125 protein-coding genes, 1 pseudogene and 2 other annotated features are annotated in these 115,343 nt (G+C 38.0%); of the genes and pseudogenes, 108 read left to right on the top strand and 18 right to left on the bottom strand.

The genetic code is table 11. The annotated features are described in order from the left end of the window. Positions 1 to 131: 131 nt before the first annotated feature. The 8 genes from FA727_RS11065 (at position 132) to FA727_RS11035 (ending at position 5,213) form a co-directional block, all read left to right on the top strand. Positions 132 to 977, top strand: coding sequence for a DUF4037 domain-containing protein (locus tag FA727_RS11065; protein WP_136830937.1), 846 nt, complete (start codon positions 132 to 134; stop codon positions 975 to 977). 75 nt (positions 978 to 1,052) lie between these two features. Further along, complete coding sequence (locus tag FA727_RS11060; RefSeq protein WP_158318837.1) at positions 1,053 to 1,472, top strand: hypothetical protein; 420 nt, start codon at positions 1,053 to 1,055, stop codon at positions 1,470 to 1,472. Positions 1,473 to 1,733: 261 nt separating this feature from the next. Continuing rightward, positions 1,734 to 1,928 carry a hypothetical protein gene (locus FA727_RS24030; protein ID WP_158318836.1) on the top strand — a complete coding sequence of 65 codons (195 nt, stop codon included), beginning with the start codon at positions 1,734 to 1,736 and terminating at the stop codon, positions 1,926 to 1,928. A gap of 16 nt (positions 1,929 to 1,944) precedes the next feature. Next, the gene (locus FA727_RS11055; protein ID WP_136830935.1) at positions 1,945 to 2,154 is read left to right on the top strand and encodes a hypothetical protein; all 210 of its coding nucleotides are present in this window, start codon (positions 1,945 to 1,947) and stop codon (positions 2,152 to 2,154) included. A 50-nt stretch (positions 2,155 to 2,204) separates the two neighbouring features. Beyond that, positions 2,205 to 3,221, top strand: coding sequence for an aminoglycoside phosphotransferase family protein (locus tag FA727_RS11050; protein WP_136830934.1), 1,017 nt, complete (start codon positions 2,205 to 2,207; stop codon positions 3,219 to 3,221). Between the two features lie 110 nt (positions 3,222 to 3,331). After that, complete coding sequence (gene plsY, locus FA727_RS11045; RefSeq protein ID WP_136830933.1) at positions 3,332 to 3,910, top strand: glycerol-3-phosphate 1-O-acyltransferase PlsY; 579 nt, start codon at positions 3,332 to 3,334, stop codon at positions 3,908 to 3,910. Positions 3,911 to 4,052: 142 nt separating this feature from the next. Further along, entirely contained in the window at positions 4,053 to 4,535 is a 483-nt protein-coding gene (locus tag FA727_RS11040; RefSeq protein WP_194138511.1) for a hypothetical protein, read from the top strand. A 243-nt stretch (positions 4,536 to 4,778) separates the two neighbouring features. Beyond that, entirely contained in the window at positions 4,779 to 5,213 is a 435-nt protein-coding gene (locus tag FA727_RS11035) for a hypothetical protein (RefSeq protein WP_136830932.1), read from the top strand. A 247-nt stretch (positions 5,214 to 5,460) separates the two neighbouring features. Here the strand turns inward: FA727_RS11035 and FA727_RS11030 are convergent, their stop codons facing one another. Further along, entirely contained in the window at positions 5,461 to 5,655 is a 195-nt protein-coding gene (locus tag FA727_RS11030) for a hypothetical protein (protein WP_136830931.1), read from the bottom strand. 248 nt (positions 5,656 to 5,903) lie between these two features. Here FA727_RS11030 and FA727_RS11025 point away from each other — a divergent pair, with 248 nt between their 5' ends. The 5 genes from FA727_RS11025 (at position 5,904) to def (ending at position 7,768) form a co-directional block, all read left to right on the top strand. Further along, a complete protein-coding gene (locus FA727_RS11025; protein ID WP_136830930.1) occupies positions 5,904 to 6,158 on the top strand; it encodes a hypothetical protein in 255 nt (84 codons plus the stop codon). After that, positions 6,130 to 6,354 carry a hypothetical protein gene (locus tag FA727_RS11020; protein WP_158318835.1) on the top strand — a complete coding sequence of 75 codons (225 nt, stop codon included), beginning with the start codon at positions 6,130 to 6,132 and terminating at the stop codon, positions 6,352 to 6,354. Before FA727_RS11025 ends, FA727_RS11020 begins: the two co-directional genes overlap by 29 nt. 139 nt (positions 6,355 to 6,493) lie before the next feature. Next, positions 6,494 to 6,706 carry a helix-turn-helix transcriptional regulator gene (locus FA727_RS11015; protein ID WP_136830928.1) on the top strand — a complete coding sequence of 71 codons (213 nt, stop codon included), beginning with the start codon at positions 6,494 to 6,496 and terminating at the stop codon, positions 6,704 to 6,706. Continuing rightward, positions 6,699 to 7,091 carry a DUF2178 domain-containing protein gene (locus tag FA727_RS11010; protein ID WP_136830927.1) on the top strand — a complete coding sequence of 131 codons (393 nt, stop codon included), beginning with the start codon at positions 6,699 to 6,701 and terminating at the stop codon, positions 7,089 to 7,091. The genes FA727_RS11015 and FA727_RS11010 overlap by 8 nt, the downstream gene beginning before the upstream one ends. A 98-nt stretch (positions 7,092 to 7,189) precedes the next feature. Further along, positions 7,190 to 7,768 carry a peptide deformylase gene (gene def, locus FA727_RS11005; RefSeq protein WP_136830926.1) on the top strand — a complete coding sequence of 193 codons (579 nt, stop codon included), beginning with the start codon at positions 7,190 to 7,192 and terminating at the stop codon, positions 7,766 to 7,768. A 143-nt stretch (positions 7,769 to 7,911) separates the two neighbouring features. On the opposite strand, the gene FA727_RS11000 is transcribed toward def, so the two are convergent. Together FA727_RS11000 and FA727_RS10995 are read right to left on the bottom strand one after the other, a co-directional pair. Further along, entirely contained in the window at positions 7,912 to 8,757 is an 846-nt protein-coding gene (locus tag FA727_RS11000; RefSeq protein ID WP_246041771.1) for a DUF1129 family protein, read from the bottom strand. Continuing rightward, positions 8,758 to 9,084, bottom strand: a complete 327-nt coding sequence (locus FA727_RS10995; RefSeq protein ID WP_136830924.1) for a PadR family transcriptional regulator — start codon at positions 9,082 to 9,084, stop codon at positions 8,758 to 8,760. It abuts the gene before it with no gap. Positions 9,085 to 9,479: 395 nt separating this feature from the next. On the opposite strand from FA727_RS10995, the gene FA727_RS10990 reads away from it, so the two are divergent. Both FA727_RS10990 and FA727_RS10985 read left to right on the top strand, forming a co-directional pair. Further along, complete coding sequence (locus FA727_RS10990; RefSeq protein ID WP_136830923.1) at positions 9,480 to 9,818, top strand: PadR family transcriptional regulator; 339 nt, start codon at positions 9,480 to 9,482, stop codon at positions 9,816 to 9,818. After that, the gene (locus FA727_RS10985) at positions 9,815 to 11,014 is read left to right on the top strand and encodes a DUF2812 domain-containing protein (RefSeq protein WP_136830922.1); all 1,200 of its coding nucleotides are present in this window, start codon (positions 9,815 to 9,817) and stop codon (positions 11,012 to 11,014) included. The genes FA727_RS10990 and FA727_RS10985 overlap by 4 nt, the downstream gene beginning before the upstream one ends. Before the next feature lie 133 nt (positions 11,015 to 11,147). On the opposite strand, the gene FA727_RS10980 is transcribed toward FA727_RS10985, so the two are convergent. Next, positions 11,148 to 11,645 (bottom strand): hypothetical protein, encoded by a 498-nt coding sequence (locus FA727_RS10980; RefSeq protein WP_136830921.1) that lies wholly within the window; start codon positions 11,643 to 11,645, stop codon positions 11,148 to 11,150. 159 nt (positions 11,646 to 11,804) lie between these two features. On the opposite strand from FA727_RS10980, the gene FA727_RS10975 reads away from it, so the two are divergent. The 5 genes from FA727_RS10975 to FA727_RS10955 are packed head-to-tail and all read left to right on the top strand — an operon-like array spanning position 11,805 to position 15,528. Beyond that, a complete protein-coding gene (locus FA727_RS10975; RefSeq protein ID WP_136830920.1) occupies positions 11,805 to 12,575 on the top strand; it encodes a hypothetical protein in 771 nt (256 codons plus the stop codon). 5 nt (positions 12,576 to 12,580) lie between these two features. After that, positions 12,581 to 12,952 carry a GntR family transcriptional regulator gene (locus FA727_RS10970; RefSeq protein ID WP_136830919.1) on the top strand — a complete coding sequence of 124 codons (372 nt, stop codon included), beginning with the start codon at positions 12,581 to 12,583 and terminating at the stop codon, positions 12,950 to 12,952. After that, complete coding sequence (locus FA727_RS10965; RefSeq protein WP_136830918.1) at positions 12,949 to 13,635, top strand: ABC transporter ATP-binding protein; 687 nt, start codon at positions 12,949 to 12,951, stop codon at positions 13,633 to 13,635. The genes FA727_RS10970 and FA727_RS10965 overlap by 4 nt, the downstream gene beginning before the upstream one ends. Positions 13,636 to 13,649: 14 nt before the next feature. Beyond that, positions 13,650 to 14,576 (top strand): ABC transporter ATP-binding protein, encoded by a 927-nt coding sequence (locus tag FA727_RS10960; RefSeq protein ID WP_136830917.1) that lies wholly within the window; start codon positions 13,650 to 13,652, stop codon positions 14,574 to 14,576. Continuing rightward, on the top strand, positions 14,569 to 15,528 hold the full coding sequence (locus FA727_RS10955) for an ABC transporter permease (protein WP_136830916.1): 960 nt from the start codon (positions 14,569 to 14,571) through the stop codon (positions 15,526 to 15,528). The genes FA727_RS10960 and FA727_RS10955 overlap by 8 nt, the downstream gene beginning before the upstream one ends. Before the next feature lie 38 nt (positions 15,529 to 15,566). Here FA727_RS10955 and FA727_RS10950 read toward each other — a convergent pair whose 3' ends face one another. Continuing rightward, complete coding sequence (locus FA727_RS10950) at positions 15,567 to 16,835, bottom strand: replication-associated recombination protein A (protein WP_136830915.1); 1,269 nt, start codon at positions 16,833 to 16,835, stop codon at positions 15,567 to 15,569. Between the two features lie 228 nt (positions 16,836 to 17,063). Between FA727_RS10950 and FA727_RS10945 the strand changes: the two genes are divergently transcribed. From FA727_RS10945 to FA727_RS10880, 15 genes are all read left to right on the top strand, one after another. Further along, positions 17,064 to 17,753 carry a YczE/YyaS/YitT family protein gene (locus FA727_RS10945; RefSeq protein WP_136830914.1) on the top strand — a complete coding sequence of 230 codons (690 nt, stop codon included), beginning with the start codon at positions 17,064 to 17,066 and terminating at the stop codon, positions 17,751 to 17,753. Then, positions 17,750 to 18,169, top strand: a complete 420-nt coding sequence (gene cymR, locus FA727_RS10940; RefSeq protein WP_126407256.1) for a cysteine metabolism transcriptional regulator CymR — start codon at positions 17,750 to 17,752, stop codon at positions 18,167 to 18,169. Before FA727_RS10945 ends, cymR begins: the two co-directional genes overlap by 4 nt. Positions 18,170 to 18,270: 101 nt before the next feature. Then, on the top strand, positions 18,271 to 19,416 hold the full coding sequence (locus tag FA727_RS10935) for a cysteine desulfurase family protein (RefSeq protein WP_136830913.1): 1,146 nt from the start codon (positions 18,271 to 18,273) through the stop codon (positions 19,414 to 19,416). 38 nt (positions 19,417 to 19,454) lie between these two features. Next, entirely contained in the window at positions 19,455 to 20,570 is a 1,116-nt protein-coding gene (gene mnmA, locus FA727_RS10930) for a tRNA 2-thiouridine(34) synthase MnmA (protein WP_136830912.1), read from the top strand. Positions 20,571 to 20,660: 90 nt separating this feature from the next. Further along, positions 20,661 to 21,320 carry a tetratricopeptide repeat protein gene (locus tag FA727_RS10925; RefSeq protein WP_136830911.1) on the top strand — a complete coding sequence of 220 codons (660 nt, stop codon included), beginning with the start codon at positions 20,661 to 20,663 and terminating at the stop codon, positions 21,318 to 21,320. Positions 21,321 to 21,358: 38 nt separating this feature from the next. Then, positions 21,359 to 23,776, top strand: a complete 2,418-nt coding sequence (gene recD2 / locus FA727_RS10920; protein WP_136830910.1) for an SF1B family DNA helicase RecD2 — start codon at positions 21,359 to 21,361, stop codon at positions 23,774 to 23,776. A gap of 85 nt (positions 23,777 to 23,861) precedes the next feature. Continuing rightward, on the top strand, positions 23,862 to 23,987 hold the full coding sequence (locus FA727_RS24945) for a hypothetical protein (RefSeq protein WP_281280881.1): 126 nt from the start codon (positions 23,862 to 23,864) through the stop codon (positions 23,985 to 23,987). A gap of 75 nt (positions 23,988 to 24,062) precedes the next feature. Next, positions 24,063 to 24,533, top strand: coding sequence for a PRC-barrel domain-containing protein (locus FA727_RS10915; RefSeq protein ID WP_136830909.1), 471 nt, complete (start codon positions 24,063 to 24,065; stop codon positions 24,531 to 24,533). A gap of 27 nt (positions 24,534 to 24,560) precedes the next feature. After that, on the top strand, positions 24,561 to 24,752 hold the full coding sequence (locus FA727_RS10910; RefSeq protein WP_136830908.1) for a YrzR-like zinc ribbon domain: 192 nt from the start codon (positions 24,561 to 24,563) through the stop codon (positions 24,750 to 24,752). A gap of 14 nt (positions 24,753 to 24,766) precedes the next feature. Then, entirely contained in the window at positions 24,767 to 24,898 is a 132-nt protein-coding gene (locus tag FA727_RS10905; RefSeq protein ID WP_136830907.1) for a YrzQ family protein, read from the top strand. An 89-nt stretch (positions 24,899 to 24,987) separates the two neighbouring features. Further along, a complete protein-coding gene (locus FA727_RS10900) occupies positions 24,988 to 26,064 on the top strand; it encodes an AI-2E family transporter (RefSeq protein WP_136830906.1) in 1,077 nt (358 codons plus the stop codon). A gap of 69 nt (positions 26,065 to 26,133) precedes the next feature. Then, positions 26,134 to 26,346, top strand: a binding site (T-box leader). 52 nt (positions 26,347 to 26,398) lie between these two features. Next, positions 26,399 to 29,032 carry an alanine--tRNA ligase gene (alaS, locus tag FA727_RS10895; protein ID WP_136830905.1) on the top strand — a complete coding sequence of 878 codons (2,634 nt, stop codon included), beginning with the start codon at positions 26,399 to 26,401 and terminating at the stop codon, positions 29,030 to 29,032. Positions 29,033 to 29,136: 104 nt separating this feature from the next. Beyond that, a complete protein-coding gene (locus tag FA727_RS10890; RefSeq protein WP_126407236.1) occupies positions 29,137 to 29,406 on the top strand; it encodes an IreB family regulatory phosphoprotein in 270 nt (89 codons plus the stop codon). A gap of 4 nt (positions 29,407 to 29,410) precedes the next feature. Beyond that, on the top strand, positions 29,411 to 29,827 hold the full coding sequence (gene ruvX, locus FA727_RS10885; protein ID WP_136830904.1) for a Holliday junction resolvase RuvX: 417 nt from the start codon (positions 29,411 to 29,413) through the stop codon (positions 29,825 to 29,827). Positions 29,828 to 29,839: 12 nt separating this feature from the next. Then, positions 29,840 to 30,127 carry a DUF1292 domain-containing protein gene (locus FA727_RS10880; RefSeq protein ID WP_136830903.1) on the top strand — a complete coding sequence of 96 codons (288 nt, stop codon included), beginning with the start codon at positions 29,840 to 29,842 and terminating at the stop codon, positions 30,125 to 30,127. Between the two features lie 675 nt (positions 30,128 to 30,802). Here the strand turns inward: FA727_RS10880 and FA727_RS10875 are convergent. Continuing rightward, positions 30,803 to 31,993, bottom strand: a complete 1,191-nt coding sequence (locus tag FA727_RS10875) for an IS256 family transposase (protein WP_136830902.1) — start codon at positions 31,991 to 31,993, stop codon at positions 30,803 to 30,805. A 660-nt stretch (positions 31,994 to 32,653) separates the two neighbouring features. Between FA727_RS10875 and mltG the strand changes: the two genes are divergently transcribed. From mltG to FA727_RS10810, 13 genes are all read left to right on the top strand, one after another. After that, positions 32,654 to 33,781: an endolytic transglycosylase MltG gene (gene mltG / locus FA727_RS10870; RefSeq protein WP_136830901.1), complete on the top strand. Its 1,128-nt coding sequence runs from the start codon at positions 32,654 to 32,656 to the stop codon at positions 33,779 to 33,781. A 255-nt stretch (positions 33,782 to 34,036) separates the two neighbouring features. Continuing rightward, on the top strand, positions 34,037 to 34,672 hold the full coding sequence (locus FA727_RS10865; protein WP_136830900.1) for an O-methyltransferase: 636 nt from the start codon (positions 34,037 to 34,039) through the stop codon (positions 34,670 to 34,672). A 5-nt stretch (positions 34,673 to 34,677) separates the two neighbouring features. Continuing rightward, positions 34,678 to 35,607 carry a peptidase U32 family protein gene (locus FA727_RS10860; RefSeq protein WP_136830899.1) on the top strand — a complete coding sequence of 310 codons (930 nt, stop codon included), beginning with the start codon at positions 34,678 to 34,680 and terminating at the stop codon, positions 35,605 to 35,607. Between the two features lie 27 nt (positions 35,608 to 35,634). After that, complete coding sequence (locus tag FA727_RS10855; protein ID WP_136830898.1) at positions 35,635 to 36,906, top strand: peptidase U32 family protein; 1,272 nt, start codon at positions 35,635 to 35,637, stop codon at positions 36,904 to 36,906. A gap of 5 nt (positions 36,907 to 36,911) precedes the next feature. Then, positions 36,912 to 37,544, top strand: coding sequence for a uridine kinase (gene udk, locus FA727_RS10850; RefSeq protein ID WP_136830897.1), 633 nt, complete (start codon positions 36,912 to 36,914; stop codon positions 37,542 to 37,544). Between the two features lie 279 nt (positions 37,545 to 37,823). After that, positions 37,824 to 38,300 (top strand): transcription elongation factor GreA, encoded by a 477-nt coding sequence (gene greA, locus FA727_RS10845; protein WP_136830896.1) that lies wholly within the window; start codon positions 37,824 to 37,826, stop codon positions 38,298 to 38,300. A 51-nt stretch (positions 38,301 to 38,351) separates the two neighbouring features. Continuing rightward, positions 38,352 to 40,130, top strand: coding sequence for a peptidoglycan D,D-transpeptidase FtsI family protein (locus FA727_RS10840; RefSeq protein WP_136830895.1), 1,779 nt, complete (start codon positions 38,352 to 38,354; stop codon positions 40,128 to 40,130). Positions 40,131 to 40,523: 393 nt separating this feature from the next. Then, a complete protein-coding gene (locus FA727_RS10835; protein WP_136830894.1) occupies positions 40,524 to 41,225 on the top strand; it encodes a DUF1510 family protein in 702 nt (233 codons plus the stop codon). A gap of 182 nt (positions 41,226 to 41,407) precedes the next feature. Next, on the top strand, positions 41,408 to 42,046 hold the full coding sequence (locus FA727_RS10830; RefSeq protein ID WP_136830893.1) for a class I SAM-dependent DNA methyltransferase: 639 nt from the start codon (positions 41,408 to 41,410) through the stop codon (positions 42,044 to 42,046). A 15-nt stretch (positions 42,047 to 42,061) separates the two neighbouring features. Then, positions 42,062 to 42,769 (top strand): 5'-methylthioadenosine/S-adenosylhomocysteine nucleosidase, encoded by a 708-nt coding sequence (gene mtnN, locus FA727_RS10825; protein WP_136830892.1) that lies wholly within the window; start codon positions 42,062 to 42,064, stop codon positions 42,767 to 42,769. A 22-nt stretch (positions 42,770 to 42,791) separates the two neighbouring features. Continuing rightward, a complete protein-coding gene (locus FA727_RS10820; RefSeq protein WP_136830891.1) occupies positions 42,792 to 43,715 on the top strand; it encodes a PLP-dependent cysteine synthase family protein in 924 nt (307 codons plus the stop codon). Position 43,716: 1 nt separating this feature from the next. Then, positions 43,717 to 44,853 (top strand): bifunctional cystathionine gamma-lyase/homocysteine desulfhydrase, encoded by a 1,137-nt coding sequence (locus FA727_RS10815; protein WP_136830890.1) that lies wholly within the window; start codon positions 43,717 to 43,719, stop codon positions 44,851 to 44,853. A 392-nt stretch (positions 44,854 to 45,245) separates the two neighbouring features. After that, the gene (locus tag FA727_RS10810) at positions 45,246 to 45,386 is read left to right on the top strand and encodes a YrzI family small protein (protein ID WP_136830889.1); all 141 of its coding nucleotides are present in this window, start codon (positions 45,246 to 45,248) and stop codon (positions 45,384 to 45,386) included. A gap of 611 nt (positions 45,387 to 45,997) precedes the next feature. Here FA727_RS10810 and sigK read toward each other — a convergent pair. After that, positions 45,998 to 46,720: an RNA polymerase sporulation sigma factor SigK gene (sigK, locus tag FA727_RS10805; protein ID WP_136830888.1), complete on the bottom strand. Its 723-nt coding sequence runs from the start codon at positions 46,718 to 46,720 to the stop codon at positions 45,998 to 46,000. 378 nt (positions 46,721 to 47,098) lie between these two features. On the opposite strand from sigK, the gene FA727_RS24395 reads away from it, so the two are divergent. The 3 genes from FA727_RS24395 to FA727_RS10795 all read left to right on the top strand — a co-directional run bounded on the left by FA727_RS24395 (position 47,099) and on the right by FA727_RS10795 (position 50,997). Next, positions 47,099 to 47,251, top strand: coding sequence for a hypothetical protein (locus FA727_RS24395; protein WP_170209256.1), 153 nt, complete (start codon positions 47,099 to 47,101; stop codon positions 47,249 to 47,251). A 531-nt stretch (positions 47,252 to 47,782) separates the two neighbouring features. Then, positions 47,783 to 49,579 carry a M3 family oligoendopeptidase gene (locus FA727_RS10800; protein WP_136830887.1) on the top strand — a complete coding sequence of 599 codons (1,797 nt, stop codon included), beginning with the start codon at positions 47,783 to 47,785 and terminating at the stop codon, positions 49,577 to 49,579. A 629-nt stretch (positions 49,580 to 50,208) separates the two neighbouring features. After that, positions 50,209 to 50,997 carry a phosphatidylserine decarboxylase gene (locus FA727_RS10795; RefSeq protein WP_136830886.1) on the top strand — a complete coding sequence of 263 codons (789 nt, stop codon included), beginning with the start codon at positions 50,209 to 50,211 and terminating at the stop codon, positions 50,995 to 50,997. 33 nt (positions 50,998 to 51,030) lie between these two features. Here the strand turns inward: FA727_RS10795 and FA727_RS10790 are convergent, their stop codons facing one another. Continuing rightward, positions 51,031 to 51,171: a sporulation histidine kinase inhibitor Sda gene (locus FA727_RS10790; RefSeq protein WP_136830885.1), complete on the bottom strand. Its 141-nt coding sequence runs from the start codon at positions 51,169 to 51,171 to the stop codon at positions 51,031 to 51,033. Positions 51,172 to 51,652: 481 nt separating this feature from the next. On the opposite strand from FA727_RS10790, the gene FA727_RS10785 reads away from it, so the two are divergent. Genes FA727_RS10785 through FA727_RS10750 form a run of 8 tightly spaced genes read left to right on the top strand, consistent with a single transcriptional unit; the run spans position 51,653 to position 56,688 of the window. After that, positions 51,653 to 52,168: a YqeG family HAD IIIA-type phosphatase gene (locus FA727_RS10785; RefSeq protein WP_136830884.1), complete on the top strand. Its 516-nt coding sequence runs from the start codon at positions 51,653 to 51,655 to the stop codon at positions 52,166 to 52,168. Between the two features lie 3 nt (positions 52,169 to 52,171). After that, positions 52,172 to 53,275 (top strand): ribosome biogenesis GTPase YqeH, encoded by a 1,104-nt coding sequence (yqeH, locus tag FA727_RS10780; protein ID WP_136830883.1) that lies wholly within the window; start codon positions 52,172 to 52,174, stop codon positions 53,273 to 53,275. A gap of 26 nt (positions 53,276 to 53,301) precedes the next feature. Beyond that, positions 53,302 to 54,141, top strand: coding sequence for a shikimate dehydrogenase (aroE, locus tag FA727_RS10775; RefSeq protein ID WP_136830882.1), 840 nt, complete (start codon positions 53,302 to 53,304; stop codon positions 54,139 to 54,141). Beyond that, a complete protein-coding gene (gene yhbY, locus FA727_RS10770; protein ID WP_136830881.1) occupies positions 54,135 to 54,425 on the top strand; it encodes a ribosome assembly RNA-binding protein YhbY in 291 nt (96 codons plus the stop codon). Before aroE ends, yhbY begins: the two co-directional genes overlap by 7 nt. A 44-nt stretch (positions 54,426 to 54,469) precedes the next feature. Then, positions 54,470 to 55,039, top strand: a complete 570-nt coding sequence (locus FA727_RS10765) for a nicotinate-nucleotide adenylyltransferase (protein WP_136830880.1) — start codon at positions 54,470 to 54,472, stop codon at positions 55,037 to 55,039. Next, entirely contained in the window at positions 55,029 to 55,601 is a 573-nt protein-coding gene (yqeK, locus tag FA727_RS10760; protein ID WP_136830879.1) for a bis(5'-nucleosyl)-tetraphosphatase (symmetrical) YqeK, read from the top strand. Before FA727_RS10765 ends, yqeK begins: the two co-directional genes overlap by 11 nt. Next, complete coding sequence (gene rsfS / locus FA727_RS10755) at positions 55,598 to 55,951, top strand: ribosome silencing factor (RefSeq protein WP_136830878.1); 354 nt, start codon at positions 55,598 to 55,600, stop codon at positions 55,949 to 55,951. Before yqeK ends, rsfS begins: the two co-directional genes overlap by 4 nt. Further along, entirely contained in the window at positions 55,948 to 56,688 is a 741-nt protein-coding gene (locus FA727_RS10750; protein ID WP_136830877.1) for a class I SAM-dependent DNA methyltransferase, read from the top strand. Before rsfS ends, FA727_RS10750 begins: the two co-directional genes overlap by 4 nt. An 83-nt stretch (positions 56,689 to 56,771) precedes the next feature. Here FA727_RS10750 and comER read toward each other — a convergent pair whose 3' ends face one another. Beyond that, positions 56,772 to 57,596, bottom strand: coding sequence for a late competence protein ComER (comER, locus tag FA727_RS10745; RefSeq protein ID WP_136830876.1), 825 nt, complete (start codon positions 57,594 to 57,596; stop codon positions 56,772 to 56,774). A gap of 93 nt (positions 57,597 to 57,689) precedes the next feature. On the opposite strand from comER, the gene FA727_RS10740 reads away from it, so the two are divergent. The 3 genes from FA727_RS10740 to FA727_RS10730 all read left to right on the top strand — a co-directional run bounded on the left by FA727_RS10740 (position 57,690) and on the right by FA727_RS10730 (position 61,305). Then, a complete protein-coding gene (locus tag FA727_RS10740; RefSeq protein WP_136830875.1) occupies positions 57,690 to 58,316 on the top strand; it encodes a helix-hairpin-helix domain-containing protein in 627 nt (208 codons plus the stop codon). Between the two features lie 112 nt (positions 58,317 to 58,428). Then, entirely contained in the window at positions 58,429 to 58,860 is a 432-nt protein-coding gene (locus FA727_RS10735) for a deoxycytidylate deaminase (protein ID WP_136830874.1), read from the top strand. A gap of 105 nt (positions 58,861 to 58,965) precedes the next feature. Next, positions 58,966 to 61,305, top strand: a complete 2,340-nt coding sequence (locus FA727_RS10730; protein ID WP_158318834.1) for a DNA internalization-related competence protein ComEC/Rec2 — start codon at positions 58,966 to 58,968, stop codon at positions 61,303 to 61,305. A 61-nt stretch (positions 61,306 to 61,366) separates the two neighbouring features. On the opposite strand, the gene FA727_RS10725 is transcribed toward FA727_RS10730, so the two are convergent. After that, a complete protein-coding gene (locus FA727_RS10725; RefSeq protein WP_126407174.1) occupies positions 61,367 to 61,501 on the bottom strand; it encodes a YqzM family protein in 135 nt (44 codons plus the stop codon). A gap of 364 nt (positions 61,502 to 61,865) precedes the next feature. On the opposite strand from FA727_RS10725, the gene holA reads away from it, so the two are divergent. Further along, a complete protein-coding gene (gene holA, locus FA727_RS10720; protein WP_136830872.1) occupies positions 61,866 to 62,891 on the top strand; it encodes a DNA polymerase III subunit delta in 1,026 nt (341 codons plus the stop codon). Positions 62,892 to 62,984: 93 nt separating this feature from the next. Here holA and FA727_RS10715 read toward each other — a convergent pair whose 3' ends face one another. Further along, positions 62,985 to 63,428 (bottom strand): hypothetical protein, encoded by a 444-nt coding sequence (locus tag FA727_RS10715; protein WP_136830871.1) that lies wholly within the window; start codon positions 63,426 to 63,428, stop codon positions 62,985 to 62,987. An 820-nt stretch (positions 63,429 to 64,248) separates the two neighbouring features. Next, entirely contained in the window at positions 64,249 to 64,515 is a 267-nt protein-coding gene (gene rpsT, locus FA727_RS10700; protein ID WP_136830868.1) for a 30S ribosomal protein S20, read from the bottom strand. 253 nt (positions 64,516 to 64,768) lie between these two features. Between rpsT and gpr the strand changes: the two genes are divergently transcribed. The 13 genes from gpr (at position 64,769) to deoC (ending at position 79,828) form a co-directional block, all read left to right on the top strand. Further along, the gene (gene gpr, locus FA727_RS10695; protein WP_136830867.1) at positions 64,769 to 65,896 is read left to right on the top strand and encodes a GPR endopeptidase; all 1,128 of its coding nucleotides are present in this window, start codon (positions 64,769 to 64,771) and stop codon (positions 65,894 to 65,896) included. Between the two features lie 81 nt (positions 65,897 to 65,977). Next, the gene (spoIIP, locus tag FA727_RS10690) at positions 65,978 to 67,180 is read left to right on the top strand and encodes a stage II sporulation protein P (RefSeq protein WP_136830866.1); all 1,203 of its coding nucleotides are present in this window, start codon (positions 65,978 to 65,980) and stop codon (positions 67,178 to 67,180) included. Positions 67,181 to 67,263: 83 nt separating this feature from the next. After that, the gene (locus tag FA727_RS10685) at positions 67,264 to 67,605 is read left to right on the top strand and encodes a YqxA family protein (protein WP_136830865.1); all 342 of its coding nucleotides are present in this window, start codon (positions 67,264 to 67,266) and stop codon (positions 67,603 to 67,605) included. A 130-nt stretch (positions 67,606 to 67,735) separates the two neighbouring features. Further along, the gene (gene lepA, locus FA727_RS10680) at positions 67,736 to 69,571 is read left to right on the top strand and encodes a translation elongation factor 4 (protein ID WP_136830864.1); all 1,836 of its coding nucleotides are present in this window, start codon (positions 67,736 to 67,738) and stop codon (positions 69,569 to 69,571) included. Between the two features lie 78 nt (positions 69,572 to 69,649). Next, positions 69,650 to 70,813 (top strand): radical SAM family heme chaperone HemW, encoded by a 1,164-nt coding sequence (gene hemW, locus FA727_RS10675; protein ID WP_136831066.1) that lies wholly within the window; start codon positions 69,650 to 69,652, stop codon positions 70,811 to 70,813. 99 nt (positions 70,814 to 70,912) lie between these two features. Further along, a complete protein-coding gene (gene hrcA / locus FA727_RS10670) occupies positions 70,913 to 71,944 on the top strand; it encodes a heat-inducible transcriptional repressor HrcA (protein ID WP_136830863.1) in 1,032 nt (343 codons plus the stop codon). 94 nt (positions 71,945 to 72,038) lie between these two features. Further along, the gene (gene grpE, locus FA727_RS10665; protein WP_136830862.1) at positions 72,039 to 72,617 is read left to right on the top strand and encodes a nucleotide exchange factor GrpE; all 579 of its coding nucleotides are present in this window, start codon (positions 72,039 to 72,041) and stop codon (positions 72,615 to 72,617) included. A gap of 69 nt (positions 72,618 to 72,686) precedes the next feature. Continuing rightward, positions 72,687 to 74,519, top strand: a complete 1,833-nt coding sequence (gene dnaK / locus FA727_RS10660; RefSeq protein ID WP_136830861.1) for a molecular chaperone DnaK — start codon at positions 72,687 to 72,689, stop codon at positions 74,517 to 74,519. 209 nt (positions 74,520 to 74,728) lie between these two features. Continuing rightward, entirely contained in the window at positions 74,729 to 75,859 is a 1,131-nt protein-coding gene (gene dnaJ, locus FA727_RS10655) for a molecular chaperone DnaJ (protein WP_136830860.1), read from the top strand. A 63-nt stretch (positions 75,860 to 75,922) separates the two neighbouring features. Beyond that, on the top strand, positions 75,923 to 76,867 hold the full coding sequence (gene prmA / locus FA727_RS10650; RefSeq protein WP_136830859.1) for a 50S ribosomal protein L11 methyltransferase: 945 nt from the start codon (positions 75,923 to 75,925) through the stop codon (positions 76,865 to 76,867). 2 nt (positions 76,868 to 76,869) lie between these two features. Next, a complete protein-coding gene (locus tag FA727_RS10645; protein ID WP_136830858.1) occupies positions 76,870 to 77,613 on the top strand; it encodes a 16S rRNA (uracil(1498)-N(3))-methyltransferase in 744 nt (247 codons plus the stop codon). 6 nt (positions 77,614 to 77,619) lie between these two features. Then, positions 77,620 to 78,969, top strand: a complete 1,350-nt coding sequence (gene mtaB, locus FA727_RS10640; RefSeq protein WP_136830857.1) for a tRNA (N(6)-L-threonylcarbamoyladenosine(37)-C(2))-methylthiotransferase MtaB — start codon at positions 77,620 to 77,622, stop codon at positions 78,967 to 78,969. Positions 78,970 to 79,156: 187 nt separating this feature from the next. Then, positions 79,157 to 79,828, top strand: coding sequence for a deoxyribose-phosphate aldolase (deoC, locus tag FA727_RS10635; RefSeq protein ID WP_136830856.1), 672 nt, complete (start codon positions 79,157 to 79,159; stop codon positions 79,826 to 79,828). A gap of 690 nt (positions 79,829 to 80,518) precedes the next feature. On the opposite strand, the gene FA727_RS10630 is transcribed toward deoC, so the two are convergent. Further along, the gene (locus FA727_RS10630; RefSeq protein ID WP_306461664.1) at positions 80,519 to 81,469 is read right to left on the bottom strand and encodes a Na/Pi symporter; all 951 of its coding nucleotides are present in this window, start codon (positions 81,467 to 81,469) and stop codon (positions 80,519 to 80,521) included. A gap of 192 nt (positions 81,470 to 81,661) precedes the next feature. Between FA727_RS10630 and rpsU the strand changes: the two genes are divergently transcribed. The 26 genes and pseudogenes from rpsU to FA727_RS10500 all read left to right on the top strand — a co-directional run bounded on the left by rpsU (position 81,662) and on the right by FA727_RS10500 (position 105,765). Further along, complete coding sequence (rpsU, locus tag FA727_RS10625; protein WP_019154564.1) at positions 81,662 to 81,835, top strand: 30S ribosomal protein S21; 174 nt, start codon at positions 81,662 to 81,664, stop codon at positions 81,833 to 81,835. 16 nt (positions 81,836 to 81,851) lie between these two features. Continuing rightward, positions 81,852 to 82,295: a GatB/YqeY domain-containing protein gene (locus tag FA727_RS10620; protein ID WP_126407133.1), complete on the top strand. Its 444-nt coding sequence runs from the start codon at positions 81,852 to 81,854 to the stop codon at positions 82,293 to 82,295. Between the two features lie 135 nt (positions 82,296 to 82,430). After that, positions 82,431 to 83,759, top strand: coding sequence for an NfeD family protein (locus FA727_RS10615; protein ID WP_136831065.1), 1,329 nt, complete (start codon positions 82,431 to 82,433; stop codon positions 83,757 to 83,759). A gap of 3 nt (positions 83,760 to 83,762) precedes the next feature. Then, entirely contained in the window at positions 83,763 to 84,761 is a 999-nt protein-coding gene (gene floA / locus FA727_RS10610) for a flotillin-like protein FloA (protein ID WP_136830854.1), read from the top strand. A gap of 31 nt (positions 84,762 to 84,792) precedes the next feature. After that, the gene (locus tag FA727_RS10605; protein WP_136830853.1) at positions 84,793 to 85,257 is read left to right on the top strand and encodes a YqfB family membrane protein; all 465 of its coding nucleotides are present in this window, start codon (positions 84,793 to 84,795) and stop codon (positions 85,255 to 85,257) included. 60 nt (positions 85,258 to 85,317) lie between these two features. Next, complete coding sequence (yqfC, locus tag FA727_RS10600) at positions 85,318 to 85,602, top strand: sporulation protein YqfC (RefSeq protein ID WP_136830852.1); 285 nt, start codon at positions 85,318 to 85,320, stop codon at positions 85,600 to 85,602. 170 nt (positions 85,603 to 85,772) lie between these two features. After that, on the top strand, positions 85,773 to 86,966 hold the full coding sequence (gene yqfD, locus FA727_RS10595) for a sporulation protein YqfD (protein ID WP_136830851.1): 1,194 nt from the start codon (positions 85,773 to 85,775) through the stop codon (positions 86,964 to 86,966). Continuing rightward, positions 86,963 to 87,931, top strand: a complete 969-nt coding sequence (locus FA727_RS10590) for a PhoH family protein (protein ID WP_136830850.1) — start codon at positions 86,963 to 86,965, stop codon at positions 87,929 to 87,931. The genes yqfD and FA727_RS10590 overlap by 4 nt, the downstream gene beginning before the upstream one ends. A 244-nt stretch (positions 87,932 to 88,175) precedes the next feature. Then, a complete protein-coding gene (locus FA727_RS10585) occupies positions 88,176 to 90,350 on the top strand; it encodes an HD family phosphohydrolase (protein WP_136830849.1) in 2,175 nt (724 codons plus the stop codon). Then, positions 90,347 to 90,817 (top strand): rRNA maturation RNase YbeY, encoded by a 471-nt coding sequence (ybeY, locus tag FA727_RS10580; protein ID WP_136830848.1) that lies wholly within the window; start codon positions 90,347 to 90,349, stop codon positions 90,815 to 90,817. Before FA727_RS10585 ends, ybeY begins: the two co-directional genes overlap by 4 nt. Further along, on the top strand, positions 90,795 to 91,178 hold the full coding sequence (locus tag FA727_RS10575) for a diacylglycerol kinase family protein (protein WP_136830847.1): 384 nt from the start codon (positions 90,795 to 90,797) through the stop codon (positions 91,176 to 91,178). The genes ybeY and FA727_RS10575 overlap by 23 nt, the downstream gene beginning before the upstream one ends. Before the next feature lie 268 nt (positions 91,179 to 91,446). Further along, a pseudogene (locus tag FA727_RS10570) lies at positions 91,447 to 91,563 on the top strand (cytidine deaminase); the annotation flags it as partial. Continuing rightward, positions 91,556 to 92,473, top strand: coding sequence for a GTPase Era (gene era, locus FA727_RS10565; protein ID WP_136830846.1), 918 nt, complete (start codon positions 91,556 to 91,558; stop codon positions 92,471 to 92,473). The pseudogene FA727_RS10570 and the gene era, both read left to right, overlap by 8 nt. A gap of 189 nt (positions 92,474 to 92,662) precedes the next feature. Then, positions 92,663 to 92,803 (top strand): YqzL family protein, encoded by a 141-nt coding sequence (locus tag FA727_RS10560; protein ID WP_136830845.1) that lies wholly within the window; start codon positions 92,663 to 92,665, stop codon positions 92,801 to 92,803. Positions 92,804 to 92,834: 31 nt separating this feature from the next. After that, the gene (gene recO / locus FA727_RS10555; protein ID WP_136830844.1) at positions 92,835 to 93,593 is read left to right on the top strand and encodes a DNA repair protein RecO; all 759 of its coding nucleotides are present in this window, start codon (positions 92,835 to 92,837) and stop codon (positions 93,591 to 93,593) included. Positions 93,594 to 93,628: 35 nt separating this feature from the next. Then, positions 93,629 to 93,812: a binding site (T-box leader), on the top strand. Positions 93,813 to 94,034: 222 nt separating this feature from the next. Next, on the top strand, positions 94,035 to 94,925 hold the full coding sequence (gene glyQ / locus FA727_RS10550; RefSeq protein WP_136830843.1) for a glycine--tRNA ligase subunit alpha: 891 nt from the start codon (positions 94,035 to 94,037) through the stop codon (positions 94,923 to 94,925). After that, positions 94,918 to 96,987: a glycine--tRNA ligase subunit beta gene (glyS, locus tag FA727_RS10545; RefSeq protein ID WP_136830842.1), complete on the top strand. Its 2,070-nt coding sequence runs from the start codon at positions 94,918 to 94,920 to the stop codon at positions 96,985 to 96,987. Before glyQ ends, glyS begins: the two co-directional genes overlap by 8 nt. 173 nt (positions 96,988 to 97,160) lie before the next feature. Then, positions 97,161 to 97,796 carry a transcriptional regulator CcpN gene (gene ccpN, locus FA727_RS10540; protein WP_136830841.1) on the top strand — a complete coding sequence of 212 codons (636 nt, stop codon included), beginning with the start codon at positions 97,161 to 97,163 and terminating at the stop codon, positions 97,794 to 97,796. A gap of 63 nt (positions 97,797 to 97,859) precedes the next feature. Beyond that, positions 97,860 to 98,678 (top strand): pyruvate, water dikinase regulatory protein, encoded by an 819-nt coding sequence (locus FA727_RS10535; protein WP_136830840.1) that lies wholly within the window; start codon positions 97,860 to 97,862, stop codon positions 98,676 to 98,678. Between the two features lie 358 nt (positions 98,679 to 99,036). Next, positions 99,037 to 99,474, top strand: coding sequence for a YaiI/YqxD family protein (locus tag FA727_RS10530; protein ID WP_136830839.1), 438 nt, complete (start codon positions 99,037 to 99,039; stop codon positions 99,472 to 99,474). Positions 99,475 to 99,559: 85 nt separating this feature from the next. Beyond that, entirely contained in the window at positions 99,560 to 101,371 is a 1,812-nt protein-coding gene (gene dnaG / locus FA727_RS10525; protein ID WP_136830838.1) for a DNA primase, read from the top strand. A gap of 55 nt (positions 101,372 to 101,426) precedes the next feature. Then, positions 101,427 to 102,551 (top strand): RNA polymerase sigma factor RpoD, encoded by a 1,125-nt coding sequence (rpoD, locus tag FA727_RS10520; RefSeq protein ID WP_136830837.1) that lies wholly within the window; start codon positions 101,427 to 101,429, stop codon positions 102,549 to 102,551. An 87-nt stretch (positions 102,552 to 102,638) separates the two neighbouring features. Beyond that, a complete protein-coding gene (locus tag FA727_RS10515) occupies positions 102,639 to 103,160 on the top strand; it encodes a hypothetical protein (RefSeq protein ID WP_136830836.1) in 522 nt (173 codons plus the stop codon). Positions 103,161 to 103,470: 310 nt separating this feature from the next. After that, entirely contained in the window at positions 103,471 to 103,839 is a 369-nt protein-coding gene (cccA, locus tag FA727_RS10510) for a cytochrome c550 (protein WP_136830835.1), read from the top strand. Positions 103,840 to 103,936: 97 nt separating this feature from the next. After that, a complete protein-coding gene (locus tag FA727_RS10505; RefSeq protein ID WP_136830834.1) occupies positions 103,937 to 104,647 on the top strand; it encodes a tRNA (adenine(22)-N(1))-methyltransferase in 711 nt (236 codons plus the stop codon). Positions 104,648 to 104,649: 2 nt separating this feature from the next. Beyond that, positions 104,650 to 105,765 (top strand): Nif3-like dinuclear metal center hexameric protein, encoded by a 1,116-nt coding sequence (locus FA727_RS10500; protein ID WP_136830833.1) that lies wholly within the window; start codon positions 104,650 to 104,652, stop codon positions 105,763 to 105,765. 371 nt (positions 105,766 to 106,136) lie between these two features. On the opposite strand, the gene FA727_RS10495 is transcribed toward FA727_RS10500, so the two are convergent. Continuing rightward, positions 106,137 to 107,081 (bottom strand): 4-hydroxy-3-methylbut-2-enyl diphosphate reductase, encoded by a 945-nt coding sequence (locus tag FA727_RS10495; protein WP_136830832.1) that lies wholly within the window; start codon positions 107,079 to 107,081, stop codon positions 106,137 to 106,139. Positions 107,082 to 107,451: 370 nt separating this feature from the next. Beyond that, positions 107,452 to 108,021 (bottom strand): VrrA/YqfQ family protein, encoded by a 570-nt coding sequence (vrrA, locus tag FA727_RS10490; RefSeq protein ID WP_136830831.1) that lies wholly within the window; start codon positions 108,019 to 108,021, stop codon positions 107,452 to 107,454. A gap of 268 nt (positions 108,022 to 108,289) precedes the next feature. Between vrrA and FA727_RS10485 the strand changes: the two genes are divergently transcribed. Both FA727_RS10485 and FA727_RS10480 read left to right on the top strand, forming a co-directional pair. Further along, positions 108,290 to 109,600, top strand: a complete 1,311-nt coding sequence (locus FA727_RS10485; RefSeq protein ID WP_136830830.1) for a DEAD/DEAH box helicase — start codon at positions 108,290 to 108,292, stop codon at positions 109,598 to 109,600. Between the two features lie 19 nt (positions 109,601 to 109,619). Then, on the top strand, positions 109,620 to 110,513 hold the full coding sequence (locus tag FA727_RS10480) for a deoxyribonuclease IV (protein ID WP_136830829.1): 894 nt from the start codon (positions 109,620 to 109,622) through the stop codon (positions 110,511 to 110,513). Positions 110,514 to 110,568: 55 nt separating this feature from the next. Here the strand turns inward: FA727_RS10480 and FA727_RS10475 are convergent, their stop codons facing one another. Beyond that, positions 110,569 to 110,823 carry a DUF2624 domain-containing protein gene (locus tag FA727_RS10475; protein ID WP_136830828.1) on the bottom strand — a complete coding sequence of 85 codons (255 nt, stop codon included), beginning with the start codon at positions 110,821 to 110,823 and terminating at the stop codon, positions 110,569 to 110,571. Positions 110,824 to 110,958: 135 nt separating this feature from the next. Here FA727_RS10475 and FA727_RS10470 point away from each other — a divergent pair, with 135 nt between their 5' ends. Genes FA727_RS10470 through zur form a run of 3 tightly spaced genes read left to right on the top strand, consistent with a single transcriptional unit; the run spans position 110,959 to position 113,013 of the window. Beyond that, positions 110,959 to 111,747 carry a metal ABC transporter ATP-binding protein gene (locus FA727_RS10470; RefSeq protein WP_136830827.1) on the top strand — a complete coding sequence of 263 codons (789 nt, stop codon included), beginning with the start codon at positions 110,959 to 110,961 and terminating at the stop codon, positions 111,745 to 111,747. Then, entirely contained in the window at positions 111,744 to 112,595 is an 852-nt protein-coding gene (locus tag FA727_RS10465; RefSeq protein WP_136830826.1) for a metal ABC transporter permease, read from the top strand. Before FA727_RS10470 ends, FA727_RS10465 begins: the two co-directional genes overlap by 4 nt. 4 nt (positions 112,596 to 112,599) lie before the next feature. Then, positions 112,600 to 113,013 (top strand): zinc uptake transcriptional repressor Zur, encoded by a 414-nt coding sequence (zur, locus tag FA727_RS10460; RefSeq protein WP_136830825.1) that lies wholly within the window; start codon positions 112,600 to 112,602, stop codon positions 113,011 to 113,013. Between the two features lie 12 nt (positions 113,014 to 113,025). Here the strand turns inward: zur and FA727_RS10455 are convergent, their stop codons facing one another. Continuing rightward, a complete protein-coding gene (locus tag FA727_RS10455; protein WP_136830824.1) occupies positions 113,026 to 113,598 on the bottom strand; it encodes a hypothetical protein in 573 nt (190 codons plus the stop codon). A 137-nt stretch (positions 113,599 to 113,735) separates the two neighbouring features. Here FA727_RS10455 and FA727_RS10450 point away from each other — a divergent pair, with 137 nt between their 5' ends. Next, positions 113,736 to 114,128, top strand: a complete 393-nt coding sequence (locus tag FA727_RS10450; protein ID WP_136830823.1) for a phage shock protein B — start codon at positions 113,736 to 113,738, stop codon at positions 114,126 to 114,128. Between the two features lie 72 nt (positions 114,129 to 114,200). Here the strand turns inward: FA727_RS10450 and ispG are convergent, their stop codons facing one another. After that, positions 114,201 to 115,310, bottom strand: a complete 1,110-nt coding sequence (ispG, locus tag FA727_RS10445; RefSeq protein WP_213084013.1) for a flavodoxin-dependent (E)-4-hydroxy-3-methylbut-2-enyl-diphosphate synthase — start codon at positions 115,308 to 115,310, stop codon at positions 114,201 to 114,203. Positions 115,311 to 115,343: the final 33 nt, after the last annotated feature.

Genomic DNA, 115,343 nt, shown 5'->3' with positions numbered 1-115,343 from the left:
GAATTAGGGTGCTTTTATATTGTCATTTGTTTGTCTATTTTAGATTATTTTGATAAAAATCAAGGAATTATTTATGATAACATATAGTTAAAGTTTTGGAATATTATGAACAACATTAAAGGTGAGGTTTTGTGGGTTTACATAAATTGGCATCAAATATAGCAAGGATTTATGAACTTAATACAAAAGTTGAAGCTGTGTTATTGGGCGGATCTGTATCAAGAAACTGGAGTGACAGATATTCAGACATTGAATTATTTATATTTTGGAAGGAACAACCAACAGATGAGGACCGGAAAAACCCGATCTTGAAATTAGAAGGGGATATCATCGATTTTTATCCATTTGAAGATGAGGAATGGTCAGAAACGTATATTACTGAAGGTGTAAAGTTAGAAATAAGCAATTTTTTAACTGATACAATCAACAAAGTCATAAATGATGTAACCTTATCTTTTGATACAGATTTAGATAGACAATGCATAGTTGCTACAGTAAATAATGGAGTTCCACTTAGTGGTGATTTGGTTATTAAAAGGATGAAAGAAATAGTCAATAACTATCCTAATGAATTAAGTGTAGCGATGATACAAGAAAATATTCATTTAGGTAACAGATGGAATAATCGTGAGGCTCTACTCAATCGTCAAGATTGGTTAATGTTATATAAAGTAATTGTAGAAGTATCAACTAAAATAATGGGAATACTGTTTGGTTTAAATCGTCAATATGTTCATCATCCGGCTTTTAAGTGGCAAAATAACACTCTAAAATCAATGACTATCACCCCAGATAATATAGTAAATCGTATAGAATCTATTTTTCTGGAGAACCCTTCAATTTCCATAAGAGTATTAGAAGCAATAATTCAAGAACTATATGAACTCATACAAAGGGAACATCCACAATTAGATCTATCTAAGGTTATCGAGATATCATTATTTGTAAGACCCAAAAATGGAAAAATAGATCTTTGATTAAAGGGTAGGATAGTTCGAAAAGTTGGAGAAATGGGAGTTTAAAGGAGAAATATGGTTATTATGACGGTTAATATGAAACCAACAAAAGAACAAGTTAGTGATTGGATAGAAAATTTTGTCCCTAAAATAGACCTCTTTTTTGTAGAAGAAGACACTTTAGCAATGTTTGCAGAGCATTTAAGTGAGGTCTTAGTTGTTCCAAGAAAGGAATTTTTTGAGCATTCATCCTACAATCAAATTCAACTTGTAAATAGTTTTATGTATTGGAACATTTCGGACAAAGTTAAGTATGTTATTGTGGCACAACCCGATTGGATATCAAAAATCTCTGTACTAAGTAAGAGAGAGATACTTTTTAATCAGTATAAAGTAGGCAGGGGATTAATTTTCCCTATGTCACTATTTCCTTTTTCGAGTTCACTTCCCGAGGACTATATTTTCGAGGAAAAAGGGGAGAAGTTCTTAATCATTCAGAGCAATATTTGGAACTAGCTGCCTTTTAAAGTAAAAGAGAGTGCTATTCAAGAATATGCCCAGCTTTGGGATAATTGGATTTGTTGTGATGTTCCTGACCAGACACCTATACATATAAAGAAATATGCCAACAAATTTTCGACAGTACCAGGTAGTAATTGTTTATCTGCTACTTTATTTGCTATTACAGGACAAGAGTGGATTCTTGGAGAATGGGTTCACCCTGATACATTCATAAACGGGTTAGAACGAGCAAATTTTTCCCTGACAAACGGTAAAATGCAAAACGGGGATGTTATTACTTGGGCAAATAATGATGGAATTATTCAACACGCTGCTTACCACATAGATAATAATTACTTTTTTAATAAAAATGGCCAAACGTTTTTCAATCCTTGGAAGATCATACATTGGAATCAATTAAATGAGGAATGGAGCCAGTACAACAAAAAGGTTTATCGTAAAAGGTCGTAAAGAGGAGGATGAACCAATGGATAAAACAGTGACTTTTTCATTCAGTAGCAAAAAATATGAAGGTACAGAAGCGAAAGAAACATTTACTTTCAAAGAATTAGGCATTGATGAGGATTTGGACGATGCAGTACTAAAGACAGAAATAAATAGAATTTTTCAGGCTTGGGCTTGGGATAAGCTTAATATCTCATACAGCATAGTATTCGACAAAATAGCAAGTAACTAACCGATCGCAGTGCAGATTAAACAAACGAAGTAAAAGGGAGGCTGGAAGAAATAAATATTAAAGTCGAAACGCTGAACTATGCCTTAAGCCGACAGTTCAAAAAGGATATTATCTCGGCCGACAGCCAAACCATGCCCTTACAGGGAGGAACTGTGGGAAATGTATACCTGATAACGGGGAACGCCGAAACCGCAGATGGTGAAAAATTGCTATATCGTATCGTGCTGAAAATCCAGAAGAAATGGGAACGTTACGGTGATCCGGGTTCATGGCGCAGGGAATATGATCTCTATGCATCTGACTTTGGAGCGACGTTCTCGGATGCTTTCCGCTGGCCGGCATGTTATCATGCCGAGATCAATGCCGAAGAAAATGAATTCCAGCTGTGGCTGGAATATATCGATGGCGTAACCGGTTTAGACTTGACCGGCGACATGTATGAACAGGCTGCGCTTGAGTTAGGACGCTATCAAGGCAAGTTGTATGCGGAGCAGCCCGTTGTTCTGCAGAGCCTGACTAACCTAAGTCATGCAGCTCTCATGAAGAATACTTATCTGCATTACCGGTCATGGCCGGTAGTCTACGAGTATATACGCTCGGAGGAATGCGAATTCCAGCAGCAAGTGCGGCAAATGCTCATCGACATCGATGAGCACGCAGACGAGATACTTGCCCGTATCGAAAAACTGCCCCTCGTACTATGCCACCGGGACTTTTGGATAACTAACTTGTTCTATGCAGATGGGAAAATCGCGCTCATCGACTGGGATACATCTGGATGGGGCTATTTGGGCGAGGATCTTGCAAGCCTGATTGCGGATGAATCGGATATCGATCACAGGGTCGAATACTACCGACGATGTGTCCCTGCGTATTATAAAGGCTTTTCGGAGTATACAGATGTATCCCCTATCGCCGATCATTGCGTATACGAGCTGATCCTTCTCATATTCGGATACAGGCTTGTGGAGGGGTATCTCCATACAGAAGACGATGAAGAGAAGACGAAGCTTGTTAACACGCTCCAAAAAATCTACGAAATGAAGGCCATCCCTACACAGGTTTGACTCTAAAAAAGAACTTATTCAACTATCGGGGTTAATGTAAGAAGGATTGCAGGAAATCAAATGCAATAATAGAAATACTTACTTAACAAATTATGTAAGGAGATAATACTTTGTACATTATAACTTTGATACTAAGTTATTTAATTGGCTCAATCTCATTTGCTTTAGTAATAGGTAAAATGTTTTATAAGAAAGATATTCGTGATTACGGTAGTGGTAATCTTGGTGCAACTAATGCTTATAGAGTTTTAGGTATGAAAGCAGGAGTAATCGTTGCACTTGCAGATATATTAAAAGGTACATTTGCTTGTTTACTTCCACTGTTACTTGGTACTACAGTTAATCCTATTGTATGTGGATTATTAGCCATATTAGGGCACATATTTTCTGTTTTTGCTAGTTTTAAAGGTGGTAAGGCTGTTGCAACAGCAACTGGAGTTTTCTTGTTTTTGACTCCATTGGGGGTTTTTGTTGGTTTTGTTATGTTTGTCTTAACTTTACTATTTACTAAGTATGTATCACTAAGTTCAATGTTGGCTAGTATAGCATTATTTGTTTACAGTCTTATATTTGAAGATAAAGTTATCATAGTACTTACTCTACTAATAAGTGTATCGATAATCATTCTACATCGACAAAATATAAAGAGAATTGTAAATGGAACAGAGAACAAAATAGTTGAAAATTAGTTTTTACTTGTAAAGCTAACGGGCGATAATTCAAGAAGTATTATGGTTTATTATTGTTGAAGTCATTCTTGTATTAATGAGGCAGATTTCTTCAAACAGGTATGGACATTTTCTGTAAAACAAGGTTAGAAGGAGGTTAAATGTGCGAAAAGTTTATCTAGATAGAAAAGAATTACCTGGAGCCGTAAATATAGAAGATACTGAGATTATATCAGCAGGTACAACAATTTTTTCTATGAGTGTTAATGATAGAAATGAGGAGTATCAAAGATATGCTAACAATTACGATATTCAATTTATATTTGATGATAATATTCCACATATAGAATTTTTCACGGTTCCACATGTGGATATTATGGCAAAAGATAGTAAAGGTGGATATATCGGAACCCTTGGCCAACAATGTGACCTAAGAAGTGACGCACCAATTTGTTATATCAATAGGGAGTTAGAGTGCTTTATAATTTCTGAAAACGGAGAAGATTTTCTGAGTAATACAGAATCATGGCAAGACAACTTGAAACCCTATGATAAAATTACCGTTTATCGTTCGAAAGCAGAAGCAAAAAGGGAACTAGAAATTATCGATTCGTCTGTGATAGGAATAGATGAAATTAATCTATAAATTTTAACAATGAGTGGAGTATAGAAGGAAAGATGAAAAACAGATTAAGGGAGAAACCGCAAGGAGAAAAAGTTAACTCGCAATTTCCTATCAAATTATAGTTTTACTAGTGTAATAGATTAAAGTTTATATGGCTCTAGAAGAAGGGTCCTTTTTATTGAAGTAAAGGAGCAGAATTGATTAACAAGAAATTTGAATGTGGTCTTAACTTAATAGAATCATTTAGCAGAAGGGGGGATATAGTTGACTTATCATGCAAAAACTCAACAAGGTATTATAGTTTTTCTATTTGCAATGGTTGCATTAACTTCAAGTATAAATGTATATGGTTATGAGAAAGGGAATTTGTTCTTACGAATAGCACTACCTATTTTCCTTTTAGTTGCTGTTTTTATCAAATATAAATTGACAATCAACGAAGATTATCTAATATATCAAATATTTATATTTAAGATCCCTATTTATCAAAAGGAATTTGAACCTAATCAAATAAATCAAATAAAATTTATACGTATTGGTTGGGCGAAAAAAGGGGCTATTATCAAACCCAAAAAAGGATTTAATACTCGTGTTTTACGTTTTGAACCCGATGATGTATATACAGATCTTATTGGTTTTGCTAACAAGAATTCTATTGCAGTATCTAAAACAAAGGATTATTTGATTTTAGAAAAATGATAATGGCCTTCTTCCGCTATTCGGAGTGAATCTTTAAGAAGGAATTGCATTTTTGATTTTTGATATACGACTACCCTGCTTTATACTTTAAGAATAATGTTTAAAATAGTAAAAAGCGTAAACAAAAAAAGCATTCAGGTGAATGCTTTTTAACATATTCTCGTTAGGTGTATGTACTCGTCCGATCTGTCCATCTGTTAGCCTGCATTTGTTACCAAGGCGATATGTCCCCGATTTTGCCTCTTAATTAGACACCCATTTTTCTACGAGTATTGCTTGGTTTTTTCGATTGCTGGCTTTTCAATTTTTTTGTTGAAAGGTCGGCATTCATTTTTCCTTTACCAGCAGAGGTCTGGTTCTTTTTGTTTTCAAGCTGCTGCTTCATTGCTTCTTGCAGGCTGATTTTCTTTTTTGGAGCTTGTGATTGATTATTCTCAGTCATAGGAAATCCCTCCTTTTTGCATATGATAGTTAGTCAAGTATAATCGATTTTCGCTTATTTGTGAAATTACAACGAGAGTAATGTGAGCAGAAACGTAAAATGATTTAAATCTTTGTCGAGATGCCTATATAGGTAACAATTGAAAAATAACATTTAAATCCTTAACAAATAGTTCAGAAGCTCTTTTTAATTTGATTAGAAAAGCAGGGTAGTGGAAGAAAGAGTATATTTAAATTTTGAGGTGTAATATGAAAATATATCTTAAATTATTTATAGGATTGCTTTTTGCTTTGATTCTGACAGGATGCATTGGGGAAAGTTATGATTTTAGCCCTCCCTCTGTTAAATTATCAAGCGATAGCACTATTGAGTCAGCAGAATTAGTAGAAGCAAATATTGATTGGCATGGGGAAAATAACAACCAAATCGAAAAAGAGTCTAATGACATTTTAGTTAGCAAAAAAACAACAACCAATGTACTTTATTACTGGGGAAAAAGTTGATTTGCTTTTTGAACACGCAGATTTTAAGACCAAAGGGTTAAGTGTTTCAGTTTGGCAAAATGATAAGAAATATGATTTAGAAGTTAATAAGGTTTCCTTCTATTTTCCAAAAGAAAAGGGTGAGTATGTAATTGAGGTAAATCTTCAAACTGATAGAGGCAATGCTCAATATATCGGTAATGTTGTTATGAAGTAGGTTGATTAAATTGAATTAACGGTTAGCGTTTTTATGATAAATGGAGTGTAAAACATGTTTGACACCTCATTTGTCTTTTTTTATAATTTAGGTGTAAAAAACATTTTACACCTAACCGAAATTTGAGGTGGAGTAGTAAATGGATAATAGAATAAAGGAATACAGAGAAAAATGCGGTCTTTTACAAGGGAACTTAGCAGAAAAATGTAATGTAAGTAGACAAACGATAAATGCCATTGAAAACAATAAATATGACCCAAGTCTGCAGTTAGCATTTGATATTGCAAGGACTTTAGGAGTTTCAATGGAAGAATTATTTATATCAGAGAATGGAGGCAAAAGGAATGAATAAAACAAAAAAAATTATTGCAGTTTTAGTCTTTATAGTTTTCTTATCTATAGCAGGATTCTCTTTATACAAGTGGATAAGATTTGAAATTATTGATGCTGGTTCTATATTCTTTAGTTTTCTTGCTTTAAGTTATTTTTTTAATTGGTTGAATTGGGGTCATCGTTTAGGCGGTGGCGATAAAGATGAATTAGATAAACATATTGAAACACAAAGTGCCAAAATAGGTTATTATGTTCTAATGGTTCTTTCTGGTTTAATACTATTTATTTCTGAAGGAACTGGAAGCTTTAATAATATTGATAATTATCCACTGGTTATAGTGGTGGGTCTTACATTTATTACGGTACCAATTACAGAATTTATTTATTCGAAGAAATACAAGTAATAAAAATGATTATTAAATATATAGGTACGTTTCTAAAAAGTGGAGACGCTAGTTTCGAACGAAGTAATTTAAGTTAAAAAGGATTTGAGGTGTTTTTTATGAATAAATTTAACTCGGAATATATAATTACGATGAAAGATATAGTAAAAGAAGGTTCTGCAATATTGCGAAAGGATACTGAAGAGGTTAGAATTCCAGTTTCTAATCAAGATAAAGATGCTTTACTATGTATGCTTCAATACTTAAAAAACAGTCAAGACCCAAATATCTCAAAAAAATATAAACTTCGTCCAGGATCAGGATTATCTGCTAATCAAATTGGCCTTGATAAACGTATGTTTGCAGCATTATTTGATGATGGACAAAAAGATAAAGAATTTATGTTAATTAATCCAAAAACCATCAGCCATTCTCTAAATATGATTTATTTACCTGAAGGAGAAGGTTGCCTTTCGGTTGATAGAGAAGTAAAGGGATTTGTTACGCGATATGAGAGAATTAAGGTAAAAGCATATGACATAAATGGGCAAGAACAAATCTTTAAATTTAAAGGATATGGTTCCATTGTTATCCAACATGAAATAGATCATTTAAACGGAATAATGTTTTATGACAGAATAAATAAAGAGAATCCATTTAAGCTGCCAAAAAATGTTGAGATTGAAAGTTTATATTAATTTAACAAAATGTACAAATATATTATGTGCAATATTTTAAATTATGGGTTTGTATTTTTTATAACAAGTAAAAGGCGCGATTATCAATAGAGATCGCGCCTAATTCATGTTTGGCTATTGAATTGAATATGTCTTATCCATAGTTAATTATCATCATTCATTTTTCGAAGAACCAACCAATTGACTAGTCCAAAGAGTGCAAGAGGCAAAATAATAGCCAGAACAAGAAATGTTGGATTTTTACCCCCTTGGAACAATTCCTTCGTTTGTGGAATCCTTAATAATAAACCAAAAAAACCTAAACTGACAATATAAACAAGGGCTCCGTAGAAGTCTCGGTTCTTCTTGAATAAAACATAAACAGTTGCCAAGATGAGAATAATTACAATGGCTATCCAATCAAATGGAGGATCTATTTTCACAATGCCTCGTTTTGGTGCATATAAATTAATCAGGACAAATAATCCAATTGGAATCATGGTTAAGCTCCATGCAAATAAAAATTTAATTATCTTTGGAAATTGTTTTTTTATATAAATACTCCAATGTAATAACTTAAAGGCGCCATAAACCAATGCAATGGATAATATCCCATTCATTAATAGAACAAGAACATTAATTTGTAATGTTGGTGCAATAAAGACTCCGCAAATAGTGTAGAATGAGCTTATTAAAAAAATCAAACCACTTATTTTAAAAATAGATTTCCATGAGGGTTTTTCAAATTGCTTTGTCAGTTGATCGATAATTTCTTTTGGATTTTTACCAAAATACGCTTCTGCCGATTCCCCATGTTTCTGAGCTTCTAAAATATCTTGTAAGATCGTCATTAAATGTCGTTCTGTTTCCAATTCTTCGTGGAATATCCCGAATGTTCTCATATATACAAGTACATCCTCATAGTACTTTTTATTTTCAGGGGTTAGTTGTTCTCGAGCCTTGTTATTTTGTTCTACTAATTGTTGGGCCGTATTATTTTTCAAATCCACTCACTCTCCGTTCTTTTCTAAAATTCGATTCACTTTTACAATCAACGAACTCCATTGATCTTTAAAATCTTCTAATTGTTGTTCCCCTTCAGTCGTAATAAAGAAGTATTTTCGATTCGGCCCATCGGGTGAAGTTAGCTCCGAACTTGTAATTAGCCCTTGTTTTTCTAATTTTTGCAGGAGAGGATAAATAGTTCCGCCTACGATTGTTGTAAACCCATAATTACGCATTGTTTGCACCAGTTCATAACCGTAAATACGTTGTTCTTTAATAATAGAAAGCACACAACCTTCAAGTATGCCTTTTAATAACTGTGTTTCTTTCATTTACTCACCTCACTAGTTTGTAAAACATATTAGTTAAGAATATTGTATCATTCAACAACTAGTTTGTAAAACAAACTAGTTTAATTTTAAGTTATTGGACCAAAATTGATAAATCATTTTCAACTAATGTAAGCTAAAAGTAGAAAACAGAATAATTGTATTTGCTCTTCAGCAATCAGTCACTATTCGTCCAATTTCTTAATTCTAATATTGAGAAATTGGGCTTTTTATATTTGTGCAAGTCGTTCATATGGATTCCTTTTGAAAATTCCAATATGTGGAATAAATTTTCTTGATAGATAGGTCACAGCGTGATATAGTCATACCAAGACATATCTGTTTGTGACATATTTATTTGCTATTCAAGAAAATACATAAAAGCAAAACCGATTGAGGTGGTCATATTGGACTTTGAAAAAGTGCTAAAAAAGTACTTACCAATGACGGAAACGGCATTTTATATACTTTTATCCTTAACAGTTCCGCGGCATGGATATGGGATTGTCAAACATGTAGAGGAGATTTCAGGAGCACGAATTCGATTGGGTTCTGGTACAGTCTATGGAACACTAACCAAAATGCAAAAAGATGGGATAATAACTGTATTCGCTGATGAAGAAAGAAAAACAGTTTATGAGGTAACTGAGATTGGGAAAAATTTAATAGCTGCTGAGATAGTGAGACTGAAAGAATTGCACCAGAATGCCATAAAATACGAGGAGGATTTTTTATGATTAAAGTAGTTAAACCATTTTGGAGCTACGACATTAAAAAAACTGAACTGTGGCTTTCTGAGATGGCGAAAAAAGGTTATTTGTTAGTAGGATTGAATCGATGGACGAGTTGCTTTTTCTTTCAACAAGGCAAGTCGAAATCAGTAACATACCGAATAGGATACGAGCAAACGCATGGTTTTTCATTGTCTAGGACTTTAGTAGATGAAGGTTGGACAGAGGTTATAAAATGTGGAAAATGGTACATAATCTCAAATGAAGAACCTATTGAACAAATAAAAACCTTTTCTGTACGCGATGGCATAATCAAACGGAATAGGACAATTATGTACATTTTCAGTGGTATCTTAATTTATTTGACGGGTATTGCTATATTTAATCTTAGTCTGCTGATCTCTTCTTTGTTTCAAGATGTACCTGTTGAAGTTGTCCCTAGTCCAATGTGGATTTTAACATACTCTTTATTGGTCTTTGCAATAGCAATATTTGTTTTATCAATCTATTCAGTTGTCATTATTAAGAAAACCAACAAATATTTGACTAGCGAAAAAACCAGCAAACTTCAAAGTGGTAAGCATACTGAAGGAAGACTAAGTAAGGAAAAAGAAAAGCAATTGAAACTTTCAGGTAAAATGGTTGTTAAAAGAAAGCCAGGGTGGATGTATTCTCCAGATAGACTTGAAGAATGGCTCGAAAACATGGAGAGACTTGGATATAATCTTTACCGAGTCAGTAGAACAGGAACAGCTTTCTACTTTATCATTGGTACTCCTCGTAATGTAAGTTATTGTGCTGATTATCAAAATATATCTAATGAAAGCTATTTCGACATTCATAGAGAAGCAGGCTGGAAGAGTGTTTTTATTTCTTACTCATTTTTACAAAAGTGGACGATATGGAGCCGTGAATTTTCACAAGAAGAGGAACGCCCCAAAATCTATAGTGATAAATTACATCACTTAAAACATGCAAGAAAAGTAGCATTCGCATATACAATTTTGTTTCTTCCTCTGGTTAGCATGTATATTTTATACCTAGTGATATTTATTGCTGGGATGCTTAATAATGGTACATCGGGATTGAGTTTACTAAATATGATTATGTATTTATTTTGTATTTTTATTTTTGGTTCATTCACAGTCAGAACATGGCTGTATTACATGCGACTTAGGAATCGTTATGACTTTCAATTGTAATTAACTATAAATATTAAAAAGCAAGATGAAGTAATTTAAGCTTTGGTTCAATAAAAGGACATACCCTATTTGTCAGTTAAAATATGGTATGTCCTTTAATTTTAGTCTTAAGAAAGAGATCTTTGCCACTCGTTCAATGTACACTCCGCTCTCCAATAAGCGTTTCTGATTCATTTAGTATATTTGCAAACGTTTCGTATTGCTGAAGGAGTTTTTGATAGTTTTCTTTCTTCTCTAGATAGATTTTTTCAAGCGAAGTTTTCTTTTCTAATAAGTGGCTCCGTTCTTTAAGAAGTGCTTCTTTTTCCTTCGTGTCTTCACTAGTTGATCGATTATCCTTTAATTGTTGTAAAAAAAGAATAACTTTGTCTAAATCGAGCTCTTGAGCAGAGGTTTGTACGTATTCCTTAGGAGGTGGAAGCTGTAGCTGTGTTGAGGCGGTTGAAGGCTCTTCTGTTTGATTTAAGACATGATTCCAACGGTAACCACAAGCAGCAGAAGTCCTACCTAGTACACTGGCAGCTCTTTTAAAGGCTGCTGTTTTTGTCGCACCCATTTGAATATGCTCTAAAACGATACTTCTGAGCATTTGATTTTCTTCTTCGGTCCACTTATCCTTTCTACTTTTCACATCATCACTCCTTACAAAAGTCCTTTTATTTAGCGTCACCGAAGGTTGAGAATTCTATGTGAATGGAATTTATTACAAATAATGTTTGTGTTTTGAGAAATATTAGTGTACTATTTAACTAGAACACTAAAACACTAACATGAGGGTGGAGGTCAAAAAATGACAGCTTTTAAGGGCCTATATATAAAAGACTTAAAATTATCTTTCAATGGATTTATTATTGGTTTATTTTTGATCTTTTTTGCGATGATTGCTTCATTTGCGCTAAAAGAATACTTTGTCGAACCTAGTATACCCGCAATAGTCTCGTTCATCATCATCGTATTGCATGTCTTTTATTTACCGGCAAATCTATTTACTTCTTTACAAGTTGAAGCTCAAAGTCAATTATGGCTACATAATCCAAATCGTGGGTGGAAGCTATTTTTAGCAAAAATCGCGGCAGGTATAACTTATTTTGTCGCTTCTTTAATAGTATCCATTATTCTTGTAAAGGTTTTTATTGTTAGAACGGAATACTTAGGCGAATTTGCCGGACTATCAGAAATGCTCGGTGATAATCTACTTATGATAGCTGGAGGAATGTTCCTATCATCCATTTATTTAACGGTATGGTTGCTTTTTTACTGGACGCTCTACCATGCTTTAAAAAGAATACCCTTTTTAAATCAAATACGTTGGTTCGTTCTATTAGTTGTATGGTTGAGTATCACAATAATAGGAAATTTAATTAAGAAGATCCCTGTTGTCAAGAATCTTCAGGAATTGGGAACTGTCAATCTCTATCATTTCGCTACAATTTTTCGCGGTAACACAGTATCACCTGAAACGGCTGAACTGCATCTAGGGAGTATCCTTATCTCTATATTAATTACAGTCGGCGTTTTCTTAACATCGGTTTGGATTCTAGAGCGGAAAGTTGAGGTGTGATAAATATGGAGGAATTCCAGGCATCTAAACCGATATATTGGCAAATTGTTGATAGAATTTGTCATCAAATTGTTAGAGGGGAAATACAACCGGGGGAGAAACTTCCATCTGTTCGAGAAATGGCCATACAAACAGGGGTAAATCCTAATACGGTTCAAAGAACTTATAGCGAATTGGAGAGGATGGCAATCGTGGAATCAAAGCGTGGGCAGGGCACATTTGTCACTGAAGCGAAAGACATCATTATTGAGCTGAAATCAAGATTACAGAGAGAAATCATTGAAGTTTTTGTAAATAACATGAAAGAGCTTGGTTATACAAAAGAGGAGATGATTATCGGATTGAAAAACTTCGTGGAGAAGGAGGACAGAGGATGATTTCTTTTGAGCATGTCACAAAAAAGTATGGTCGTGAAACAGCATTGAACGATGTATCTTTCACACTTGAAAAAGGGAAAATTTACGGATTTTTGGGACCAAACGGCAGCGGGAAATCTACTTCCTTAAAAATGATGGCTGGCCTTGTATTCCCAACTAGTGGAACAGTATCTGTTAATGGAAAAAAAGTCGATCGTAAAATAGCTGCTGAGATTGCCTATCTTTCAGAATTAGATTTCTATTATTCTGCTTTTACTGTGCAAGACATGATCAATTTTTCAGCAAGTCAAGTTTCAGACTTTGATTGGAAAAAAGCAGAAGAATTAGTGGCGTTTATGCAACTAGATCCAAACAAGAAATTAAAACAACTTTCAAAAGGAAATCGAGCTAGACTGAAACTAGTTGTTACTTTGGCACGTAATACACCTATTCTACTATTAGATGAACCATTCTCCGGATTGGATCCAATGGTACGAGAATCGATTGTCAAAGGGCTCTTATCCTATATCGATTTTGCGAATCAAACTGTTGTCATTGCAACCCACGAAATTGATGAAATCGAAACGCTATTAGATGAGGTTATTGCCATTCAGAATGGAGATATTTGGGCGATCGAAAATGTAGAAGAGTTGAGAGAAACAAAGGGACTATCTGTGATTGAGTGGATGAAACAAATATTTTGAAGAGGAGTAGTGCGATGAGTGCAGTAGTAGAAATTCAAAATGTGACAAAAAAAATTAAAGGGAAAACGATTATTGACCAAATTAGTTTTGACGTACATCGGGGAGAAGTGTTTGGTTTTCTTGGCCCAAACGGAGCCGGAAAAACAACAACGATTCGAATGATAGTAGGGCTCATGGGAATTACGGACGGTGATATCAAAATAGCTGGAAACAGCATTAAAACTGATTTTGAAAAGGCAGTAAAGCATATTGGCGCAATCGTAGAGAATCCAGAAATGTATAAATTCTTGAGTGGTTACGATAACCTTGTTCATTTTGCTAGAATGTCTTCCGGTGTTGATAAGAAGAAAATTGCTGAAGTTGTAGAACTAGTCGGTTTGACCGATCGAATCAAGGATAAGGTAAAAACATATTCACTTGGGATGAGACAGCGCCTTGGACTGGCGCAATGTCTTCTTCACGACCCCGATATTTTGATTTTAGATGAACCAACAAATGGTTTAGACCCTGCCGGTATTCGTGAAATTAGGGATCATATTCGTATGTTAGCAAGAGAACGAAATATGGCTGTCATTGTCTCGAGTCACCTTTTAGCTGAAATGGAAATGATGTGTGATCGGATCGGAATTATTCAACAAGGGAAGCTAGTGGATGTTCAGCTTGTACATGATTTTGTCAATGGAGTAGAGAAGGTTTTTGAATTTGAAATTAGTTCAGGAGAGAGAGCAATGGAAATTCTAAAACCTACATATCCACATATCAGCTTCGAAATGACATCTTCTGGCTTAGCAGCGACTGTCCAGAAGGAAGACGTCCCACTTGTGGTAAAAAGTCTTGTAAACGAAGATATTCTAATCTATGGAATCCACGAGATTACGAAATCGCTAGAAGATCGATTCTTAGAGGTCACTACGGAAAGAGAAGGTGTTTTACGTGTTTAAGTTAATTCAAAATGAACTATTAAAGATATTTAAGAGACCAGGAACTTTTGTCATGATTGGCTTGCTCATTTTAATAACAACGGTAGCAGGTGCTTTTATCAAATTTCAATCAAGTGGGGGCACAGTTCCAGATAATACTGAGTGGAAGCAAGGGCTACAGATGGAAAATGCGGACCTCAAGAAACAGATGGACGAATTGGAAGGGCAAGTTCCAGCTGCAGAATTAACCTATTATAAAGAACAAATCGCTGTTAATGAATACCGTATTGAGCACAATCTCACTCCAAATGTAGACTATTCTGTTTGGGAGTTTGTAACAGATCTGCTCCCTATTATTGAGTTTGCTGGTATGTTTACGATCATTATTGCTGCTGGAATTGTTGCGAGTGAGTTTAATTGGGGAACGATTAAGCTTCTATTAATTAGACCAATTAGTAGAGGGAAAATTCTAGTTAGCAAATACGCAACTATACTAATTTTTGCTCTGGTTCTATTAGCTGTAACCTTCGCCTACTCTTCTCTATTAGGCTTAGTCCTATTCGGAGCGCCAGATACATCGAATCCATATTTGAATTATCATCAAGGAACGGTAAAAGAGCAAAGTATGTTCGTCCACCTTGTCATCACTTATGGTTTGCAATCGATTAGCATGATCATGCTAGCGACAATGGCTTTCATGATATCGGCTGTTTTCCGCAACAGTTCCCTTGCCATTGGAATATCTCTATTCTTAATGTTTACTGGATCACAAATTACAATGCTTGTCGCAATGAAATTTGATTGGGCTAAATATATTCTATTTGCTAATACTGACCTAACTCAGTATTTTGAAGGGGAACCTCTTGTTGAAGGTATGACATTGACGTTTTCCATTATCATGCTCGTCGTCTATTTTGCAATCTTCCAGTTCTTAGCACACTTTGTGTTCAAGAAAAGGGATGTGGCGGCTTAATAAAACAAAAAAAACCGCATCCGTGCGGTTTTTTTTGTTTACTTTTTTGAAAGCTTTTCATACACACTAGCTAAAGCTTGCTCAAACTTTCCGGTAGTCTTTGGCGCGTAATATTTTTTATTTTTAATCCGGTCGGGAAGGTATTGTTGCTGCACCCAACCATTTTCATAGTCATGTGGATATAAATATTCTATCCCTCTTCCTAACTCGCGCGCGCCTTTATAATGGGCATCTTTTAAATGATCTGGTACCTCGCCGCTTATTCCTTTACGAATGTCAGAGATGGCCTGATCAATCGCCATAATGGCAGAATTCGATTTCGGTGACAAGCATAATTCGATGACGGCATTTGCTAGAGGAATCCTAGCCTCAGGAAACCCAATTCGTTCGGCGGTTTCTATTGCAGCTAAGGTTCTTGCCCCAGCTTGTGGACTTGCTAGACCGATATCCTCATAGGCGATTACGAGCATTCTCCGACTAATACTCTGTAAATCTCCTGCCTCAATTAGACGACCTAAATAATGTAGTGCAGCATTGACATCGCTACCTCTAATCGATTTTTGAAAGGCAGAGAGAACATCATAGTGTCCGTCGCCATCCTTATCATGGTTAAAGCTTTTCTTTTGCATACATTCTTCAGCTGTTGCGAGGTCGATATGAGTAATCCCATCTTCATCTTTTTCAGTTGAAACAACAGCGAGTTCTAACGCATTAAGAGCGCTTCTCACGTCACCGTTCGAGGAAGTAGCAAGATGACTTAAAGCGTCCTCCGAGATCTCAATCTTGTAGTCACCTAATCCTCTTTCTTCATCTTCGATTGCTCGCTTCAATGCTTGGACAATTTCTTCGATCTCCAATGGTTTAAGTTCGAAAATTTGGCAGCGACTCCGAATGGCTGGATTAATCGCATGATATGGGTTACTCGTGGTTGCGCCTATTAAAACGATTGAGCCATTTTCTAAGTGTGGGAGAAGGAAATCCTGTTTACCTTTATCGAGGCGATGGACCTCATCAAGGAGTAGGATGACTTTGTCTGACATCTTAGCTTCTGCGGCGACAATTTCCATGTCTTTTTTATTGTTAGTTACGGCATTCAGCATTCTAAAAGCAAACTTTGTACTGCCTGCGATGGCACTAGCGATGGAGGTTTTCCCAATTCCAGGGGGTCCGTACAATATCATTGAGGACAGTTGCTTTGCTTTTACCATTCGATGAATGATTTTACCTTCACCGACAAGATGCTGTTGCCCAATTATTTCATCGATAGTTCGTGGTCTCATTCGAAAGGCAAGAGGTTTCATACTCATCTTGATCTCTCCATTTTTCACATTAGTTTTCTTTTACCATAACATGAGACGCCTGAATTTGCATTTGAAACAGAATGAAGACAGACTTCTACATTAACTTACGCCTTCATGTTATGCTATAATGGCAAAAGCCTATCAAATTAATCAGGATTTTGATAATATTTATATCGATAGAGGGTCTTTTATTTTTAAAAATAGGCCCTATAGTAAAGAATGGGGATATCACCAATGGGTATTCGAAAAAAAGGTCAAGTGGGGCCAAGGTTTGCCATTTATCTTTTGGGATTGTTGGTCATGGCACTAGGCTTAGTTCTGTTAATTCAAGCTGATTTAGGGGCAACACCATGGGATGTCTTCCATGTTGGACTGTTTTATCAGTTTGGACTCACAATTGGTAGTTGGTCGATCATTGTAGGAGTTGGGATTTTAACCGTGGCATCGCTTGTCTCGAAAGAATTTCCGCAAATCGGCGCATTTCTCAATATGATTTTAGTTGGTATCTTCATTGATATGTATTTACTCATTCCATTTCTTGAAACTCCGGATAGCTTAATTGGAAGGGTCACAATGTTTGTCGTAGGAATTCTTCTTAATGCTTATGGTATGGGACTCTACATATCGGCTCAATTTGGCGCAGGGCCACGAGACAGCTTAATGATCGCTTTAACAGCAAAAACAGGCTGGAAGGTTCGAAATGTTAGAGCAGTTATGGAGGTTCTTGTCCTACTTGTCGGATGGCAGCTAGGAGGACCCGTTTTCTGGGGAACGATTTTGATTTGTTTAATGATCGGCCCACTAGCAGGAATTTGTTTACCGCAATGTCAACGATTTACCGATCGTTGGTTGAATAAATTAAAGACAAAACAGATCATATTTGATCAATCACAAAATGATTCTAAACGAGGTGCGAGTTTATGAAAATTTCAACGAAGGGCCGTTACGGTCTAACGATCATGATTGAACTAGCGAAAAAGCATGGAGAAGGACCTGTCTCTTTAAAAGCAATTGCACAGGCAAATGACCTTTCCGAGCATTATTTAGAGCAGCTTATTGCGCCATTAAGAAATGCAGGCCTTGTAAAAAGTATCCGCGGTGCATACGGTGGCTATGTATTGGCTAATGAACCTGCACAAATTACTTCAGGAGATATCATTCGCGTTCTGGAAGGACCGATTACTCCAGTTGAAGGAATTGAAGATGAAGAACCAGCGAAAAGAGAGCTATGGATTCGAATTCGTGATGCAGTAAAGGATGTCTTAGAGAATACAACTCTTGAGGATTTAGCAAATCATACGGACCGTGGCGAGTCTGATGCATACATGTTTTATATCTAAGGCTCATATTTTTTGAGCCCTTATTTTTTGTAACGGAGAAGTAAGTTAGTTAAAATCATTGGAAATAGTAAGTTTAAATGGAAAGTTAGTAGGTGGAAGATTTGGAACGGATATATGTTGATCATGCTGCGACAGCTCCTATGCATCCAAAAGTAATTGAGACAATGACGAAGGTAATGGCCGAGCAATTTGGGAATCCTTCAAGTATCCACGCATTTGGTCGCGAAGCAAGACATTTAGTCGATGAGGCAAGAGCGCAATTGGCGAAGAGTATCGGTGCTTCTCCTAATGAAATAATTATCACTAGTGGAGGAACAGAGGCAGATAATTATGCTTTAACCGGTGTCGCGGAAGCGAATAAAGAAAAGGGAAAGCATATCATTACAACTGTTATTGAGCATCATGCTGTTCTTCATACATGCCAGCAGCTTGAAAAAAGAGGGTTTGAGGTTACTTATTTACCAGTTGATGAACAGGGCAAAGTCTCTATTTCAGATGTACAAAAGGCGTTGCGTGACGATACGATTTTAGTATCAATCATGTACGGAAATAATGAAGTAGGAAGCTTGCAGCCGATCCAAGAAATTGGTGAAATGTTAAGAGAGCATCCAGCTGTATTCCATACTGATGCTGTTCAAGCATATGGATTAATGAACATTGATGTGAAAGAGCTGAATGTGGACCTACTGAGTGTCTCTGCTCATAAGATCAATGGACCAAAAGGAATCGGATTTCTATATGTGAAAAAAGATGTTAAGTTAGCCCCTATTTTGTTTGGGGGAGAGCAAGAACGAAAACGTCGTGCTGGTACGGAAAGTGTTGTTTCAATTGCTGGGTTTCAGGAAGCGGTCAAGGTTGCTCAAGAAGAGAGAGAAGAGAAGGTTAAACAGTATCGTGAATTTAAGGAAATTCTTGTGAATGATTTGAAGGAAGCGCAAATTGATTTTTCCATAAACGGATCACTTGAAAATTCACTCCCACATGTTTTAAACTTAAGCTTTCCTGGTACTGATGTTGAAGCGATGCTCGTGAATTTAGATTTGGCAGGCATTGCGGCATCAAGTGGTTCTGCATGTACTGCTGGAAGCATTGATCCATCACATGTACTAGTGGCGATGTTCGGTGAAAAATCCGAGAAATTGCGAAATTCTATCCGTTTTAGCTTCGGATTGTATAATACAACCAAGCAGATTCACAGGGTTGCAGAGAGCGTAGCAGCTATTGTGAAGCGGATAACAAATAGATAAGTCGAGAAATAAAAGGTAAGCAAGTGGGGTGAAGGAAATTGAAAAAGGATCCAAAAGATACACGCGTTGTTGTCGGAATGTCTGGTGGTGTGGATTCATCCGTAGCGGCATTATTATTAAAGCAGCAAGGCTATGATGTTATCGGGATTTTTATGAAAAACTGGGATGATACGGACGAGTTTGGTGTATGTACAGCAACGGAAGACTACGATGATGTCATTCGTGTTTGTAACCAAATCGGTATTCCATATTATGCGGTAAATTTTGAAAAACAATATTGGGATAAAGTATTTACTTATTTCCTTGAAGAATACAAAGCAGGACGAACTCCGAATCCAGATGTTATGTGTAACAAGGAAATTAAGTTTAAAGCATTCCTTGAGCATGCGATGAATTTAGGAGCAGATTATCTTGCAACGGGTCACTACGCGAGAGTGGTAGAACGTGATGGAGAAGTAAAAATGCTTCGAGGAATTGATGAAAATAAAGACCAAACGTATTTCTTAAATCAATTATCGCAGGAGCAGCTTGAAAAAGTCATGTTCCCGATTGGTGATATTGAGAAATCCAAGGTTAGAGAACTCGCAAAAGAAGCAGGCTTAGCGACTGCTACGAAAAAGGATAGTACTGGAATTTGCTTTATCGGTGAACGTAATTTTAAAGAGTTTTTAGGTAATTATCTACCTGCACAGCCAGGAAATATGGAAACTCTTGAAGGGGAAGTTGTCGGAAAGCATGACGGCCTTATGTACTATACAATTGGTCAACGCCATGGATTAGGCATTGGTGGACAAGGTGAGCCGTGGTTTGCTATCGGAAAAGATTTGAAGCGAAATGTTCTTTTTGTAGGACAAAGCTTCCACAATGATAAGCTCTATTCTGATTCCATTATCGCGACCGATATTGGCTGGGTATCAAATAAAGCTAAACCTCAAGTTTTTGAGTGTACAGCTAAATTTAGATATCGCCAACCGGATAATAAAGTGACCGTCCATCTTCTAGAGGATGGAAAGGCGAAGGTAGTGTTCGATGAACCAATTCGTGCCGTTACTCCAGGTCAAGCCGTTGTCTTTTACGATGGCGATGAGTGCCTCGGTGGTGGTACCATCGATGAAATTTTTAAAGACGGAGAACGCCTCACTTATGTAGGGTAATAATAAGCATAAGCCTCGATTCAATCATATGAGTCGAGGTTTTTATATGAAATTTTTATGTTATACTTTTTAGAAATGGAGCGTGAAAACATGGACAAAAATCAACAAGGTATTCAATATATGCAAGAAGGAAAATGGGAAGAAGCAGCGAAGATTTTTATGGAAGCGATCGAAGAAAATCCTACTGATGCGGTTTCCTATATTAATTTTGGGAATGTTCTTGCTGCAGTGGGTGAAAACGAAAAGGCTCTAGATTTTTTTGAAAAAGCGATAGGGCTTGATGAGAATGCTGCTGCTGCATACTACAGCGCAGGAAATCTTTATTTTGAAAATGACAATTTAGAAGCAGCAAAAGATATGTTTGAAAAAGCGATGCAAAAAGGCTTAAATTCAAGTGACAATTATTTTATGCTTGGATTAACATTAGCACAGCTTGACCAGCCGAAATTAGCGTTACCTTACTTGCAACGCAGTGTCGAGTTAAATGAAGAAGATGCAGAAGCGCGTTTTCAATATGGACTTTGCCTAGCTGGTCTTGAGTTGATTGATGAAGCGATTGTTCAATTTGATGAATGTGTAAAAATCGATGAAACACATGCGGATGCATATTACAATCTTGGCGTTGCTTACGGATATAAAGAAGATGGAGAAAAGGCTCTACGGATGTTTGAAAAGGCGCTAGAGGTTCAACCAGATCATATGCTTGCAGGCTATGGAAAAAAGCTAATGGAAAAAGGTTCACTCGAATAGGTGAAATGTAATTTAGAGCAAGAAAGGGGGAGAAGACTTTGGCAGAGCAGGAAAAGCTCGATCTATTTAATGAGGAGAGCAAGTACATAAAGGGTAGGCATCTTGTCACGATTTTTCATAATGAGCAAAACCTATATACGGTACTACGAATCCGCGTCGATGACACGAATGAGAACTATGAAGATAAAGAAGCGGTCATCACTGGATACTTTCCGAGGGTCCATGACGAAGAAACCTATATCTTTTACGGGCAAATGAAGGATCATCCGAAGTTTGGCTTGCAGTTTCAGGCGGAGCATTTTCGCAAGGAGCTTCCACAAACAAAACAGGGTGTCATTGCTTATTTATCTGGGGAGCTATTCAAAGGTATCGGGAAAAAAACGGCCGAAAATATCGTCGACACACTAGGGGAAAACGCGATATCGAAAATTTTGACTCAACCTTCGTTATTAGATAGTGTGCCAAAGCTCCCTTCTGAAAAGGCCAAGGAATTATATGATACGTTAATGGAAAATCAGGGCTTAGAGCAAGCAATGATTGCCCTCAATCAATATGGTTTTGGTCCGCAAATTTCCATGAAAATTTATCAGGCTTACAAGGAATTGACACTTGATGTCATTCAATCGAATCCGTATCAGCTTGTTGAAGATGTCGAGGGAATCGGCTTCAGTCGAGCAGATGAGTTAGGATTTCAGATTGGGATTTCTGGAAACCATCCTGACCGTATTAAGGCAGGCTGTTTGTACGTTTTAGAAAATGAATGTCAGCAAGCAGGTCATGTGTATATTCCGGCGGAAGAACTACTGGTTAGTGTAAAAGCTCTGCTCGAAGATAACAAACGTGATGAGATTGAGTTTACCGATATTTCGAATGAACTTGTGAAGCTTGCAGAAGACAAGAAAATCATTATTGAAGATAAAAGAATCTATTTGCCATCCTATTTCTATTCCGAAAAAGGGTTAGTAAAAAATATAAGACGAGTTCTCCAGCAAAAGGAATACGAGGATCAATTTCCTGAGTCGGAATTTCTGCTGGCTCTTGGTGAACTAGAAGAGCGATTAAAGGTGCAGTATGCTCCTTCTCAAAAGGAAGCGATCCAAACTGCGTTAATGTCTCCGATGCTTATTTTGACAGGTGGTCCAGGAACAGGGAAAACTACGGTTATAAAAGGGATTGTTGAATTATATTCGGAACTTCATGGTTGTTCATTAGATCCGAAGGATTATAAAAATGATGAGCCATTTCCTTTTCTGTTAGCGGCACCAACAGGTCGGGCTGCCAAGCGAATGACTGAATCTACAGGATTACCAGCTGTAACGATTCACCGTTTGCTAGGATGGAATGGGGTAGAAGGCTTTAGTCGTAATGAAGACGATCCGCTTGAAGGAAAAATCCTCATTGTTGACGAAACTTCAATGCTTGATATTTGGTTGGCGCATCAATTATTTAAGGCGGTACCAGAGCATATTCAAGTAATTCTTGTGGGAGATGAGGACCAGCTTCCGTCGGTCGGTCCTGGTCAAGTGTTAAAGGATCTTCTTGAATCTGAGCGAATTCCAACGGTGAGGTTAACGGATATTTATCGGCAGGAAGAAGGCTCATCGATTATTGATCTTGCCCATAGTATTAAAACAGGACAGCTACCTGACGATATTTTGAAGCCTCAAAGAGACCGGTCCTTTATTCGGTGTGGGTCAGCTCAAATCGGTGAAGTGGTTCAGAAGGTGGCTGAAAATGCAAAGAAAAAGGGCTATACTTCAAAGGATATTCAAGTGCTTGCGCCAATGTATAAGGGTCCTGCTGGAATTGATAAACTCAATGAAATTGTCCAGCAAATCTTTAATGCAAACGATGATGGCTCACGCAAAGAGCTGAAGTTTGGAGAAGTGAAGTATCGAATCGGGGATAAAGTGCTTCAGCTTGTCAATCAGCCAGAGAATCATATATTCAATGGTGATATTGGAGAGATTGTTTCGATTTTCTATGCAAAGGAAAACACCGAGAAAGAGGACATGATCATTGTCTCTTTTGATGGAATTGAAGCGACCTATACGCGTGGGGATTTAACACAGATTACACATGCTTTTTGTACATCTGTCCATAAATCTCAGGGAAGTGAATTTCCGATTGTTATACTGCCAGTGGTTAAGAGCTATTACCGAATGCTGCGTCGGAACTTGATTTACACGGCGATTACAAGAAGTAAACAATCCCTTATTTTATGCGGGGAAGAAGAAGCACTGCGGATGGCTGTTGCGAGAGCTGATGAGCAAAGTAGGCTTACGACTTTACAGGATAAGTTAAGGGAAGCGATTGAAAAAACAGGTGAGCAGAGTTCAATGCCTGCTGAGGAAAATGAAGAATCCTCGCTCTTATATGAAGAAACCATTATGGATATCGATCCGTTAATTGGAATGGAAAACGTAACTCCTTATGATTTTATGGAGAAGGAATAATTGATAAATTGAATGCCGCTTTTGGCATTCTTTTTTTCGTATTAGGGCCAATGAAAGATCGAATCTTATAAATAGAGGTGATCATATGAGTAAACGAAATCATGCAGCACCAAAATTAAATAAAAAGTATCATGAATTTTCCGAAGAGCTTGCTGATGGAGGAGAAAGAGACGAAATAATAGCGAAGCAAAGAAGGAAAAAGAAGAAGTGACTTGGTAAACCTTACACCTAATGTTTTACCCTTACCAGTAAAGAATAATAATGTTCGAAAAAGGTGGGGAGATCTTTGCGGACATTATCATTGTTAAAGGGATTGCCCGTATATGTCAAAAGCACAGGTGAGAAAATAGGTACTGTGTTTGACCTGTGTTTAGCAGAACAGGGTAGAGTAGAAGGATTGATCTTACGAAAAGGCGCGCTCATCAAAAAATCATTTTTAATCCCATTTGAAGAAGTATCGTCTTTTGGAGCGGATGGAGTCATGATTGAAGAAACGACGATTTTACAGCCATTACAGGAGACCTACCAGTTCTTTGAAGGGAAAGAACGTTTAGTCGGAAAACCATTAGTATCAAGCACTGGTGAGAGCTTGGGTATCCTTGCTGATGTATATTTTCAAGAGGAGCTGGGAACAATTGTAGGGTATGAATGTTCCGATGGCTTCTTTGCTGATATTACAGAAGGAAAACGGGTCGTCAAAACAGATGAACCACCTACAATTGGGAAAGATGCCATCATCGTCAATATTCAACCATGAAAAAATTGTTGTAAGGGGTCTTTTCCAATGTTAAGTTGTCCTAACTGTAATAGCAAAGATATCGGTAAAATCGGGATTAATCAATATTACTGCTGGAATTGTTATATTGAGCTTTCAGTTTCTCATGGAATGATTAACACTCACCAAGTAGAAGAGGATGGATCTTTAAGTTCATTAGATGATTTGTTTGATGAAGATGAGCGTCGCTACATTCTTTAGAAGAGGTGAGTGATTTGAATAAAGCGTTAGTATCGACAATAGCATTTGGAGCCGGAATGGTGGCATATAAGTATGCGCAAAAAAGTGATCTATTGTCTAAGCAAGGTTTGAAAAAGATTCAAAGAAAAGCTAAGTTGATGTTTTAGCTGGTTCCCCTTTTTAAGGGGAGCTTTTTGCATTTTAGGCATAATTTTTCCCAATTCCTCCCACACTATGTTGGAAGGAGGTAGGAACATTGGATATTCGCTTAAAATGGTTTTATCGACTTGGGTTTCTCCTTCTGCTTTTCTTTGTTATTTATGTCTTTTTAAAACTTAAACCTATCTGGCTTCCTATCGCACATAATATTTTTCTTATTCTCTCTCCTTTTCTTATTTCTGCGTTTATTACCTATTTATTGCATCCGATCGTGGAGAAACTCCATGAAAACTTTTTGCCTAGATGGTTAGCAATTTCAATTATTTACTTTTTGTTCTTTGGTGGGCTTGGCTTTGCTATATATAAAGGAATACCTGCCTTTATTATTCAGTTAAGGGATTTAACGGAGAATGCACCTGTTTTGGCTAATCAATATCGGAATTGGATTCGATTAATTCAACAGCAAAGTTCAGAATGGCCAGAAGGAATCCAAGATATGATTGATCAAGGAATCCTTGCAGCTGAGACGACACTTGACCGATTATTATCAAAGGCATTAGCTGTACTACTTTCTATTGTCAACTCGATATTAATTATTGCCTTAATTCCGTTCATTACGTTTTATATGCTGAAGGATATTAATCTTATTAAGAAATCAGCATGGTATTTAACTCCGAGAAAATGGCGGAAAAGCGGTATCCGATTTTTACACGACGTAGATGAATCATTAGGTGGCTATATAAGAGGACAAATTCTTGTTGGTGTGTCACTTGGAGCGATAGCTGCTCTTTTATTTTGGATTGTGAAAATGAAGTATCCACTTCTGCTCGGTTCGATCGTTGGAATTACAAATATTATTCCCTATTTTGGAGCGATCATTGCCTTAGTGCCCATCATAATCATAGCAGCTACGATGTCAGTAAAAATGGTGATTATCTCGTCGATTATTGTACTAATTTTACAATTTACAGAGGGAAATATTCTTTCTCCCATTATTGTTGGAAAGAGCCTTCATATGCATCCATTAATGATTATGTTGGCCCTTTTAGCAGGAGGAGAGCTTGGTGGAATAGTTGGTCTTATCGTTGCTGTGCCTATTCTGGCTATCATAAAAGTCAGTCTTGTCCATGCAAGAGACCATTTTATTCAGGCGAAAATAAAGACAGAAGACTAATTTGTGCTAACAAGATTGACAAACCCTTTTTTGTATCGCTATAATGCGTCTATAAGGAAAATGTAATAGGTCAACATGTTGAAGGAACGAGTATGTTACAGACCGTCTGAAGAGAGGAATTTCCGAGGCTGAAAGAAATTCTAGATGAAGGGTAACAGAAAGCTATTCCAGAATGCAGGTAAAAGCCTGCCGTAACTCCCAGCGTTAACGGGATTTGAGAGATGAATGATGCTTTTCATTCGTAATCAGGGTGGTACCGCGAGCACAGTTCTCGTCCCTGTTATGGATGAGGGCTTTTTTATTTGCAAAAAATTACATATTAGGAGGAAAAATGATGAAGAAACTGACTGGCGCTGAAATTCGTCGTATGTATTTAGATTTCTTTAAAGAAAAAGGGCATTCTGTTGAACCAAGTGCACCACTTGTACCACATGATGATCCGTCTCTACTTTGGATTAACTCTGGTGTAGCAACGCTGAAAAAATATTTTGATGGTCGTGTGATTCCGGATAATCCTCGTATTACGAATGCGCAGAAATCCATTCGTACAAACGATATAGAGAACGTTGGAAAAACAGCTCGACACCATACATTTTTCGAGATGCTAGGAAACTTTTCAATCGGTGATTACTTTAAAGAAGAAGCGATTGAATGGGCTTGGGAATTCTTGACTTCTGAAAAATGGATTGGCTTTGACCCAGAACGTTTATCAGTAACGATTCACCCAGAGGATGAAGAAGCTTTTGACTACTGGTACAAGAAAATCGGTGTTCCTGAAGAACGTATTATTCGATTAGAAGGAAACTTCTGGGATATTGGGGAAGGCCCAAGTGGACCAAACACAGAAATATTCTATGACCGTGGCGAAAAATACGGCAATGACTCGTCAGATCCAGAACTATATCCAGGTGGGGAAAATGACCGTTATTTAGAGGTTTGGAATCTTGTGTTCTCTGAATTCAACCATAATCCAGATGGCACATACACGCCGCTACCAAAGAAAAACATCGATACTGGAATGGGTCTTGAGCGTATGGCTTCCGTTGTCCAAGACGTACCAACAAACTTCGATACTGATTTGTTTATGCCGATTATTCGTGCTACAGAAGAAATTTCTGGCGTTCAATATGGAAAAGGCAAAGAAAGCGATGTAGCATTTAAAGTTATCGCTGACCATATTCGTACAGTTGCTTTTGCAGTTGGAGATGGTGCCCTACCATCAAATGAAGGTCGTGGCTATGTTCTTCGTCGCTTACTTCGCCGTGCTGTACGTTATGCAAAGCAAATTAATATTAACCGTCCGTTCATGTTTGAATTAGTGCCAGTCGTTGGTGAGATCATGGCTGACTACTATCCAGAAGTGAAAAACAAAACAGACTTCATTCAAAAAGTCATGAAAAACGAAGAAGAACGATTCCATGAAACACTTCATGAAGGATTAAACATTCTGGCTTCCATCATGAAAAAAGAGAAGGAAGCTGGAAGTGACACCATTCAAGGCAAAGATGTTTTCCGTCTATATGATACGTATGGATTCCCTGTGGAGTTAACAGAGGAATATGCTGAAGAAGAAGGTCTAAAGATTGACCACGAAGGCTTCGAAGCGGAAATGGAAGCACAAAGAGAACGTGCAAGAGCGGCTCGTCAAGATGTTGATTCTATGCAGGTTCAAGGTGGCGTATTAGGAGAAATTAAAGTTGAGAGTAAGTTTGTTGGGTATGATCAGCTTCAAACAAATTCGACTGTTGTTGCTGTTGTGAAGGATGGACAGTTAATCAACTCAGCTTCAGCTGGAGAAGAAGTACAAATTATTCTTGATGAGACTCCTTTCTACGCAGAAAGTGGTGGACAAATTGCCGATGAAGGTATACTATCAGCTGCTGGTCTGAAGGTTTCTATTAAAGACGTACAAAAGGCTCCAAATGGACAAAATCTTCATAGAGCCATCGTGGAAGAAGGCACATTGATAGAAAATGCTCAAGTAGTGGCAATTGTTGATGAGCAAAACCGTAGCAAGATCATCAAGAACCATACGGCAACGCACCTTTTACATCAAGCATTAAAGGATGTACTCGGAAAGCATGTAAATCAGGCAGGTTCCTTAGTTCAGTCTGATCGCCTTCGTTTTGACTTCTCACATTTTGGGCAAATTAAAGCGGATGAGCTAGAACAGATCGAAGCGATTGTGAACGAGAAAATCTGGCGTGGCTTAGCGGTTAATATAGATTACAAAGGTATTGAAGAAGCTAAGGCAATGGGAGCTATGGCGCTCTTTGGTGAAAAATATGGTGATATTGTTCGTGTAGTTCAGGTCGGTGACTATAGCTTAGAATTATGTGGTGGTTGCCACGTCCCTAACACTTCCGTGATTGGTTTATTTAAAATTGTTTCTGAGAGCGGTATTGGTGCAGGAACACGCCGTATTGAAGCAGTAACTGGTGAAGGTGCATATCAGCAAATGATTGAACAAATCAATGTTCTCAAATCGGCTGGTGCGAAACTGAAAACAAACCCTAAGGAAGTTGCGAATAGAATTGATATCCTTTTAGGGGAAATCAAACAATTACAAAGGGAAAATGAATCTCTTGCAGCAAAATTGGGTAACATTGAAGCTGGAAGCCTTGTAGATAAGGCAAAAGAAATCAATGGAGTAACTGTTCTTTCAGCAAAAATTCAAGGTGTCGATATGAACAATCTACGCAATATGGCAGATGACTTAAAGCAAAAGCTTGGTTCCGCTGTACTTGTGCTTGGAAGTGTTCATGAAGATAAAGTGAATATTATTGCTGCAGTAACAAAAGATTTAATCGACCAAGGCTATCATGCTGGAAAACTAATCAAAGAAGTTGCAACACGTTGTGGTGGTAACGGTGGTGGCCGACCTGATATGGCCCAAGCAGGTGGAAAAGATCCGAATAAATTGGATGACGCTCTTGCTTTTGTAGAGGAATATATCAAATCCGTTTGATATTAGGACAAAGTAGTGTAAAATGTAGGTAACATCAAGAAGGCTCTTTTCTCACAAGCCTTTAAATCTTAATTCGCGTTGAATTTAAAAGCGAGGTGCAAATTATGAGCTCATTTGATAAGACAATGAGATTTAGTTTTCCGGAAGAGCCATTTGAACATGACGTCAAGGAAGTTCTTTTAGAAGTATATGAGGCCCTTCAAGAAAAAGGGTATAATCCGATAAATCAAATTGTTGGTTACCTACTTTCTGGTGATCCTGCCTATATACCGCGTCATCGTGATGCGCGAAATATTATTCGCAAGCTAGAGCGAGATGAAATCATCGAGGAACTTGTGAAGTCATATTTAAAACAACAGCGAGAGGGATCATAAGAATATGCGAACCATGGGACTTGACGTCGGCTCGAAAACAGTTGGCGTTGCTCTTAGTGATGAATTAGGGTGGACAGCCCAGGGCTTAGAAACAATTCGCATAAATGAAGAAAGAAATGTGTTTGGTTTTGAGCAACTTGGCAAAATTATTAAAGAGTATCAGGTAAGCAAAATCGTTGTTGGCTTACCAAAAAATATGAATGGCACGATCGGACCACGCGGAGAGGCAAGTTTTTTTTTCGGGAATGAATTGGAGAAGCTATTTGGCCTACCGGTAGTTTATTGGGACGAGCGTTTAACGACGATGGCTGCCGAGAGAGTCCTTCTTGAGGCAGATGTGAGTCGTAAAAAAAGAAAAAAGGTAATCGATAAAATGGCAGCAGTCATGATTTTACAAGGTTACTTAGATAGTCAAAAATGATGAGGTGACAAAATGAACCACGGTGATAACCATATTACAGTAGTTGATGAAGACGGAAACGAACAGCTTTGTGAAATTCTCTTTACTTTCGATTCAGAGGAATTCGGAAAGTCTTATGTACTTTACTATCCAATCGGTGAAGATGATTCAGATGATGAAGAAACTGAAATCCATGCATCTGCTTTCACTCCTTCAGAAGATAACAAGGACGGAGACCTTCAACCAATTGAAACAGAAGAAGAATGGGATCTAATCGAGGAAATGCTAAACACATTCCTTGATGAACAAGAAGACGAATAAGTTAGACTAGACAAAAGGTATCGAGGATTGCTCTCGGTACCTTTTTTTGTCTTTTTTTGTGGATGGGGTTGATTTCTGCTCCGTGCGCTTGCTTTTCGGGGGGGCCGGGATTCCGCGAGCCTCCTAGTCTCGAAATCGTTGATGAAACCATCTATTATAGAAAATTTGGCAAAGCTGTCTGCATGCCCCCGTCAGAAGACAACTATTTGAGAAAACTGGATAAAGCTGTCCGCATGAAACGTTCATGAAGACACTAATTAAGGTAGTCAGGTGAATAGTGACCGAATGAAACGTTCATGAAGACACAAATTAAGGTAGTCAAGTGAATAGTGACCGCATGGAGCGTTCATGAAGACACTAATTAGGGAAGTCGGGTGAATAGTGACCGCATGGAGCGTTCATGAAGACACTAATTAAGGTAGTCAGGTGAATAGTGACCGCATGGAGCGTTCATGAAGACACTAATTAGGGAAGTCAGTCAAGTCCATAATATTGTGTAAAAGTATTACAATGCTTCTGTCAAGTTAATATACTGTTATTTAGAACTATATTTATTTCTCATTTATATTGAGGGGAGGACATGTTAGTCGGGAAGGTTACCTAGGGGATAACTCTTGGTTCCTGGCTAACATGTCCATATATGCTCAATACAAAGAGAGATTGGGAACTAAACTGTTAGAGTCTTTTAAAAGCTTTCATTTCACTTAAGTAAGGAGTTTTTACCTTACTCCATTCTTCTTCAATATCCATTAAAACAGATCCGATAATTCTAATAGCTGATTGATCATTAGGGAAGATTTGTATGACTTTTTCTCTTCTTCTGATTTCTCTGTTCACTCGTTCAACCATATTTGTGGTGCGTAAGCTTACATGATACTGAGCCGGTTGGGAAAGAAATTGAATGGAGTCTTCAAAGCCAGCCTCTAACTTCTCGATGGCTTTTGAATAACCTTTGACATTCTGGTACTTCTCAACAAAGTTATCCTTTAATTTTCTAACAACCGTTAGGTTTGAGGTCTTGAATAAATCCTTTAGCTCTTGTCGAGCTTCTAAAGAGTCTTTCTTTGGAAAGGTTTCCACAATGTTTCTTAGGAAGTGAACCGCACATCTTTGCCAAGAGGTGCCCAAGAATGAATGCTTAATAGAATTAACCAAACCAGCATGAGCATCAGAAATCACCATTTTGGGTGACTGGAGTCCTCTTGACTTTAAGTATTCAAAAAAGAGGGTCCAGCTCTCTGTAGATTCGCCATGATTGATCTTGAGACCAATGATTTCTCTACGGCCATCTTGATTAACTCCACAAGCAATATGAACGCTTTTAGGGACTACTCTGTCGTTCTCACGAACCTTAATATACATAGCATCAACGTAGACATAAGGGTAATAAATCGTGTTTAAAGGACGCTCTCTCCACTCATTAACAATAGGGTCCAAAGATTTAGTCAGATTCGACACCATAGATTTAGACACACTTGTCCCGCAAAGTTCTTCTACTACTTTTGTGACCTTCCGTGTAGAGACTCCGTTGATAACCATTTCCATCATAGAAAGGATTAGCGCCTGTTCACAACGCTTGTATTTTTCAAAAATAGTAGTAGAAAATTCTCCATCTCGAGTACGTGGAACTCGAAGTTTTAAGGAACCTGAACCAGTTATAAGTTCACGTTCGTAGTATCCATTTCTGTAGGCTTTTCTTTCTTCCGTTCTTTCATGGGAAAGAGCATTAATGTATTCATCTCTTTCTTTTTCCATAAGAGAGTTTAACAATAAGGTAAGAGCTGCTTTTACAGGAGATTCCAAGGAGCTATTTTCGATTTTTCCTTTGAGATCTTCTAGGTTTATAGTAATATTTAGTTGGGTCATCATCATGTCCTCCGTAAAATGGTTTCTTGGTCGAAAACATTGTAACACGGGTCATGATGATGACCTATTCTTTTTACCAATTATATGGACATAATCGGGAAGTCAGGTGAATAGTGACCGCATGAAGTGTTCATGAAGACACTAATTAAGGTAGTCATGTGAATAGTGACCGCATGGAGCGTTCATGAAGACACTAATTAAGGTAGTCATGTGAATAGTGACCGCATGAAGTGTTCATGAAGACACAAATTAAGGTAGTCAGGTGAATAGTGACCGCATGGAGCGTTCATGAAGACACTAATTAATAGTGACCGCATGGAGCGTTCATGAAGACACTAATTAAGGAAGTCAGATGAATAGTGACCGCATGAAGTGTTCATGAAGACACTAATGAGAGAAGCCTAGTGAATAGTGTCCGCATGAAATGCCCGGGACCACCCTAGACTGAGCATAGCGTGGGAAGCGGCTCCGTCACGCACGCGGAAAGCGACTGCTGGAGAGGAAATCAACAACCTACTAGCCGCTTCAAATTTCTATTTCTTATCGAACTTTTTGATTTTTTGTCTAGTAACTGCGTAATTTGAGGAAATATAGTATAATGATGCGAGATGAGCAAAAATAGTAGAAATTCATCCACGTTTGTTTATTGGGGGGAACTTGATGGCATCGGAGGAAACAAAAACTAAAAAGGATTATATGCGTGAAAAAATGATAGAACAACAACAAGAAGCCAAAGTAGTACGAAAAATAGTTTTAATCATATCCATCGTTTTATTTCTAGTTGTGGCAGGTACACTTACTGGCGGTTACTTTTACATAAAAGGAGCCCTAGAGCCAGTTGACCCATCTAGCAAAAAAGAAAAAACAGTCGAAATCCCGATTGGTTCATCCGTTACGGGAATTGCCCAAATACTTGAAGAGAATGGCATCATTAAAGATGCAAAGGTCTTCAAATATTACGTGAAATTCAAAAATGAATCCGGGTTTATGGCAGGAGAATATGCCTTAACGCCGGCGATGACCTTCCCAGAGATTATCGAAAGCTTAAAAACCGGTAAGCTAATGGAAGATATCGTCTTCAAAATTACGTTACCTGAAGGAAAACAACTAAAAGAGATAGCTACGATTATTGCTGAAAAAGCCAATCTTAATAGTGAAGAAGTTCTTCAACAACTAAACGATAAGGCGTTTATCGAGAAATTGATGCAAAAGTATCCGAATTTATTAACGGAAGAAATTTTAGCGGAAAATGTTAAGCATCCATTGGAAGGCTATCTTTTCCCAGCTACGTATCCGTACTATAAAGAGGAGCCTACATTAGAAGAAATTGTCTCAGTCATGCTTAATAAAACAGAAGAAGTGATTGAGGAATTCTCAGGCGCTATGGCTGAAAAGGAATTTACGCCACATAAATTACTCACGATGGCTTCATTAATCGAAGAAGAAGCGACGGAGAAAATAGAGCGTGATCAAATCGCGAGTGTCTTTTATAATCGAATAGATGTGGGAATGCCTCTTCAAACCGATCCGACGGTTTTATATGCAAAAGGAGAGCATAAAGAAAAAGTATACTATAAGGATTTAGAAATTGATGATCCTTACAACACGTACATCAACACGGGTTTAACGCCAGGTCCGATTGCCAATGCAGGTGTATCATCGATTGAAGCGGCGCTTAATCCGGCAGAAACAGATTATTTATACTTCTTAGCAGCTCCAACTGGTGAGGTTTACTTCTCCAAAACATTGGAAGAACATAATCAATTGAAAGCAGAGCACATAAATTAATTAATCATTTTGAGGAGTGTCTTTTAGGCATTCCTCTTTTCAATTTAGTCTGCTTTGAATCGTTGTGAATTTATTTTCTTTATGCTAAAATAGAAAAAGTGTTTTATACATCAGTCGATAGCGTATACCACATGTTTGCTCGATTCGTTTTGTCTTTCGTCTATGAATCTTGCGGTGTGAACGCTATTTTTTCATGTCTATAGATAATTAATGTTAAAAGTGCTTATGCTGAAAAGACCCGAGGTGGAGCAGTAAATGAACGGTGAAATCCAACAATATATTGAACAGCTGATTCCTAAGAGGTCTGAGCTTTTCTCGCGTATTGAAAGCTATGCAGAAGAAAATGATGTTCCTATCATGGAGTCTGCGGGAATAGAAGCTTTACTACAGATTTTAAGGATACAACAGCCAAAAAGGATTCTAGAGGTTGGAACGGCGATTGGTTATTCTGCTTTGAGAATGGCAGATGCTATACCTCATACAAAGGTTGTTACCATCGAGAGAGATGAAGAACGTTACACGAAGGCTGAGGAAAACTTTCAATTAGCTAATAAAACGGATAACATTCATTTAATCAAAGGTGACGCCCTTGAAGTCGAGGACCAAGTGAAAAAACTGGCTCCTTACGATGCAATCTTTATTGATGCTGCAAAAGGGCAGTACAAACGTTTTTTTGAAATGTATTCGAACTATCTCTCTGATGATGGAATAATAATCACAGATAATGTGTTATTTAAAGGACTCGTCTGCGAACCGAACATTGAGAATAAACGGATACGGAGTCTTGTTAAGAAAATAAATGAATTTAATGAATGGCTTATGAGTCATCCAGACTATCATACGGTTATTTTACCGGTGGGAGATGGAGTTGCGATTAGTAAGAAGAGGTGATTACATTGAAAAAACCAGAATTATTGGTGACGCCGAAAACAGTTGAAGATATTCTTCCTTTATGTGAAGCAGGTGCAGATGCATTCGTCATCGGAGAAGTGCGTTATGGCTTAAGACTAGCAGGCGAATTCTCACGTGAAGATGTAGCGAAAACGATCGAACTTGCCCATTCAAAAGGCAAGAAAGTCTATGTGGCTGTCAATGCGATTTTTCATAATGACAAAATTGAAGAGCTTTATGATTATCTAAAATTTGTCGATGAGGCAAATGCTGATGCGGTTATTTATGGTGATCCAGCAGTTTTAATGGTGGCAAAAGAAGTTGCGCCCGAATTAAAGCTCCATTGGGGTACAGAAACAACAGCAACGAACTGGTACCATTGTAATTATTGGGGACGAAAAGGTGCAAAACGCGCGATACTAGCCCGCGAACTTAGCATGGATGCAGTTATTGAAATGAAAGAGCATGCTGAGGTTGAAATTGAAATTCAAGTACACGGAATGACAGCGATGTTCCAGTCAAAACGTTCGCTTTTAGGGAATTATTTTGAGTATCAAGGAAAAGCGCTTGAAATCGAAAATCGTAAAGAAAACAGCAATATGTTTTTACATGATAAAGAACGTGAAAACAAATATCCTATTTTTGAGGATGCAAATGGAACTCATATTATGAGTCCTAATGATATTTGCATGATCGATGAATTACAAGAGTTTATTGAAGCAGAAGTTGATTCTTTTAAAATTGATGGAATTCTAAAGAGCTCTGAGTACATTGAGACGGTGACAAAGCTTTACCGAAAAGCGATTGATTTATGTGTAGAAGACCCGGATCAATATGAGGACCAAAAGGATGAATTTTTAACCGAAATTGAAAAAATTCAACCACCAAACCGTCGTCTAGACACAGGCTTCTTCTTTAAAGAAACAGTTTACTAAGAATCATATCTATAAGGAGGTTCACTCATGGCAACAACGATGCAAGACCGAATTTCCAAAATCGTTGATGGCAAACGTGTCATTGTGAAAAAACCAGAGTTACTTGCGCCTGCGGGTAACCTTGAAAAATTAAAAATTGCTGTTCACTATGGTGCAGATGCTGTTTTTATCGGTGGACAAGAGTACGGATTACGTTCAAACGCTGATAACTTTACATTTGAAGAAATGAAAGAAGGCGTAGAATTTGCCAAAAAATATGGGGCAAAAATCTATGTAACAACAAATATTTTTGCTCATAACGAAAACATCGATGGACTAGAAGAATATATCTTAGGATTAAAAGAAGCAGGAATAGCCGGGATTATTGTCGGTGACCCTCTTATTATTGAAACATGCCGCAGATTAGCTCCAGAAATTGAAGTGCATTTAAGTACACAGCAATCCCTTTCCAACTGGAAAGCCGTTCAATTTTGGAAAGAAGAAGGGCTAGAGCGTGTCGTGCTAGCTCGTGAAACAAGTGCAGAAGAAATTGAATTGATGAAAGAAAAAGTCGATATTGAAATTGAAACATTCATCCATGGGGCAATGTGTATCGCTTTTTCTGGCCGTTGTACATTGAGTAATCACATGACAGCCCGTGACTCGAATCGTGGTGGGTGCTGTCAGTCATGCCGTTGGGACTATGATCTTTATGATTTACAAGGTGAAGAAGAGGTTTCCTTATTTGCTGAAGGAGATGCTCCTTTTGCCATGAGTCCAAAGGACTTAAAATTAATTGAGTCCATTCCACGTATGATTGAAATTGGAATCGACAGCTTGAAAATTGAAGGCAGAATGAAGTCAATCCACTACATCGCAACGGTTGTAAGTGTGTATCGAAAAGTAATTGATGCTTACTGTGCTGATCCGGATAACTTTAAGATTAAGCGTGAGTGGCTTGAAGAGCTTGATAAATGTGCGAACCGTGAGACCGCCTCTGCATTTTTTGAAGGTGTTCCAGGGTATAATGAGCAAATGTTTGGAAACCATAGCAAAAAGACGAATTTTGACTTTGTGGGGTTAGTATTGGATTATGATCCAAATACGCAATTGGTCACATTACAACAACGTAATTACTTCAAAGTAGGTCAAGAGGTTGAATTCTTTGGACCTGAAATTGAAAACTTTACACAAGTAATTGAGCAGATTTGGGACGAAAAGGGTAATGAGCTAGATGTAGCGCGCCACCCACTCCAAATTGTGAAGTTTAAAGTGAATCAACCGGTTTACCCTAACAACATGATGCGAAAGGAGCTCTAAGAAAGATGCGCAAACCTGTTGTCATTGGCGTAACCGGGGGATCCGGTTCAGGAAAAACAAGTGTAACGAGAGCAATTTACAACAAATTTAAGGGACATTCTATTTTAATGATTGAGCAGGATTCCTATTACAAAGATCAGACGCATCTACCATTTGAAGAACGTCTAAAGACCAATTATGACCATCCATTAGCATTTGATAATGAATTATTGTATGAACATATTAAAATGCTGCAAAACAATCAGGCGATTGAAAAGCCAGTTTATGATTATGCTTTGCACACAAGATCAGAAGAAGTCATTCAAGTGGAACCAAGGGATGTTATCATTTTAGAAGGAATTCTTGTACTTGAAGATGAGCGTCTTCGTGAACTTATGGACATTAAGTTATATGTAGACACAGATGCCGATATTCGCATCATTCGTAGACTTGCACGTGATATTAAGGAACGTGGACGTACTTTGGATTCGGTCATTGATCAATATGTGAATGTTGTGCGTCCGATGCACAATCAATTTATTGAACCAACGAAGCGATACGCTGATATTATCATCCCTGAGGGTGGTCAAAATCATGTGGCGATCGATTTAATGGTCACAAAGATTCAAACAATTCTTGAACAAAAATCATTTTTATGACACAATAAGCATTAAATAATATGGAGTGAAATCCCTATCATTTGGATAGCTCCTGTTTTAAAAAAGGTCTATTTGGACACTCTATATTGCGCGCCCTATAAAAGGGGCGCGCTCCTGTGCATTTGTGAAAAGTATAAATGCTCAGCTACATAAAGCGTTTTATAACTTAGCGAAAGCGGTTTATTAAAATGCGAATCGAATTTAGCTCTGCTAAATAAGAAGATAAAAATATACACACAATCTAATTTGGGGGTTGTGAAACTAGAAGGAGTGAAGGATTTGGCTACAGAGAAAGTATTCCCGATGACTTTAGCGGGGAAGGAAAAATTAGAACAAGAACTTGAAAATTTAAAATCAGTAAAGAGAAAAGAAGTTGTTGAAAGAATTAAAATAGCTCGTAGTTTTGGTGATTTATCAGAGAACTCTGAATACGATTCTGCGAAGGAAGAACAAGCATTTGTGGAAGGTCGTATTACGACGATTGAAAATATGATCCGAAATGCAAAAATTATCGAAGAGGATGAACTAAGCGGTGATGCAGTTACTCTTGGCCGTTCTGTTACATTCTTAGAGTTACCTGATGGTGAAGAAGAAACTTACACAATCGTTGGTAGTGCGGAAGCAGATCCGTTTGAAGGAAAAATTTCAAATGATTCTCCAATCGCAAAAAGCCTTCTGGGTCGTAAAGTAGGAGATGAAGTTTCCGTTCAAACACCAGGTGGAGAAATGAACGTTCGCATCACTAAAATTCAATAAAATGTTTGAAACACTTACACCTCGTCAACACTTTTGACGAGGTGTTTTTTTATGTGGAGGAAAAGAGCGGTTGTTTTATTATCAGTATGTTTATGTTTGGTGACACTTTTGATTGGTAGACTCGTGCAGATACAATTGCTTGATTCAAGGGATTTCTCTAAGCACCACGTCAATCTTCTTGAAGCCAGTGTGAAACAACGTTCCCAAGAAATGGTTATTGATAATGGACGAGGGGGCTTTCTTGACCGTAACGGTGAATCTCTAATCCATCAGAGGATACCAGTTCTCATTTTTTTTCCCTTTTTAAAAAATGTGGAGTGGGAAGTAGAAAAAGTGGCTCAAATTATCGGTGTTCCCACCTCAACTCTTCTTCGTAAGATTGAGCAAGCAAAAGAACCTTTTGCGTTTGGAAACCCTAAAATTATGTCCTTAACAAACAAGCAAATGGAACAAATAAATAAGTTAGAGATCCCAGGTGTGTTTGCGGTAGAAAAGAAATATGCGTTAACGGAATATCCTGCAGAACAACTAATAGGGATCACAGGTCAAAATCATACAGTTCTTCAGAAAAGATATCCGGATAAAGACCTACCGACAGATTCTCTAGTGGGCTTAACTGGTTTAGAAAAAAGCTTCGATGAATTCCTTCTTCCTGATGGGAAGTCGAAGCTAGTTTACCATGTTGATGGAATAGGAGGACCATTGTTCGGTATTAATGTGAAATACGTGGAGCCTGCTAATCCATTTTATCCAGTCAATGTGAAAACAACCTTAGATAAGGAAATCCAGTTGCTAGCGGAGGAGCTCGTAGACAAACATAAGATCGAGAATGGAGGACTTGTCCTTCTTGATCTAGAAACAAACTCGATTTTAGCTTCTGTTTCACGTCCTTATATAAATAAGGATGCTCCTTATTCGGAAGCAGGGATTAATAATATGATGTTGAAGCAACAAATTCCTGGTTCTGTTTTTAAAACGATTATTGCTGCGGCGGCTATTGAATATGACTTAGATGATCCGACAAGGGTATTTGACTGTGATAAGACGATTACAGGTACGCCTGACCAGAAGTATCAGCATGGCATGCTCTCGTTTACTGAAAGCTTTGCCCAGAGCTGTAACAATACTTTCGGTACAATAGCAAAGGAATTAAAGGAAATAGATGAGAATATTATTGAGGATTATGCGAAAAAACTTTCCGTTGTAGGACAAGTCGGGTGGGAAGGCGATATTTACCACTTCGAAAACTTCCGACAAATGGAGGAGGACAATGGGAGGATTTTTCTAGACGAATCGGCTAAAAAGGATAATAATTTTGTGGCTATGACCGGAATCGGGCAGCATGAAGTAAGATTAACTCCCCTAGCCATCGCTAATATGATGGCGACAATTGCAAGGGGAGGGAAAAGTGAAATGGTTAGGGCAGCAACTGAAATTGACTATAAGGATGGAACCTCCCTACTGCCATTTGAGGAGAAGTCTTTAGGGGATGAATCGATTTCCCCCTATACGGCGATGAAGCTACAGAAGCTACTTCGCGAAGTCGTCGTAAGTGAAAAGGGTACAGGAAGAGGCTTGCAAGGGCTTCCTTATGAGGTGGCTGGTAAGTCAGGTACTGCAGAAACAGGGAGGTTTGAAGGAGAACAGCAGCTTTTGAATAAATGGTTTGCTGGCTACTTTCCTTTTGACAATCCTAAGTATGCATTGGTAACTGTCAATTTGGGTGTGTATGACACAGAAGGTTCTGTTACTCCACTGTTTGCAGATTTGGTAAAAGGACTCTATGAATTGGATCATAAAGGAAATATGGGGGAAGTTCCTACTAGTTAGGAACTTCAGACTGTTGAAAAACGCTCGCTTTCTTTGTTGCTTCGCCTTGTCCGGTGCTCATTACCTACTATGGTAACTCCGCTCCTCCCAAGGCTACGCGCCTTGAAAGACAAACGTTTTCATTCAGCCTGAAGTTCCTGCTTTTATTTTGTCAACTCTCTTTACTCCTATTACTTAGCAACTTCTTGTCTTTTTATGACTAGGTGATATATCCCTTCAAGTTTTGGGTAAGACGTGATAGAATTGTGACATCTTCATGACTGCTTTTCACATGGCTCTTTTTTGTTTACTGTTTGTAAACAGAAACAAATAGATACATTCTTTAATTTTTGTTACTAAAAGTAATACCGATGTATATAAATTAAAGATAAACGTTTTAGGGGAGGACATGCAATGCGAATTGATAATTATGGATCACGCTATCATAGACGTACAAAAAAGAAAAAAACTAATATAATTTTAAATGGCTTAATCGGTGTTGTATTACTACTCATCATTGTTGTTTCGATTAACATCTTTTTTGGAGGAAACGATGACGAAAGAGCAGAACAGAACGTAGAAGAAACGAAAAGTGAGTCAAGTAAAGCTTCGGATGAAAAACAAGATGAATCTTCACGAGTAACTGAGGATGAAGCTTCTGAAGAAGAAACGGATACAGAACAAAGCTCGGCTGTTGGGTCAGATGAAAATGAAGAAGAGGCTGATGAGGAAGAAGCCGACGAAGAAGAAGTCGATGAAAATGAAAATGGTGGAGAATCAGCTGAAGCAGTTGTGACAGACGGCGGAAGTGCTCCAAATGTAATCAAAACAATCGTCAATCCAGCATGGAAACCAGTTGGCACGGTTCAAACTGGTGAACACCATAACTCTTATGATGGTGTGGATTGGGATGAAATGGTTAATGCGATTTCTTATGCAACAGGATTATCTGAAGATCAAATGACCATCCAATTCTTAGGGAATAATGGACCTAATAAGTCTGTTGGTACAGTCTATACAAAAGGGAAAGCAGAAATTTACCGAGTATACATCGAATGGGTTGATGGCCAAGGCTGGAAACCTACACGGGTTGAACAATTATCCTCAATTGAATAAATATGAAAAAAGAATGGCTCCGTCCATTCTTTTTTTTGTCTAAAAACCTTACTATTCTGACAGTTAGCCACACCATTGCTAGCTATTTGCCGATATGGTACATTAAGAACAAGATTTTCATTAATTCATAGTATACTCATAGGAATTGTTTATATTACATCAGGAATATGGAGAGTGTGAAAATGGGAAAAGAATTTATCGAGTTATTTGAAGACTGGGCAGATTCTTATGATGAGAGTGTCACTGGCCACGATCTTGAATATAAAGCAGTATTCGAACATTATGACTTAATTTTATCAATAGTGGCGAACCGATCATTTGGGCATGTAATTGAATTTGGTCCAGGTACAGGCAATCTCACGGAGAAGCTGTTAAATAAAGGATTACAGGTAACAGCCTTTGAACCTTCACGGTCTATGCGCAAAAAAGCAATTGAAAAATTAGGCGATCGCGCTCAGATTAAAGAAGGCGATTTTCAAAGCTTTGAAACAGAAGAGGATATTCAAACGATTGTGAGTACCTATGCGTTTCACCACTTAACAGACGAAGAAAAAGCAGAAGCTATTGATGCTTATGGAAAGTTACTCCAACCTGGTGGTAAAATAGTTTTTGCGGATACGATGTACGAATCAGTTGAAGCATATAAACGAGCTATTGAAAAAGCTAAGAAGCAGAACTTTAATAATCTGGCGGAGGATCTTGAGAGGGAGTACTATACAACCATTCCTGTTTTGAAAAAAATGATGGAAGACAACAATTTTTCTGTGCATTTTGAACAGGTAAATGATTTTGTCTGGATTATGGAAGGAATCAAAAGATAAGAAAGAGGTTGGATCATGACAATTGCTATCATTGGAGCAATGGAAGAAGAAGTAACTTTACTAAGAGAGAAAATAGAGAATAAGAAGGTTGAGACAATCGCAGGCTGTGAATTTACCTTAGGAAAAATGGATGGAGCAGACGTCATTTTACTTCGTTCGGGAATCGGAAAGGTGAACGCTGCTATGTCGACATCCATCCTTTTAGAAAAATATAAGCCTGACTTTGTTGTTAATACTGGCTCTGCTGGTGGATTTAATCCGGACCTAAATGTGGGAGACGTGGTCATTTCCTCTGAGGTTCGACATCATGATGTGGACGTTACGGCTTTTGGGTATGAGTATGGTCAAGTGCCACAGCTACCACCTGCTTTTATTGCAAATGAAGAACTCGTGGAAATTGCTGAAGATGCAGCAGGGGAAATCGAGGGTATTCAGGTTGTAAAAGGATTGATTGCAACGGGTGATTCTTTTATGAATGATCCGAAGCGAGTTGAGGCGATTCAAGATAAATTTATCGACCTTCAAGCAGTAGAAATGGAAGCAGCAGCGATCGCGCAAGTATCTCATCAATTTGGCACTCCTTTTGTCATCATCCGTTCTTTATCAGATATTGCTGGTAAAGAATCAAATGTATCTTTTGAGCAATTTTTAGACAAAGCTGCTCTACATTCAGCCACACTTGTGATGAAAATTGTGGCAGCAATCAATAAGAAGAACATCTAGGTCAAGTTAAAGGGTGAGTATTTTGAAGATATACAAAAATGTCCATGAACTGATTGGTCAAACACCGATGCTTGAAATCACACAGTTTTCATTACCAGAGGGAGTACGGCTTTTTGCCAAGCTTGAGTTCCTCAATCCAGGAGGTAGTGTGAAAGACCGATTAGGCATGGAACTTCTCCATGAAGCCATTGCAACTGGAAAAATAAGTGAAGGAAGCACGATTATTGAACCAACCGCTGGAAATACAGGGATTGGCTTGGCTCTTGCTGCGATCAATTCTGGAATTAAGGTTATACTCTGTGTTCCGGAAAAATTTAGTGTGGAAAAACAGGAGCTCATGAAAGCTTTAGGGGCAGAAATTGTTCACACTCCTACGGAAAAAGGCATGAAGGGAGCAATCGAAAAGGCTAGTGAATTGCTTCAGGAAATTCCTAATTCATATTGTCCGCAGCAGTTTGGAAACCCTGCAAATCCTCATACTTATTATAAAACATTGGGTCCAGAAATCTGGGAACAGTTAGATGGACAAATTGACGTGTTTGTCGCTGGGGCTGGTACGGGTGGAACCTTTATGGGAACGGCGCGTTACCTAAAGGAACAAAAAGAAGATATCAAAACGGTGATTGTCGAGCCTGAAGGTTCGATTTTAAACGGTGGAGAGCCTGGACCTCATAAAACGGAGGGAATCGGAATGGAATTTCTTCCAGGATATATGGATCCGAACTATTTTAATGCAATTCACACAGTTTCTGATATTAATGCTTTTAAACTCGTGAAGGAACTTGCAAAAAAGGAAGGTCTCCTAGTAGGAAGTTCATCTGGAGCCGCTTTGTATGCAGCATTAGAAGAAGCGAAAATCGCTCCGAAAGGAACAAATATTGTCGTTATTTTTCCGGACGGAAGTGAAAGATACTTAAGCAAGAAAATTTATGAAGGAGGGATCTAGAATGAAGCGTAAAACAAGATTAATTCATGGTGGCATTTCTGGTGACCCAGCAACAGGTGCGGTATCAGTGCCGATTTATCAAGTAAGTACCTATAAGCAAGAGGGAGTAGGAGGCCATAAGGGCTTTGAATACTCTCGTACTGGAAACCCAACTCGTCACGCTTTAGAAGAGCTAATTAAGGATATTGAGGGTGGACACGCTGGTTTTGCCTTTGGTTCAGGAATGGCAGCCATTACAGCTGTGATCATGCTTTTAAATAGTGGAGACCATGTTGTATTAACAGACGATGTATACGGTGGAACTTACCGTGTCATGAATAAAGTGTTAAACCGCTTTGGCATTGAATCTACGTTCGTCGATACAAGTAATCTCAAAGAAATTGAAAAAGCCATCAAAGAGAACACAAAGGCCATTTACATTGAAACACCAACAAACCCTTTATTAAAAATTACCGATATTCGTGAGGCTGCAAACATTGCGAAGAAGCATGATTTACTCACGATCGTAGATAATACTTTCTCAACTCCATATTGGCAGAACCCAATCGAGCTTGGGGCAGACATTGTCCTACATAGCGCGACTAAATATATTGGTGGACATTCAGATGTTGTGGCTGGCTTAGTTGTAGTCAATAGCGAGAAACTTGCAGAGGATCTTCATTTTGTTCAAAACTCAACTGGAGGCGTTTTAGGACCTCAGGATTCATGGTTATTGATGAGAGGAATTAAAACACTTGGAGTACGAATGGAAGAGACTGAAGCGAATACGAAAGAAATCGTTGCTTTTCTAGAAGATCATCCTCAAGTGAAAAAAGTGTATTATCCTGGACTAGAGACGCACCCGAATCATGACATTGCAAAGAAACAAGCGACAGGCTTTGGTGGAATGATCTCTTTTGACGTCGGAAGTGAAGCGGCAGCTGATGAACTGCTTAGTAAAGTAAAATACTTCACGTTAGCAGAAAGCTTAGGTGCTGTAGAGAGTCTTATTTCTGTTCCAGCACGTATGACTCATGCATCGATTCCGAAAGAGCGTCGTGCAGAGCTTGGGATCACAGATGGTTTAGTACGTATCTCTGTTGGTTTAGAGGATGTTGAAGACCTAATTGAGGACTTAAAGCAGGGATTAGAAAGCTAGAATTGTATGTTTTTTGTATATTTTTCTGAAAAATAGGTAAAAAAAGGTTTACAACTACTAGTATAGTGGATATAATTACCACTGTAAGCGAAAAATTCTAAAAGGAGGTCGATGAAAATGATGATGAATATGGGAATTGAAAAGTCTTCAACAACTTTATATGGATTATTTTCACAATCGACCTGCATGGTTCTTCACGAATCATAAGGAATGGATCGCGTAATGTAAAACTTACTATAAGCATCCAAGCCGCAGGGGGATTGTGCCCTGCGGCTTTTTGTGCCCTTTTTAAGGCCGTAGAGATTGTTCTTTACGGCCTTTTTGTGCCTAAAAAAGGATGCTTGGATTACAGAGAAGGTTACTTACGATTTTCTGATAAGGAGGTGGGAATTATGACCCTGAATATTCTATTTTTTACTGTGACGATTAGACAACGTAAAGTGTCTTTGGATGATGCTTTGCGTAATGAAATGGCGAGAGAAGCTTATGAAAATATGAAAAATCGTGCACTAAGCGTACATCGCTTATTTTAATGTTAGTTAAAAAAATTTATGAAAGGCGGGAATAACAATGATGTTTTTAATGCAAAGAAGAAATGCAGTTTTGTGGGTGGAGAAGGATACCGACTAACAGAGCTCTCTAAGATGAGGAGTGATGCACATGTATCTTAATATCTTATTGTTGACACTTGTTTTCCGTAAAAGGAAAGATCGAAAGCTTTAACAGAATGTTCACATTCCCCGAACGTTGACACCGTATTTATATGGTAAATTCAAATTAACAATAGGTTAACTTGAATACTGTTGATGGGGTGTGAGAGTATGCTATCAATCGTGATGGGATTTGTCATTTGTGGAACAATCGGTTGTATTATTGCTGCAGAAGTAAGTGTTGAAGATTAATTGAAAGAAGCATTGGTCAGTTTAGATGACCGATGCTTCTTTTTAACTCATTGTTTTTGAATTACTTACTTGTTTTTTCAGTAAATGTCCTAAGGCCGACATTTACACCTCCTACGTGGTATATTGCTACATATAATTTTTGTACGGCACTTTTCCCTATTTGTTCCTGTTTTTAAGTAGGAGTACTGTTAATCATTTATTGAAATATTTTCTAGAACAATAATATTTGGGAAAAGAGCCTTTTAGTTACTTTCATTTTTTCGTTTTTCTTTCTCGGCGCGATAAAATTCATGAAACATCTTCATTAAGGCTCTTTTTTCAATTCTAGATACATAGCTTCTGGAAATGCCAAGCTCCTTGGCAATTTCTCGTTGTGTCTTTTCTTTCTTTAGATCTAACCCGAACCGACCGACAATGACCTCTCGTTCTCTCCCATCCAGTACATCGATATATTCCTTAACCTTTTCAAGCTCCATATTGAGCTGAATCGTATCAATGACATCCTCTGAATCGGATTTTAATACATCAATTAAGGAAATCTCATTTCCTTCTTTGTCCTGTCCGATTGGGTCGTGTAGTGAGACATCCTTTTTTGTCTTCTTGAGAGCTCTTAAATGCATAAGGATTTCATTTTCGATACACCGTGCGGCATAGGTAGCAAGCTTCGTCCCTTTACCTTCGGAGTAGCTTTCAATCGCTTTTATTAAGCCGATTGTTCCGATTGAAATGAGGTCCTCTGAATCCTCGCCAGTATTTTCGAATTTTTTCACTATATGGGCAACGAGTCGGAGATTGTGCTCGATTAGCATGTTACGGGCATGACTGTCCCCTTCAGTCATTAATCTTAAATATTTCTTTTCATCTTCAGGTGACAATGGTTGAGGAAAGGCGTTGTTCTTTACATAAGAGACTAGAAAGATAATCTCTTTGACTAAAACTCCAAGCGCAGTCAGAATTCCAGACATGTAGACACCCCCGCTATTATGACTTTCGCCTATAACTAATAATTATGAAGAGAGGGGATTGTATTTGTCTGTCCCATAAAGATTATTTTTTGTTAGAGGCTCTTTTCTCAAATTTTGTTACTTTTAGAGCGAGAATAATAATTACTGAGAAAAGAGCTACGAACATTATATTAAGCACAAAATGTCTATTACTACGTTAAAATCGGCTTTAGGATTTTAAACAACAGGTTTTTTCGAAAATAACTTTGTAGGAAATTATTACCTTCGTTTTTTCTTGGAAAAATGTCCTACAAATCTTGTCAAAATCGACATTTGCCTATACCGATGGCAGGCTCTAGCATAGTTTATTAATAGGAGAATTTAAAGGAGGTATAGGAAATGCCTTATGGTTACCCTGGTCCTTATGCATATCCACCCCCTTACCCGTACTATGGTGGCGGAAGTGGTGCGTGGACTGCTTTATGGATCGTGTTATTTATCATTTTATTGATTTTCGGAGCATGGTGGTTTTATGGTGGTTACTATAAATAATACAAAGGAAAAGCAGTAAGAGAAAAAAACTAATGGGTTTCTTTTTTAGTGCCCTCTTAGTAAATGACACAAGGATTGACGTATGAATTGGCATACGTCTTTTCCTTTTTTATCAACATTTCTAACGTATTGAGTACAAATTTCTGCATCTGGATTGAAAGCTTCCATATTTAACAGTTAGGGATTAGGTTAAGCGCCGGATTCGAAAAATAGAAGGAAAAATTTCGCTTATATAGTAATTAGCATTAAAAAAGGCTTTAATAGACGGAGGAATTCCGCTTATTGACTTGAAAAATACGAAAATGGGAGATTATGATTCGCATAATCGGAAAAACTTCCCTTATTGACTCTGATACGAGCGCTATTTTGTTTTTAGTAGGAAAATCTCCGCTTATTTTGCTCGATTGAGGCCAAGACCTCCTGATTAAAACTACATGAGTTACATTTTATTTAGACTAACGAAATATACTGTGATATAATTAATGAAATTTCAGAAAAATATAACTATATATGATAAGAGGAGGAAATTTGATGACGACTACTACATATTCAGAGGTTTGGGATTTAGATGTGTTTTTTAGCGGTGGGAGTGCTTCACCTGAATTTGCAGCACATTTAGAAGAAACAAAAACAATGGTGGAGAATTTTAAGGCAAAAGTTTCAAGCTGGAATCCAACAAATACGAGTGAAGATGGACAACAGCTTTTATCCATCGTTCATGCATTTGAACAAGTAACAAAAAAGGTTCGCCAAGCAGGAGCATTTGTGAGCTGTCTACAAGCTCAAAATACAGAGGATAGACTCGTAGAGGGCTTGCGTGGAAACGTAACAGGAATTAGTGCTGAATTCCAAATTGGGTTGACTGATCTCGACCAAAAGCTTACCTCCATTAATGCTGAAGTATGGAGCAGTATTTTAGAACAAGAAGGATTGAAGGAGCTTGCCTTTGTTTTATCTGAAAGAAGACAAGAGGCGAGTGAAAAGCTTTCAAAGGATGAAGAAACACTAATCAATGCTCTTAGTGTCGATGGCTATCATGGCTGGGGGCAATTATACGATGTCATCGTTGGTACAACGAAAGTAGAAATCAACGAAAATGATACAACGAAGGCTTTATCAGTGGGACAAGCAGCGAATAAGTTTTCACATCCTGATCGTAACGTGCGAAAAGAGGTATTTGCAGCATGGGAAAAAGCATGGGGGGATAAATCTGCTTATCTCTCAAAAACTCTTAATCATTTAGCTGGCTTCCGTTTGAAAGTGTATAAGCAAAGAGGTTGGGAAGAGGTTCTGAAGGAGCCGTTAGCCATCAACCGAATGAAAAAAGAAACGTTAGACACGATGTGGAAGGTCATTTCTGATAAGAAAGCTCCTCTTGTAAAATTTTTAGAAAGAAAAGCTGAGCTTCTTGGACTTGAAAAATTAAGTTGGTATGACTTAGACGCACCTCTTGGGCAAGCAGAGACAAAAATTTCTTACCAAGAAGGAGCGGAGTTTATTCTCGAGCATTTCGAGAAATTTGGAGATGAAATGACTGGCTTTGCGAAAAAAGCTTTCGAAGAACAATGGATTGAAGCGGAGGATCGTCCTGGGAAAAAGCCAGGTGGATTCCACACATATTTCCCTGAAGACAGCCAATCAAGAATTTTCATGACGTATTCTGGGACACCTTCTAATGTGTCTACATTAGCTCATGAATTAGGTCATGGATTCCATACGTATGCAATGAGAGACTTACACACATTAAATCGAAACTATGCGATGAATGTGGCAGAAACGGCTTCGACCTTTGCAGAAATGATTGTAGCAGATGCTTCAGTGAAAAACGCTACAACAGAAGAGGAAAAGCTTGCTCTTTTAGAAGATAAGGTCCAACGTTCGGTAGCCTTATTAATGAATATCCATGCTAGATTCTTATTTGAAACGAGATTTTACGAAGAAAGAAAAGAAGGAATTGTCAGCACAGAGCGACTAAATCAATTAATGGAAGAGGCTCAAAAAGAAGCCTATGGAGATGCTTTAGAAGAGTATCATCCGCTATTCTGGGCATCTAAGCTTCATTTCTATATCACTGGGGTACCATTCTACAACTTCCCATACACGTTTGGATACTTATTCTCGTTAGGCATTTACGCACAAGCGATTGAAGAAGGCAAAGGATATGAGGAAAAATACATTAGCTTACTTAAGGATACGGCATCAATGACGGTTGAAGAATTAGCTCTTAAGCATTTAAATGTAGACCTAACGCAGCCTGAATTCTGGGAAAAAGGTGTACAGTTATGTATTGATGATGTAGAAGAATTCTTACAACTGACGAATAAATAATAGTAAAGGCAGCATCCATTTGGGTGCTGTCAGAGTGTAGACAAACTCGGAAATTTTCGATTTTGCCTACACTCTTTTTTCTTTTAAGCTTTGTTAAAAGCAGGTGATGATTTTATTATATTGAAAAATAGGCGGAAAGCTTCCGACTAAAACAAGAAATTACCTATTTTCTCAATAAATAAGCGGAGTTTTTCCCGTTAAGCAATCCAATTTCCTTGATTTTAAGGGTTATTAAGTAATTTAAGCGGAAAAACACCGCCAATTTCACCTACTATTCATTCATTTTTCAATATAAACGGAATTTCTCCGGTTAAGTGGGTTGGACTTGGAAAACTGCTTGAGTGTACCACAACTAGTTGATTGGAGCGGAGGGTGCTTGACTCCTGGGGGAATAGCGTGACAGGCGAGACCCCGCACGAGCGATCAGCGAGGAGGAGGCTTGGCGCACGCCCCCCGGAAAGCAAGTGCCCGAAGCGGAAATCAATGGAATTAAAACGGAATTCCAATCTAGCAGCGTCTAATCAGGTGCTGTTTTTGTGTTTTTTTGATAATCAATAGTGCATAAGTTAGTGCAAATGTTATAATAGCACTCATGGAATCAAATTGTTTCGCCTATGGAGGTATGTAAATTGATTCAAACGCTTTATCGCACGCTCATTGAACTTACGAACGGAAAGTGGTCGTCTGTTCTGTTAAGTAAGTTTGCTCAGTCGAAAGCTAGTCGGTTCTTAGTTCCGTCTTTTGCAAAAGTATATAAGATTAATTTGGATGAAATGGCAAGTCCGATTCATGAGTTCCCGACCCTCCATGACTTTTTCATTCGGAAATTACACATAAATGCAAGGGAAATAGATAAGGCTGAAAACTCTGTAGTCAGTCCGGTTGATGCGGTGCTTGAGGATATAGGTGAGATTAACGCTGAATTAGCTCTAAATGTGAAAGGGAAGCCATATTCCTTGTTGGATATGTTTGGCAGCGAGGAAAAGGCTCAGCAATATGAAAAAGGAATGTACATCCTCCTTTATCTCAGTCCGAGTCATTATCACCGAATTCATAGCCCTCTATCTGGAAAAATTGTTAGGACATGGACATTAGGAAACAAATCATATCCTGTCAATCGTTACGGTCTTAAATATGGCAGAGATACAATATCGAAAAACTTCCGTAAGATTACGGAAGTCCAGCATGAAAATGGTGTAGCAGCTATCGTCAAGGTTGGTGCTATGTTTGTCAATTCGATCGAAACGATCCATAATGGAGAGCGGATTGAAAAAGGAGAAGAAATGGCCTATTTCACATTTGGGTCTACAGTTATCCTTCTTTTTTCAAAAAATTCATTTGAGCCTTTAAATTTTGCAACACCAAAGGAAATGAAGGTTGGGGAACCATTAGGTTATACGACAAACATTCCTTCATAAGGGCAAAAAAAAAGCCCTAAAGGGCATATAAAATTAAGAGGAAACTTTTATTTTGTGAGCCAATGAACGACGGTGAAGTTCTGTTTCAATTAGACGGATAAAATCTTTGCTTAAATTTAATTCTTTCGCTTTGAAATAGGATTCTACTAATAGATCATCTGACAATTTCCTCATGTCAGAATTCACCTCCTCGTCATAAAAGGTTCTACTAAGTAAAAAAATACATATAATGTAAGTTAGCTCTTTGGTGTATTCTTACTCTAACAAAAATAACGAAGTAGAACAACCGTTCCATTTATCCACAGTAACCAGTGGATAAGTTGTGAGTAATATGTTTATAAATAAAATAGAACTCTATAAATCAGTGTGTATTTTGTGAATAAAGTTATCCACAAGTGTTGAAAAGTTGGTATCCTTGTCGAAAACTTTTTATGTGAATACTGTGATTTTATGTATTTCGACATTTTTAGAGTTTATTCTTCTTGGTGTTTGTAGAAGTGTGTTGAACATATGGCGAATAGAAAAGGATTTTCCCTTACATCTTTGCTCGCTTGCCTATTTCAATACTCAACAGTTAAAATTGGTATGATGTTCACGGTTTAAGCAAAAATTTAAACCCGATGGATATGTCATGATGAAATAGAGGTGTCTTATATTGTTAACAAACTTTTTACCAAATCAGCATGTGAAAAATATTTTTCATATAACTCCTGAGAGTTTGAAAGAAAAAGGGATCAAGGGGATTATTACTGATTTAGATAATACGTTGGTAGAATGGGATCGTCCGAATGCTACGCCGAAGCTTCAGGAATGGTTTGAGGCGATGCAAAAGGAGAATATTAAAATAACGATCGTATCGAATAATAATCGTGAAAGGGTTCAGGCCTTCTCTGACCCATTGAACATTCCGTTTATTTTTCAAGCTAGAAAGCCTTTAGGAAAAGCGTTTCGTAAGGCGATCAGTGATATGGGCTTAAAGAAAGAAGAAACGGTTGTCATCGGGGATCAGCTTTTAACCGATGTACTTGGAGGGAACCGCGGAGGTTTTCACACGATCTTGGTAGTCCCTGTTGCTTCAACAGATGGCTTTTTTACAAGATTTAATCGATTGGTTGAAAGAAGAATACTCAACTGGTTTAGAAAAAAAGGTATGTTAGTTTGGGAGGATTAATCTTTGAGTGAACAATATATTTGCATAGGCTGCGGTGTGAAAATTCAAACGGAGCATAAGGATGAATTAGGCTATGCGCCGAAGTCGTCCCTTGAAAAAGAAGATATTATTTGTCAGCGATGCTTTCGTTTGAAGCATTACAATGAAGTTCAGGATGTCAGTTTAACAGATGATGACTTCTTGAAAATCTTAAATGGGCTTGGAGAACGTGATGCTTTAATCGTTAAGATTGTTGATATTTTTGACTTTAACGGAAGCTGGTTACCAGGATTGCATCGTTTTGTCGGGAAAAACCCAATTTTATTAATTGGAAATAAAGTGGACTTGCTCCCTCATTCTGTTAAACCAAACAAGCTGATTAATTGGATGAAGCAGGAAGCAAAAGAGCTTGGCTTGAAACCGATTGATGTGCTTTTAGTAAGTGCCGATAAGGGACACTTCATTAAGGAAGCGACAGATGCTATTGAGAAATACCGTGAAGGCAAGGACGTCTATGTAGTCGGCTGTACGAATGTAGGAAAGTCTACCTTCATTAACCGTATTTTAAAAGAGGTAACAGGTGAAGGTGATGTGATCACAACTTCTCATTTCCCTGGTACTACGCTTGATATCATTGAAATTCCTCTTGCAGATGGAAAATCTTTAGTTGATACCCCGGGGATTATTAATCATCATCAGATGGCCCATTATATTGATAAACGAGATTTAAAGGTCATCACACCGAAAAAAGAAATTAAGCCAAAAATTTATCAACTAAATGAAGCTCAAACATTGTTTTTCGGAGGCTTGGCTCGCTTTGATTACATTTCGGGTGGTCGGCGTTCGTTTGTTTGTCATTTTTCTAATAATATCGAAATTCATCGAACGAAATTGGAAAAGGCAGATGATCTTTATGAAAGGCATGTTGGGGAGATGTTAACACCGCCTCGTAAGGAGCAATTAGAAGATTTTCCACCGTTAGTAAAGCATGAATTTACGATAAAAGAAGGCAAAACAGATATCGTTTTCTCAGGACTTGGTTGGATAACTGTAACTGAACCTGGTGCGAAGGTAGCCGTCTACGTACCAAAAGGCGTTCATGCAATGCTGAGAAAATCGCTTATATAAAGAGAGCGAAAGGGTTGGGGAGGAGTATGAAAAGTTTATATGCGGTAATTGGGAATCCGATTGCCCACTCAATGTCGCCAGTCATGCATAATGATTTGTTTCAGCATTATGAATTAGATGCCCATTACCATGCTTTTGCGATTGAGACTAACGATCTTACTGATGCGGTAAAAGGATTTAGAGCCATTGGGATTTCAGGATTTAATGTGACCGTTCCTCATAAGGTAGCCATTATGCCGCTATTGGATGAAATCGACCCTCTCGCCCGTTCAATTGGGGCCGTAAATACGGTCGTCAATGAAAATGGACGCTTGATCGGATATAATACGGACGGGAGCGGTTTTGTTCTTGGGCTTAAAAATAAATTCGATGATCTTGAATCAAAAAAAGTGTTAATTATTGGCGCAGGTGGGGCTGCAAGAGCGATTTATTTTACAATGGCTCACGTTGGGGTAAAGCATTTAGACATTACGAACCGAACCATTACTAAAGCTGAGAACTTAGCTAAGGATTGTCCTTATAGCGTCAATACGTCAATACTACAATTGGAAGAGGCGGAAAACCGTTTAGGAGCTTATGATATTATCATTCAGACGACTTCGATCGGAATGGCTCCACAAACTGAATGCGAACCGCTATCTTTACATAATTTAAGTAAAAATGCTTTTGTGAGTGATATCATCTATAACCCATTAGAAACGAGGCTTCTAAAGATGGCCAGAGAAAAAGGGGCCAACACGCAAAATGGGATAGAAATGTTCGTTAATCAAGGCGCTCTCGCCTTCGAAAAGTGGACAGGGCTCATGCCGGATACAAGTCGAATGACAACAAAAGTGTTAAAACAGCTGGGAGGCACAAAATGTTAACAGGAAAACAAAAAAGATTTCTTCGTTCAAAAGCTCATCATCTTAACCCAATTTTTCAAGTGGGTAAAGGTGGAGTAAATGAAAATATGGTTAGACAAATTAATGAAGCATTAGAAGTACGTGAATTAATTAAGGTCAGCATTTTACAAAACTGTGATGAGGATAAAAATACAGTGGCAGAGCAACTGGTAGAAGGCTGTGATGCAGAGCTTGTCCAAATTATCGGGCATACGATCGTTCTGTACAAAGAGTCTCGAGAAAATAAAGAAATCGTTTTACCATAAGCGCTTTTCTTGAATATTGCTGCTATTGTTTTGGAGGTGAATGAATGCGGAAGATTGGAATATTAGGAGGGACTTTTGATCCTCCACACCACGGTCATCTTCTAATTGCGAATGAAGCCTTATATGGCTTAAGCTTGGATGAGATTTGGTTTCTTCCGAATCAAGAACCTCCTCATAAAAAGAAGTCTGGCCTTTTAACGAATGACGATCGGTTAAATATGTTGGAGCTCGCCACCGAAGATGTTCCTTTTTTTCGCGTGGAAACTATTGAAATGGAACGCCAAGGTCCCTCCTATACATATGACACGATTAAGCAATTAAAAGATAAGCATACAGATGTAGAGTTTTATTTTATCATTGGTGCCGATATGATTGAGTACCTACCAAAATGGTACAAGATTGATGAGTTAATGAACATGATTACGTTTATAGGCGTTAATCGACCTACCTTTGAGGAGAAAACAAGTTACCCGATAGTCCATTTAGACATTCCGGAGTTTTCCGTCTCTTCAAGTCTGATTAGACAGAGGATGTTGGAAGGGAAGACAATACGTTATTTACTCCCTGATTCGATTATCGAGTATTTGAAGGAGAAAAATTTATATGGAGCGTAAAGAGGCCCTTGAAATTGTCAAAGCTCAATTAACGGAGCATAGATATGTTCATACGGTTGGTGTAATGGAAACAGCTATCGAGCTTGCGAAGCAATATGGAGCAGATGAGAAAAAGGCTGAGCTCGCTGCCATTTTTCATGATTATGCAAAGTTTCGTCCGAAAGAGGAAATGAAGCAAGTTATTGTTGAGCAAAAAATGCCCTCTGAATTACTAGAGTATAATGGTGAGCTGTGGCACGCCCCAGTAGGTGCATTTTTAGTCGAAAAAGAAGTTGGCATTACAGATTCGGAAATATTAGATGCGATTAAATACCATACTTCCGGTAGACCTGGAATGACATTGCTTGAAAAAGTGATTTACCTAGCGGATTATATTGAGCCTGGTAGACATTTTCCGGGTGTTGAAGAGGTGCGCGAGCTCGCAAAAGAGGATTTGGATACGGCGCTTATCAAATCGGTTCAAAACACGATCCTGTTTTTGATGAAGAAAAATCAACCAGTCTTTCCCGATACGTTCCATACATACAATGACTTAATTACAAACAGGAGGATTATTAAATGATAGATAACCAATTACTGAAAACAACTGTTAAGGCAGCTGATGATAAACGCGCGGAGGACATTGTAGCGTTGAACATGAAAGGAATTTCTTTAATCGCAGATTACTTTGTGATTTGTCACGGGAATTCAGACAAGCAGGTTCAAGCTATTGCTCGTGAAATTAAAGATAAAGCCGAAGAAAATGGCTTCGATGTACGTCGCATGGAAGGTTTTGATGAGGCAAGATGGATTCTTGTCGACCTTGGTGACGTCGTTGCTCATATTTTCCACCGTGATGAGCGTAGCTATTATAATCTTGAACGTTTATGGGGCGATGCTCCTGTTGAACATATCCAGAGTGAGTTATCATGAGTTATGAAAGGTTTGCCTATTTGTATGATGAACTGATGAAAGATGTTCCCTATGATAAATGGGTGGAACTCATTCAGGTACAAAGTGAAAAGCATCATATAGCTGGGAAAAAGCTTTTAGATTTAGCTTGTGGAACGGGAGAGATATCCGTTCGTTTGGCGAATAAGGGCTATCAAGTTACAGGTGTTGATTTATCAGATGATATGCTCACAGTCGCACAAAATAAAGCATCTGATGCCTCTGCATCTATTCAATTTCTCCAGCAGAACATGGCAGAGCTTGAGTTAATCGATACCTTTGATATGATCGGGATTTTTTGTGATTCGCTTAATTATTTGCAGACAGAAGATGAAGTGAAGCAAACTTTTGAGCGCGTTAAGCAATATTTAAATCCTGGTGGTTTATTTATTTTTGATGTTCATTCTCTTTATAAAATGAATGAGATTTTTATCGATCAAACATATACTTACGATGACGAAGGAATTTGTTATATTTGGAATTGCTTTGAGGGAGAATTTCCAGATAGTGTGGACCATGAGCTTACCTTCTTTGTTGAAGATGAGTCTGGTAAATATGATCGGTTCGACGAGAATCATACGCAAAGAACCTTCTCAGTGGAGACCTACAAACAATGGCTCACAGAAGCAGGCTTTCAAGTTTTCGAGATGTTCGGTGATTTTGATGAAGCACTACATCCTCAATCTGAACGGATATTTTTTGTGTGTAAGCATATGTAGAAAAAGTTTAGCCATTCCGGACTGTACCGAAATGGCTAAATTTTTTTATTTTTTAAAGCAGGATTTTACCCGAAAGCAAAGAATTAGTTAAGAGTAAACTGTTTTTTTGTTTCTTTTATGTCCTCGGCAAATTTTGAATGAGTAGCTTGAAAAACATGCTCAAAAACCGCTCCAATTTCCTCTTCGAGAACTTTTATTCCTTCACCAGTAATACCGCCTTTAACACATACCTTTTCCTGTAAAGTTGGCAATGTATAGAACTCTTTTCTTAATAACTCACCTAATCCAATTAACATTTCACTCGCTAATTTTGTCGCCGTTTCTTCGTCAATACTAGTTTCCGATACTGCTGCATCAATAAATCTCCTCGTTAAATAACTGAAAAACGCAGGCCCGCAACTAACAATGTCAGATGCCACTCTCGTGATGTTTTCTTCGATTTGTAATGGTGTTGAAAAAGATTGTACTAAGCTTATTAGTGCTTCCTTCCAATGTGGTGTGCATTTTTCCCCAAAGCTAAGAAGGGATACTCCCGCTAATGCTCTATTTGTAATACTTGGAATGACCCTAGCGCTAGAACAGGGTACAACTGATTCGAGTTGTTCGATACTAATTGGACTTGTTATGGAAACCACACAGTGTTCATTTGTTAAAAGAGGCGTAATGTTTTGAATGCAATCAAACATATCAATCGGTTTTACACAAACAAAAAGCAACTCAGCTTGTTTTGCTACCTCTTCTGCCTTGTTGCAAACAACAATTTCAGGAAAAGCCTGACGTATATCAAGTGCTTTCGAAATCGTTCGATTTGTAATGTACAACGAAGAAGGGGATACGGCTTTTCCATCTAGGAGTGCCTCTATCAGAATTCTCCCCATGTTACCTGTACCAATGAACCCAATTTTCATTGTTACTACCCTCCTTCTTTTAAAGAGCAACCCCTCTCATAAAACGATATGAAATCGCCTTATAATTTATGTCAATGGAAAGGAAAGATGTAGATGTTCGAATGGGTGAAAAATCATAAGCAATTTGTCATTATTGCTGCTTTGATGTTCATATTGCTCAGCTATTATTTAGTTTCATCATTTTTAAAACCATTAGAAGAGGAGGAGAACGGCAATTGGGAGCCTTCTGCAACAGAATCAGAATCCATTGTGGAGGAAGAGGGAATTCAAATACCGGAAATTGTAGAACAAGAGCTCCTTGTGGATGTAAAGGGGGCCGTTCAGACTCCTGGTGTGTATAAGGCAACAACAGGAGATAGAGTAATAGATGTGATTGAAAGGGCTGGTGGAATCACAGAATCAGCGAATGAAGAAGCAGTCAATTTGGCAATGCGGGTAACAGATGAAATGGTCATCTATGTTCCTTTGATTGGTGAAGAAACGGAAAGTATGACGACCGCTGTATCTGCAGGCGGTGGTGAAAGTGACAAAATAAATATTAACAAGGCAACTGCGACAGAGCTAGAAACGCTCCCTGGAGTTGGACCTGCAAAGTCGGCCGCGATTATAGAGTATCGCGAAACAAATGGCCCATTTCAAACAATTGAAGACATTATGTCCATCAGTGGTTTTGGGGAAAAAACATTTGAAAAGCTAAAAGAAAGTATTTCAGTAAAGTGAAATCATAAAATTTCAAATTGACGTACCTTCTCTCTTCCCTTTAAACTTAAGACATGTCTTAAAAAATGATAAGGTTCTTGAATGAAAACAGAAGAATGTGGGGGGATTTACAATGGCGCGAAAAAGTTGGGATGAATATTTTTTAGATATAGCAGAACAAGTTGCTTCTCGTTCAACATGTAATAGATTGCATGTAGGTTCTGTAATTGTGAATAACAAACATATTGTATCGACAGGTTACAATGGTTCCATACATGGACATCCTCACTGTGAAGATGAAGGCTGTTTATTAGATGAAAATGGTCGTTGTATTCGCTGTTGTCATTCGGAACTAAATGCCGTATTGCATGCAGAACGTGACTTATTAAAGGGCGCGACTGCTTACGTAACCCATGAACCTTGTGAAAACTGTTCAAAAACATTAGCGCAAGCAGGTATTTTAAGAGTTGTTTTCAGAGATTCATATCCTAATAAGTGGAATAAGTATTTCTTGAAGAATATTGAGGTCGTTCATTTACCGAAAATGACTGCAAGTATCGAGTAATTATCCTTAAAATAGTGGATTTCAACTTTCATAAAAATATTGGCAGAGGCTGTTGCGGATATCGGGTCCCAACAGCCTTTTTGATAAGGAAGGAGGCTTCAATTGTTGAAGGGAAATTGGATCTTCATCTGTTTGGCTGCGTTATTAGGTGTGTTATTTGCCTTAGAAGGAAAATGGATTTTTCTCGGTCTAGCCATACTGCTATTCCTTTTTTTGAGGCTAGTGAGAAAATTTTCCGCCAAGATGATGTTAATTACTGTTTTTATTTTCATCTTATTTTTGGGAAGAACGGAGCTTACGGAACGTCTCGAACAAACACTTTTTACTGGAGAAGAGAAAGCTTTTTTCATCTTATTTGAAGAACCACCAAAAATAGATGGAAACTATTTTACCACCTATGGAAAAGACGAAGGCACGAAGGAAACATTTGTACTTCAATACAGACTATCTACAATCGAGGAGAAGGAAGCTTTCGAACAAATATCCGTTGGGACGGTTTGTAAGGTTAAAGGAAATTTAGCGCAACCAGAACCTTCGAGAAATCCGAACGCTTTTGATTACAAAGAGTATCTTCGACATGAACATATTTCCTGGATTTTAGAAGTGGAAAATATCAACCTTAACCAATGTGAAGAAAAAAGAAATCTCCTCGCCTATCTTCAGAAAATCCGGCAAAATGGCATCCAATATATCTACGCTCACTTCCCTCAAAATACTGCTCCTTTTGCTGCAGCCCTCATTTTTGGTGATCGAAATCTCATCGAGCCAGACTTAATGACCGCCTATCAAAGACTTGGAATTGTTCATTTAATTGCTCTTTCGGGATTGAATGTGGCGATGCTAATCGGCATACTCTTCTATACAGGTTTGAGATTACATATTACGAGGGAGAAAATGGTCTATGCCCTCATGGCTTTCCTCCCAATCTATATTATTTTGACAGGGGGAGCACCGTCGGTCATTCGTGCTTGTCTCATGATGTTATTTGCTTTAGTCCTCACTAAATTTTCTCGAAAAAAATTAATGCCAGTAGATATCCTAAGCATTGTCTTTGTTGGATATGTATTCATTGATCCGCATATTATTTATAATGTAGGTTTTCAACTTTCCTTTGTTGTCACCTATGCCCTTATCTTGTCGGCCTCAATACTTGAAAAATATGTGCTAAAACCAGTCCCCTTTCTAATTGCTACATCTATTATTTCGCAAATTGCCTCTATGCCAATTCTACTCTATCATTTCTTTGAATTTTCCATAGTTTCATTTCTTGTTAATCTTGTTTATGTCCCATTATTTTCTGTCGTGATAACTCCCGTATTGATGATTATGTACTTTCTCCATCTTTTAATAGGAGATTTGCTTAATCCCCTCCTACATTTTTTCGATTTTAATCTGCGCTTGATTCACCAGCTTACGCTATATCTATCGAAGTTTCCCTTAAACACTCTTGTTCTTGGTCGTCCATCTAATTTTGTTCTTATCCTATACTGTGTTGGCATTCCTTATTTCTTTTTTCGCTGGGAGAAGGCGCGAACGATTAAACAAATTGTCGTAGCTGTCATCATTCCAATTAGCTTGCTTACGCTACATTTGCTAACGATAAAACTTGATGTATCTGGAGAAGTGATGATTATTGATGTTGGTCAAGGAGATAGTATTTTAATTCAGCTTCCGATGAATAAAGGAACCTATTTAATAGATACGGGAGGAACACTCCAATTTTCAACGGAGGAATGGATGGAGCGAGCTGATCCTTTTGAAGTCGGAAAGGATGTTGTCGTTCCGTATTTAAAGAGTAAAGGAATTACGAAGCTTGATAAGCTGATTCTTACGCACGGAGATATGGATCATGTAGGTGGGGCAAAGGCTGTTCTACAAAGCCTAAAGGTCGAGGAAGTGGTTTTGCCAAAAGTAGAAGAACCGTCTGAACTCGAAATCGAAATACTTGAGCTTTGTGATGAAAAAAAGATTCCGATACACTTCGCAATAAGAGGGGATACCTGGACAGCGGGAGGCTATCGTTTTGCGGTTCTTTCACCTAGTAATACGGTGCATGTGGAGAAGAATGATCAATCGATTGTCCTTTATGCAGAAATCGCCAAATTAAAATGGCTATTTACCGGAGATTTAGAAGAAGAGGGTGAACGAAAACTACTTGCAAACTATCCGAAATTAAAAGTGGATGTGTTAAAAGTAGGACATCATGGAAGTAAAACCTCTACGACCGAATCATTATTGGATCAGTTAGAACCGAAGGTGGCCCTAATTTCTGCAAGAGAAAATAATCGTTTTGGACATCCTCATGGGGACGTTTTAGCAAGATTAGAGGAACGAAACATTCGCGTCTATCGGACAGATGAGAACGGAGCAATTACCTTTCAATTTAGAGGAGAACAAGGAACCTTTTTGACTCATTTTCATATGATAAAACGAAACCCTAATTAGGCTAAAATTAAAAGAGACTACACATTTGTGCAGTCTCCGAAAAAAATTATGTAGATAAAACTTATGCTCCTATTTGTTTAACAACAGTTGCGATAATGAATAAAATAGCAAAGAAACCAAAAGAGGCGATAAATCCTACTCCAGCATCTAATGCATCATTACGTTTACTTTGGACTTCTTTTTCAAATGGATTCACACTAATCCCTCCCATTTTCATTATAGTAGATGGATTTCATAAAGCAATGGATTTAATATAACTTTTTAAATAAGACGTTTACGCTTTTCTTAGTATAATTTAGTTTTCCTTTACTGACAAGAGTTGTCACAAATAGTTTGCAATCTTAAGGCAACAATAATTCATACAAAGGGTGTACCGCTAGTAGATAAGTATCCTAGGCCTTGTTTGCTAGCGTTTACTATAAATCGGGAATTGGTTCTGTTGAGGTACCAGTTCCCTTTTAATTTTTACAAAATTAATCTTTACATGTGAACCTCTTGTCAAAAGTCCGTTCCTTCTATACGATTGTTATATGGATTTTACATGATCGGAGCGAAGGAAATTGGTTTTAGATTTATGGAAACAAATTAAGAAAAAGCAGTTTTCTCCCATGTATTTATTATATGGAACAGAGTCATTTCTTATCAATGAAACGAAGCACTTATTAACGAAATATGCTTTATATGAAGAAGAAGCTGAATTTAATCTGTCTGTTTATGATTTGGAGGAAACTCCGATTGAAGTAGCGATTGAGGATGCTGAAACGTTCCCTTTTATGGGCGAAAAAAGGCTTGTATTCCTAAACAATCCTTTCTTTTTAACGGCTGAGAAATCAAAATCTAAAGTTGAACATAACATAAAACGGCTTGAGGCTTATTTAGAAGAGCCGGCACCTTACACCATTGTTGTTTTTGCTGGGAACTATGAAAAACTCGATGAGCGGAAGAAAATTACGAAAGAATTAAAAAGAAAAGGGATCGTCGGGGAAGCAAAAAAGCTGAATGAACACGAGTTAAGATCGTGGATTAAGGAAAGAGCAGGACTCAACAATGTCGAAATTGAAGAGGATGCGATTCAGCAAATCCTCACGCTTGCTGGTACCCATCTATCCATGTTGACAACAGAGGTTGATAAACTAGCCCTTTACGCCACAGAGGGCCAAAAAATCACTGCTGCGATAGTAGATAAGCTCGTATCTAGATCCTTAGAGCAAAATATTTTTGATTTAGTCGATAAGATTATCCATAAAAAGGTTGATGAAGCCTTTAGAATTTACTATGACTTATTAAAGCAGAACGAAGAGCCGATTAAAATTTTGTCGATTCTATCTGGTCAATTCCGTTTGATTTATCAGGTTAAAGAATTAGCGAGAAGAGGCTATGGCCAACAACAGATCGCTGGTTTTATCAAGGTTCATCCTTTCCGCGTAAAACTAGCGGCAGGACAAGCTCAACTTTTTAAAGACGAAGAATTAACGGAAATCATGAAAATGCTAGCCGATGCCGACTACCAATCCAAAACCGGCGGCATGAACAAAGAACTCCTAATGGAAATGTTCCTATTCCGACTACAAGGAAGAAGAGCGTGAAAAGGGACCTAGTCGGTTCCTTTTTTTTATATATGAAAAGTAGAAAAACGGTTGATTTCAATTTTTTGAAATATAGACCTCGCTTTCCTCCCTCTACATGCGTATTCGATGATTCTCATTATAAGAATCAAGAAGCATTAGATATGCAAAAAACTCAGGTGTTTCTTGATTAACATGAGATGTGTCGATTCCACGTTCGATAAGCATATCAACTTTTAGTTCTTGGCAATTGGAGGTTATTTCATTTAACTGGGATTCAATAATGACAATTATTCTTTCATTATCAGATGTAATCCTCATATGATTGTAATAATGATCACTTTTTTCATTTCTTACTACCTCATACGAAATGAAATTTAAGTTATCCAAGTTAGATTTTATAGGATCGTTAATATAGTTAAGAATTGTCATTTTTAAGAAAATAGCTTCAGATTCTGATAATTCTGTTTCTGCAATATCTAATTTTTTTTGAAATGCGGAGATAACGTCATTTACTGATTGTAACGGTCGAATCTCATGGGAATATTGCTGCTTCAAATATGCTTTGTACTCATCATGATCCACGTAATCACCTCAATAAGAAAGTGAGATATCCTCAAGAGAGCATCTCCATGGTAGTACTCTAGCGTATAAACACTTAAGCTTTAACTATACAAAAAGTAACTATTGATAGGAGTAAAGACCCTGCTCTGAGTGAATTTAGATATATTTAAAAGAGTTAGTATAGGTAATCAAAAATTTTTTGATAACCAAAAGGTAATAAAGAAGCGACTATTATACCTATTACAATTGAAGACGTCGAATAAACAATGAATCTCCGAAGTGATATTTCATTCCTCTTATAAGCGATAATGAAAGCCTTCATCAATGAAAAAATAGTAATAAATATAATGATGGCTGAAAAAATACTTGTTAATAATACTTCCATGATTTAGCTCCTTTTATGAAAATGAATTAACTAAATTTTACCATCCAACTGATATAGATAAAATAAAATTTATTATTTTTTTGAAGTGTAAAATAATGCGATGGACAGATTTATAGTAATTGGAAAGTGATTGTGTAGATGCGGTCTATATAATTTAGATATGTTTGTAAGAAGAAGGGTACTCTACTTAGAATAACTCAAACCAGTTGATTGGAGCGGAAGGTGCTTGACTCCTGGGGGATCTGCGGGACAGGTGAGATCCCGCAGGAGCGTCCGCGACGAGGAAGCTCACCGCCCGCCCCCCGGAAAGCAAAGCACATGGAGCGGAAATCAATGGTCTATTCTCAATGTGACAATGAAAGGAACCTCACGAGGTTCCCTTTTTTATACAAAATAAAAAGGCTATCTATAAAAGATAGCCTGACACAATTACGCGTTTAAAGAGTTTAACTTCTTAGCTAAACGAGATTGTTTACGAGCAGCCGCATTTTTGTGGATTAAACCTTTTGCAGCAGCCTTATCTAATTTACTAGCAGCTTCTACAAAAGTTGCCTTTGCAGCAGCTTCGTCGTTATTTACAACTGCAGCTTCTACCTTCTTAACAGCAGTACGCATTGCAGATTTAACTGTAGAGTTATGAGCACTACGCTCCTCACTTGTCTTAGCACGCTTGATAGCAGATTTAATATTTGCCATTCCATTCACCTCCCACAAAGCAATCGAGATTATATAAAACTCGACATTCACGTTCAAATACATAATTTGCAGAACAAGAAATATTTTATCAAACGCTTCTTGGTTTTGCAATACTATCTATTTATTTTAAGTCAAACTCAATTGAATAACAAATGAATTTTTTACAATTTCAGCGGCAATGCTAGAGAATAGTTAACTTTTATGTGGAAATAATAGAATATTTTTCAAAATAAAACAGTGAGGCGATGATTAAATGGAAAATTCACTCGACTTAAGTAAGTTTTCTGTACGAACGGATTTAGCTGTAGAGGCAAGAGAAATGGTCATTGCAGAGCGGGAACAAAGTGCAATTCACGGGCAAAAGGATATCTCGCAAATTGAAGGTGTGATAATTAAGGAGAAAGAAGAAAATGACATTAAAATTTCTTTAGTAGAAATCACAAAACAAGGAGCAGAAGCACTTGGCAAAAAAGAAGGCAAATATTTAACCCTTGAAGTAATTGGTATTCGTCAACAGGATACAGAGCTACAACAAAAAGTAGAGGAAGTCTTCGCTCATGAATTTTCCCATTTCATTAAGCAACTAGGTATCGGAGATGATGCTTCATGCTTAGTAGTTGGATTAGGAAATTGGAATGTCACTCCGGATGCCTTAGGACCACAAGTGTGTGAAAATCTTTTAATCACAAGACATCTCTATGAGCTACAACCTGAAAGTGTAGAAGAAGGATATCGACCTGTTAGTGCGATTGCCCCAGGGGTTATGGGACTAACAGGTATTGAAACGAGTGATATCATCCGAGGCGTAGTGGAAAAAACAAAACCGGATTTTGTTATTGCGATCGACGCCCTTGCAGCAAGATCGATTGAAAGAGTAAATTCGACCATTCAAATTTCCGATACAGGGATCCACCCAGGTTCTGGTGTTGGGAACAAAAGAAAAGAATTGAGTAAGGAAACATTAGGAATCCCGGTAGTGGCGATCGGAATTCCCACGGTGGTCGATGCTGTTTCCATCACGAGCGACACGATCGATTATATTCTGAAGCATTTTGGTAAGGAGATCCGTGAAGGAGATCGCCCTTCGCGTGCACTTGCTCCTGCAGGAATGACATTTGGAAAAAGAAAAAAGCTGACAGAAGAGGATTTACCGGAAGAACATCATCGTAAAACCTTTTTAGGGATGATTGGAACATTAGAAGAAGAAGAAAAAAGAAAATTAATTTCGGAAGTCCTCTCTCCTCTTGGCCATAATCTGATGGTGACGCCCAAGGAAGTTGACGTCTTTATCGAGGACATGGCTAATTTGATTGCAAATGGATTAAATGCTTCGTTACATAAGTCAGTCAATCAAGACAATGCAGGGTTTTACACAAAATAGCATTTAAAAATAGTAGAGACCTGTTCTATCTTCTCTAGTAAAGTCATATGAATTAGTAGACTTACTTTGAGAGGTGGAACAATGAAATATAATAGAAACTCATCTTTTGTCGTAACGGTTCAAGGGACAAGTCTACTCAATTTTTTCTTAGTAGTAGCCTTGGTACTATTGCTTATGTTTTCCGTCAGTGGATTGATCACATCGTTGAACCCGGAATATCGTATAAAGTCATCCTCTATTAATACAGCTACGTCAAATATTAATGGAGAAAACCTTTTTCGGCTCCTTGGAACAGAGAATCACGCATTGCTACAAGCACTACCTGAAAAAGGATCTGATGTTAAGTTGTCTAGCTTAATGTTCAAGCTCTCGACAAATGTTAACTTAGATGACCCGCGGAGTTTACTTGGAAGAGAGTTGCCTGGCTTCTCATTGTTTGATGGGCGAATTGTTGTGGCCGGGCAAGGAACGAATTATACCAATTTACCGATTGAATCTTCTCCTCCACCAGAGGTATTAAAAGAGGAGAACGAAGCAGATTTGCAAAATACCGAAGGGCTTGATGAGAACAAATCGGACAATACGACAAACCCGTCTCAGACAACGGGAGACAAAAAGATGGTCTATATTTATTTCTCGCATACACGAGAGTCCTTTCTTCCGTACTTAAAAGGAGTGACAGATCCGAATAGTGCTCAGCATTCAAAAATTAACGTAACGAAAATTGGGGACCACCTGCTTGGGCAACTAGAAAGTAAGGGTATTGGGACAGTCGTAGATAAGACAGATATTATGACAAACCTAAATGAAAAAGGATTAACATACGGAAGATCTTATGATGAATCACGGAATGTTGTAGAAGCAGCCATTACCAATAATAAAGATTTAACTTATTTAATTGATATCCACCGTGATTCTAAACGAAAAGAACATACAACAATCGATATTAATGGACAGGCATATGCGAAACTTGCTTTTGTCATTGGCGCTGAAAATCCAAATTATGAGAAAAACCTTCAATTGGCTACAAAGATTCATGAAAAATTAGAGGCAGCATATCCAGGTTTGAGTCGCGGCGTAATTGAGAAAAAAGGGGCAAGTACCAATGGTAAGTTTAACCAAGACTTGTCAGGAAACGCCATGTTGATTGAGTTTGGTGGTGTTGATAACACCTTTGAAGAATTGAATCGCTCAGCCGATGCATTTGCTAATGCGTTCAGTGAAATATTCTGGGATGCAGAAAGCGTCGATCAGTCAACAAGTGAATCAGCAGATGAACAGTAATAAAGACAGTGGGTAATCAAATCAGCTTAAACGATGGCCCACTGTTACAAGGAAGTCAACAGTTTGTCAAAGAGGTGCTCAAAATGAAAAAGTTTTTTCTGAAATCTATCTTTGTCGCCGCCTTAATGTTCGTGTCGGTTTTATTCGGGATGCAGCAAGCTAACGAAGGGATATATCGGATGAAGGGATTTGAGGACGCTGATTTTAAAAAGGCCCTAAATGTGAACCAAAACGAAGGTGGACAAATGGAGGTTTCAGTCCTCGGAAATGATATTAACAGTCATAATCTCGCAGAAAAGAAGGAAAAGCTCGAGGAAATGAAGGCTTATAATTTCTTTTCTTCTATTGGGAAGTCTTTAGCTGACGGTATATCGGCAATTACGAAAAAGTCGATAGAACTGATCACCGATATGATAGAAGGCTAAAAGAGAGCGCTCCATCCATTGTTTTTTCCGTTGAATCTTGCAGAGTCGACTGATATAATCAAAAATAGTGTACATAGAGATTATATTTGGTGAAGCTAACTCTTGTGCGAGTATAGTAGGAGTGAACGATATGAACAGAGAAGAACGGCTTAATAGACAGTCAAAGATTCGAAATTTTTCCATCATCGCTCATATCGACCATGGAAAGTCGACTTTAGCTGATAGAATTTTAGAAAAAACAAATGCTTTAACATCACGTGAAATGAAGGATCAGCTACTTGATTCAATGGACCTTGAAAGAGAACGTGGAATTACAATTAAACTGAACTCAGTTCAATTAAAATACAAAGCAAAAGACGGAGAAATCTATACATTGCATTTAATAGATACTCCAGGACACGTCGATTTTACTTATGAAGTGTCCCGTAGCTTAGCGGCGTGTGAGGGTGCAATTTTAGTTGTAGATGCAGCGCAAGGGATTGAAGCACAGACATTGGCCAATGTTTATTTGGCTCTAGATAATGATCTAGAAATTGTCCCTGTAATTAACAAAATTGATTTGCCAAGTGCAGACCCTGAACGTGTTCGAAATGAAATTGAAGAGGTTATTGGTTTAGATGCCTCTGAAGCTGTTTTGGCGAGTGCGAAAGCAGGAATTGGAATTGAGGACATTCTTGAACAAATCGTTGAAAAGGTTCCTGCCCCAACGGGAGATCCTGAAGCGCCATTAAAAGCACTTATTTTCGATTCCTTATACGATGCTTATCGTGGGGTAGTTGCTTATATTCGTGTTGTTGAAGGTACTGTTAAAATAGGCGACAAGATTAAAATGATGGCAACTGGAAAAGAATTTGAAGTTACAGAAGTAGGGGTGTTCAATCCGAAACCAGTTCTTACAGAAGAACTTTCTGTTGGAGATGTAGGATTCTTAACAGCAGCGATTAAAAATGTCGGAGATACTCGTGTCGGTGATACGATTACCAACGCAAAAAATGGTGCGACTGAAGCCCTTCCAGGCTATCGCCGCTTAAACCCAATGGTTTATTGTGGTTTATATCCAATTGACAGTGCGAAATTCAATGATCTAAGAGAAGCTCTTGAGAAATTAGAGTTGAACGATTCGGCTCTTCAATTTGAACCAGAGACTTCCCAAGCATTAGGCTTCGGTTTCCGTTGTGGATTCCTTGGACTTCTCCACATGGAAATCATTCAGGAGAGAATTGAGCGAGAGTTCAAGATCGACTTAATTACAACTGCTCCAAGCGTTATCTACGAAGTAGTCTTAACGGATGGATCACAGATTAAGATTGATAACCCATCTGATATGCCTGATCCGCAAAAAATTGATCGCATTGAAGAACCATATGTAAAAGCGACAATGATGGCTCCGAACGATTACGTGGGAGCAATTATGGAAATTTGTCAGGAAAAACGCGGAACTTTCATTGATATGCAGTACTTAGATGAAACACGTGTAAGTATTGTCTATGAAATCCCTCTTTCAGAAATCGTTTATGATTTCTTCGATCAGCTAAAATCAAGTACAAAAGGGTATGCATCCTTCGACTATGAGCTTATCGGTTATAAAGAATCGAAGCTTGTGAAAATGGATATTCTCTTAAATGCTGAGCAGGTGGATGCACTAAGCTTTATTGTGCATAAGGACTTTGCCTATGATCGTGGAAAAATCATCGTGGATAAATTAAAGGAATTAATTCCTAGACAGCAATTCGAAGTGCCAATCCAGGCAGCCATTGGTCAAAAAATTGTCGCTCGTTCCACTATTAAAGCGATGCGTAAAAACGTATTGGCTAAATGTTATGGGGGAGATATTTCCCGTAAAAGAAAGCTGTTGGAAAAGCAAAAAGAAGGTAAAAAGCGCATGAAGCAAGTAGGTTCCGTTGAGGTACCACAAGAAGCGTTTATGGCCGTCTTAAAAATGGACGACAGTAATTCGAAAAAATAACATGATGAGGGGTTAGGCTGGCTTGTCCGCAAGCACGCTAACCTCTTTTTCATATTTTAAATAGAGGTTGTGATGGATTTGATTAAAGCGGCCTATATACACATCCCGTTTTGTGAGCATATTTGCCATTATTGTGATTTTAATAAAGTATTTTTACAAGGACAGCCTGTTGATGAATACTTAAATTCATTGAAAAAGGAAATTGAACTAACGTTAGAAGCTGCACCGACTACTCATTTAGACTCGATCTTTGTCGGAGGTGGAACACCAACGGCTCTAAATGAAAAGCAATTACAATTTCTTTGTGAAACCATTAATGAACTTCTCCCGTATAATCAAGATACGGAATTTACTTTTGAAGCCAACCCAGGAGATTTGTCGAAGGAAAAGTTTCAAATACTACATGATGCAGGGGTAAATCGACTAAGCTTTGGTGTTCAGACCTTTAATGACGAATTATTAAAGAGCATTGGTCGAACCCATCGCGCTGCTGATGTTTTTAAATCCGTCGAGCTAGCTAAGAATACAGGGTTTAAAAATATCTCCGTTGATTTAATTTATAGCTTACCGGGGCAAACTTTAGATGATTTCCGAGAAACTTTGGAGACGTCTTTTAGCCTAGATATCAATCATTATTCTGGCTACTCCTTAATTATTGAACCTAAAACAGTTTTCTATAATTTGATGAGAAAAGGCCGGCTCCCTTTACCTGGAGAGGATACAGAAGCCGCGATGTACGAAGTGCTGATGGAAGAAATGGCGAAGCATGCATTTACTCAATACGAAATTAGTAATTTTGCTCAGACTGGTTATGAGAGTAAGCATAACTTAACGTATTGGAACAATGATGAATATTATGGATTTGGTGCAGGGGCGCACGGTTATGTCAGTGGGAGAAGACGTTCGAACTTTGGCCCGTTGAAAAAATATATGGAACCCCTTCAGCAAGGAAATCTGCCTATTCTTGAAGAGACTATTCCGACATTTGCAGAACAAATGGAAGAGGAAATGTTTCTTGGATTAAGAAAAAATAAAGGTGTTTCGGTCCAAAGGTTTATCGACAGATATGGGAAGAATCCTCTTGATTTATTTAAGAATGAAATGAATGAACTAACAGAAAAGGACTTAATTGACGTCCAACACAATCAAATCATGTTAACGAAAAAAGGGCGATTTTTAGGAAATGAGGTATTTCAATCTTTCTTAGGCGTAGTTGAGGATGAAGACTATAATAAAGTCTAATTGTAGAGTGTAAATGATTGACATTATCCCCCTTCTTTTGATAATTTAATATTAGATTTAGCACTCGTTATAAAAGAGTGCTAACAGAGGTGATATAACGTGTTATCAGATCGTCAATTGTTAATTTTCCAAGTGATTGTTGATGATTTCATTCGGTCTGCTCAGCCGGTCGGTTCGAGAAGCTTGTCAAAAAAAGAAGAAATTCAATTTAGTTCAGCTACGATTCGTAATGAAATGGCGGATTTAGAAGAGCTTGGGTTTCTTGAAAAAACACACACCTCATCGGGGAGAATTCCGTCCGAAAAAGGGTACAGATTTTACGTTGATCACTTGCTTTCACCACAACAGCTGGATGCGAAAGATGTCGACTCCGTTCGTTCAATCTTTGCAGAAAGAATTTTTGAAATGGAAAAGCTTGTACAAAAATCAGCGAAAATTTTATCAGAGCTGACAAACTACACATCAATTGTTCTTGGACCAGCAGTACGAGAAAATAAATTAAGAAGAATTCAAATTGTACCCTTAAATAATGAAGCAGCTATTGCTATTATCGTTACAGATACAGGGTATGTAGAAAATAAAATGTTTCATCTGCCACCGGGTATTGATACTGGCGATATCGAAAAGTTCGTCAATATTTTGAATGAACGCTTAACAGGTGTTCCTCTAGAAGAGTTAAATAGTAAAATCTATAAAGAGGTAGCCTTTGTCTTAAGCCAGCATATCCGTAGCTATGATGCAATGCTTTCTTCTATTGCTGACTCGTTAAAGCTTCCTGTAAATGAAAGGCTGTTTTTCGGTGGGAAGACAAACATGTTAAGTCAGCCGGAATTTCATGATTTCGTGAAGATTAAAAATCTCCTAACCATGATTGAGCATGAAGAGGATATGTACGATATTATTCGTCAGAATCCCTCAGGAATCAATGTGAAAATTGGGAAAGAGAATGGCGTTTCTGCGATGGAGGACTGTAGCCTAATCACGGCTACCTATTCGATTGCTTCGGAACAACTAGGAACCATCGCCATCTTAGGACCAACACGTATGGAGTATTCTCGGGTGATAAGCCTATTGCAGTTTTTGAGTACTGATTTAAGTACAGCCTTAACAAAGCTGTATCAAAGTAAGTAGCAAAGGAAATATTGATTAAGGGTGGAATTTACATAATTCCATCTCTTTTCCTTGCATATACAACTTGTTTTTTACTTTAAGGGAGGTGAATACGTTGGCTGAAGAAAAAAATACACTGAATGAAGAAGCTGTGGCTACCAACGATACTGAACAAGAGGAAACAATCGAAGAGGTTTTTGGCGAAGCGGAAGTTGTTGTCGAAACTTCAGCTACTGAGGAATTAGAAAAGAAGATTGCTTCTTTAGAAGCCGAGCTCGAAGAAAAGGAAAATCGTTACCTTCGACTACAAGCAGATTTTGAAAATTCCCGCCGTCGAGCTAGATTAGATTCCGAAGCGGCGCAAAAATATAGAGCACAAAGCTTAATTTCTGATTTACTGCCTGTATTAGATAATTTTGAACGGGCATTGAATGTAGAAACAGATAATGAACAAACAAAATCATTGCTTCAAGGAATGGAAATGATTCATAGAACTCTTTTAGATGCTTTGAAAAAAGAAGGCGTTGAACCAATTGAATCTCAAGGGAAAGAATTCGACCCGAACTTCCATCAAGCTGTTATGCAGGTTGAAGAAGAGGGATATGACTCAAATATTGTTGTTGAGGAATTCCAAAAGGGTTATCTGTTAAAGGATCGCGTCATTCGTCCGGCAATGGTAAAAGTAAATCAATAAGGCAATTGATGTCTTATAATGAACCATTAAAGATATTAGTGATTACATATTATTTTGGGAGGTAGTAACATGAGCAAAATTATCGGTATTGACTTAGGAACAACAAACTCTTGTGTAGCTGTCCTTGAAGGCGGAGAGCCAAAGGTTATTCCTAATCCAGAGGGAAATCGTACAACACCATCTGTTGTTGCATTTAAAAATGGGGAAAGACAAGTAGGCGAAGTTGCAAAGCGTCAAGCAATTACAAATCCGAATACCATTCTTTCTATCAAACGTCATATGGGTACTTCTCATAAAGAGACAATTGAAGGTAAGGATTATACACCACAAGAAATTTCAGCGATTATTTTACAACACTTAAAATCCTACGCTGAAGATTATCTTGGTGAGCCTGTAACAAAAGCTGTTATCACGGTTCCAGCATATTTCAACGACGCTGAGCGTCAAGCAACAAAGGATGCTGGTAAAATTGCTGGTCTTGAAGTAGAGCGTATCATTAACGAGCCTACTGCAGCAGCTCTTGCTTATGGTTTAGACAAGATGGAAGAAGACCAAACAATCCTTGTTTATGACCTAGGTGGCGGTACATTCGACGTATCGATCCTAGAATTAGGTGACGGGGTATTTGAAGTAAAATCTACTGCTGGGGACAACCGTTTAGGTGGAGATGACTTCGACCAAGTTATCATTGATTATTTAGTAGAACAATTTAAGAAGGATAATGGAATTGATCTTTCTAAAGATAAAATGGCAATGCAACGTCTTAAAGATGCTGCTGAAAAAGCGAAGAAGGATTTATCAGGTGTAACAACTACACAAATTTCTTTACCGTTTATCACTGCTGGAGCTGAAGGACCACTTCACTTAGAAGTGTCACTTTCTCGTGCTAAATTTGATGAGCTTTCTTCAAGCCTTGTTGAAAGAACTATGGGACCAGTTCGCCAAGCATTACAAGATGCAGGATTAAGTTCTTCTGAACTTGATAAAGTTATCTTAGTTGGTGGATCAACTCGTATTCCTGCTGTTCAAGAAGCAATCAAGAAGGCAACTGGAAAAGAGCCTCACAGAGGGGTTAACCCAGACGAAGTAGTTGCAATGGGTGCAGCTGTTCAAGGTGGAGTTATCACAGGTGATGTTAAGGATGTTGTTTTACTAGACGTAACACCACTTTCACTTGGTATTGAAACTATGGGTGGAGTATTTACGAAGCTAATCGACCGTAATACTACAATCCCAACATCTAAATCACAAGTGTTCTCTACAGCAGCTGATAGCCAAACAGCAGTGGATATTCATGTATTACAAGGTGAGCGTCCAATGGCTGCAGACAACAAAACGCTTGGTCGTTTCCAATTAACTGATATTCCACCAGCACCACGTGGAATTCCACAAATCGAAGTATCTTTCGATATTGATAAAAACGGTATCGTAAATGTTCGTGCGAAAGACCTTGGCACAAACAAAGAACAAACAATCACAATCAAGTCTTCTACTGGTTTATCAGATGAAGAAATCGATAAAATGATTAAAGAAGCAGAAGCAAATGCTGATGCGGACCAAAAGCGTAAAGAAGAAGTTGAATTACGTAACGAAGCAGATCAACTTGTATTCCAAGTTGATAAGACTTTGAAAGATTTAGAGGGCAAGGTTGATGCAGATGAAGTTGCAAAAGCTAATGAAGCGAAGGATGCACTAAAAGCTGCAATCGAGAAAAATGACCTTGAAGAAATCCGTATAAAGAAAGATGCTTTACAAGAAATCGTACAAAATCTTTCTGTTAAGCTCTACGAAGAAGCTGCAAAACAAGCTCAAGGCGCACAAGGTGCTGAAGGTAGCGCAAACGCAGGCGGGGACGATAATGTCGTAGATGCTGAATTCGAAGAAATTAAAGACGAAAAATAATATGTAATGAATTAGCTTTTGAGAGAGCTATTCAATAAACTCGCTTTAGAAATATAGAAAAGTCAAAGTCACCATCTTTATGGCTTTGGCTTTTTCTATGTAGACTGACTTTTGAAGATTGTCTGGTTAAAGCACATACTTTATTTGCACATATCTTTAATTGAGTGTTAAAATAACCTTTACGTGAAAGTTTCGGGGGAGTTGGTAGGATGAGTAAAAGGGATTATTATGAAGTCTTAGGAGTCAGCAAAAGCGCTTCTAAAGATGAAATAAAAAAAGCATATCGTAAGCTATCAAAGCAGTACCATCCAGATATAAATAAAGAACCAGATGCTGATGAGAAATTTAAAGAAGTAAAAGAAGCATACGAAGTTTTAAGTGATGATTCAAAGCGTTCGCACTATGATCAATTCGGTCACACTGATCCGAATCAAGGTTTTGGTGGTGGAGGCTTCGGAGGTGGCGGTTTCGGTGGCTTCGAAGATATTTTTGAAACGTTCTTTGGTGGCGGCGGTGGTTCAAGACGTCGTGATCCAAATGCACCAAGACAAGGAGCAGATCTTCAATACACAATGACGATTTCCTTCGAAGATTCGGTATTTGGAAAAGAGACCGAAATCGAAATTCCTCGTGAGGAAACATGTGATACTTGTAACGGAAGTGGTGCAAAACCAGGGACAAAGCCGGAAACTTGTAAGCATTGTAGCGGAACTGGTCAGTTAAACGTAGAGCAAAATACGCCATTTGGCCGAATCGTTAATAGAAGAACATGTAACTACTGTAATGGTACTGGTAAAGAAATTAAACATAAGTGTTCAACTTGCGGTGGTGCAGGAAAAGTTAAGAAACGTCGCAAAATCAATGTGAAAATTCCTGCAGGTATCGATGATGGTCAACAATTAAGAGTATCTGGACAAGGCGAGCCAGGAGTTAATGGTGGTCCATCTGGAGATCTATATGTGGTCTTCCGCGTACGTGAACATGAATTCTTTGAGCGTCATGATGATGATATATATTGTGAAATGCCGATCACATTTGTTCAGGCAGCATTAGGGGATGAAATTGAAGTTCCAACCATGCATGGTAAGGTGAAATTGAAGGTACCAGCTGGTACTCAAACAGGAACAAAATTCCGTCTAAGAGGAAAAGGTGTTCCGAATGTTAGAGGTTATGGTGTTGGTGATCAACATGTCATCATGCGCATTGTTACCCCAACAAAGCTAACAGAGAAGCAAAAGCAGTTACTTCAAGAATTTGCTGAAGTGAGTGGCAAAGTGCCTCAAGGGGAACAAGAAGAAGGCTTCTTTGCAAAGGTGAAAAGAGCATTTAAGGGCGACTAATTTTTAAGCGAAATATTACAAATAGTAAAGAGAAAAGGTCAGATAGAAACGGAGTTGGTAGAAATGAAATGGTCAGAAATCGCCATTCATACAACAAATGAGGCGGTAGAGCCGATCTCAAATATTTTACATGAAGCTGGAGCTTCGGGAGTTGTCATTGAGGACCCTTTCGAGCTTGAAAAGGAGAGGGAAGACCGTTTCGGAGAAATCTACCAACTTAATCCTGATGATTATCCGGAAGAAGGAGTTATTGTTAAGGCCTATCTGCCAGTCAATAGTTTTCTAGGCGAAACAGTTGAGGAAATTAAAGAAGCAATTAATGGCTTGATTTTATACAATATCGACATTGGTAGAAATACGGTAACAATCAGTGAAGTGAATGAGGAAGAGTGGGCAACAGCATGGAAGAAATATTATCATCCTGTTAAGATCTCAGAAAAATTCACGATTGTTCCTACATGGGAAGATTACACACCAGTTCATAGTGATGAACTGATTATTGAGTTAGATCCAGGGATGGCCTTTGGGACCGGAACTCATCCGACTACAGTTATGTGTATTCAAGCACTTGAAAGAACAGTGAAAACTGGAGACCGTGTGATCGATGTTGGAACAGGCTCTGGTGTACTAAGTATTGCTGCTGCACAGCTTGGTGCGTCTACAGTTGATGCATTAGATTTAGATGAAGTGGCTGTTAATTCTGCCCGCATCAATATAAAGTTAAATAAGGTACACGATCGAGTAACCGTTTCACAAAACAATTTACTCGATGGAATCGATGAAACGGTCGATGTTGTCGTTGCCAATATTTTAGCAGAAGTAATCCTACGCTTTACTGATGATGCGGCACGAATTGTAAAACCAGGTGGGCATTTTATTACCGCTGGGATTATACTTCAAAAGAAGCAAGAAGTTAAGGATTCTATTCTTGCGGCTGGTTTTGAGATCATTGAAACGATTCAGATGGAAGATTGGGTCGCCTTCATTGCGAGAAAAAATGAGGTGTAACGATGCAACGCTATTTTGTAAATGATCTAAATGATGATACCTTCTATATTTCGCAAGAGGACCGGCATCATATCGTTACTGTTATGCGCTTAAAAATCGGTGATCAGATTATTTGTGTTAATAACGGGAGAAGTGCGATTTGTGCAATAGAAGAAATTACCGATGACCAGGTTGTTGCAGAAGTTGTAAAATGGGAAGAAGAATCTGTTGAACTGCCTGTACACGTGGCAATTGCGAGCGGACTGCCAAAAGGGGATAAGCTTGAATGGATTATTCAAAAAGGGACAGAACTGGGTGCATCTACGTTTATCCCTTTTACTGCATCTCGCTCCGTTGTGAAATGGGACGATAAAAAGGCGGCAAAAAAGGTTGAGCGGTGGAATAAGATTGCGAAAGAAGCTGCTGAACAATCACACCGCCAGATTTCTCCAGAAGTTCAGAGTCCTATCAGCTTGAAGCAACTTATTGCTCATGCAATGGACTATGATTACAAACTGATCGCATTTGAAGAAGATGCGAAGCAGGGAGAAATAGCTGTTCTTCATTCTGTATTGAAAGATATTGAAAAAGGACAATCTCTTCTGTTTGTTTTTGGTCCAGAGGGTGGACTAACAAACGAAGAAGTATCGATTTTAAAAGAAAATGGGTTCCAATCTTGCGGCCTTGGTCCAAGAATATTAAGGACAGAAACAGCACCATTATATGCACTTTCAGCTGTTTCCTACCAAACTGAATTAATGAGGTGAATTTAAATGGCATCAGTTGCTTTTCATACACTAGGCTGTAAGGTAAACCATTATGAAACAGAAGCCATTTGGCAATTGTTTAAAGAACAAGGCTATGATCGTACAGAATTCGAATCAACAGCTGACGTATATGTGATTAATACTTGTACGGTAACGAATACTGGAGATAAGAAAAGCCGTCAGGTCATTCGACGTGCGATTCGTAAAAATCCAGACGCGGTAATTTGTGTAACGGGTTGTTATGCGCAGACATCTCCTGCTGAAATCATGGCGATTCCTGGCGTTGACATCGTTGTGGGTACACAGGATCGTGTGAAAATGCTTGAGTATATAGACCAGTTTAAAGAAGAACGTCAACCGATTAATGCGGTAGGCAATATCATGAAAAATCGTGTGTATGAGGAATTAGATGTTCCTGCTTTTACGGACAGAACTCGTGCATCACTAAAGATTCAAGAGGGTTGCAATAACTTCTGTACATTTTGTATCATCCCTTGGGCTCGTGGTTTAATGAGATCAAGAGATCCGCAAGAAGTTATTCATCAAGCACAACAATTGGTTGATGCTGGCTATCAAGAGATTGTCTTAACAGGTATTCATACTGGTGGATACGGCGAAGACATGAAGGAATACAACTTAGCAGGTCTTCTACGAGACCTTGAAGCTCAAGTAAAAGGCTTGAAACGTCTACGTATTTCTTCCATTGAAGCAAGTCAAATTACAGATGAAGTTATTGAAGTGATTGATCAATCAAATGTCATCGTTAGACATTTGCATATTCCAATTCAATCAGGTTCTAATACAGTACTTAAGAGAATGCGTCGTAAGTACACGATGGAATTCTTTGCTGAAAGATTAGATCGATTGAAAGAAGTACTTCCTGGCTTAGCGGTTACATCTGATGTAATTGTCGGATTCCCAGGAGAAACTGAAGAAGAATTTATGGAGACTTATAATTTCATTAAGGAACACAAATTCTCCGAGCTTCACGTATTCCCATATTCTAAGCGTACAGGTACTCCAGCAGCTAGAATGGAAGACCAAGTGGATGAGGACGTGAAAAATGAGCGCGTTCATCGCCTAATCGCCCTTTCTGATCAGTTAGCGAAAGAATATGCTTCTCAATTTGAGAATGAAGTTCTCGAAGTCATCCCTGAAGAGAAATTCAAGGACGATCCAGAGGGTGGCTTATATGAAGGTTATACAGACAACTATCTAAAGGTTGTGTTCCCTGCAACAGAAGATATGGTTGGAAAAATTGTTAAGGTTAAAATTACGAAGGCTGGCTATCCGTATAACGAAGGCCAATTTGTACGCGTGATAGAAAACAGCGACGTACTTAACGAAGCAATATAAGAATAGGGAAACTGCATTTGATTCTATGCAGTTCCTTTTTATTTTTTAGTAAAGAGGTTATTTTTTGTAAAACAACAAAAAATAACCTCGAAAAAGGGCTCGTTCAATGTTATTATGAAGAGGTACGTACAACTAATATTATTGGCAAAGAAATAACACTTTGCATGGGATGAAAGGGGTCTATTTAATGGCTACGAATATTGCAAAATATATTGATCATACACTTTTAAAAGCAGATGCAAAAAAAGACCAAATTGAAACACTTTGTCAGGAAGCAAAGGAATATAACTTCGCATCCGTATGTGTAAATCCTACTTGGGTGGGACTTGCTAGTGAGATGTTAAATGGGACAGGTGTAGATGTTTGTACAGTTATCGGGTTCCCATTAGGTGCAAACACTCCTGAAACAAAAGCTTTTGAAACAAAAAATGCAATTGAAAATGGTGCAACTGAAGTTGATATGGTAATCAACATTGGAGCGTTAAAGAGTGGAAATATTGAATTAGTGGAGAAAGATATTCGTGCAGTTGTTGAAGCAGCAAAAGGAAAAGCTTTAACAAAGGTTATTATCGAAACTTCATTATTAACTGACGAAGAAAAGGTTACTGCATGTGAGCTATCTGTAAAAGCTGGTGCAGACTTTGTAAAAACTTCAACTGGTTTCTCAACTGGTGGAGCAACTGTAGAAGATATTCGTTTAATGCGTAAAGTGGTTGGACCTGAAATCGGTGTTAAAGCATCAGGTGGAGTAAGAAACGCTGAAGATGCAAATAACATGATCGAAGCTGGAGCAACTCGCATCGGAGCAAGCTCAGGAATCGCAATTGTAAAAGGGTTAACTTCTGATTCAAGTTACTAAGATGAAACGAATGCCGGATAACTTCCGGCATTTCAGACCGAAGACAAACTCGTAGAATTTTCGAGTTTTGTCTTCGGTCATTTTTTTTGTATGGTAATAGGCTGTAAGTGGCGCAAAGAATCGATTCTGAGGGCATAATTTCCTATTTCAGAGGTCTCGGGCTTTTCATGCGGACATTATACACCGGAAATCCTTCAAAAGTGTCTTCATGAACGCTCCATGCGGACATTATTCACGAGATATCCTTCAAAAGTGTCTTCATGAACGCTCCATGCGAACGATATACACCGGAAATCCTTAAATAGTGTCTTCATGAACGCTCCATGCGGACATTATTCACGAGACATCCTTCAATAGTGTCTTCATGAACGCTCCATGCGGACATTATTCACGAGACATCCTTAAATAGTGTCTTCAATGAACGCTCCATGCGGACGTTATTCACGAGACATCCTTAAATAGTGTCTTCATGAACGCTCCATGCGGAAATTATACACCGGAAATCCTTCAAAAGTGTCTTCATGAACGCTCCATGCGGACATTATTCACGAGATATCCTTAAATAGTGTCTTCATGAACACTTCGAGGTCACTGAAAAAGTGTCGATTTTTGAAAAGAACTTTTTGGGTACCCAACCGCAATTGCATTCAAAAATGACATTCTGGAATGCAGGATAAATTCTGGAGTTTTTTAATGCAGTTGTTTTTTACCATGCACCTTCACAATAAAATCCCCAAACTTATAGGCAAAGGGTAAAACTAATATCGAAGAAACACAATTAAAAAGAACACTGATATGAGCAAGCTGAACTTCCGGTTTATCGGCAAGAAACACAGCTAGATTAGATAGCGTCGCAATAAACGGAAAAAACACTATAACTCCCAACAGGTTCAGCCATATATGTGCATATGCACAAAGCTTCGACTCTTCCCCACTCCCTATACTTGCGATATAACCAGTCACACATGTTCCGATATTAGCTCCAAGCATAATCGCAATTCCGGTTGCTATATGAAAGACATCCGAACTCAAAAATCCCATAACAATACCAGTTGTTGCCGTACTTGACTGAATAATGCCAGTGAGAATTATACCAGCAATGACACTTAACAAAGAACTATCGTTCAACTGATGAATCGACTCTTTCATGAAGGAAAGCTCTGAGAGAGGAAGAGCAAGAAATTCAAAACCTTGCATTCCTGTAAAAATACAGGAAAGCCCCAAAAGAATAATCCCTATGCTACGAATTTTTATATTCCGAATCAGAAACAAAAGTGCCCCAATTATTGCCATCGGTACGATTAGGGAACCAATATTAAAAGTAATAAATTCTGTTGTAAAGGTCGTCCCGATATTTGTCCCTAAAATAATTCCAATCGAACCGCGAAAAGTCATCATTCTTGCTGCAATTAATCCGATGGTGATGACCATGACAGCTGAACTGCTTTGAAGAATTCCTGTTACAAGCGTTCCAACGAGTAGTCCTTTAATGGGAGTATCGGTTAATTTTACTAACCAGTACTTTAAGCTCTCAGCAGAGGCGTTGAACAAACCTGTTCTCAAAAAAGTCATTCCCACGATAAATAACAAAATGAAAAGTACGAAAAATAATAAATAGAGCATGTCCTCCATCCTTTCCATAAACTTTATGGTGTGGAAGAGTGACGCATGCACATTATTTAACAATTTTTTAACTGAAAAATTTATCACATGATAAGTAGGAAGGGAATGGGGCGAGAATACTGTTGACCTTGCTCCTTCATTATATTATAATTGCAAAGTACATGGTTTCATGTGGTGTAAGTGTGTTGTGTTCGGAGGGAGGGAAAGAGAATGTCTAAAACTGTTGTTCGTAAAAACGAATCACTTGAAGATGCTCTTCGTCGTTTTAAACGTACTGTATCTAAATCAGGTACTATACAAGAAGCTAGAAAGCGTGAATTCTACGAAAAACCTAGTGTAAAACGTAAGAAAAAGTCTGAAGCTGCAAGAAAACGTAAGTGGTAAAGAGAGGGTGTAAGTAATGAGTCTTCTCGAGCGTTTGAATCAGGATATGAAACAGGCGATGAAAAACAAAGAAAAAGACAAACTCTCCGTCATTCGGATGGTTAAAGCTTCACTTCAAAATGAAGCATTAAAGCTCGGTCAAGAGTTATCCGAGGATGAGGAGCTAACAGTCCTTTCTCGTGAAGTAAAGCAACGCAAGGATTCCCTCCATGAATTTGAAAAAGCAGGCCGCGAGGACCTAGTTGAAAAAATTCGTACTGAATTGCAGTATGTGGAAGAATATATGCCCCAACAGTTAACTGAAGAAGAAGTTTCTAAAATTGTCCAAGAGTCAATTGCAGAAGTTGGAGCTTCATCAAAAGCTGAAATGGGAAAAGTGATGGCTGCTATTATGCCGAAAGTAAAAGGCAAGGCAGATGGATCGCTCGTTAATAAACTTGTACAACAACACCTTTCATAATTGTATTAAAGACCATAGGATTTATGTCCTGTGGTCTTTTTACATAGAAGTAAAATAAATGAAACCTTTTTCATACTTGTTCGTATTATACCTGTCGATACGTATTTGAAAGGAGGGAAGTTCGTGGGAAACCAAATGACAATTAGACGATTGCTCATAACCCTTTCTTTTTTAGCAACAATAATCGTTATGCTCCTCCCAGTTCATGGTAAAGCTAATAATGATGTTGTCTATGTGGTTCCGCTGAAAGAAAATGTTGAAAAAGGATTACATGCTTTTTTAACAAGGGCTGTTGAAACTGCCGAAGATGCCAATGCAAAAGCTATTATTTTTGAAATTAATACTCCTGGCGGTGTTGTAGATGCAGCAAGTGAAATTGGGAAGTTATTAACTTCCACCTCGCTAACAACGGTTTCCTATATCAACAACAAAGCCTTATCAGCAGGTGCCTATATTGCCTTGAATACGGATGAAATTTATATGGTACCAGGCTCAAGTATTGGAGCAGCGGGCATTATTGATCAAGAAGGAAATACAGCTGATGAAAAGGCTCAGTCCTATTGGTTAAGTGCGATGAAGGGGGCTGCTGAACAAAGTGGACGGGACCCGATTTATGCTTTAGCAATGGCTGATCCTGATATCGATCTACCTGAATACGGTGCTCCAAAGGGGAAATTTTTAACCTTAACATCGGATCAAGCTGTTGAGGTCGGCTATTCAAATGGTACTGTTACAAACTTGAGTGATGTGCTAGAACAGATTGGTTATCCAAATGCAGAGCTTCGTTCAGTGGAAGAGAGCTTTGCTGAGAAACTTGCCCGTTTTATTACTCATCCCGTGGTAGTGCCTATATTGTTAACTATCGGTAGTCTTGGACTTGTCGTCGAATTATACTCACCAGGTTTTGGAATCCCAGGATTTATGGGATTGTCTTCATTACTGCTTTTCTTCTACGGACATCTTGTAGCCGGACTCGCAGGCATGGAAACGATAATTTTGTTTGTCCTTGGTATTGGATTAATTATTTTAGAATTTTTCCTTCCAGGCGGGATTGCAGGAATATTTGGATTCATTTCCATTTTAGCGAGCTTGTTTTTAGCGACTGATAATATTATCCATATGGGAATCTCTTTGCTTATCGCAATAGGTATTTCGATTTTGGCATCTATCCTAATGGTAAAGGTGTTTGGTAAAAAGATGAGTATATTTAAAAAGATTATTTTAACCGATTCCACCAATTCAGAAAGTGGCTATGTCTCAAATATAAACAGAACAGAGCTACTTGGACTAGAAGGTATTACAATGACGGCGCTGCGTCCAGCTGGAACCGTTTTGGTTAAAGATGAACGAATTGATGTCGTAAGTGAAGGTTCTTTCATTCTGAAGGACAAAAAGGTGAAAATTGTTAAAGTGGAAGGCGCAAGAATAGTTGTTAGAGAAGTGCCAGATCAAAAGGAGGAATAAATTATGAATATTACAGCTCCATTTGCCCTATTAGTAGTTGCTATTGTTCTAGCGATTATTCTTATCGGTGTATTGTTAACTTTTGTACCTGTGATGCTGTGGATTTCAGCATTAGCTGCAGGGGTCAGAGTTAGTATTTTTACCTTAATTGGAATGAGGCTTCGCCGTGTTATTCCAAATCGTGTTATTAATCCATTAATTAAAGCGCATAAAGCAGGGATTGGCGTGACGACGAATCAGCTTGAAAGTCATTACTTAGCAGGAGGAAATGTTGACCGCGTTGTTAATGCGTTAATTGCCGCACAAAGAGCGAATATCGAGCTTACTTTCGAACGTTGTGCAGCGATCGATTTGGCTGGACGTGATGTATTAGAAGCTGTACAAATGAGTGTTAATCCGAAAGTTATCGAAACACCTTTTATTGCCGGTGTAGCAATGGATGGAATTGAAGTAAAAGCAAAAGCAAGAATTACGGTACGAGCAAATATCGAACGCCTAGTCGGTGGTGCAGGGGAAGAAACGATTATCGCTCGTGTAGGTGAAGGGATCGTTTCTACGATTGGTTCTTCTGAGAATCATAAAAAAGTGTTAGAAAATCCAGATTTGATTTCTCAAACTGTATTATCAAAAGGATTAGATTCAGGCACTGCTTTTGAAATCTTATCGATTGATATTGCAGACGTTGATATCGGTAAGAACATTGGAGCGATCCTTCAAACCGATCAGGCTGAAGCGGATAAGAAAATTGCTCAGGCAAAAGCTGAAGAGCGCCGTGCGATGGCTGTTGCACAAGAACAAGAAATGAAGGCAAAAGTTGAGGAAATGAGAGCGAAGGTAGTTGAAGCAGAAGCTACAGTTCCTCTTGCTATGGCAGATGCGCTTAAATCAGGAAATATGGGTGTCATGGATTATATGAATATCCGTAACATTGAAGCTGATACAGAAATGAGAGATTCTATCGGCAAAATTTCTGGAGACAAAAAAGATAAGAAACAAGATTAAGCTCTCCAAATTGGAAGGGAGGTAATCTCTCTTGGATTTTTTATTAGACAATCCTCTTATTATTGCCATACTTGTAGGAATCATCTCTTCTATTTTTAAGAAGAGGAAAAACGAGACAAAGCCTACGAAGAAAAAGTCGAAGAACTTTTGGGAAACGGTACAACTGCCTAACTTTGATTCTAGTTCTGAAGTCAAACCTTTGCAGAAAGTGGAGGTTTATCGTGAGGAGCATGTCCAAGTAGATAGGACGCTTCAGGAAGATTATCTAGAAGCACAAAGGAAAGCTGATTTACTTAAGCGAGATGCAGTCGATATCAAGCAAAATATTCGATTGAACGAAGTGAAACTTAACCCTGAACCTTCGACCCATCAAGAAAAAAATGATTTTCAGGTCGATTCAAACAAACTTGCGGATGCGGTCATTTGGTCTGAAATACTTGGACCTCCTAGAGCGCGTAAGCCTCACCGCTCGATGTACGTTAAGCAAGGGAAATAAAAAGAAGTGCTAGAACCTTCTTTTATCTCATATTATGAGATGAAAGGGGGTTCTTTTTTTATGGCAAAAAAGTGGGGACATCAGGTTAAGAACTGGATGACGAAGCATATGGAGCTTCCACAAGATGTCATGATGGACCTTCCCCGTATTACAATGATTGGACAAATTCACATATATATCGAGAACCACCGAGGGTTGCTTGCCTTTTCTGACAAAGAAGTCAGACTCATGTTAAAACAAGGCCAACTTTTGGTAAAAGGAAAAGCCTTTGTTATCAAAACAATCCTTCCAGAAGAAATCATGCTAGAAGGTAAAATTGATCAAGTCATTTATGTGAATGACTGAGCTCTGGTTATCGGAAACATCATGATTGGATTGTAGAGCGCGAGTCTCGTGAGAATTAAATGGAGCAGTGCCCAATCAACTCACGAGACTGCATCGCTTAAAAATAAGCAATTGGAATTGACTTCAAAATTTAAATTTATATAAAAGTGTACATGCTTAGGAGGGTAGTGATGAGAAATCAATGGATTTATTATTACACAGGAGTCGTCACAGTAAAAATATCTGGTCAAGGTCTGGAGAGATTTATTAATAATTTGACAAGAAGTGGAATCAAAATTTGGGATTTGAAAAAACATGGGAAAGAAACATTAACCTTTAAAATATCGTTAGCAGAAATAAAAAGATTGCGGCCAATTGTTCGAAAATCAGGCTGTAAAATAGAATTTTTACGAAGGACAGGCTTTCCTTTTTTTTTCAAAAGGATCTTAAAGAACAGTGGTTTCTTTGTCGGAGCACTCATTTTTGCAGCGGTTGTTTTTGTACTATCCAATATGGTCTGGGGCATTGAAATTAACGGAGCGGACCCTGAAACTGAACATAAGATTAGGCAAGAACTTGATAAAATCGGTGTTCAAACCGGAAAACTACAATTCTTTTTAGAGGATCCAGAGGGGATCCAACGAGCAATAACAGACAATTTAGAGGAAATCACTTGGGTTGGAGTGGAACTACAAGGGACAACCTATCATCTTCAGGTTGTTGAAAAAACGATTCCAGAACAACCGGAAAAGCTTGGACCTCAAAATCTAGTTGCCACTAAAAAAGCAGTTATTGTTGATATGTTTGTGGAAGAAGGGCAACCTGTTGTTGAAATAAATGATTATGTAAAACCAGGGCAACTGCTCGTCTCTGGAAGTATTGGAAAGGAAGGGAAAACGAAGTCTGTCTCCGCTAAAGGAGAAGTTTTCGGGGAAACTTGGTACAAGTCTGAAGTATCGGTTTCATTGAAAACGAACTTTGATGTCTTTACTGGAAATGAAAAAAGAAAGCATTATCTTAAATTTGGCTCTTTCTCACTTCCAATTTGGGGCTTTGGAAAAAATTCGTTTAAGGCATTTGAAACGGAAAAAGAGGAAAAGACCTTTCGTTTTCTGAAATGGGAGTTACCTATCTCTTACGTAGAAAAAACACATAGAGAGAGTGAAAAGGTTATGAGAACGTACTCCAATGATGAAGCGGTTGAGGTAGCGAAAGAAATGGCACGGCAGGATATAAAAAACGATATTCCGGAAGATGCTACGATTAAAGGGGAAAATGTTTTGCGCCAAACAACCCAGAATGGTAAAGTATATTTATTAATACATTTCCAAGTCATCGAGAATATTGCAAAATCATACCCAATCATTCAAGGAGTGTCGGAATGACAGAAGAATTAACGACGATTAAAATGCAATTAGAAAATCCAAATGAAGCAATATCCTTATTAGGGAATTCTGATGCCAATCTCAAAATCATTGAAGATGAACTAAGGGTTTCTGTCGTTACGAGAGGGGAAACGATTTACGTTTCTGGAAACGAAGAAGACGTTGAATTGGTCAGTAGAATTATTGAGAAACTTCTCTATGTTATTCGAAAAGGAATTAATATTTCAGGTCGAGACGTAATGTATGCTGTGCAAATGGCGAGAAAAGGAACGCTCGAGTATTTTAAGGATATGTACGAGGAAGAAATAACAAAGAATGCAAAGGGTCAGTCAATTCGTGTCAAAACCCTTGGGCAGCGACAATATATCCAAGCAATGAAAAAGAATGACTTGGTATTTGGAATTGGACCTGCTGGAACAGGAAAAACATATTTGGCTGTTGTAATGGCCATCACGGCTCTGAAAAATAGTCAAGTGAAGCGAATTATTCTAACTCGCCCTGCAGTAGAAGCAGGTGAAAGTTTAGGATTTTTACCAGGAGATTTAAAGGAAAAGGTTGATCCGTATTTAAGGCCCCTTTACGATGCTCTCCATGATATTTTAGGAGTAGAGCATACTGGTAGGCTTATCGATCGAGGAACGATTGAAATCGCGCCTCTCGCCTATATGCGTGGACGTACCCTTGATGATGCTTATGTAATCTTAGATGAAGCTCAAAATACAACAAAAGCACAAATGAAAATGTTCTTAACGCGTCTAGGGTTTGGTTCAAAGATGATTATTACTGGAGATAAAACGCAGATTGATCTTCCGAAAGGTGTACAGTCTGGTTTAATAGAAGCAGAGAAAAGATTACAAGGTGTTAATGGTATAGGCGTTGTTTATCTAGAACAAAGTGACGTTGTCCGTCATCCACTAGTCGCTAAAATTATTCAAGCCTACGAAACTGAATCAACTGAAAAATAAGCCGTTTGGATGCACCAAACGGCTTTTTTGTACATATTTTGGCTATAATGGAGATGTAATGTACCATACTGTAATAAATTAATTACAGATTCCTTTTTTTAGGTGAAAGTTACTTGGAAAACTGTTATCATTTTCATAAGTCATTATAGATACGTATTTTATAAATAGCATGTGCCCATGTATGGAAAAAAATATCGCTTTAAGGCTTATCTGGCTCACAATTGCCAAGATAGGAGGAAATGAAATGGAAAAGCTTCAGCGACAATTAGCCCAAATTCGTAACCTATTAGACGTCACTTTTTTTAGAGTGCTGTTATTTTTGATCATAGGTTTTATTCTTTATGTGGCCATGTATAGCAATGTGAAACCTGAAAAGCTTAATTTAAACCTTTTTTCAGTTTCTACAGAAGCGATTCGCTCCCCTGTGACTGTTTCTGATCAAGAAAACACGGAAAAGAAAAGAGAGGCTGCCGAATCACAGGTTAAAGATGTTTATGTTCTAAAAAAAGAAATAAATGAAAATCGGGTTGATCTAGTTACTTCTATTTTTGATTCAGCTGCTGACGTCGTCAAAGAGGCAGAAGCTGAAGTTGTTCCTCCTGAGGACAGCCCTGAGAATGAGAACACCCCAGTAATTGAGCCTCCTACAGTTGAAGAAAAGGTAACGATGCTCAAAGAGAGACTAACTGAGGATGTAGCAAAGGATGTTTCAGATACGACGTTTACTGCTCTTGTATCATCTTCTGCATCACAGCTGTCGATTGCTAAGGATTTGACTGTCACTGCTATTAATAATGTGATGAGCAATCGTATCCCGGCTGATGAAGTAGAAAACGGTAAGAAGCGGGTAGAAGAGGAATTAAAGTTCACAAACCTTGAAAATGGTTTAAGAAATGCTGTCATTGAGCTAGGTCGTTATGCAGTCATGCAAAATGAGTTTTTTGATGTAAATGCAACTCAAGAGCTTAGACAGCAAGCAAGAGAAGGTGTGGAGCCTGTTAAAATTTTGCAGGGACAAATTATTGTCGAAGAGAATCAATTGATCAATCCGGAAATTTACCGTCAATTAGAGCTTGTTGGCTTGTTGGATAATGAAAATTCTCTTTTACCGTTTCTCGGCCTTTTCTTAGTCATTGGTTTGATGTTACTTGCAGTATATTTTTATTTTAATGATTTAAAGGTGAGAAGAGAAACGAAGCAAAATTATTTGCTCCTTTTCAGTATTATTTTTATATTATCAATAGGGATTCTTAAAGGGATTAGCTATATCAATATCGAGTATTCGGAAATTGGTTATGTATACCCAGTCGCAATGGGAGCTATGCTTTTAAAAATCATGATTGATGAACGCATCGCTTTCATTTGGACAGTGATTGTGGCCCTTTGCGCAAGCATTATCTTTAACGAAGGCATCACCAGCTCTCTAAATATGAATGTTGGCATTTACATATTGTGCAGTGGAATAGCGGGCATTCTGTTCTTAAATAAAAAGAATCAGCGGAGCAAAATATTACAGGCTGGTCTGTTTATTTCCTTGATTAATTTAATTGTTATATTTGCGTTAGTGTTTATGCAAAATGCCCATTATAATGCGCTAGATTATACATTTTATATTTCAGCGGCTTTGATTTCAGGGATTACTTCTGCTGTGTTAACAATCGGCTTCTTGCCATTTTTTGAAGCTGGATTTGGCATTCTATCAACGATGAGACTAATTGAATTATCGAATCCAAATCATCCGTTGTTACGAAAAATATTAACCGAAGCGTCTGGGACCTACCATCATAGTGTAATGGTCGCAAACCTTTCAGAATCAGCGTGTGAAGCGATTGGAGCCAATGGTCTCCTTGCAAGAGTAGGTTGTTATTATCACGATATTGGGAAAACAAACCGTCCGCAGTTTTTTATCGAAAATCAAATGAATATTGAGAATCCTCATGACCGTCTACCACCGCAAACGAGTAAAAATATTATTATTGCTCATGCTACGGATGGTGCAGAAATTTTACGTAAGCATAAAATGCCGAAGGAAATTGTGGATATTGCTGAACAGCATCACGGTACCACATTATTAAAATTCTTTTATCATAAGGCAAAAGAAAGCGGGCTAGATGTAGAGGAGAAGGATTACCGTTATCCTGGTCCTAAGGCTCAAACGAAAGAGACGGCCATCGTTGGGATTGCAGACAGTGTAGAAGCAGCTGTCCGGTCGATGAATAGTCCAACCCCGGATCAAATTGAAGGATTAGTTCGTAACATTATTGCTGATAGGCTTCAGGATGGGCAATTGAACGAATGTGATTTGACTCTAAAGGAATTGGAAATTGTCGCAAATACATTTTGTGAAACATTAAAGGGAATTTTTCATTCTCGAATCGAATATCCAGAAATGACAAAGCAGAAGGTGAAACAAGCATGAGTTTAGAAATAGACTTTTTAGATGAAACAAATGAATTATCAGAGAAAATGCTCAACACATTGGAGGAATTATTAAACTTTGCGGCCCGAAAAGAGGAAGTGGAGTCAGGTAGTGAGCTATCTGTAACCTTTGTGAGCAACGACAGAATCCAAGAAATAAACCGTGAGTACCGCGACAAGGATTACGCAACCGATGTAATTTCTTTCGCTCTAGAAGAAATGGGAGAGGGAGAAATCGAAGTAAGTGGTGGAGATATGCCCAGAGTACTAGGGGACATCATTATCTCGATTAAAAAAGCTGAGGAACAGGCTGAGGAATATGGACATAGCTTTGAACGTGAAATGGGATTCTTGGCAGTCCATGGGCTTCTTCATTTATTAGGGTATGACCATGAAAATGAGGAAGACGAAAAAGTTATGTTCGGTCGGCAAAAGGATATTTTAGATGAATACGGATTACAACGGTAAAAATAAGTTTAAGTCCAGTAACGTCATTCGTTCATTTCAATATGCCATACAGGGGATAACACATACACTCATGAAGGAACGGAATATGCAAATTCACGTGAGCATTTCGGTGATTGTTGTGTTTGTTAGCTTTATCTTGAAGTTATCGGCAATTGAATGGCTCTTTATCTTATTTGCCATTGGTGGCGTGTTTGCATTGGAACTTGTTAACACAGCAATTGAAAGAATTGTAGACCTTGTCACAAAGGAATATCATCCTTTGGCAAAACAGGCAAAGGATATTGCGGCAGGGGCTGCATTTATCTACTCGATTTTATCCGTTATTGTTGGAATTATTATATTCCTGCCGAAAATTCTATAAACAACTTAGAACTGTCTTTTTGGCAGTTCTTTTTTACGTTTGGTGTAGTTTGTAAACCTCAAAAGTTTGTATCTGCTTACAGAAAGGGTTAAAATAACAGAACCATAAGTTTTGAATTATGGATAAGTTTTTAGAAAATTCTAATTCTTTTATTACATTTTTGCAACAAATAATGAAAATGAAGTAAAAATGCGGTAAAATATAGGAACAGTAGTCTTTTGAAACGAAAGGAAGTATTTTAGTGAAGCTTGAGGAATTAATTGCAGCATCAAAGTTGTGCCCAAAAGACATGAAATTTGTTTTAACGAACCTAAAAGGGGATATTAAAGAACCATTAGTAGAATTACTGACAGGCGCATTTTCACCGGAGGACTTACATGAATAATCAAAAACAACAAGAACACAAATCAGGGTTTATCTCTATTATTGGACGACCAAACGTTGGGAAATCAACCTTTTTAAACCGAGTTATTGGACAAAAAATTGCGATTATGAGCGATAAGCCGCAAACCACAAGAAATAAGGTGCAGGGAGTCTTAACAACTGACGATGCACAATTGATTTTTATTGACACTCCTGGAATTCATAAGCCTAAGCATAAACTTGGTGACTTTATGATGAAGGTTGCTCAAAACACTTTAAAAGAAGTAGATATTGTCTTATTTATGGTGAACGCAGAGGAAGGTTACGGTCGTGGCGAGGAATTCATCATCGAAAAATTTAGCAACGTAAAGACGCCAATTTTCCTGGTTATTAATAAAATTGATCAAATCCATCCAGACGATCTATTAAAGATTATTGAATCGTATAAAGAGAAGCATGAATTCGCAGAAATCATACCGATTTCAGCGTTAGAGGGAAACAATGTAGAAACGCTTCTTGAGCTAGTAAAAAAATACTTGCCTGAAGGTCCACAATATTACCCAGCTGACCAGGTTACTGATCATCCGGAGCACTTTATTGTTTCTGAGTTAATTCGAGAAAAGGCGCTGCATTTAACAAGAGAGGAAATTCCTCATTCACTTGCTGTTGTAATTGACAGAATGATCAAGATGGATGATAAGGATGTCATTCATGTCATGGCTACTGTCATTGTTGAAAGAGATTCGCAAAAAGGTATCGTTATCGGTAAGCAAGGAGCTATGCTGAAAGAGATCGGAAAAAGAGCGCGAATCGATATTGAAAATCTTTTAGGATCGAAAGTATTTTTAGAACTTTGGGTTAAGGTGCAAAAGGATTGGCGTAATAAAATGTCTCAGTTACGCGATTTTGGATTCCGTGAAGACGAGTATTAAGCGGTTAAAATGTTACATTCTAGAGTATTAATCAAGCTCTAGGAATATGCATGATTTTGTCATTCAAAATCTACGTAAAAAGTTATTAACAATATTTACGTCACATGAAATTATTACGGCAGGGCCAAGATATAGTTAAGGATTTGGGATAGTAATTGCTAGTCGAAAAATCGAAAGGTGGGGTTTTTGATGTTAGATTTTACCTGGAAGATATTTTCGGAGACAGGTAATATTGACACTTATCTTCTCTATAAGGAATTGGAGAAAGAAAATCAAGAAATACCCGAAAATCAGACGCACGAGCTAGCAGAGAAGTTTCCATATCTCTAGTGTTTGTCCTGTAATAGGATGGTGTTGACCGATGCTTCAAAAATGTGAAGGCATCGTCATTCGTACAAATCATTATGGTGAAGCAAATAAGGTTGTTACTTTATATACCCGAGAATGGGGAAAGGTTGGTGTTATGGCAGGAGGGGCTAAAAAGCCGAATAGTCGCCTGGCGGCTGTCACCCAACCTTTTACATATGGTTATTTTTTGGTTAAAAAGGGTTCCGGTTTAGGAAACCTGCAGCAAGGTGATATTATTTCATCTATGAGAAGCATCAAAGAAGACATCTTTCTCACAGCCTTTGCAAGCTATATCATTGATTTGACTGATAAATGTACTGATGAGAGAAAGCCCAATCCTTTTTTGTTCGAACTCCTTTATCAAACGTTAAATTATATGAACGAAGGCTATGATCCGGAAATATTGTCAAATATATATGAGATGAAAATGTTGAATTCCCTTGGTTTATATCCAGTACTAAATCAGTGTTCTGTTTGTGGAAATACTGAGGGGGAATTCTCTTTTTCGATTCGGGAAGGTGGTTTTATCTGTCATCGATGTCTTGAAAAGGATCCTTACCACTATAAAATTTCACAAGCAACTGTGAAGCTGCTTCGCTTATTTTATTATTTGGATATCTCCAGATTAGGAAATATTTCAGTTAAGGATGAAACAAAAAAAGAACTGAAAACGATTATTTCTGCTTATTATGATGAGTATTCTGGATTAAATTTGAAAACAAAAAGATTTCTGAAACAAATGGAAAGTCTAAAAGGTCTAGGTCAAGATTGACAATGAGATTAATTTTAGATATGATAATTTTTAATTAAAACGCAAAGATGGAAAAGAGTACTTAACATCCCTCTATAGAAGCGATCCTAGGATAGTGTGAGCTAGGAAATAGAGCGTTAAGGAAGGCATTCCGGAGCGTTGAGTGCCTTTTGGCTTTTAAAGTGGCTGCATTTATGTGCAGCAAATAGGGTGGAACCGCGGGTAACTCTCGTCCCTATGCTATTACAGCATATGGGAGCGGGAGTTTTTTTACGTCCAGCTCCAGCGCCTAGCCCCTCGATTGAAAAATAAAGAGCATTTTTCATTGGTCAAATAAACCGCGACAATAAAAGTCAAAAGCAGACTTTTCTTGTCGCAGAACAATTGCTTGTCGGGGCAAAACAAGGCGCTTCCGCTTTTGGGCTCATATGCTAAAAATTCAAAAGGAAGGGAAGTTAAAAAATGAACATTCAAAACATGATTTTAACATTGCAAAAGCATTGGTCAGAACAAGGCTGTATCCTTATGCAAGCTTACGATGTTGAAAAAGGAGCAGGGACAATGAGTCCTTATACATTCCTGCGAGCAATTGGTCCGGAACCATGGAATGTGGCCTATGTAGAGCCGTCTCGTCGTCCAGCAGATGGTCGTTATGGGGAAAACCCAAACCGCCTTTATCAGCACCATCAATTCCAAGTTATTATGAAGCCTTCACCAGATAACATCCAAGAGCTATACCTAGACTCTTTAAGAGCATTAGGAATTAACCCTTTGGAACATGATATTCGTTTCGTTGAGGACAACTGGGAGAATCCATCCCTTGGTTGTGCAGGTCTAGGCTGGGAAGTATGGTTAGATGGTATGGAAATTACACAGTTCACGTATTTCCAACAGGTTGGTGGTTTAGAGTGTAAGCCAGTTTCTGTTGAAATCACATACGGGATTGAGCGATTAGCTTCATACATTCAAGATAAAGAAAATGTATTTGACTTAGAATGGACGGAAGGATTCACGGTTCGAGATATTTTCATGCAACCAGAGTATGAACATTCAAAATATACGTTTGAAACTTCTGATACAGAAATGCTGTTCAATCTATTTAATACGTATGAAAAAGAAGCTCATCGCCAAATGGACGAAGGTCTAGTACATCCTGCTTATGATTATGTATTGAAATGCTCTCATACCTTTAATCTTTTAGATGCGAAGGGAGCTATTTCGGTTACGGAACGTACAGGATATATTGGACGTTGCCGTAATTTAGCGAGAAAAATTGCGAAGACATTTTATGAAGAAAGGGAAAAACTTGGTTTCCCTATTTTAAAGGCAAAGGAGGAGAATCGTCATGAGTAGGGATTTACTAATTGAGATTGGTTTAGAAGAGATGCCAGCGAGATTCGTGACGAACTCAATTGAGCAATTAACGGATAAACTAAAAAATTGGTTTGCTGAAAAGCAAATTGAAATTGGTGACGTCAAATCTTACTCTACTCCTCGTCGTCTAGCTGTTCTAATCAATGACGTCTCAGAAGCACAAGAAGATATACAAGAGGAAGCAAAGGGTCCTGCCAAGAAGATTGCTTTAGATGAAAGTGGTAATTGGTCCAAAGCAGCAATTGGATTTACTCGAGGACAAGGGATGAGTGTTGATGACATTTATTTTAAAGAGATAAATGGGGTTGAATACGCTCATGTTGAGAAATTCACTAAAGGTCAGGAAACAAAGTCTCTTTTACCAGAATTAAAGCAAATTATTACAGGATTAACTTTCCCAAAAAACATGCGTTGGGCGAATGAAGAAATTAAATACATTAGACCGATTAAATGGCTAGTCGCTATGTTTGGAACTGAAGCAATCCCGTTTGAGATTACGGACGTAGCAACAGCTACTTGGACGAGAGGTCATCGTTTCTTAGGCGATAAGGTTGTAATTTCTTCACCAGAAGAATATGTTGTAACACTGCTTGGCCAATACGTTATTGCCAATAGTCAAGAACGAAAAGATGCAATTGTTTCTCAGTTGAAAAAGATTGAGGAAGAAAATGGTTGGATCATCCCGATAGATGAAGAGTTATTAGAAGAAGTTAATAACCTAGTAGAATATCCGACAGCTCTTTTTGGTCGTTTTGAAGAAGAGTTTCTTGAGTTACCTGAGGAAGTGCTCATAACTTCGATGAAAGAGCACCAACGTTACTTCCCGGTTAAATCCAAGGACGGCAAGCTACTACCATTTTTCGTAACTGTTCGAAATGGGGATCATCAGCATTTAGATACAGTCGCAAGAGGAAATGAGAAAGTATTAAGAGCTAGACTTGCAGATGCTGCATTCTTCTATAAAGAAGATCAGAAGATGGAAATTGCTAAGGCTCTTGAAAAATTCAAAACGATCGTTTTTCACGAAGAAATTGGAACGCTTGCTGAGAAAGTGGAAAGAGTTAAAGCTTTAACAAACAAGTTAACAGCTGAACTAAATTTTACTGATGCAGACAAAAAAGTTGCAGCTAGAGCAGCAGAAATCAGCAAATTCGACCTAGTCACGAATATGGTTTATGAATTCCCAGAGCTACAAGGATTTATGGGTGAAAAGTATGCAATCCAAAAAGGTGAAGATGCACTAGTTGCAAAAGCAATTAACGAGCATTATATGCCAAGAAACGCTGAAGATTCACCTGCAGAAACGAATGCTGGTGCGGCACTTGCGATCGTTGAAAAATTGGATACCATTGCATCAACCATTGCTATCGGGGTCATCCCGAGTGGTTCACAAGACCCTTACGCACTGCGCAGACAGGCAACAGGGATTGTGCAGACTCTTATTCATAAAAATTGGGATATTGAACTAGAACAACTTATTAGCTTAAGCATTGAAATGATTGAATCAGCAAATTTTGCAAAGCTTAGCCGTGAAGAGCTTGAAAAAGAGCTATTAAGCTTCTTTAAGCTTAGAATTAAGCATCTACTTCAAGAACGTGGAGTTCGTTACGATTTAATCGATGCTCTGTTAGCTGGACAAATTGGTGTCATTGCATCGTTAGTACGCAAAGCGGAAATCCTTAATGTGAAAAAGGATGAAGAAGGCTTTAAGGAAAGCATGGAAGCACTAAGCAGAGTCATTAATATTTCAAGTAAAGCCGATGCTCCAGGAGAAATTGAGACGACATTATTTGAAAATGAATATGAGCGTAATCTTTATAATCAGCTTGTAGAAGTAGAAAAAACTTTGGAAAGCAATGTATCGGAACAAGAAACCTATGAACTACTTGTTTCTCTGAAGGATAGAATTAATGATTATTTCGACCATACGATGGTTATGGTGGATGATGAAAAGTTAAAAGCCAATCGCTTAAACCTAATGGTTAAGCTTGCGAATAGAATTAAAGACTTTGCAAACGTAACAGAAATCATCGTAAAATAGAATTTCAAAAAAGGGGCCGGTTCACAAAGAACTTGGCTCCTTCTAACTTTATAATGAAAATATTTCGAAAAGTGTTTCGTTATCGTCAACAAATATTCTTTTCATTTCCATTATGTAGTATATAATAATGAATATAAAGTATAGCATTATTCGTGTTTGAACTAGCATGTTAGGTGGTGAGTACAATAGAACTAAATAAAAGACAAGAGCAAATCCTTGCGATTGTGAAGGAGAATGGTCCAATCACTGGAGAACAGATTGCGGATAGATTGAATTTGACACGTGCGACTCTACGTCCTGATTTAGCTATTTTAACTATGTCTGGATTTTTAGATGCCAGGCCACGGGTTGGTTATTTCTATACAGGCAAATCAAGTGTTCAGCTGCTTACAGAAAACCTGAAAAAGCTTTATGTAAAGGACTATCAGTCTATTCCAGTAGTAATAAGTGAAAATGTTTCCGTCTATGACGCAATTGTAACGATGTTTCTAGAGGATGTGGGGACACTATTTGTAGTGGATCAACAAAATCTATTAGTAGGAGTATTATCAAGAAAAGACCTTCTCCGAGCAAGCATTGGAAAGCAGGAATTAACGACTCTTCCGGTAAATATAATTATGACACGGATGCCTAACATCACCATGTGTGTAAAAGAAGACTTACTAATTGATGTAGCTCAGAAGCTTATAGATAAACAAATTGATGCATTACCAGTCGTAAAAGAAACAGAAAAAGGCTACGAAGTAATTGGCCGTGTAACAAAGACTAATTTAACAAAAGCGCTGGTTGCTTTGGCCAGTAATGAATAGGAATTGTAACATCGCATATAAATAGGCCGGTTTAAAAATGTGACAGAGGGGATGATTTTTAGAATGGGAAGTATGCCGATCATCTATGTTGTATCTGACTCTGTTGGGGAAACAGCAGAACTTGTAACAAAGGCTGCTGTGAGCCAATTTAATGGTAGTAATGCAACGATTAAACGGTTTCCGTATGTGGAAGACATAGAAGATGTTGATGAAGTGATTTCTCTTGTGAAAATGGACAAGGGTATGATTGCCTATACATTGGTAAAACCAGAAATTCGTGAATATATGAAGCAAACAAGTGTAAAAGAAGGTATCTATGCTTGTGACATTATTGGTCCACTAATTGATGATATCCAGCAAGCAAGTGGATTAAAGCCATTGTTTGAACCAGGGCTAGTACGTAAGCTTGATGAGGATTATTTTAAAAAGGTCGAAGCAATTGAGTTTGCGGTTAAATACGATGATGGTAGGGATCCGAGAGGGATTCTAAAGGCCGATATTGTGTTAGTTGGGGTTTCTAGAACTTCAAAGACACCTCTCTCTCAATATTTAGCGCATAAGAGACTAAAGGTGGCAAACGTCCCTTTAGTTCCAGAGGTTGACCCGCCTGAAGAGCTATTCCAAACATCACCGGAAAAATGTTTTGGACTTAAAATCAGTTCGGACAAACTTAACAGTATAAGACGAGAACGTCTTCTTTCACTCGGCTTGAACGATCAAGCAAGCTATGCAAATGTGTCGCGCATCCAGGAAGAGCTAGAGTATTTTGAAACGATTGTTACTCGAATCGGTTGTCAAACAATTGATGTGACGAACAAGGCAGTAGAAGAAACGGCTAACATCATTTTAAACCAGTACTATAAAAGTAAAATATCTGAATAATGGATGGAGAAACTAGTACAGATTCAAGGTGCTGGTTTCTTTCTTTTTTTGGGGCTGATGATAGTAAAAATGGTGTTATCATAGACCAAATTCATCATACGCATAATTTTTTCTTAATTAGAGAGAAAAAATAATGGAAAACTGCAATTGTTTATACTATAATAAAAAATTGTGATAAAAATGTTTATAATAGGTTTAGACTGAGTACTGAACGAATAAACTAAATATGGATAGAAGTCAAGACAAGTGCCGAAAGAAAATTCGACAAATAGTGATTCCGAAAGTTATTCCTTTTTTTAAGCAGGAATATATGGAGTGATGTAGAATTTATAGTACAATAGAGAAACTGAAGGTAATTGTGGACGCAGATTCATGTCCTGTAAAAGAGGAGATTGTCGAAATTTCTAGAGGGTTCGGTGTAAGTCTTATCTTTGTTGCCTCCTATAATCATGTACGTAATGATTCATTAGGTGGCTCATGGCATTATGTGGATTCAGATAAAGAGGCTGCAGACTTGTTTATTATGAATCATGCAAATGCCGGAGATGTTGCCGTAACACAAGATATCGGTTTAGCCTCGACCCTTCTTTCAAAAAAGGTAATTGTTCTAGATCCACGGGGAAATTTATATGAAGAAAAGGACATTGAGTCCGCATTACATATGAGGTATTTATCAGCAAAAGCTCGCAGGAGCGGAAAATATGGAAAAGGCCCAAAACCTTTTACCCGTGAAGATCGAATCCGATTTGAGAAAAATTTTATAAAAATATTGTCGAAAATTAAAGGGGATTTTTAATTTTTGCCGAATATCTGATAAATGAGTCCAGGTTTCCTGAGAACTACCTTTTTGAAAATATGACTGAAATATGGAGTTGTTCTCAATGCATGCGCGAATTGCTGAAGAAAAAATAAATGAAATTCGCCAAGCTGTTGATATAGTTGATTTAGTAAGCGACTATGTGCAACTAAAAAAACAAGGGCGTAACTATTTTGGATTATGTCCATTTCATGGCGAGAATTCGCCGTCGTTCTCCGTTTCCCCTGAAAAACAAATCTTTCATTGTTTTGGTTGTGGAGCTGGAGGAAATATTTTTTCGTTTTTAATGGATCTCGAAAGCCTTTCCTTTCAAGAAGCTGCAGTAAAGCTAGCAGAAAAGGCGAATATTGAACTTGAAATATCTCCTTCCGCGGTTTCGAAAGAATCTTCTGTACCGCCAGAAATTAGACAAATGGTGGAAGCTCATGAGTTAATACGTAAATTCTACCATCATTTACTTGTAAACACAAAAGATGGTCAGCACGCGTTAGAATACTTATTGGGAAGAGGATTTACATTAGAATCGATTGAGAAATTTCAAATTGGATATGCCTTAAATTCATGGGACTTTGTTTATAAGTTTTTGACAAAGAGGAATTTCGAACCTGAAGTCTTGGAAAAATCGGGACTCATTATAAAGCGGGAAAGAGATGGAACCTATTTTGATCGATTTAGAGATCGAATTATGTTTCCAATATTTGACCAAAAGGGAAATACGATTGCTTTTTCTGGGAGATCACTCGGGGCAGATGAGCCCAAATATTTAAATAGTCCCGAAACGGCAATCTTTAATAAAAGTAAAATTTTATATAATTTTCATTTAGCTAGACCAAGTATTCGAAAGCTACAACAACTTATACTATTTGAAGGCTTTGCAGATTGTATTGCTGCCGATCGTGCGGGAGTAGAGAATGGTGTTGCCACGATGGGAACATCTTTAACTGCCGAACATGTCTCTTTAATTCGCAGGAATACAGATGCAGTTACCATTTGTTATGACTCAGACAACGCTGGAATCGAGGCTGCTTACCGTGCATCTAGTCTTTTAGTAGAAGCTGGTGCTCAAGTAAGAGTAGCGATGATGCCAGATGGATTAGACCCTGATGATTATATTAAGAAATACGGGGAAGCTAAGTTTACAAAAGAAATCATTGGTGCGAGTATGACACTGATGTCGTTCAAACTTGTTTACTTTAGAAGAGGAAAAGATCTTCAAAACGAAGGAGATCGGCTCCAATATATCGAAAAAGTATTAAAGGAAATTAGTCAGCTCGATAAAGCAGTTGAAAGAGATCATTATTTAAGGCAAATAGCGAATGAATTCTCACTTTCATTGGAAGCCTTACAGGAAGAGCAGAAGCAAATATATTTTTCTAATAAGAAGAATAGCCGTGGGCAAGCCATAACTGAACAGAAAAAATTAGTTATTGCTCCCAGGCAGCCTGAGCTACCTAAAAAAGCTTTCCACAATGCTGAAAGAAGATTAATTTACCACATGATGAGAAATCCAGATATTGCTCACAAAGTGCAAGATAGGCTCACGGGCCATTCCTTTAACATTGATGAACACCAGGCTATTATCACTTATCTATATGGATATTTTGAAGAGGGACTAGAACCTAATCCAAGCCACTTTATGAATTATTTGACAGACGATAAGCTCAAGAGAATAATTGCCAACATTGAGATGATGTCCATAAATGAAGAAATAAGCGACCAGGAATTATCCGATTATATTAATCAGGTGTTGAAACATCAAAAAATGTTAAAAATAAAGGAAAAAGAAAAAGAGCAACAAGAAGCCGAGCGACATGGTGATTTTACCAGTGCAGCGAGGATTGCGATGGAAATTATTCAGCTTCGTAAAACTTTATGATGCGGGATTTAGTTTTAATAAATTGGTTTTGTGATTTTTAGAAGGAGGGGTACATATGGCTGAAAAGTCGGCCCGTTCAAAAGAGGTTGATTCAGATTTGACCCTAGAACAAGCAAAAGAACAGATTACGGAATTAGGAAAAAAGACAGGCGTGTTAGCCTATGATCATATTGCTGAAAAGCTATCTAGTTTCGAGTTAGATTCCGATCAAATGGATGAATTCTATGCAGTTTTGGAAGAACAAGGTGTAGAGCTAGTTGACGAGAACGATGAAAGTGATCCAAACGTACAAGAACTGTCTAAAGGGGAAGAGGAATTTGACTTAAATGACCTCAGCGTCCCTCCTGGTGTTAAGATTAATGACCCAGTTCGTATGTATCTTAAAGAAATCGGTCGTGTTGACTTGCTTTCTGCTGAAGAAGAAATTCGCTTAGCCGAAAGAATTGAACAAGGTGACGAAGAAGCCAAGAGGCGTTTGGCAGAAGCAAACCTTCGTTTAGTAGTTAGTATTGCTAAAAGATACGTGGGTAGAGGAATGTTGTTCCTTGATTTAATCCAAGAAGGTAATATGGGACTAATTAAAGCAGTAGAAAAGTTCGATTACCGTAAAGGATTCAAATTCAGTACCTACGCTACTTGGTGGATTCGTCAGGCGATTACTCGTGCGATTGCCGACCAAGCAAGAACCATTCGTATCCCGGTTCATATGGTTGAAACCATCAATAAATTAATACGTGTTCAACGCCAATTACTTCAAGATTTAGGGCGCGAACCATCTCCAGAGGAAATTGCTGAAGATATGGATTTAACTCCTGACAAGGTTCGAGAAATTTTAAAAATTGCTCAAGAGCCAGTTTCTCTTGAAACTCCAATTGGTGAAGAGGACGATTCACACTTAGGAGATTTCATTGAAGACCAAGATGCAACTTCTCCTTCGGAGCATGCTGCTTACGAATTATTGAAGGAGCAATTAGAAGACGTTCTAGATACCTTAACAGACCGAGAAGAAAATGTTCTACGTCTTCGTTTTGGGCTTGACGACGGACGCACAAGAACTCTTGAGGAAGTCGGTAAGGTCTTCGGTGTAACGCGTGAACGTATTCGACAAATCGAAGCAAAAGCTTTACGCAAACTAAGACATCCAAGCAGAAGCAAACGTCTAAAAGACTTTTTAGAATAGAGTCTAAAAAAATATATTGCCAGAAAATAGTTTACTTCATACAATTGAGGTAAACTATTTTTTTTTAAAATAAAAGGATGCGACGTAATGGATGAAAATCGTAAAAAAATTATTATCAATGAAATTCTATATTGGAAGCAGAATAAAATGCTTCCTGAACAATATTGTGATTACCTTTTAGCCTTGTATACAGAAGGAAATCAACCTACGGAACAAGGGAAATCAAAGGCGAAACTTGGTAAATATAATTTGCTTCCTTTATTGTTAATTCCAGTATTTGTTTTTTTATTATATTTTACAGAATTATCTTTCGATTTGCAAATGGGTCTTTCCAGTATTATATTGCTATGTGGAGTTGCCCTTACAGTATATTTTTTCAAAAAAGGAATGGCATTTCAAATTTCTTTAGTTATTTCGGCACTTTTGCTTTTGCTGATTAGTGTTGAATGGATCGTTCATTTTTTTCCTGAAGGAATCATTATTCTCTACGCTGTGCTTATAGGGAACTGCTTGTTATGGTTATTAGCAGGAAAGAAATTAAAGCTCATGTATTTCCTTTTATCAGGGTATGTGGGAATGGGGTTGCTTGTCATTTCAATGTTTCTTTAATTTTAAGTAATGTTAAGAAAATTCAATTAATACCCTTATAATAATATTGTAAGCGAATTCATTTATAGGTCAAGGATAATTTTCCGGATTTTTCATTTTCGCTATTTTCGAATTGAATGTTAGAAGAATAAAATTTAGAAGACAAACGAAAACTAGTTGAAATTGTAGCGAAGTTTTTGACTTTTTTATGAACTTAGTGTGACAAACTTTACTTTAGGGCTTTTCCTTCTATCGTTTTTCGAGTACAATAAGGGTTGTTTGTATATATATTTAGTTGACTGATTGTTCTTACATAAGGGAGGTTATTGCAATGAATCGTAATCCAATTATTCCATTCGTTTTAATTATGGTACTAGGAATTGCTGTTATGTTCTTAATGTCATTTAAAGGTCTTGGTGATATGAAAGAAATCGCTGAAGAGAAAGAAAATGGCGGAGAAAAAACAGAAGAGGTTGCAAATGCAACACCTGAAGAATTGTTCCAACAAAAGGGCTGTGTAGGATGCCATGGTGGAGACTATAAAGGAGTCACTGGTCCATCATTAATCGGAGTTGGAGACAAGCATAGTCAAGAAGAGCTTGTAGACATTCTTACAAATGGTACAGATGGCGGTATGCCTGGTGGCTTAGTTGCTGGCAAAGAAGCAGAGATGGCTGAATGGCTTGCTACTCTAAAATAAGCTCAAAATAGGTAACGAAAGTCCTTTGCATATGTAAAGGACTTTTTTTATACTTATAAAATGGAGTTATCCATAGAATTTGTAAAGTGGTGAAGGAATGAATATAGATAAATTGTCGCAGAGATTGCAATCAGTAGCGGGGTACATACCTGAAGGAAGCAGTATTGCTGATATTGGTTCAGACCATGCTTACTTGCCGTGTCATGTTGTGAAAAAAGGACGTGTACCCTTCGCGATTGCAGGTGAGGTAGTAGAAGGTCCATTTCAATCAGCAAAAAAGCAAGTAGAGTCCGAAGAATTGACGAACCAAATAGACGTGAGAAAAGGAGATGGCCTTGCGGTACTCTCACCAGGGGAAGTAGATTGCATTACTATCGCTGGTATGGGTGGGGCTTTGATCGCAAGTATTCTCGAACAAGGCTTGGATAAACTCGAAGGTGTCACAAGGCTAATTCTTCAGCCGAACTTAAGTGCACAGTCGATCCGAGTTTGGTTAATTGATCATGAATGGCAATTAATAGCGGAAGAGATTTTAGAAGAGGACGGAAAAATCTACGAAATTCTTGTAGCTGAAAAAGGGGAACCGCATCGACCATATAATCAGGAAAAAATTCATTCTGAATTATTAATGGGTCCATTTTTGTCATCTAAAAAAACAGAACCTTTCGTGAAGAAATGGAAAAGTGAAATGAAGAATTGGATGCGAATATTAAGTAAGCTCGAGCAAGCGGCTGATACAGAAGATAACCGTCAAAAGAAAGAAGAATTACAAAATAAGCTACGCATGGTTGAGGAGGTTCTTGACTAAGAATGAAGAGAGCGAACGGATATGAAATCATTCAATTATTTGAGCAATTCTCGCCGAAATCTTATGCCATGGAAGGTGACAAAGTAGGACTTCAAATTGGCAGATTAAATAAGCCTGTTGAAAAAGTACTCATTGCTTTAGATGTTCTTGAGGAAGTAGTAGATGAGGCGATTGCAGAAAATGTGCAGCTCATCATTGCCCACCATCCCATTATCTATCGTCCATTACAAAAGATCGCGACGGAACAAACAGCTGGGCGAATTATTGAAAAATTAATCAAGCATGATATTGCCGTATATGCAGCCCATACGAATTTAGACGTGGCAAAAGGCGGAGTCAATGATTTATTAGCAGAAGCATTAGGACTTACGAATACAAAGGTCTTAGTGCCAACCTATGAATTAAAATTAAAGAAACTAGTTGTTTTTGTGCCGGAAGAAAGTGCTAAGAAAGTGAAAGAGGCATTAGGAAGAGTTGGTGCAGGTGCCATCGGCAACTATAGCCATTGTGCATTCACTGCAAGTGGAGTAGGTCAATTTCTCCCTGGCGAAGAAACAAACCCTCATATCGGTACTCAAGGAAAGCTTGAAGAAGTGAATGAAGTTCGTATCGAAACCATTTTTCCAGATAACATTGAAAAAAAAGTTCTTTCTGCAATGCTGAAAGCTCATCCGTATGAAGAAGTCGCTTATGATATTTATCCTCTAGACAATCAAGGAGAAACGCTAGGGCTTGGTCGAGTTGGTTATGTCGATGAAATGACATTAGGACAATTTGCAGAGCGTGTAAAAGAAGCTCTTGACGTTAAAGGTGTTCGTGTTGTTGGCGATTTACAAACTCCAGTAAAAAAAGTGGCTGTCTTAGGTGGAGATGGGAATAAATATTATCGTTCAGCCAAATTTATGGGTGCAGACGTATATGTCACAGGAGATTTATATTACCATGTTGCCCATGATGCACAGATGGAAGGGGTAAATATTATCGACCCTGGTCACAATGTAGAGAAAGTCATGAAAGCTGGAGTAGCGAAAACTCTAGCTAAAATGACGCAAGAAAAAGGGCTAGATGTGACGTTTGTGGCTTCTAAACTGAATACAGACCCGTTTCAATTTGTGTAAATTAGGAGAAGACTAGCGGGTGTATCTGATGTTTGGTTCATGCGGACACTATTGGTAGGATTTTTGAAAAAGTAGTCTTCATGGAGATTTCATGCGGACACTGTTGACTGGATTTTTGAAAAAGTAGTCTTCATGGAGAGTTCATGCGGACACTGTTGGTAGGATTTTTGAAAAAGCTGTCTTCATGAAGGGTTCATGCGGACACTGTTGATAGGATTATTGAAAAAAGTGTCTTCATGGAGAGTTCATACGGACCCCTTTATCGGATTTTCTAAAATAGTTGTCTTCATGAAGAGTTCGAGTGAAGCCAGACCTAATAGTGAACATATTAAAAAGAGAAGCTGTCCCCAAGGGGCAGCTTCTCTCATATTTTACTTAACAGTTTTCACTTTAGGTAAAATTTTGCTTAAAGGAACATTCTTTTCAGTTTTCCAAGTTGATTCATCATTTGGATCAAACTGCTCAATAAAAGCAATAACCTCTTTTGTAATCGGTGTTGGAGTAGATGCTCCAGACGTTACAGCTACATTTTTCGCATCCTTAATCCACTCAATGTTCAGCTCGCTCAAATCGCCAATGCGATAAGCCTTCGTCCCAGCAATTTCTTCTGATACCTGCGCCAAACGATTCGAGTTATTACTCTTTGGATCCCCAACAACAATCGTTACGTCAGCTTCCCCAGCTTTTTGTGCTACCGCTTCCTGACGAACCTGTGTTGCATTACAAATTTCATTATGAAATTCTGCATGAGGATATTTTTCTAACAATAGTTCAACGATATGTTTAACATCCCATTGACTCATCGTTGTTTGGTTCGTCACAATAATTTTGTCAAAATTAAGATTTAAATTTTTTACATCCTCTTCTGATTCAACAAGGTGTACGATATCAGGAGCTACACCTACTGCTCCTTCAGGCTCGGGATGTCCCTTTTTACCAATATAAATAACTTGATAACCTTCTGCCTTTTTCTCACGGATAAGGTCATGAGTTCTTGTTACATCTGGACAAGTAGCATCTAGCGTGACAAGACCTTTCTTTTTTGCTAACTCTCGTACTTCTGGTGAAATACCGTGAGCTGTAAAAATAACCGTTCCTGTATCCACTTTTTCAAGGATTTCAAGGCGGTTGCTACCATCTAAAGTGATAATGCCTTCTTCTTCAAAAGCATCGGTAACGTGTTTATTATGAACAATCATACCGAGGATATAAATAGGTCTCGGTAATGTTTTATCTAAAGCCGCATTTCTCGCAATTACCATGGCATCGACAACACCGTAGCAATAGCCGCGTGGAGAAATTTTGATTACATCCATTTAAAGTCCAACCTCCTATAAAAAGCAAAACATGCTCTCAATCTATGAATCCATTATATCGGACTTCTAGGAAAACCTCAATTTGAGGAAGTTGGAAATTAAAAAGGCTCTTTTCGCAAAGATTATTGCTTTTAGATAAAAATTGACTTAAATGAATAGCCAGATTTCCTTTTAAAACAGTAAATGGGCAGCGAAAAGTACCGTGCAAAAATATTTATAGCACTAAACCATGTAGGAGGTGGATATACCACCTTATAGGTGGATAAACCACCTTGTAGGTGTAAATGTCGGCTTCTGGACATTTACGAAAAAAACAATAATCGATAAGAAAACAGCGAAGAAAAAGAATGCTTCCTAAACAGCATTCTTTCTACACGTATAACTTTGGAACAGACTGTCCTTTGTTCGATTTTCCTTGTTCCATCGGTTCTAAATTTTCTTTCATGCTTTCTCTATTACTTGAAGGCTTGCGTTCTGATGTACGTTTTGTCTCTTTTGCTGGTTCTTCAGTGGAAGTATTTTCTTCTGAGTCCGATGGCAAATCTTTAAATCCTTTATACAGTTTCCATAGAGACGGAAGATTTCGTACAATTGGTCCATACTGCTGTACCATAGGTCCAACTTGTTGAGCCGTGTTCAACACTTTTTGCGTATTCGTTAAAAAACCATTAAGGGCACTAGGATCCGTTAATCTTTTTAAGAGCCCTCCGCCGCTGCTACTACGTCCAGCAGCTGAAGCTGGTCCAAAGGAAAATGGATTTGCTCCTCCCGCTTGCCTTCCTCCTCTACCTAAGATTTTAGCAAGTAATCCACCTCCGCCTCTTGACGGGCCAGGTGCTCTCATTCCGCCTCCCATTCGATTCATCTGGGGGAAACTCCCCCTTGGCATTCTTGGTGGCATCATTCGTGGTGGAAGAGGTCCTCTCATTCTTGGTTGCATACTGAGTCCTCCTTTCAATCATTCGGAACTCATTTTAAGTTCATCTCTCCTATTAACCTATGCATAAAATGAGGAATGGTTTAAGACTTTTGCGGATGTTGATTGTATTTTCGATTAATCAATAATTTCAAATGCTTTGTATGCGTACTTTCGAAAAAAATGCTTATTTGAAAAAAGATGGCAAGCAAATTGGCACAACAGGGAAAACTTTATTATAATGGAATGATGACAATACCTATAGGTAGGATTTATTAAAAGGAGCAGGAAAATGACAGAATCAAAATTTAAGATATATGAGTTTAAACCGTTTATAATGGAGGCGTTGGACAAAATTGGTTTTTATGAACCAACAGAAATTCAACAGAAACTTATCCCTCTCGTTTTAAAAGGGGAAAGTGCCATCGGACAATCGCAAACAGGAACGGGAAAAACGCATTCTTACATATTGCCGATTATCGAAAAAATAGACCCAGCTAAAAAAGAGGTACAAGCTGTTATCACAGCTCCTACTAGAGAGCTTGCCAATCAAATTTATCATGAGATTATAAAGGTAACAGAACACGCAACTGAAAACGAAATCACAACTCGTTTATTTATCGGTGGAACAGATAAGCAAAGGGCAATCGAAAAGCTAAAGACTCAGCCACATATTGTTGTAGGGACGCCAGGAAGAATTAATGACCTAACAAAGGATCAAGCCTTATTTGTTCATAAGGCAAATACCCTTGTGGTCGACGAAGCAGATTTAATGCTTGATATGGGCTTTATTGAAGACGTGGATCAAATTGCTTCAAAAATGCCTCAAAAGCTGCAAATACTTGTATTTTCCGCGACAATTCCGGAAAAGCTCAAACCATTTTTGAAAAAATACTTAGAAAATCCGAAGTATATTCAAATTGAGCCAAAGCAATTAACTGCTGCAAATATTGATCATTATCTGATTCCATCAAGACATCGCGACAAAAAGGAAATGGTATATGAAGTTTTAACTGCTGTAAATCCGTATTTGGCAATTGTGTTTACAAACACGAAAAAGATGGCAGATACAGTGGCAGACTCCTTAACTCAGAAAGGGCTGAAGGTTGGAAGAATCCATGGAAATCTTAGCCCGAGAGAACGTAAAAAAATGATGAAGCAAATTTGGGATTTGGAATACCAATATATCGTTGCGACTGATTTAGCGGCTCGAGGAATTGATATTGAAGGCGTCAGCCATGTTATTAACTATGAGCTTCCAAGTGATTTAGACTTCTATGTGCACCGTGTAGGACGAACAGCTCGAGCAGGAAAAGGGGGACTTGCCCTCACAATCTATACGCAGTCTGATGAGGATGCTTTGAACCGATTAGAAACCCTTGGCGTTGAATTTAAGAATGTGGACGTCAAGCAAGGGGAAATTGTTGAAATTGGTGACCGCAATAAGCGTAAAAAGCGTGTAAGACAGCAGAATGAAGTCGATGCAATGGCAAAATCGTTTGTAAAGAAGCCGACAAAGGTTAAGCCTGGTTATAAGAAAAAGATGCAGTGGGAAATGGATAAAATAAAGAAGCGACAAAATCGTATAAAGCGGAAAAAGTAAAGCAAAGGGAGAGGATTGTATGTTGAAAATTGGATCACATGTTTCCATGAGTGGAAAGGAAATGCTGCTAGGGGCAAGTCAAGAAGCAGTATCTTACGGTGCCAATACATTCATGATCTATACAGGTGCCCCGCAAAATACTCGAAGAAAAAAACTCGAGGAATTAAATATTGAAGCTGGTCTTTTGCATATGAAGGAACATGGTATTGATGAAATTGTTGTTCATGCTCCGTACATCATTAATATTGGGAATACGACAAATCCAGATACGTTTGATTTAGGTGTCCGTTTTCTCAGAACTGAAATTGATCGCACAGAGGCACTTGGTGCAAAGCAAATCGTACTTCATCCAGGTGCTCATGTAGGTGCTGGAGCTGAAGCGGGAATTAAGAAGATTATTGAGGGCTTAAACGAGGTTTTAACTGGCCAAGAAACGTTGCAAATTGCTTTAGAAACAATGGCTGGTAAAGGTTCGGAATGCGGAAGAACTTTCGAAGAGATCGCGATGATTATTGATGGTGTTACGCACAATGATCGCCTCTCAGTTTGTTTTGACACTTGTCACACACATGATGCAGGCTACAATCTGGTTGAGGATTTTGATGGCGTGCTAAATGAATTTGATAAAATTGTTGGCATTGACCGCATCAAGGTCCTTCATATTAATGATAGTAAAAATGAGCGTGGTGCAAGTAAAGACCGCCATGAAAACATTGGTTTTGGGCATATTGGCTTTGAGGCCCTTAACTATATTGTGCACCACCCACAATTAGGGGCCATTCCAAAGATATTAGAAACACCGTTTGTAGGAGAAGATAAGAATAATAAAAAGGCTCCGTACAAGCATGAAATTGCGATGCTTCGCAGCAAAGAATTTAATGAGAATTTATTGGAGAATATATTAGCTGAATAGAAAGTATGAGCTGACGAGAGCTGCCTTTATTAGCGGATCTCGTCAGCTTTTTATGTCACTTCACTAATCCAAGTAATAGTCGATTCACTTGTTGTGCTGTGTCAGGACCGGCAATTTTAGCGATTTCTTTAATCACTTTATTGCGTTCAGCTTCATCAAACACATTCACATTTTTTCCTCTTAAGTAAGAAGCAATCGTATCAGCTTGATCTTTCGTAATTGAAATTTGAAACTGATTTCCATACTTTATTAAGTCTCTTCCAGTGATCGTATTAACTTTATGGTTGATAATGCTTTGAAAGATATTCATTCGTCCCACACCCCTTCTTTTTTAATGTATGAGACATAGAGTTCAATCGTGACGTGCAATACACTTTACTTTGAGGGATACTTCCTGTATACTACTAAATCGTAATGATTCTAATTTGGAAAACTAGGTGATATCATGAATTCAGGTCAACCTATCATTGAAATAAAGCAATTATCCTATCGATATGAAAAAGAAAATGTCTTAGAAAATATCGACATGACTGTCCCTCAAGGTTCTTTCTTAGCCGTTGTAGGACCAAATGGTTCGGGGAAATCGACTCTTTTGAAGCTCCTTCTTGGTCTCTTAAAAATTCAAGAAGGGGAAATCAAGATCTTCGGAGAAGATATCCAGCGTTTTAAGAATTGGCATTTAATCGGCTTTGTCTCACAAAAAGCTAATTCTTTTAATTCCGGTTTTCCAGCTACTGTTTATGAAGTAGTCGGAAGCGGCTTAACAAAGAAGGTTGGTTTATTTAAGTTTATGAACCAAAATGATCATCACAAAATTAAAGAGGCGATTGAATCTGTCGGTTTAACGAAGTTCATGAACCGTAATATTGGTGAGCTATCAGGTGGACAACAACAGCGTGTCTTTATTGCGAGAGCATTAGTGAGTGAACCGAAGTTGTTAATATTGGATGAGCCGACTGTAGGGGTCGATGCTCAAAATGTGCAGTCTTTTTATGAAATGTTAGAGGACCTAAATAAGGTTCGAGGCATTACATTATTACTCGTTACACACGATGTGGGTACAATTTCAGACAAGGTGACGGACGTAGCTTGCTTAAATAAGCATATGCATTTCCATGGAAAGTCGGAAGAGTTTGAAAAGCTACAGCATAATGAGATGTCACAGTTTTACGGACATGATGTTCATTTAATTACCCATGACCATGAGCATCATCATGAAGGAGCAAGAAGATGATTCAAGATATTTTACAATATGCATTTCTTCAAAATGCCTTTTTGGCCGGAATTATCATTGGGATTATAGCACCGTTATTAGGTGTTTTTATTGTTGTAAGAAGACTATCGTTAATTGCTGATGCTCTTAGCCATGTGACCTTGGCTGGGATTGCAGCAAGCTTACTTCTTGAAAAAAAATTCCTCATCTTTAGTGGACTGAATCCTTTATATATGGGAATGGTGTTTTCCGTTGGGGGTTCTTTATTTATTGAAAAACTAAGAAGTGTCTATAAACACTATCAAGAGCTAGCCATCCCGATTATTTTATCAGGAGGAATTGGCCTTGGAGCGATCTTTATTTCGCTTGCCGATGGTTTTAATACCGATTTATTTGGCTATTTATTTGGCAGTGTGAGCGCCGTCAGCAGAGCTGATTTATACACGATTCTCTTCATCAGTGTTTTTGTAATTGCTGCTATTATTGTACTGTACAAGGAATTATTTTTATTATCATTCGATGAAGAGCATGCAAAAGCTTCCGGAATAGCCGTGAAAAGTATCCATTTCGTCTTTATCATTATGGTCGCATTAGTCATCGCTTCATCTATGAGAATTGTCGGCATTCTTTTAGTATCGTCATTAATGACTTTGCCTGTTGCTGCAAGTATTCGTATTGCGAAGGGTTTTAAGCAGACAATTGTTTACTCACTTATTTTCGGGGAAACGTCCGTGATTGGCGGGTTAGTCCTTTCCTATTATCTTGATTTAGCTCCTGGTGGCACAATTGTCATGATTTCTGTGTTAATATTAGTAATAACGATATTGATCAAGAAGATAAATTCGGCAAGGCCTGTAAAAATGGGGTGAACGTATGAACGTAAATGAGGCTCTTCAATTATTGAAAGAAAAAGGTTATAAGCATACGGGAAAAAGAGAAGAAATGCTTGAATTGTTCTCCAATAGTGAGAGATATTTAACAGCTAAGGATGTCCTCGATGAAATGAAGGATGATTATCCGGGCTTAAGCTTTGATACGATTTATCGTAATTTATCGGTATTTGTGGATTTAGGTATTTTTGAAATGACGGAATTATCCGGGGAGAAGCATTTTCGATTTGCCTGTTCCCATAAAGAACACCATCATCACTTTATTTGTTTAGATTGTGGGAAAACAAAGGAAATCGATACTTGCCCGATGCAAAGCTTAAGAGAGAATTTACATGGCTTTGATATTTCTGGTCATAAATTTGAAATTTATGGGCGCTGCCCTGAATGTAATGCGTAGAGACAATGTTCTCTACGCATTTTCTTTTAGCCACTTATCAACCCACGCTTTAGCTTCGGACCAGCTGTGTACTCTGACTACGCCGTCAGGTACAGGGTCCTGGTTATAAGGTGTATTAAAAAGGATAACAGGAATATTGCATTGCTCGCAAATGGCAACGGCATTATCGTGCTTATCTTCGAAAAATATATCTACCTCATATTGTTTCGCTGCATTCACTTTGTCATGTGATCCAATTAATTCAATGTGATGAAAGGGCAAGTCCTGTTTCACAAACCATTCATTCGTTAACTCTAAAAGATGTTTGCTTCTTGCGCTAATAAAATATAAGTCATGAATCAGTTCCCATTCGCGTAAAACATTTTTGACTTCTTTTGTTAATGGGGATGCCTTGTAAATTTTTGCTTCATTATCCAACCACCATTTAGCAAATTCCGCTTGAGGAATATCAACATGTACGGATAAATCATACTCCTTAATATCGGAATAAGTAAGGGATAATCCGAAATCTTGATTCATATAAGGAACAATCGTGTCAGGGCTCGTAACGGTTCCATCGATGTCGATACCAAATTTTTTTCTCATAATAAACTCCTTTTATTTCGTGCTTCTTTATTTTAACCGATTTTAGCTCCGAAAAGAATGACAGACATTTACACTTTTAAAATCGACGTGAACGTTAAACAATAATAATGCTCCAAAGAAAGCGAGGGATTTCAAATATGGCAGATCAATACGATCAATACGGAAAGGCCCCTTATGCGAATTTAAGAAAAGACAATGGGGTCGAAGAGGTCGATTCACCTAGAACTGCAGATTATTTAGAGGAAACCTCAGCTGAAATGGCTGCACCAGTTACATTTGGACGATCGTACGATAACGACAGAGACTACGATACGGATAGAGACACTCGTACAGGAGGAACAGGTATGGGCTTTGCTGCCATTATCCTTTCCATCTTGTCTTTATTCGTAGCACCAATATTATTCGGGGCAGCTGGGATTATCCTTGGCTTTGTTGCACGAAGAAGAGGTGCACAAAGTCTTGGTAGTTGGGCAATCGGAATTGGAGTAGTATCGATTATCCTAGGGATTTTCATTCTCCCGTTTTTCTAAGCTATTGAAGAGTGGAGCACTTGAATAGCAAGAAAGGCTTGGCGATTATTCGCCAAGCCTTTCCTCAATATTTTATTTATTTAGAGCTGCTTCTTTTTCTTCTGCTTCTTTTTTTGCAAAATACTCAGCAGCAATTTGGTCGATTTCTTTCTTAAGTTCTTCAACCATTACTTCCTCAGGAACCTTACGAACGATTTTTCCTTTACGGAATAACAAACCTTCGCCGCGTGCTCCTGCGATACCGATATCTGCTTCTCTTGCCTCACCAGGACCGTTCACGGCACAACCTAGTACAGCTACCTTAATCGGTGCTTTAATAGTTGAAATATATTCTTCTACCTCATTGGCAATGCTGATTAGGTCGATTTCAATACGACCACAAGTTGGACATGAAATAAGCGTAGCAGCATTGGATGAAAGTCCAAATGATTTAAGAAGTTCCCTTGCAACTTTTACTTCCTCAACAGGATCTGCACTTAGTGAAATACGTAATGTATTTCCAATACCTTTGCTTAAAATAGCTCCGAGTCCTGCAGCACTTTTTACTGTACCCGCGAATAATGTACCTGATTCAGTGATCCCAAGGTGTAATGGATAATCAAAAGCTTTTGCGGCTTTTTCATATGCTTCAATCGCTAGGTTAACGTCCGAAGCCTTCATGGACACGATGATATCGTGAAAATCTAGGTCTTCAAGAATTTTAATATGGTGTAACGCACTCTCAACCATACCATCTGCAGTTGGGTAACCATATTTTTCAATAATTCTTTTTTCAAGTGAACCTGCATTGACACCAATACGAATTGGAATCCCTTTGGCCTTAGCTGCCTTTACGACCGCTTCAACCTTTTCTCTTTTTCCGATATTACCTGGATTGATACGGATTTTGTCTGCTCCACCTTCAATTGCTTTGAGGGCAAGCTTATAGTCAAAATGAATATCAACAACAAGCGGAATATTGATTTGCTTCTTAATGTCTGCAATCGCATCTGCCGCTCTTTCGTCTGGACAAGCTACACGGACGATTTGACAGCCGGCTTCTTCTAAACGTTTGATTTGAGCAACTGTTGCTTCCACATCATGTGTTTTAGTCGTTGTCATACTTTGAATTGCTAGTTCATTATTTCCCCCGATAGTTAGATTTCCAACTTTAACGGGGCGGGTTTTTGTACGATGTATAATTTCACTCAAGAGTGATTCGCTCCTTTTTAAAAA

Origin of the sequence: Robertmurraya kyonggiensis, from assembly GCF_005116465.1 — a bacterium.
Classification (GTDB): Bacteria; Bacillota; Bacilli; order Bacillales; family Cytobacillaceae; genus Robertmurraya; species Robertmurraya kyonggiensis.
Note: the sequence above shows the minus strand (reverse complement) of the source record. Positions and strands in the feature narration are given on the sequence as shown.

Coding starts and splice junctions, on each gene's coding strand:
- FA727_RS10735 (WP_136830874.1), top strand. CDS start 58,429: ATGGCGCGAAAAAGTTGGGATGAATATTTTTTAGATATAGCAGAACAA.
- yqfD (WP_136830851.1), top strand. CDS start 85,773: ATGAGAAATCAATGGATTTATTATTACACAGGAGTCGTCACAGTAAAA.
- FA727_RS10840 (WP_136830895.1), top strand. CDS start 38,352: ATGTGGAGGAAAAGAGCGGTTGTTTTATTATCAGTATGTTTATGTTTG.
- FA727_RS10790 (WP_136830885.1), bottom strand. CDS start 51,171: ATGAGGAAATTGTCAGATGATCTATTAGTAGAATCCTATTTCAAAGCG.
- aroE (WP_136830882.1), top strand. CDS start 53,302: ATGAAAAGTTTATATGCGGTAATTGGGAATCCGATTGCCCACTCAATG.
- FA727_RS10575 (WP_136830847.1), top strand. CDS start 90,795: ATGAATACGGATTACAACGGTAAAAATAAGTTTAAGTCCAGTAACGTC.
- FA727_RS10485 (WP_136830830.1), top strand. CDS start 108,290: ATGACAGAATCAAAATTTAAGATATATGAGTTTAAACCGTTTATAATG.
- vrrA (WP_136830831.1), bottom strand. CDS start 108,021: ATGCAACCAAGAATGAGAGGACCTCTTCCACCACGAATGATGCCACCA.
- rsfS (WP_136830878.1), top strand. CDS start 55,598: ATGATAGATAACCAATTACTGAAAACAACTGTTAAGGCAGCTGATGAT.
- FA727_RS24030 (WP_158318836.1), top strand. CDS start 1,734: ATGCAAAACGGGGATGTTATTACTTGGGCAAATAATGATGGAATTATT.
- glyQ (WP_136830843.1), top strand. CDS start 94,035: ATGAACATTCAAAACATGATTTTAACATTGCAAAAGCATTGGTCAGAA.
- mtaB (WP_136830857.1), top strand. CDS start 77,620: ATGGCATCAGTTGCTTTTCATACACTAGGCTGTAAGGTAAACCATTAT.
- dnaJ (WP_136830860.1), top strand. CDS start 74,729: ATGAGTAAAAGGGATTATTATGAAGTCTTAGGAGTCAGCAAAAGCGCT.
- FA727_RS10470 (WP_136830827.1), top strand. CDS start 110,959: ATGAATTCAGGTCAACCTATCATTGAAATAAAGCAATTATCCTATCGA.
- FA727_RS10995 (WP_136830924.1), bottom strand. CDS start 9,084: ATGAAAGAAACACAGTTATTAAAAGGCATACTTGAAGGTTGTGTGCTT.
- yqeK (WP_136830879.1), top strand. CDS start 55,029: ATGGAGCGTAAAGAGGCCCTTGAAATTGTCAAAGCTCAATTAACGGAG.
- ybeY (WP_136830848.1), top strand. CDS start 90,347: ATGAGTTTAGAAATAGACTTTTTAGATGAAACAAATGAATTATCAGAG.
- FA727_RS10985 (WP_136830922.1), top strand. CDS start 9,815: ATGATTAAAGTAGTTAAACCATTTTGGAGCTACGACATTAAAAAAACT.
- FA727_RS10590 (WP_136830850.1), top strand. CDS start 86,963: ATGACAGAAGAATTAACGACGATTAAAATGCAATTAGAAAATCCAAAT.
- FA727_RS10855 (WP_136830898.1), top strand. CDS start 35,635: ATGGCAACAACGATGCAAGACCGAATTTCCAAAATCGTTGATGGCAAA.
- glyS (WP_136830842.1), top strand. CDS start 94,918: ATGAGTAGGGATTTACTAATTGAGATTGGTTTAGAAGAGATGCCAGCG.
- FA727_RS10925 (WP_136830911.1), top strand. CDS start 20,661: ATGGACAAAAATCAACAAGGTATTCAATATATGCAAGAAGGAAAATGG.
- FA727_RS10500 (WP_136830833.1), top strand. CDS start 104,650: ATGAAGAGAGCGAACGGATATGAAATCATTCAATTATTTGAGCAATTC.
- FA727_RS10875 (WP_136830902.1), bottom strand. CDS start 31,993: ATGACCCAACTAAATATTACTATAAACCTAGAAGATCTCAAAGGAAAA.
- FA727_RS10880 (WP_136830903.1), top strand. CDS start 29,840: ATGAACCACGGTGATAACCATATTACAGTAGTTGATGAAGACGGAAAC.
- cymR (WP_126407256.1), top strand. CDS start 17,750: ATGAAAATTTCAACGAAGGGCCGTTACGGTCTAACGATCATGATTGAA.
- FA727_RS10505 (WP_136830834.1), top strand. CDS start 103,937: ATGAATATAGATAAATTGTCGCAGAGATTGCAATCAGTAGCGGGGTAC.
- FA727_RS10750 (WP_136830877.1), top strand. CDS start 55,948: ATGAGTTATGAAAGGTTTGCCTATTTGTATGATGAACTGATGAAAGAT.
- FA727_RS10815 (WP_136830890.1), top strand. CDS start 43,717: ATGAAGCGTAAAACAAGATTAATTCATGGTGGCATTTCTGGTGACCCA.
- FA727_RS10965 (WP_136830918.1), top strand. CDS start 12,949: ATGATTTCTTTTGAGCATGTCACAAAAAAGTATGGTCGTGAAACAGCA.
- FA727_RS11060 (WP_158318837.1), top strand. CDS start 1,053: ATGAAACCAACAAAAGAACAAGTTAGTGATTGGATAGAAAATTTTGTC.
- FA727_RS11010 (WP_136830927.1), top strand. CDS start 6,699: ATGAATAAAACAAAAAAAATTATTGCAGTTTTAGTCTTTATAGTTTTC.
- FA727_RS11020 (WP_158318835.1), top strand. CDS start 6,130: ATGTACTTTATTACTGGGGAAAAAGTTGATTTGCTTTTTGAACACGCA.
- FA727_RS10630 (WP_306461664.1), bottom strand. CDS start 81,469: ATGGAAAGGATGGAGGACATGCTCTATTTATTATTTTTCGTACTTTTC.
- FA727_RS10465 (WP_136830826.1), top strand. CDS start 111,744: ATGATTCAAGATATTTTACAATATGCATTTCTTCAAAATGCCTTTTTG.
- FA727_RS10800 (WP_136830887.1), top strand. CDS start 47,783: ATGACGACTACTACATATTCAGAGGTTTGGGATTTAGATGTGTTTTTT.
- FA727_RS10560 (WP_136830845.1), top strand. CDS start 92,663: ATGTTAGATTTTACCTGGAAGATATTTTCGGAGACAGGTAATATTGAC.
- deoC (WP_136830856.1), top strand. CDS start 79,157: ATGGCTACGAATATTGCAAAATATATTGATCATACACTTTTAAAAGCA.
- rpsU (WP_019154564.1), top strand. CDS start 81,662: ATGTCTAAAACTGTTGTTCGTAAAAACGAATCACTTGAAGATGCTCTT.
- FA727_RS10615 (WP_136831065.1), top strand. CDS start 82,431: ATGACAATTAGACGATTGCTCATAACCCTTTCTTTTTTAGCAACAATA.
- FA727_RS10765 (WP_136830880.1), top strand. CDS start 54,470: ATGCGGAAGATTGGAATATTAGGAGGGACTTTTGATCCTCCACACCAC.
- yqfC (WP_136830852.1), top strand. CDS start 85,318: ATGGCAAAAAAGTGGGGACATCAGGTTAAGAACTGGATGACGAAGCAT.
- FA727_RS10950 (WP_136830915.1), bottom strand. CDS start 16,835: ATGAGTATGAAACCTCTTGCCTTTCGAATGAGACCACGAACTATCGAT.
- era (WP_136830846.1), top strand. CDS start 91,556: ATGAATAATCAAAAACAACAAGAACACAAATCAGGGTTTATCTCTATT.
- FA727_RS10450 (WP_136830823.1), top strand. CDS start 113,736: ATGGCAGATCAATACGATCAATACGGAAAGGCCCCTTATGCGAATTTA.
- floA (WP_136830854.1), top strand. CDS start 83,763: ATGAATATTACAGCTCCATTTGCCCTATTAGTAGTTGCTATTGTTCTA.
- FA727_RS10910 (WP_136830908.1), top strand. CDS start 24,561: ATGTTAAGTTGTCCTAACTGTAATAGCAAAGATATCGGTAAAATCGGG.
- FA727_RS10620 (WP_126407133.1), top strand. CDS start 81,852: ATGAGTCTTCTCGAGCGTTTGAATCAGGATATGAAACAGGCGATGAAA.
- sigK (WP_136830888.1), bottom strand. CDS start 46,720: ATGTCTGGAATTCTGACTGCGCTTGGAGTTTTAGTCAAAGAGATTATC.
- FA727_RS10535 (WP_136830840.1), top strand. CDS start 97,860: ATGGGAAGTATGCCGATCATCTATGTTGTATCTGACTCTGTTGGGGAA.
- FA727_RS10495 (WP_136830832.1), bottom strand. CDS start 107,081: ATGGATGTAATCAAAATTTCTCCACGCGGCTATTGCTACGGTGTTGTC.
- udk (WP_136830897.1), top strand. CDS start 36,912: ATGCGCAAACCTGTTGTCATTGGCGTAACCGGGGGATCCGGTTCAGGA.
- FA727_RS11055 (WP_136830935.1), top strand. CDS start 1,945: ATGGATAAAACAGTGACTTTTTCATTCAGTAGCAAAAAATATGAAGGT.
- FA727_RS10475 (WP_136830828.1), bottom strand. CDS start 110,823: ATGAATATCTTTCAAAGCATTATCAACCATAAAGTTAATACGATCACT.
- FA727_RS10865 (WP_136830900.1), top strand. CDS start 34,037: ATGAACGGTGAAATCCAACAATATATTGAACAGCTGATTCCTAAGAGG.
- gpr (WP_136830867.1), top strand. CDS start 64,769: ATGGAAAATTCACTCGACTTAAGTAAGTTTTCTGTACGAACGGATTTA.
- FA727_RS11025 (WP_136830930.1), top strand. CDS start 5,904: ATGAAAATATATCTTAAATTATTTATAGGATTGCTTTTTGCTTTGATT.
- FA727_RS10685 (WP_136830865.1), top strand. CDS start 67,264: ATGAAAAAGTTTTTTCTGAAATCTATCTTTGTCGCCGCCTTAATGTTC.
- FA727_RS24945 (WP_281280881.1), top strand. CDS start 23,862: ATGAGTAAACGAAATCATGCAGCACCAAAATTAAATAAAAAGTATCAT.
- lepA (WP_136830864.1), top strand. CDS start 67,736: ATGAACAGAGAAGAACGGCTTAATAGACAGTCAAAGATTCGAAATTTT.
- FA727_RS11015 (WP_136830928.1), top strand. CDS start 6,494: ATGGATAATAGAATAAAGGAATACAGAGAAAAATGCGGTCTTTTACAA.
- FA727_RS10835 (WP_136830894.1), top strand. CDS start 40,524: ATGCGAATTGATAATTATGGATCACGCTATCATAGACGTACAAAAAAG.
- FA727_RS10810 (WP_136830889.1), top strand. CDS start 45,246: ATGACCCTGAATATTCTATTTTTTACTGTGACGATTAGACAACGTAAA.
- comER (WP_136830876.1), bottom strand. CDS start 57,596: ATGAAAATTGGGTTCATTGGTACAGGTAACATGGGGAGAATTCTGATA.
- dnaG (WP_136830838.1), top strand. CDS start 99,560: ATGCATGCGCGAATTGCTGAAGAAAAAATAAATGAAATTCGCCAAGCT.
- FA727_RS10975 (WP_136830920.1), top strand. CDS start 11,805: ATGACAGCTTTTAAGGGCCTATATATAAAAGACTTAAAATTATCTTTC.
- dnaK (WP_136830861.1), top strand. CDS start 72,687: ATGAGCAAAATTATCGGTATTGACTTAGGAACAACAAACTCTTGTGTA.
- recO (WP_136830844.1), top strand. CDS start 92,835: ATGCTTCAAAAATGTGAAGGCATCGTCATTCGTACAAATCATTATGGT.
- alaS (WP_136830905.1), top strand. CDS start 26,399: ATGAAGAAACTGACTGGCGCTGAAATTCGTCGTATGTATTTAGATTTC.
- cccA (WP_136830835.1), top strand. CDS start 103,471: ATGAATCGTAATCCAATTATTCCATTCGTTTTAATTATGGTACTAGGA.
- zur (WP_136830825.1), top strand. CDS start 112,600: ATGAACGTAAATGAGGCTCTTCAATTATTGAAAGAAAAAGGTTATAAG.
- FA727_RS10480 (WP_136830829.1), top strand. CDS start 109,620: ATGTTGAAAATTGGATCACATGTTTCCATGAGTGGAAAGGAAATGCTG.
- FA727_RS10740 (WP_136830875.1), top strand. CDS start 57,690: ATGTTCGAATGGGTGAAAAATCATAAGCAATTTGTCATTATTGCTGCT.
- FA727_RS11030 (WP_136830931.1), bottom strand. CDS start 5,655: ATGACTGAGAATAATCAATCACAAGCTCCAAAAAAGAAAATCAGCCTG.
- spoIIP (WP_136830866.1), top strand. CDS start 65,978: ATGAAATATAATAGAAACTCATCTTTTGTCGTAACGGTTCAAGGGACA.
- rpsT (WP_136830868.1), bottom strand. CDS start 64,515: ATGGCAAATATTAAATCTGCTATCAAGCGTGCTAAGACAAGTGAGGAG.
- FA727_RS10945 (WP_136830914.1), top strand. CDS start 17,064: ATGGGTATTCGAAAAAAAGGTCAAGTGGGGCCAAGGTTTGCCATTTAT.
- FA727_RS10970 (WP_136830919.1), top strand. CDS start 12,581: ATGGAGGAATTCCAGGCATCTAAACCGATATATTGGCAAATTGTTGAT.
- FA727_RS10455 (WP_136830824.1), bottom strand. CDS start 113,598: ATGAGAAAAAAATTTGGTATCGACATCGATGGAACCGTTACGAGCCCT.
- FA727_RS10515 (WP_136830836.1), top strand. CDS start 102,639: ATGGATGAAAATCGTAAAAAAATTATTATCAATGAAATTCTATATTGG.
- mtnN (WP_136830892.1), top strand. CDS start 42,062: ATGACAATTGCTATCATTGGAGCAATGGAAGAAGAAGTAACTTTACTA.
- FA727_RS10890 (WP_126407236.1), top strand. CDS start 29,137: ATGAGCTCATTTGATAAGACAATGAGATTTAGTTTTCCGGAAGAGCCA.
- FA727_RS24395 (WP_170209256.1), top strand. CDS start 47,099: ATGCCTTATGGTTACCCTGGTCCTTATGCATATCCACCCCCTTACCCG.
- def (WP_136830926.1), top strand. CDS start 7,190: ATGAATAAATTTAACTCGGAATATATAATTACGATGAAAGATATAGTA.
- mltG (WP_136830901.1), top strand. CDS start 32,654: ATGGCATCGGAGGAAACAAAAACTAAAAAGGATTATATGCGTGAAAAA.
- FA727_RS10960 (WP_136830917.1), top strand. CDS start 13,650: ATGAGTGCAGTAGTAGAAATTCAAAATGTGACAAAAAAAATTAAAGGG.
- rpoD (WP_136830837.1), top strand. CDS start 101,427: ATGGCTGAAAAGTCGGCCCGTTCAAAAGAGGTTGATTCAGATTTGACC.
- FA727_RS10585 (WP_136830849.1), top strand. CDS start 88,176: ATGGAAAAGCTTCAGCGACAATTAGCCCAAATTCGTAACCTATTAGAC.
- yhbY (WP_136830881.1), top strand. CDS start 54,135: ATGTTAACAGGAAAACAAAAAAGATTTCTTCGTTCAAAAGCTCATCAT.
- FA727_RS10830 (WP_136830893.1), top strand. CDS start 41,408: ATGGGAAAAGAATTTATCGAGTTATTTGAAGACTGGGCAGATTCTTAT.
- ruvX (WP_136830904.1), top strand. CDS start 29,411: ATGCGAACCATGGGACTTGACGTCGGCTCGAAAACAGTTGGCGTTGCT.
- prmA (WP_136830859.1), top strand. CDS start 75,923: ATGAAATGGTCAGAAATCGCCATTCATACAACAAATGAGGCGGTAGAG.
- FA727_RS10645 (WP_136830858.1), top strand. CDS start 76,870: ATGCAACGCTATTTTGTAAATGATCTAAATGATGATACCTTCTATATT.